Below are 115,343 nucleotides of genomic sequence, written 5' to 3' on the forward strand. Positions count from 1 at the left end.
TGGTACTGGTTGCGTCTGAAACAATTTGCGGATCAGGCCGATCAAAACGGTTTGGTATTGCTCCACAATAACTTCTTTCAGCACAACATTATCGAAGCCGGTGCTCACTGGGTGGATTGCCCCTGGCGTACAGCCAACAATATCAACAGCACAGGTTTTCCCGAGCCCGTGAACTTTGCCGGCGACAAACGTCTGTTCTTTGCCGAAATGTTTTACGACACCACGAACGTGGTTCGCAAAGAGTTGTACAAAAAATATATCCGTCAGTGTTTGAATAACTTTACCGAAAACAGTGCTGTCATTCAACTGACGAGCGACGAATATACAGGTCCGCTTCATTTCATGCAGTTCTGGCTCGACGTGATTGCAGCCTGGGAGAAAGAGACCGGCAAACATCCGCTGATCGGGTTGAGTGCTACCAAGGATGTGCAGGACGCTATTCTGAAAGATCCGAAACGGGCGGCTGTGGTCGACGTGATTGATATCCGCTACTGGCACTATCGTGACAACGGCACTGTGTATGCACCGCAGGGTGGTCTTAACCTTGCACCGCGCCAACACGCCCGTCTGGTGAAACCCGGCAAATCCTCTTTTGAGCAGGTATACCGTGCTGTGAGCGAATACCGCACACAATGCCCTGAAAAGGCCGTAATGTACTATTCGGACAGTTATCCGGCATACGGTTGGGCTGTTTTAATGGCCGGTGGATCGTTGCCTAACCTGCCTGCCGGATTGGAAAAAGGCTTTTTGAAAGATGCTGCTCAGATGAGTGTCATTAAATCGCAAACTGAAAATCAATACATTCTCGGAAACCCGGAGAAGGGATATATTGTCTATTCCAAAAATGGAGAAGCAACAATTGACTTGGCTGCCAGCCCGAAAACATATGTTGCCAAATGGATCGATCCGGCAACCGGATTCGGCACGCCAGCAGGAAAGGTAAAAGGAGGTAAAACCATTACGTTGAAAGCTCCGAAAGCAGGAACAACCGTACTTTGGTTATCAGCAAAATAGTTTTTGAGAGTTAATCGCTGATAACAAAAAACCGACAGGGAACCATGAGGTTGCTTGCCGGTTTTCAAAGTGAATAACGGATTTATAAAATACATAAACGCACTAAGTTTCAATTTACATGAAGCAATTGATTTTTTCATTTTTATTCGTTTTTACCCTTCTGCCATTGGCAAAGGCACAGGATGCTTATCTCTTTGCTACATTCCGTGAACCGCAGCAGGATGGTTTGCTTTTGGCCGGTAGTACCGATGGTTACCACTGGCAATCGTTGGGCGGGCCGTTCAATACACCGGGTGTAGGCACCGACAAAATCATGCGTGATCCTTCTGTTTGTCAGGGTCCCGATGGTACTTTTTACATGGTGTGGACCAGCAGCTGGACGAAGGATAAAGGATTCGGTTATGCCAGTTCCAAAGATCTGATTCACTGGACTCCATCGAAATACATTGAGGTGATGAAGTACGAACCAACAACGGTAAATACCTGGGCGCCGGAGGTTTTCTACGACGATGTACACAAGCAGTTTATCATTATGTGGGCATCTACCATTCCTTATCGTTTTGAGAAAGGGCAGGAGGCTGAAGATAACAATCACCGGATGTACTACTGCACCACCAAAGATTTCAAAACATTCTCCAAAACAAAACTTTTCCTCGATCCGAAATTCAGTGTGATTGACTGCGTGTTGCTGAAACGTGCTCCGAAAGATTATGTGCTGATTCTCAAGGATAATACCCGCCCCGAACGTGATGTGAAAGTAGCCTTTGCTAAATCACCTCTGGGTCCGTTTACAACTCCCTCAGCTGCAATTACTCCTCATTTTACTGAAGGGCCAACTGTGACGAAAGTGGGCAATGACTATTTGGTCTATTTTGAATTTTACAAAGATAAAAAATACGGAGCCGTAAAAACCCGCGACTTCAAATCGTTTACCGATGCCACAAATGAAGTATCTTTGCCTCAGGGTCATAAACATGGGACGATCTTCAAAGTGTCAGCGAAGTTTTACGATCAATTGCTTAAGAATCTGAATTAAAAGCCCCTCCCAACCTCCCCTCAAGGGGAGGCTTTAATCGGCATTAGAGAAAGGGGATTCGTAATACTATTTTTAATTTTCATATATCTATAAATGAAACAGTTGCTTTTTATTTTATATATCATTCTTGCAATAAATGCCACAGCTCAGGAGGGTGTTTACTATACCGGCAAAACCTTGTCGAATTCCGATTATCACCACGGGCAACTGGCTCCGGCTGTCGGTGTGCATAATATTCAGGTGTTGCGTGTCAATCGCGAACATCCGGCTAACCTGGCCGAAGGCTGGACCTACAATCACCAGCCGATGTTGTGTTACTGGAACAACCGGTTTTACATGGAATATTTGTCCGATCCCGTGGGCGAACACGAAGCTCCGGGGCGAACTTTGTTGATGAATTCTCAGGATGGTTACAACTGGAGCGAACCGACGGTGGTTTTTCCCGAATACAAAGTGCCCGATGGTACCACCAAACCCGATTTTCCGGGTGTAGCTAAAGATTTGATGGCGGTGATGCATCAACGCATGGGTTTTTATGTATCTGCGAAAAACCGTCTGCTCGTTTTGGGTTTCTACGGCATTGCTTTTGCCGCTAAAGACGATCCCAACGATGGGAACGGCATTGGCCGTGTGGTGCGCGAAGTGCTGCCCAACGGCAAGTTCGGTCCGATCTATTTTATCCGTTATAACCATGCTTTCAACGAGAGTAATACCTCTTATCCGTTTTATACAAAAAGCAAGGATAAAGGGTTTGTGGCTGCCTGCAACGAACTATTAGCCAATCCGCTGATGATGCTTCAATGGAACGAGGAATCCGACCGTAACGATCCGCTGATTCCCATTCATAAAGATTACAAAGCGTTTAATTTCTATCATTTGCCCGATGGCCGTGTGGTGGGTTTGTGGAAATTTGCACTGACAACCATCAGTCCCGACGGTGGTAAAACCTGGCCGGTGATGCCGCAGCGAGGCAAAGGTTTTGTGAACAGCAATGCCAAAATCTGGGGGCAACGTACCTCCGACGGTCGTTACGCTACGGTTTACAATCCTTCCGAATACCGCTGGCCGCTGGCCATTTCCACCAGCGACGATGGCTTGGAATACAAAGACTTGCTGCTTGTTCATGGCGATATTACTCCGATGCGTTACGGCGGTGCCTACAAAAATCTGGGGCCGCAATATGTGCGTGGAATTCTGGAGGGCAATGGTACGCCGCCCGATAAAAACCTCTGGGTCACTTACAGCATGAACAAGGAGGATTTGTGGATCTCGCGTATACCTGTGCCGGTAACGGGTAAAGCTACAGCACAGGCCGACGACGTTTTCGATCGTTTTAACTCCATTCAGGAGATGACAAAATGGAATATTTACAGTCCGTTGAAGGCCCCGGTAAGCCTCGAAAAACGGGCAGATGGTAAACGCTGGCTGACACTCAAAGACAGCGATCCGTTCGATTATGCCAAAGTGGAACGCGTCGTTCCAGAATCCAAGAAACTGACGGCTGAATTTACGGTTGTTCCCGGTCAGAACGGGAATGGACAGCTCGATATCGAATTTCAAAATCCGAAAGGAGAAGCTTGCATTCGTTTGACCTTCGACAAAGACAGCGTCTTCAAGTCGAAGAGCGGAGCCCGTTATTCCGGTATTTTGAAATATAAAGCCGGCGAAACGTATCACGTCAAAGTGATGCTGGATGTAACCACTCGTAGCTATAAGATGGTGGTGAATGGCAAAGAGATTGCTACCCGCATCTTCTTCAATCCGGTGGAGGCTGTTTCTCGCATTGTCTTCCGCACCGGCGAATTGCCTATCGAGCCAACGCCCAATACTCCTGCCGATCGTTTTACCGATCTTGCCAATCCGGGTGCTTCCGACAAAGAAGCGGTTTATTATCTGGAAAACTTCAAAACCTCCAGTCAGGATGACGATAATTCTGCTGCCGTGTTGAAAGCGGACGATTTTAAGCACTACGTGGACAATTTCAACACGATGGAGAACGAAAATATTGCTCAGGCAATTCCGAATTCCGAGTCGTGGAGCTGGATGAAAAAGAATGTTCCTTTGTTTGAATGTCCGCAGCAAAATATCGAAGAGATGTTTTACTACCGCTGGTGGACATTGCGTAAACATATCAAACAAACACCGGATGGCTACGCATTTACCGAATTTTTGGTGCCCAGAACGTATGCCGATAAATACAATTTGATTAGCAGCGCATTGGGACATCACATCTACGAAGCCCGCTGGTTGCGCGACAGCAAATACCTGAATGACGACATTCACGTGTGGTACCGCGGTAACGAAGGAAAACCGATGCGCAAGTTGCGCAGTTTCAGCAGTTGGACCGGGAATGCGTTGTACAATAAATTCATGGTTGACGGCGACAAAAACTTTTTGTTGGATATGTATCCCGACTTGCAGGCCGACTATGCCGCATGGGAAGGCGATCATCGCTTGCCGAGCGGATTGTACTGGCAGGGCGATGTGCAGGACGGCATGGAAGAGACCATCAGTGGCGGCCGTAAAAAGAAATATGCCCGTCCGACCATCAATAGCTACATGTTTGGCAATGCTCAGGCACTGGCGGCAATTGCCAATTTGAAAGGCGATAAAGCAACAGAAAAGAGCTACCTTCTGAAAGCCGATACATTAAAACAGTTGGTTCAAACACAGCTTTGGAACAAGGATTCGCTCTTCTTTGAAACCTTGCGCGAGCCGGGTAAACTGGCTCAGGCTCGTGAAGCGGTCGGATTTCTTCCCTGGTATTTCAATTTGCCGGATAAGGGCAAAGGATTTGAGGTTGCATGGAAACAGTTGACCGATACCAAGGGCTTTTCTGCTCCTTTCGGTTTGACAACCGCCGAACGTCGTCATCCGCAGTTCCGTACGCATGGTGTGGGCAAATGTGAGTGGGATGGTGCCGTATGGCCGTTCGCCACTTCGCAAACGTTGACCGCACTTGCCAACGCAAAAAATAATTACGATGCCAACGTGGTAAGCGATAGCGTTTACTTTGCTCTGATCAATCAGTATGTGGAAAGCATGCATTACCGTGGCCGTCCCTACGTGGGCGAATACCTCGACGAGGTAACCGGTTACTGGTTAAAAGGAGATCAGGAACGAAGCCGCTATTATAACCACTCCACTTTCAACGATTTGATTATTACCGGACTGGTAGGTCTCCGTCCCCGTGCCGACGAAACCATCGAGGTCAATCCGTTGGTTCCTGCAAAACAGTGGGATTGGTTCTGTTTGGATAACGTGTCGTATCACGGTAAAACGCTGACCATTGTTTGGGACAAAACCGGAAGCAAATACAACCTTGGTAAAGGATTGATGCTGTTTGTCAACGGTGAGAAAGTGGCATCGTCCACTCAATTAAAATCGATAGTTTATAAACCGTAATCTTGTGCTAATAAAGTATTATTTTTGACTGTTGTATAGAAATAACTTCAGATTAAAATTATGCGTTCAAGATTTTCTATCAAAGCTAAGGTTGAATTATTTGTAATTGTTGCCATAACAATACTTATCCCTTTTTCTATTTCATCAATCTCTGATCCAACGATGAATGTGGATTCAAAGATAGGGATGGTTCTGAGTTTGATATTTTTTACATTGGTAATAATTTATTACGCTGTTGTTGTTTTCAGATTTAAGTGGCTTAGATTCTTTATTGATGAGAATAAAATAACATTAAGTCGATATGCAGGACTAAAGAAAGCAACAGAATTTAAATTCTCTTATTTTGATTGCTTTAAGACAGCTCACAATACCAGTCGAATAGGTACGTTTGAAAATTTATTATTGATAAAAGATAATAAGGTGATTCTTACAATTTCAGAATTTTATCATGCGAACTATAAAGAGATGAAGCGAACAATAAGCAACAACCTTACAGACGAAGGAGATGTTGTTTATGATTTTATGGATGAAATATTAGATATATTGAAAATAAAGAAGGATTGAGATTATTCTTTAAAAGGGAGTGGCATTTATATGATAAAGGATGAGAAAACGAGTATTTATTTGGTTTTTTTGCATTTGTAATTTACTGATAACAAATATTGCTTCGGCTATCACCGTTTCCAAACTCACTTGTGAGATGGCTGTTAATCCGGTGTCGGTAAATACGACGACACCTCGTTTGGGATGGCAGTTGCAGTCGGTTGTCAACGGCGATCGACAGACGGCCTACGAATTGGTTGTTACTGCCGAAGCAAGTAAAACCGTTGTTTGGCAAAGCGGGAAGGTAAAATCGGATGGCAGTCAGTTGATCGATTATGCCGGTAAGTCTTCGCTTGAAAAAGGGAAAGCATACAGTTGGAAAGTTCGTGTGTGGGACGCCAAAGGCAAAGCTTCGGCGTGGAGTGCTCCGGCTCGTTTCTCAATAGCGCCTGCCGATGATTTTCTCGATTCCCAATGGATTGGTGGGCTGACCAAGGCCGACTCTCATCTACCGATAGGAAAGAGCTATCACATGCCTTCCAAAAAATCGCCCGAGAATATTGCTATGCTCAAAAACCTCGACAGCATGGCGTTGCGCAGCATCATGCTTCGGAAAGATTTCAAAGCAGAAACATCCGTAAAAAAGGCAACGGTCTATGTCTGCGGACTGGGTCATTATCAGCTATCTATCAATGGAAAGAAAGTTGGGAACAGTGAGTTTGCGCCACTCTGGAGCGACTATTCAAAGACGGTTTATTACAATACGTACGATGTTTCCGACAGGATTCAAAAGGGTGAAAATGCGATCGGTGTAATTCTTGGCAATGGTTTTTACAACACCATTGGCACCCGTTACAGCAAATTGTGGCGCACCTACGGTCCTCCGACCTTGTTTTTCAAAATGGTGGTGGAGTATGTTGATGGCAAAAAAGAGATCCTTCGTTCTGATAAAAGCTGGAAGTATGCGCCGAGCCCCATCACGTTCAATAGTATTTATGGCGGCGAGGATTATGATGCCACTCTGGAGCAACCGGGCTGGAATATTGCCGGTTTTAACGATTCCAAATGGCGAAATGTTGTGTTGCAGGAGGCTCCGGAAGGGAAACTGACAGCTCAGACAGCCCCGCAGGTTCAGATCAACAAACAATACGGAATCAAAGAACTGAAGCATCTTTCTGACTCGGTTTATGTGCTCGATATGCGACAAAACCTGTCGGGTTTCCCGTCCATTAAAATTCATGGTAAAAAAGGACAAACCGTTCGCATGTGGGTGGGCGAATCGCTCGATAAGGACGGAAAGGTAAGCCAGAAACGAACCGGTGCACCGTACTATTTTCAGTACACGCTCAAAGGTGGAGGGGAGGAAGAATGGCAACCGATGTTCAGCTATTACGGCTACCAGTATATCCAGGTGGAAGGTGCCGATGTACAGAAATCCCCGACAGGAAGCACATTGCCGCTGATAACCGACATCAAATCGAATTTTGTCTACTCCTCGGCAACCGAAGTGGCCACTTTCGATTGCTCGAACGAGATTTTCAATAAGACGCACTGGTTGATTAACAATGCCATCAAGAGCAATTTTCAGGGCGTGATGACCGATTGTCCGCAGCGCGAAAAGCTGGGATGGGTAGAAGAGTTGCATCTCAACGGTCCGGGCTTGTTGATGAACTACGACATGACTGCCATGTTCCCGAAAATTTTGCGGGATATGAGCGATGCCCAGCATGCCGACGGTCTGGTGCCGAGTATTTGTCCCGAGTATGTCTCTTTCGGTGGCGATTTTACCGATTCTCCCGAATGGGGTTGCGCCTCCATCGTGGTGCCGTGGATGTATTATTGGCATTACGGCGACAGTTCGTTGATACGGACATATTACTCTGTGATGACGCGCTATGTCGACTATCTCGGGACGAAAGCAACCGGGCATATTTTGTCGCATGGCTTGGGCGACTGGTACGATTACGGGTTGAAACCGGCAGGATATTCACAGAACAGTTCCATCGCAATTTCGGCTACGTCACATTATTACCTCTCGGCAATGCTGGTAGCCAAAGCTGCTGCGATGCTGGGTATTGCGCAGGATACACTCAAATACGAACAGTTGGTTCGTGACATTAAGAAATCTTACAACGAACGTTTTTTCAATAAATCGACCCGGCAATACGACATCGGTAGCCAGTTCGCCAACGCTGTCTCTTTGTACCTCGGTTTGGTGGAACCGCAATACCGTCAGGCTGTTTTGAAAAACCTTACCGATGACATCGCTTATCACGACGATCGTCTTACGACCGGCGATGTGGGCAATCGTTACCTTTTCCAAACATTGGCCGATAACGGACAGAACGAACTGATGTACAAAATGGTGAATCACTACGATGCTCCGGGTTATGGTTTTCAGTTGAAATATGGACTGACTACGCTGACCGAACAGTGGGATCCACGCAAGGGTAATTCGTGGAACCACTTTATGATGGGGCAAATCGAGGAGTGGTTCTTCAATACGCTGGCTGGAATTCGTTACGATGAAAAACAACCCGGGTTCAAGCATATTATTTTGCGACCGACACCGGTAGGCGATCTAAAAAATGTATCGGCTTTAACCGAAACGCTTTATGGAAAACTATTCGTTGCATGGACAAAGACAGAAAAGGAATTCAATCTGAATGTGACAATTCCGGTCAATACAACAACGACGGTGATGTTGCCTTTTACTGCGACTTCGGTACGAATTAACGGTAAAACAGTGGCTGTGAAAGATAATTCAGTCGAACTGGGTTCGGGGAAATGGGAGATTACAATTGAATTCTAATTACAATAATAAATCAGGCTATTTTTTAGAAATAAACGCGTCAAAATATGCTAAGCAAAGAATTGCAATCTATTTTAGCTGAAACTAAAGGCGAAGGAGAGATCTCATCCTTTTTAGCTCACAATCCCAATTTGATAAGATGGGCTGTTTGTAGAACAGGAGGTCATAGTACCTATGTTTTAAAAGAATTTCCGTTTGGATCAAAATATAAGGCTGATTTTGTTGTCCCGATGTCATATTCAGGTGCATGGGAAGTTAATATCATTGAACTTGAACCGCCTGATGATATAGTAATTACAAAAGAAGGACTTCCTTCGAATCGTTTGAACAAGGCAATTTCCCAAATAAATGATTGGAAAGAATATATTGCGAGAAACCCTTTGGAGTTTCGCATGGATTTATCTAATTGGTGTATAAAAAAAGATTTACTGGGATTTTTTAATGACAAGAAAACGCCTACTAATAATACTGGTGATTTACTTAATTCTCCAGAGACGGCAATTTTTTATAACTACTACATTTTTATAGGGAATAGAGAAAATGTTGATAATGAAAAGCGTAGGAGGGTTAATCAATTGCGTAATGAGATAGAAATTTTCACTTATGGTAGATTTTTGGATATTGCAAAAAATTTTGATAAGGCAGAAATGAATCCAAATGAAACTATTTTTTTTACGCGACTCAGATGAATAGAAACTTTTAAAAACCTCATATACACGATAGGAATTCTATTCCTATAAAATAATTAGCAATGCAAAAAAGATTTTCAGGTGTAGTGGTGCCGATGATTACACCGCTCAAAAAAGACTTTACGGTAGATGTGGACGCGGTTGCCGTTATTATGAAACGTTTTGCCCAATATGGCATTCATCCTCTGGTTTTGGGAACAACCGGCGAATCAAGTTCAGTAGATGAAAAAGAGAGCCTTCGTTTTGTAGAGGCCGCTGTCAAGGCAAAGAGTCCCGGACAGTGTGTGTATGCCGGTTTGGTAGGCAATCAGGTAGCCGAACTGATCAAACGAGGCAATCAGTTTATCGAACTGGGTGCCGATGTGGTCGTGGCTACATTGCCTTCGTATTACATCCTTACGCCGGATCAGATGGTGACATTTTATACGCAGTTGGCCGACAATGTGAAAGGGCCGGTGATGATGTACAACATCAAAGCTACCACGCAGATGTCTATTCCTTTGGACGTGGTTGCCAAACTGAGCAATCACCCCAATATCTGGGGCTTGAAGGATTCGGAACGTGATGCCGATCGCATGAAAGCATGCATCGAGGCCTATATGGAGAGAGCAGATTTCGCTTATTTCTGTGGCTGGGGAGCACAAAGCTTCGGCAGTTTGCAATTGGGTGCCGACGGCGTGGTACCGAGTACCGGAAACATCGTGCCTGAACTGTACGGTAAACTGATGGATGCTGCGAAAGTTGGCGATTGGAAAACGACTCAACATTATCAGGAGCTGACCGATAAGGTAGGTGCAGTTTACCAGAAAGATCGTACGTTGGGCGAATCGCTGGCTTCGTTGAAGGTGTTGATGAACCATGAGGGCATTTGCGGTACTACGATGATGCCTCCGTTGACAGAGCTGACTGCCGAACGTAATCAGCAGATTATCGACAGTTTCGAAGCATTGAAAAAAGAATTGAAATAACACGGATAAATGAACCAGGAACCTATTCATTGGATTGATGGACTGATTGTTGCTGCCTCGGTGGTATTTACAATCGGTACCGGATTTTATTTTGCGCGACGTCAGAAGAGTTCGGATCGTTATTTTTCGGGAAGTAAAAATATTCCTTCCTGGGCGATTGGTATCTCCATCTTTGCCACGTTGTTGAGCAGTGTTACATTTTTGGCCTATCCGGCAGCGGCCTATAAGTCGAACTGGATATTACTGGTGCAGGGTCTGATGGTGCCGGTGGTACTGGTCGGCCTGATCGGATTTATCGTGCCGCTGTTCAGAAAAGCAATTAAATTAAGTACGTACGAATATTTTGAACGTCGTTTCGGCGTGTTTGCCCGTATGTACAGTTCCGTAGCGTTTTTGCTGACCCACTTTTCGAAGATGGGAACGGTACTTTACCTGGTCAGTATTGCGCTGAGCAGTTTCACCCATTTCCCGGTGCTGACCGTGATGCTGGTGCTTTCCATCGCAATTATCACCCTGACGGTTTTGGGCGGAATGGAAGCCGTAATCTGGATGGACGTGATTCAGGGAGGTCTGTTGATTGGTGGCGGATTGCTCTGTCTGGGAATCCTCTTGTTCCGTCCCGAAGGCGGACCAACAGTGGCTTTGAGTCAGGCTTTCCAAGTGGGAAAGATTGATGTCGGACCGTTCAATTTCAGCTTTTCCGAGCTCACTTTTTGGGTAATGGTAGTTAACGGAGCCTTTTATGCGCTGCAAAAATATGGTACCGATCAAACCATCGTGCAACGTTATCTGGCTGCAAAATCCGACAAAGACGCGAAACATGCGGCGTTGATCGGGGTGATTATGAGTGTGGCTGTCTGGACATTGTTTATGTTGATCGGTTCGTTGCTGTATGTCTATTATCACAACGGAACGGCAACATTGCCCGAAGGCATTTCGGCCGATAAGGTTTTCCCTCTTTTTATCAGTACACAGTTGCCGGTAGGCGCTGTTGGCTTGGTACTGGCTGCATTGGTTGCTGCTGCACTTGCCAGTTTGCAATCCGATCTGAACTGTATCTCGGCTATTGGAATCGCCGACTATTATCTCCGTTTTAAGCCTAATAGCACGGATAAACAGCAGTTGCGGATGGGGCGGATTTTGGTGTTGGTTGCCGGTATCCTGATGATGACGGTTGCTTACCTTTACGTTACCTGGGAAGGCGAAGGCGTCCTCGGGGTTGTCTTTGGATTGTATGCCATCTTCTCGGCCGGTATCGTGGGAATCTTTCTGTTGGGATTGCTCTCCCGTCGTGCTAACTGGCAGGGTTTGTACATCGGAATTGCGGTATGTATTCTGTTTACCGCTTATGCTGTGCTGACAACAACTAAAATCGACGATACGCCGATTCTCGATCTGGGAAAATTCAATTTCCCGCATCACAAATATATGTTGGGTGTTTATAGCCACATCATCGTGTTGGTGGTGGGTTACATTGCCAGCCTGTTCTTCAAATCGGAACCGGCAGACGAACACCTGACCATTTATGGGTATATTAAAAGCAAAAAATAACAGTTACAGGTTTAATGTTCAATGTTTCAAGTTGAAAGTTGTTGAAAACATTGAACATTAAACATTAAACATTGAACATTGAAATGAATTCTGTAGTTTTACAACAACCGGGAACCATTGTTTTCGGCGAAGATAGCATACAACAACTGGCCGAATGCCGGTTTATCACATCATCCGAGCAAATATTAATGTTGGTTGCCACTCCTCTTTTAGAGGCGCTGGCACCTTCTGTTGAGGCTATTAAAGCTTCCGGCAAAAAGGTGGAATTGGTGGAATATAACTTTCCCGGAGAACCTACCTTTGCACAATTCGATACATTACTGGCAATTTCGGAAAAGTTCAACCCCGATTGCATTATCGGCGTAGGAGGCGGTAGCGTTCTCGATTGCTCAAAATTGTTGGCGGCACTTACCGGCAATACTCAAAAACTGGCGGAAGTAGTAGGTATTGGTATTCTTAATGGCCGTAACCGTAAACTGATCTGCGTGCCGACTACATCGGGAACCGGCAGCGAAATGTCGCCCAATGCCATTTTGCTCAACGAAGCAACTTTGGCAAAAAGCGGTATCATTAGTCCGTATCTGGTTCCGGATGCCTGCTTTATCGATCCGGCGTTGACGGTGTCTCTTCCGGCAAAACTGACTGCCGAAACGGGTATGGATGCTCTTTCGCATTGCATCGAGGCATTTACCAATAAATTTGCCCATCCGGCAGTCGATACGTATGCATTGAAAGGAATTGAGCTGATAGCGGCAAACCTTCAACGTGCCTGCGAAAACGGCAAGGACATGGAAGCCCGTGCCGCTTTGGCGCTGGGATCGATGTACGGAGGCTTGTGTCTGGGGCCGGTCAATACTTCGGCTATCCATGCTTTGTCGTATGGTTTGGGAGGTAAATTCCATGTACCGCATGGCCTGGCCAATGCCATACTGATGCCCGAAGTCTTGCGATTCAACAGGATTGCGTCTCCGGCTCGTCATGCGCAGCTTGCACTGGCGTTGGGCGTAGAAAAACAATCGACTGATGAGGCTACAGCGTTGGCAGGTATCGAAAAGATTGCCGCTATATCAAAAGCATGCGGCATTCCGCAACATCTGACAGAGATTGGTATCGGTAAAGAAGACTTGTCGGAACTGGCTGATATTGCCATGAACGTCACCCGATTGCTGAAGAACAATCCGCGTGAAGTGACCAAAGCGGATGCAATAGAAATTTATACGAAACTATTATAACGTGTAATCGTTGAATCGAATAATCGTTAAATCGCGAAACAGCAGATTGACGATTAAACGATCAACAATTGAACAATTAAACAAAGGTTTTATGACCCCGATTATAGGAATTAGCATGGGCGATCCCGCCGGGATTGGTCCTGAAATATGTATCAAAGCGCTATCGGATGCGACTGTTTACGAACGTTGCCGTCCGGTGGTGATTGGTGATGCGGCTGTGATGGCGCAGGCTGCCACGCTGTTGAATGCTCCGCTCAAGGTAAATGCAATCGAAAAGATTGCCGATGCAACCTTTGCTTTCGGCACGGTGGACGTGTACGATCTGAAGAACGTTACTCTTTCGGAACTCAAGCCGGGTGAAGTGTCGGCTATGGCGGGGAATGCCGCTTTTGAGGCCGTGCATAAGGTGATTGAGCTGGCTTTGGCCAACGAAGTGGATGCTACGGTTACGGCTCCTATCAACAAAGAGTCGATTCACAAGGCAGGGCACCATTTTTCGGGACATACCGAAATTTATGCTCATTATACCAATACAGCAAAATATGCCATGTTGCTGGCCGATGATAACCTGCGCGTGATTCATGCCACTACGCACGTTTCGCTTCGTCAGGCGTGTGATTTGTGCAAGAAAGAACGTGTGCTGGAGGTTATCTCATTGTTGAACGATGCGTGTGTGCAGTTTGGTTATGAAAAGCCGCGTATCGCTGTGGCGGGCCTCAATCCGCATGCCGGCGAAAACGGGCTGTTTGGAGACGAAGAAATCAACGAAATAATACCCGCCATCAAAGAGGCGAATGCCAAAGGCTACAATGTGGAAGGCCCGATTCCTCCCGACACTATTTTTGTGAAAGCCGTTCAGGGAAAATATGACGGTTGCGTGGTGATGTACCACGACCAGGGGCATATTCCTTTCAAACTGGAAGGTTTTCAGTGGGACAACGAAAAGCAAACCATGAAAAGCGTGAAGGGTGTGAATATTACCCTTGGTTTGCCGATCATCCGTACCTCGGTCGATCATGGTACGGCGTTTGAAATTGCAGGCAAGGGCATTGCTTCGCCTGACGCCATGCTGGTAGCTTTGGATTATGCAATCTTGATGGCTAAAAACAGAACAAAATGATAACGGTAATTGCAGACGACTTGACGGGTGCCGCCGAAATAGCCGGTGTATGCCTTCGCTACGGACTCAAAGTGGCTTTCGGGCTCGACTCTGTTCCCGAAGAGCCGGCCGATGTGGTAGTAATTGCTACCGATAGCCGGTCGGGCACAATCGATGGAGCCTATCGTATTCACCGCCTGATGGCAACAAAAGCGTCGACATCAGACGATACGCTTATTTTCAAGAAGGTGGATTCCGTGCTGCGAGGGTATATCGTGCAGGAAATCAAAGCTGTGATGTCGGTAACGGGTAAATCGAAAGTTTTACTTCAGCCGGCAAACCCTGCGGCAGGTCGTTGCATCCGTGATGGAAAATATTTTGTGGGAGATACATTGCTGGAAGAGACCGGTTTTTCTGCCGATCCTGATTTTCCGGCAGGAACCTCAGAGGTGGCTGAGCTCTTGAATGAAAGAGCCCTGGTGGGAGATAAGGCCAACCAGTTTCCAATCATTACCGGCGATGTTCGGGAGTTTCAGGAAAAGGCAATCTATCTTCCTGATTGCAGTTCTGAAAACGAACTCGGATTGCCTCTTGCAAATTGGGAGCCGGATACATTGCTGGCCGGAAGTGCCGCATTTTTTGAGCAGGTGTTGCTCAGGATTACTGGAGCAAAGAAGGCAGTGGCAAACAAATCGATAGATATTTCGTCCTCTTTTCTTATCGTTTGCGGAACAGCGCACCCTCAGGGACAGCGATTTCTCGAACGTCTTAAGACCGAAGCCGGTTGTCCGATTCGTTATTTTCCGTCACAATTCTTGCAGGAAAAAATCTCGGAAGGCGAATTTTCACGTTGGGCAAAATCTTTGATTCCCGACTGGAAATGGAGCAATAAAATGGCGATTTCCGTTTCTCAGTCTAAGGTCTCGTTTCCGGGAAGCTCTTCTTTGTTGCGTTTGCGCATGGATGAGGTGGTTGCCGAACTGGTGAAGAATTGTCCGGTGCAGGAGTTGTTGATCGAAGGAGGAGCAACTGCTTACAGTGTACTGAATTACCTGAAGTGGAAAACGCTGATTCCCGAACAGGAACTCGAACCCGGCGTTGTGCGTATGCGGGTAGGACGGAAGCCTTCACTGTATCTCACCATCAAACCGGGAAGCTATTCCTGGCCGTCGGGAATTGCGGGAATCAAAAACTAAGTATGGCAAAACGGAATCTTGAACTTTGAAATTTTGAATTTGAATTAATGAAAAAACTATTGACAATTTGCCTGTTGGCCTTGTCTGTGCAATGGGCTGTTGCCGAGGTTGTAGACATGCAGAAAGCCGGTGCCGTAGCAGATGGTAAAACCTTGAATACGGCTGTGATTAAGAAAACCATCGATCGGTTGTCGGCTCATGGCGGCGGAACGCTCTTCTTTCCGGCAGGAACCTATCTGACCGGTCCCATTGTGTTGAAAAGCAATATTACCATAGATATAGAATCGGGAGCAACAATCCAATTTTCAACAAACTACGACGATTATCTTCCTTTTGTCGAAATGCGTTACGAAGGGGTGGTGATGAAGAGTTTTTCTCCGCTGTTTTATGCTTACGGTCAGGAGAATATCACTATCAAAGGACGTGGTAAAATCGACGGAAACGGACAGGCGTGGTGGAATGCCGTTTGGGCGCTTGAAGGTGCCAAAAAAGATGAGGCGCTGGCAGCCCGCGTGCAAAAATACCGTGCGCTTTGGGATAAAGAAAATCCTGATTTCCAGATTGAAGCTAATTCCGATTGGAAAGGAACGCTGGCAAAGAAATTCTTCCGTCCGTCGTTTATCCAGTTTTACAAAAGCAAAGATATTCGCATCGAGGGGATTACGTTGGTCAACTCTCCTTTTTGGACCGTCAATCCCGAGTTTTGCGAAAATGTGACGGTCGATGGTATTACCATCAATAACCCATATTCTCCCAATACCGACGGAATCAACCCGTCGTCGTGCAAAAATGTACACATTGCCAACTGTCATATCAGCGTGGGCGACGACTGCATCACCATCAAATCGGGTCGCGATGCGCAGGGTCGCAAATACGGAGTCCCCTGCGAAAACGTTACTGTGACTAATTGCACCATGCTGGCCGGTCATGGCGGAGTGGTTATCGGCAGCGAGATGTCGGGCAGCGTGCGCAAAGTGACCATCTCTAACTGCGTGTTCGACGGTACCGACCGGGGCATCCGCATCAAATCGGTTCGTGGTCGTGGTGGCTATGTGGAAGAAGTGCGGGTGAACAATATTGTGATGAAAGACATTAAAAAAGAGGCAATTGTGCTGAGTTTGTTCTACGGAAAAGCTCCGCTCGAACCGCTTTCCGAACGTACTCCTATCTTCCGGAATATCCATATTTCGGGAATGACCGGTAGTAATGTAAATGCTGCATGTTTGGTAGAGGGAATCGAGGAGATGCCGGTGTCGGATGTCTCATTCGAAGATATCAACATGGATGCACAGAGTGGTTTTGATATTAGTCGTGCAAAAGATATCCGACTGAGCAATGTGAAGGTAAATGCTCAGATGGGAGCTGCATTTAAGCTTTCGGATGTGTCGAATGCTTACCTTAGCAATGTTTCTACGTTGAAACCTATTGCCGATAAATCGGTGATCGAAGCCACCAATGTCTCCGACCTGTTTATCACCGGCTGTTTTCCACAGGCAGGTAGCCGTTCGTTCCTGTCGCTGAACGGAGAAAAGAGTAACAATATCATCTTGTCGGGCAATTATCTGATTCGGGTTACGAATCCGGTTGAAAGACAGGAAGATTTGAACAAGAATGTCGTTATCGTTGAAAAATAAAAGATAGAAATGAAAAAATTACTGACAGCATTTTTGGTGCTTCTGTTTGCAGCACCGCTTTTTGCCCAAACAGCCGACGAAGGCTACAGTCGTCCGTTGGCAGATGTACTGCAATCGATCGAAAAGCAGTTTCATATTCAGTTCAAGTACGACAAAAAAATGATCGATGGCAAGCAATTGCAGGGTGCCGACTGGCGTATTCGTCCCTGGAGCCTCGAAAAAACATTACAGGCAGTGCTCTCCCCGTTCGATTACACTTATGTGATGGATCATGGCAAGTACAAAGTTAAAGCGTACGAGTATGCCCGCACCACCGATGAAGAGGGGAAGGAGTTTCTCGATTATCTGAAAACACTTTACAACGATAAAGATAGTTGGGAAAAACGGAAAGCCGAGCTGAAATCGTGTATGCGTGAGGCGTTGCGTTTCCCGGCGCTGGTTCCGGCCAAGCCCGATTCGAAGGTTATTCTCACGCCGAAGCGGAAATACGACGGTTACACGGTCGAAAATTTTGCCATCGAAACACTTCCGAGCGTTTATGTGTGCGGATCAATCTATAAACCGCTAAAGATGAAGGGTAAATGCCCCGTTATGCTCAATCCGAACGGTCACTTTGGTGACGGACGTTACCGTGCCGATCAGCAAAAACGTTGTGCCATGGAGGCTCGTATGGGAATTATTGCTGCCGACTGGGATCTCTTTGCCTGGGGTGAAAGCCTTTTGCAATTCGATGGTACAATGCACCGCATAAGCGCTGCTCAAAGTATCCAAACCCTCAATACCACCCGTGTACTCGATTATTTGCTGACAATGAAAGAGGCAGATCCGAAGCGTGTCGGTATCACCGGCGGATCGGGTGGTGGTAGTATGACGATGCTCGTTTCGGCCATCGACGACCGTATCACTCTGAGCATTCCGGTGGTAATGCTATCGTCGCACTTCAACGGTGGGTGTCCCTGCGAAAGCGGAATGCCGACCCACCTTTGCGGCAACCGCACGAACAATGCTGAGGTGGCAGCCATGTTTGCCCCGAAACCGTTGCTGGCCATTACCGATGGCGGTGACTGGTCAAGCACTGTTCCGACGCTGGAATATCCTTTCCTGCAACGCACTTATGGATTTTATGGAGCCGAAAGTCAGGTGGAAGATACCCATTTTCCGGCTGAAGGACACGATTATGGTTTCTCCAAACGCAAAGCAATGTATGAATTTGTGGCAAAACATTTTGGGTTGAATATCAATGTATTGAAAGATGCTTCCGGTGCGTTTGATGAAAGCAAAGTGACCATCGAAAAGGAACCGCAAATGTATGCTTTCGGTCCAAAAGGAGAGAACCTTCCGGCCAATGCCATTAAGGGTAAAGAAGCGTTGATGGCAATGCTGAAGAAAGTCGGATTTTGAAGTTAGCAGGGACAAGCGACATCCTTGTCGCTTGAAAAATTTGAAGGATTAAGCTAATAAACATATATTTGTCTGTATTAGCCATTTTTTTGCTGCTTGAAAATGTAAAGAATAATTCGTGAGTTTCTGAAGGAAATTGATAACAAGCGAATCGTAAGTCGTCTGTAAAGAATGCACAACAAGCGACAAGGATGTCGCTTGTCCCAAACAATAACAATACATGGAGAAGAAGGAATACCACAGGGCAAATCTACCCCATTATCAGCAACCAGGGCAAGCTTATTTTGTCACATGGTCGTTGAAAGATGCTATTCCGGCAAAAGCCATGAAAGATTATTCTGATCAACTTACTTCGTTACGACTTCAGATTGAAACCAGTACAAGAGATGGTAATCAGAAACTTTGTGCAGAGTTGAATCAGCAATATTATCTTGTGCGCAAAAAAATGATGAAAGCGTATGAAGGGCTTTTACATCTGGCAAGCAAACCAATCGTTGATCTTTCAGCAGCGGAATATGTTCAGATTGTCATTGACGCATTAACCTTTTGGCAGGACAAAAAGCTTTGTAATTATGCGATTTGTGTTATGCCGAATCATGTGCACTGGGTATTCAGACTGTTGGAAAAAGATGCTAGCGATAATCCTGTTTATTTGGAAGATGTTTTGAAGTCGGTGAAGCAATTTTCTGCCACAGAGATAAATAAACGTGCAGGAATAACAGGACGTTTATGGCATAAAGAGAGTTGGGATACAACCATCAGAGACGACAGACATTTATATGCTGCTATTGAATATACACAGAACAACCCTGTAGAAGCCGGTTTGGTTACAGATTGTAACGACTGGAAGGGAACCGTTGTTTTTGAAAAATGAATACGTCCTTTTCGGGACAAGCGATTTCCTAATCGCTTGATTCATTTCAGTTCATCTTCAATCGACAGTTTTGTCGATTAAAAATTGAAATAGCAAGCGACAAGGATGTCGCTTGTCCCGTAAACACAATAAATATTTTAATCAACTATGAATAAGCGCTTTTTATTGACTCTTTTATTTTCGGCTGTGTCATTGTCGGCACTTTTTGCTGCCGGTAATAACCCGATGGTTCTTTGGTATGATAAGCCGGCAGCCGACTGGAATGCAGCTTTGCCTGTGGGGAACGGACGGCTGGGTGCCATGATTTTCGGAACTCCCGCAGTGGAACGCATTCAGTTAAATGAGGCTACCGTTTGGGCCGGATCGCCAAATAATAATGCCAATCCTGCCGCAAAAGAGGCTCTTCCGAAGGTTCGCCAACTGATTTTTGAAGGAAAATACGGAGAAGCCCAACGGATGGTCGACGAAAAAATGATGCCGGCAACCAACTCCGGAATGCCGTATCAATCTATGGGTGATTTTTATATCTCTTTTCCGGGACATAGCAATTACACTGATTATTATCGGGATCTCAATATTGGCAAGGCCGTCGCTTCCGTCTCCTATAAGGTGGACGGAGTAACTTTTCGCCGCGAAGTATTTTCGTCTTTTACCGATCAGGTAGTAATTGTGCGATTGACGGCAGATAAGCCCGGCAGCATTTCCTGCAACACCTTATTGACAACGCCGCATCAAAAATATGCGATCTTTAATGATAAAGATGTACTTACGCTTTCGGGAACAACCGAAACGCATGAGCGGCAGAGCGGTAAAGTGAGGTTTTGTACGCAGATAAAAGCAAAAATTTTGGGTGGTAGCTGTTCGGTGAAAGATGCTGTTATTTCAGTGCAAAAAGCCGACGAGGTTATTTTTTATATTTCGATGGCGACCAATTTTACCGATTACAAAACCTTGTCGACTGATGAGTTGAGCAAGTGTGCAGGTTTCCTCAATAAAGCAATGGCTACCCCATACAGTGTTGCCAAACAGCAGCATACCGCTTTCTATAAGAAATTTTTCGATCGGGTTGATCTGAACCTTGGCTCGAACGAAGCAGTTAACGATCCGACGGATGTCCGGGTGAAACAATTCCATTCACGTTTCGATCCGCAACTGGCAGTTCTTTATTTTCAGTTTGGACGCTATTTGCTGATTTCCTGTTCGCAACCAGGTGGGCAACCGGCAACATTACAAGGACTTTGGAACGAGCAGATTTTGCCGTCGTGGGACAGTAAATATACCACCAACATTAATACTGAGATGAACTACTGGCCTTCCGATGTGGCGAATCTTGCAGAAATGGAAGAACCATTGTTCGGGATGATCCGCGAACTTTCGGTGACCGGTCGGGATGCAGCGCGTATCATGTATGGCGCGAGGGGCTGGGTGCTGCATCACAACACCGATATATGGCGCATAACCGGCACTGTCGATCATGCACCTTCCGGCATGTGGGTTTCAGGTGGAGCCTGGACTTCACAACACTTATGGGAACGTTATCTGTATCAGGGAGATCGTAAATTTCTCGAATCGACTTATCCCATCATGAAAGAAGCCGCACGCTTTTTTATCGACTATATGGTTCCTGATCCGAAAGAAGGCTATTTGGTGGTAACTCCTTCGCTTTCTCCCGAAAATGCTTTTGGAAAGAATAAGAAGTTCAATATTGCCTCGGGGTGTACCATGGACAATCAGCTCGTTTTCGATCTTTATTCCAATGTGATACGGGCTTCCGAAATTTTGGGTCAGGACAAATCGTTTGCTGACTCGATCAGAGTTTTGCGGAGTAAAATTTCGCCAATGCGTATAGGACGCTTTGGGCAGTTGCAGGAATGGCAACAGGATTGGGATGATCCGGCTGATACTCATCGCCATGTCTCTCATCTTTATGGCGTTTTCCCAAGCAATGAAATTTCGCCATACCGTACTCCCGAACTTTTCGATGCGGCACGTACTTCGTTGATCCACAGGGGTGATATTTCCACCGGTTGGGCGATGGCCTGGCGCATCTGTATGTGGGCTCGCTTCCTCGACGGCGACCATGCGTACAAGTTGCTGACCAATCAGCTGGATCTGGTATCGAACGAAAAGAAAAAGGGAGGAACCTTTCCCAACCTCTTTGATGCTCACCCGCCATTTCAGATAGATGGGAATTTCGGCTGCACTGCCGGCATTGCCGAGATGCTGGTGCAGAGTCATGACGGATTTATCTACTTGTTACCCGCTTTGCCATCGGTATGGAAGGATGGTTCTGTAAAGGGTCTGAAAGTCAGAGGTGGTTTTGAAATTGATATGAGCTGGAAGAACGGACAGGTGGAGACGCTAACTATTCATTCTTCATTAGGAGGAAATTGCCGGTTGCGGGTGAAAGGATCATTGAAAGGAACAGGTTTGAAACTTGCAAAAGGGTCAAATTCAAATCCTTTGTTTACAGTGCCCGAGATACCCAAGCCTATTATCTCTCCGGATACAAAAACAAATCCGGTCAATTTGGCTCCGACTTACCTGTATGATTTAAAAACAGAAGAGGGTAAAAGCTATACCCTGAAAACAAAATAAAGGAAAGATAGTTATTTGTTATAGTTTTAGGTAGATTGATGAATCCCCGGCTGCACAAAATGTGGTCGGGGTATTTTTTTATAGATGTAAATTGTTGTAATATAACTATATGACATTTGTTTTGAAGTGTAAAAAAGTGAAAAACATTAATATTTTGATTTTTGTATTTGCATTTTGATTTTGCGCTCGTATTTGTGTTTTGTATCTATTATTTTTGCTAAACGAAAATAAACGAAAGTACAATTGACCTTTATTTTCATTTGTCGAAAATAAATGAAAAGCATTATGGGGCTTTAAGAGAACATTTGTATTTAAAAACCTTTGTTTTTAATGCAATGTGTAATCAAAATGCTTGTTTTTGTCATGATACATTTATTTTCTATTTGTATTCTATGGTAAATATAACACTTGCGTTATAGAAATATTTACAAGGAAGGCCCATAGAATTAGAATAAGTGAATGTGCTGAAATGAAATATAACCAAAATCAAATTATTCCTGCCTATGAGTACATGAGAAATTACTTTATCAACTAACCAGGGTAAAACAATCAACTCAAACCGGGGCGCCGGTTAACTGAGCATGATTATCGGAGACGGATTTTCTTTTTAGAATTGTCTCCGTTACGCAAATTCCAGTGACTTTATAAAAAAATGAACACATGAAATTACACAAAACAACACGATCAGCAGCTACGTCTGTTGTCAGATTGAGTCTCATATTCTGTATGACGACTCTTTTCTCAATAAGCTTATTGGCGCAAACGCGAACAGTAAGCGGAACTGTAAAAGATCAAAACGGAGAACCGTTGATAGGTGTTTCCGTTCAACTTAAAGGTGATGCAAAAGTAGGTACCATTACCGATGTGCAAGGTAAATTTTCTCTCTCAGCTCCTGCTAATTCCTCTCTTAATTTTTCTTATATAGGATATTTATCCCAGACTGTTACAGTCGGACAATCTCCGATGCTAGTGACTCTGGTTGAAGGTACCAAAAAGCTTGACGAAATTGTTGTAGTAGGTTACGGAACGGTCAAGAAAAGAGACCTTACAGGAGCTGTATCTTCCGTAAAAAGCCAGGATATAACATTACGTCCAGGTTCTAACCCGGCAGAATCTCTTCAGGGAAAAGTTGCCGGATTGGATATTACCCGCACATCAGGGGAACCCGGTGCTGGTGTAACTATTCAGTTGCGTGGTACACGATCTATCACTGCAAGTGGAGATCCTTTATTCTTAATTGATGGCTTACCCGGTGACTACTCAACTCTGAATCCGAATGATATTGAGTCCATTGAAGTGCTCAAAGATGCATCTTCTACAGCAGTTTATGGATCGGCAGGATCAAACGGTGTTATCATCATTACCACCAAAAAGGCTAAAACCGGAAAGATAAATGTAGAGTTGAATGCTTATTATGGCTATAACGGATGGTCGGTTATCCCGCAGATGCGCACCGGAGCTGATTATCTACAGACAAAACGCGATGCTTACAGCTATGTATGGGATGCTACCAATAGCAAATGGACTACAACCGGCGCCATTTGGCATTCGGAAGCTGATGATGAAACCATTTTTGGCTCGGCCCGTTATGCTACCTATAAGGAAGGTAATTATGTCGATTGGGCAAAAGAATTTTTGCGTAAAAGCGCAGGTACTCAGAATTATAGTTTAAGTATCTCCGGTGGAAATGAAAAGACAAAGGGGTATATCTCTTTCAACTATAATGACGAAAAGGGGCAATATAAGGGAGATGATCTTAAGATATATTCAACCAACATGAAGGTGGATCACTCTGTAAAAAAATGGTTTTCAATAGGGAGTAATGCGCAAATATCTTACGCAACAAGAAATAGAGCTCAGGATAAGTTAGAAAATGCATTGACAACCGACCCTCTTGTTAAAACACGCAACGCTGACGGAACGTTGAACACAAACCTTGGTAATAACGTGTATAATCTTCTGCTCAACTATCAGCCAGATGTTTATGCAAATACGGATAATAATCTGAAACTGTATGTAAATCCTTATGCAGAAATCAAACCCATTAAAGGCTTAAGCATTTTATCTCGCTTGGGAACCTATCTGCTCTATTCGAACAACTATTCATTTGATGGCATCGGCTCGGTAAACTACACTTATAACAACGGGCAGATCGCTAAAGCACAAATTACACAAAATCGTGCGTATGGATACAATTGGGAAAATATTTTAACCTACAACTTCAAAGTTGCCAAAGTTCACGATATTACATTGACAGGTGTTACATCCTGGGGATATAACCAGGATTTGAATACAGCTATGTATCAGAGTAATATCTTATCAAATAATTTCAAATGGTACAATTTTACCAATGATGTAAATACCACTTCTTCTTCTTCATATGATATGAAGAAAACGATGGCTTTTGTTGGTCGTGTTAACTATTCTTATTTGGGTAAATACCTCTTTTCTGCATCGATTCGTCACGATGGTGCTTCGGTTCTATATGAAACAAAACAATGGGATAATTTCCCTGGATTGTCGGCCGCATGGAGAATCTCTGACGAGAAATTCATGGCTTTTTCAAAGAATTGGTTAGATAACCTTAAACTACGACTAGGATGGGGTATTACAGGTACTGCTAAATTAGATCCGTATACATCAGTACAAAATTTGCAGAGTACCAATATGTCGCTCGGAGGTACCACACAATCCATCTACCGTTCGTCACAATACATTACCAATCCTGACCTGGGATGGGAAAAATCCAACAATACCAACGTCGGTTTGGATGCAATGCTGCTTAATGGCCGTGTCGATGTATCTATGGATTATTACGTAACAAAAACTGACGGAGTGATTTATGCGGTTAATTTGCCGGCAATTTATGGGACTTATACTCCCGGAGCTTTGTATAAAACCAACCTCAATGTTTGTCAAACACAAAACAAAGGATTTGAGCTAACATTAAATACCCGCAATATTGCAACGAAAGCTTTTGAATGGAACTCCTCGGTTACTTTCTCAACCAACAAAGAGAAAATTCAGAAACTGACCGGTGCTGCCAATAACTATATTGCGAATGGATCCTATACACTTGCGCTGGGACAACCAGTTAATTCGTACTACAACTACAAGTTGGACGGAGTATGGCAAATAGGTCAGGAACAAGATGCAGCAGTATTTGGTGTAAGACCCGGTGATTTGAAAGTGAATGTTCCGGGCATGAACAAACTTGAAGATGGTGTCTTTGTAAAAACTGCGGCAGATGGAACTCAAACATACTACTATTCAAACCTTACTGCAGCACAGAAGTACAATTCAGCTCTTACGGCTGCAACTGCAAAATATACTTATAGCAGCAAAGATTATCAGATTCTGGGCCACAATTCTCCCGACTGGTCGCTTGGATTCCAAAACAGCATTAAATACAAGAATTTCGATTTGAGTGTTTACATGTATATGAGATGGGGACAAAAAATCAGCTATAACATGATGGGATGGTATCAACCAAACGGCTTTGCAACCAATGCAAGTCCTTCAAGAACCATTCCGAAGAGCTTCAATTATTGGACACCCGAAAATCCATCCAATGACTTTCCAGTGATGAATTATCTGGCAACCAGCTCAAATATGCTGGGCTTCTCGGGGTTGAATTATGTAGACGGATCTTTCTTTAAGCTCAAAAATATCACTCTGGGATATACTTTACCCTCAAGCTTGGTCAAAAAGCTTTCGATAGAAAAATTCAGATTATATGGAACAGTGACAAACTTGCTGGTACTTTCAAAAAGTCATTTGTTGAAGCAATATGATCCTGAAATGAACGGGTCTCTCAGCTATCCTCTTACAAAACAAATTGTTGTGGGTCTTAACGTGACATTTTGATTGCTAAAACATTACAACGCATCGTGGAACGAATATTTTGCATCATAAAACGCGAGACTATTGTGAGTTTTATGGCAACACGGAGTTCCATGCTGCATAAATAAAAAATTATTATAGTATGAAAACTATCAATATAAAAAGCCTACTGCTAAAATGCACATTCGGTTTGTCTCTGGCATTAAGTCTAAGTGCATGCAGTTTAAATGAATATAACCCGTCTGCTTTGTCAGATGAAAATGTACTGAGTAATTTCAGTGGCTGGAAATCTTATCAATCAAACTGTTATACAGGCCTTTGGGGATCGTTGATTGGTTTGAACTATGGCATTGTGTCAGAAGCAGGAACTGATCTATGGACCTTTTCATACGGCACTCACAGTATGTACAAAGATTTATTAGCGTATGAACAATTCACTACAACGAACGGCTCCGTAAATGGAGTGTGGGTGTATGCATACGGCTCAATAAACGATTGCAATAAAACGATCCGCTTATCTGCTCAGCTCAAAGATGGCGCGTCTTCTGATATTAAAAGTTTAGTAGGCGAAGCCAAACTTTTGAGAGGATACTACTATTCGGTGCTGGTAACTCAGTTTGGATCAATTCCTTTAATTTTGGATGACAAGGCAGAAAAAAGTCTGACTCCCAAACGCAATAGTGTGGGCGAAGTGTATTCACAGATTGTATCTGACTTAAGATTTGCATTCAATAATCTTCCTGTGACACCGTATGATAATAATGCAGCCCGCGTTACCAAGAAAAGTGCCCTTGGCCTTTTAGCGCGTGTGTATGCACAAGGTGCCGGCGAAGGACTTTCCGAAGGTAGTAAATCCTACTGGGTACGTGCAAAAGAGGTTGCCGATAGCCTTATTAACAATCAAAGTGCTTATGGTGCAACAATGTATGACGATTTCCAGAAAGTATTTGCATCGGGTAACAACCGTAATAATGCAGAAGCTCTTTTTACAGCTTATGGAGTGAATCCGTATGATCCTTCTTATGACGTATTTACCGGTAATTCAAAGCCCAATATTTATCTTCACTATTACCCTAAATTTGATGATGCATTCGGAACAACCGATCTTTTGAAAAAAGGTGTAAATGCCAATACTTCAAATGCTTATTATGGTCGTTGTAATCAGCAATTCTTGGCTCCGACAAAGTATCTGATCAATTGTTTCAATGCGAAATACGATAAACGTTGGGAAAATACCTTTGTAACTGCCTTTGCCAATTACTCTGGTGTACAGGCTATTACCAGCCTTGGCACGGGTGCTCCAACACCTGCAAATGTAAGCTATAGCAACGCAACAATAACACTGACGGCGGCTATGTGTAGCAAGTATGGTATCGACCCGTCTCACGTAGGAGAGAAAATTTATCCTTATGCAGACGTAAATGCGGTCAATGCATCTAAAAATGCTTCTTGGCAATACATTCCAAAAATTTGGAAGAAAGGTTCGCACACAGGTTTGGCTGTCGACTTGAAAGATACTACGAATGCAAACTTGCATCCCTATCCTTTGGCAGCCGATGAAGACCGTTTCTTTGCCTATTTAAGTAAAGAGCCGTTGACTGTAGCTGAGAAAAAAGCCCGTAGATATGTTGCCCTGAACATCGACGATTTCTTTGATATGGCTGCAGACCCTACCGGTAGTACTTACAAGAGTGTTACAGGTTCAAATGGATTTACTCCGATGAGTTTGGCAAACCTTTTCCCCGCTATGATGAAATTCAATCACAATTTTGATGGTGCGTGGTTAGGTTCCAATTTCCAGCAAAAGTTGGGCAACATTATGATAATGCGTATGGCGGAAGTTTATTTGATTGCTGCTGAAGCTACGCTGCATATCAACAGTGGTGACGGAACAACAGCTGCAAATTACCTGAATGTGCTTCGCAAACGTGCATGTAGAAATGTTTCGGATTTTAATACAACTACCGGCATGCAGCTTACGACGGCAACAATGGATGATGTGTTTGATGAATACGCCAGAGAACTTTGTGGTGAGTATTATCGTTGGGGATTGTTGAAGAGAAACAAAGCGTTTGAATCCCGATTGAAAAAATACAACGGAACTGCGTTTACAAACTTTGATCCTACGAAACATTACAATCGTCCTATTCCTTATAACTTCCTGACTCAGATTAATAATGCTGACGAATTTGGGACGAACGGTTATTAATAGACGAAGTTGAATCTCAAAGGATTTTAATCAGAGTCTACCGGAGCAATTGAAACCCATTGGCGTTGTTATTTAATGGGTTTCAATTGACAAGGTTTAATGATCAGTTTATTTTTGCATACAGGCCTGTTGCATATCTACGGGTTATGACTCATATGTAGCATGCATGTATGATATCAGGCAAGAGTAGTCATTTAGTGCTAAGGATAGTTTGTTTTGCAAGAGAGATTTGTTTCTGGCAGGTTGCAAGTCTCGTAAGAATTAAGGTTGTTTAGTAGGTAATCTTGATGGCTACGACAGGTATATTTGCGGGTATTTATTTGCTTTGTAAGTATACCTGTTTTTTTTTATTTCCAGTGATAATAATTTTGTTGATGAAAGGCATATGGAATTGATAAATCAGTGAAGCTAACTTCATGTTATAATCCCCGATAGTTATCGGGACATTTTCTTCTCTGTACTAAAAAGCATCTTCTTTTTATTGTTTTATAATTTCAAAAGAAAAGACTTTCGGAACTCGCGTCTGATTTATTTATTTTTCTGTAATTTTCTGAATTCATAGTCTTTATATCTCAATTTTACTTCGTATTTTTGTGTTTCAATCCGTATATATGCAAAAATGCTTTTTTAAATACCTGTTTTTTGTTTCGATTTTATTGGTGTTTGTTTCCGAATTGTTTTCTTTTGGGGAGCTAAGTGCTCAGCCACGCAAATCCGGAAATAAAGACCTGTTCTTCATTTTCCATAACCCACCCGAATCTGCAAAGCCCTGGGTATTTTGGTATTGGATGAAGGGCGCAGTTACTCCCGAAGGGATTAAGACCGATTTGAAAGCAATGAAAGAGATGGGGCTGGAAGGTGCCTATCTGGTACCAATTCAGGAATCGACCAATCCGCCGATCGTTGCTCCGGCAGCCGATACGTTTACTCCCCGTTGGTGGGAAATGTTGCGGTGTGCATTCACCGAAGCCGAACGATTGGGCCTGAAATTCACCATGCATCCGGGCGACGGTTTTGCTACCGCCGGAGGAACATGGAACACGCCCGAAATGTCGATGCAGAAAGTGACCTGGAGCCAGACTCAGGTGCAGGGCGGACGTTTGTTCTCCGATACGCTTCCACAACCGGAAATGCTTCACAATTATTACAAAGAGATTGCAATTCTGGCATTTCCATCACCAACAGGAACCGGCATTTCTACTGAAACCGTTGTTCCGAAAATTACTACCAGCACTGGCGAGGATGCTTCTTTTCTGGTGCAGAAAAACGGAAAGGGATCCTTAAAAAGCGATGCTGCGTGTTGGATTCAATATGAATTTGCACAGCCGTTTACCTGCCGGTCGATCCTGACTGCCGGCGCAACGTACAACTATCGGGCGCATAACCTGCGGATTGAGACCAGTGACGATGGTGTTCATTTCAAACCGTACTATAAGCTGAGTACCGGTCGGAACGGCTGGTTTGATGCTGATGCCGATTATACGCATTCCGTGCCTGAAGTGACGGCGCGCTATTTCCGTTTTTATTCTGATAAAGAGGGTATTGAACCCGGTAGCGACGATAACGAAATGGGGAAATGGAAACCGACCCTGAAGTTGCAAAAACTGGAACTTTCTTCGGCGGCTGTCATTAACCAGTACGAAGGAAAAAACGGTGAAATATGGCGCATTGCACCCAAAACACCGGATAATTTGTTGGCAAGTTCGGCTTGCGTACCTTTCGATAAGATCATTGACATTACCGATAAATACAAGAACGGAAAACTTACATGGCAGGTTCCTGCCGGCAACTGGACGATTTTTCGTGTGGGCTATACCACTACCGGACATCAGAATATGACAGCCGGAGCGGGAAAAGGGTTGGAGTGCGACAAGTTCAACCCGGTGGCTGTGAAGCAACAGTTCAACAACTGGTACGGTGAAATCCGTCGCCGGATGGGTGACGAGTTGACATCCAAAGTCTTGAAACGCATCCATGTCGATAGTTGGGAGAGTGGCAGCCAGAACTGGTCGCCGGTATTTCGTGCCGAATTTATCAAACGCCGCGGCTATGATCCAAAACTATACCTTCCGGCAATGGCGGGAATTCCGGTGCAGGATGCTGCAACTTCCGAAAAGTTCCTGTACGATGTCCGCCAAACCATTTCTGACCTGACGAACGAAAATTTCTTCGGGGTGCTCGATTCGCTGGGCAAAAAGGATGGCTACGAATTTTCTGCCGAATCGGCTGCTCCTGTGATGAGCGGCGACGGCCTGTTGCACTACAAAATTGTGGATGTGCCCATGGGCGAATTTTGGGTGAATAGTCCTACACACGAGAAACCGACCGACATGACCGAGGCGGTTTCCGGTGCTCACATCTATGGCAAAAATATTGTTCAGGCCGAGGCGTTTACCACGCTGCGGATGGACTGGAACGAATATCCCGCAATGCTCAAACCGATCGGCGACCGCAACTTTGCACTGGGCGTCAACCGTTTTGTATTTCATGTGTTTACCGAGAATCCTTTTCCCGATAAAAAACCGGGCATGACGCTCGGGCCTACCGGCGTTTTCTTTCAGCCTACGCAAACCTGGTGGAAACCGGCCAAAGCGTGGGTCGACTATACCCGTCGCTGTCAGGCGTTGTTGCAGTTCGGAAAACCGGTGATAGACATTGCCGTGTTTACGGGTGAAGAGTTGCCGCGCCGCGCCATTGTCCCTGAAAAACTAATCAATACGTTACCCGGACTGATTGGGGAAGAGGCTGTGGCGAGAGAGAAGAAACGTCTTGAAAACAGTGGCGCTCCGATGTGGAGTAAACCTGACGGGATTATCAATTCGGTGAACACAACCCATCCTGCCGATTGGGTCGATCCGTTAAGAGGCTACAAATACGACTCGGTGAATCCTGATGCTTTACTCAATCAGGCTACAGTATCAGATGGTAAATTGAATCTTTCGGCTACAGCATCCTATCAATTGCTGGTGTTGCCGCAAAAGAATACAATGATGCCGGATACCACGCTGTCGGATAAAATGCGGATCCAAATAGGCAAGTTGAAACAGCAGGGAGTGAAGGTGATTCGCTATTGGGACAAGCCTACGTTGGATGCTTTAGGCATCGAACGGGACGTGATTGCGAAAGATAATCAGGGGAAAACGTTGGGCAATTTTGCATGGAATCACCGGACGGCTCCGGGAATCGATGTCTATTTTATTGCCAATCAGAAAGCCGGGCAACAGGAAATTTCTTTGTCGTTGTGCGTGAGCGGTCGCGTTCCCGAAATCTGGAACCCAGTGACGGGAGAGATTCGTCAGGCCGGTACGTGGACTATCCGCAACGGACGCACTGAATTGCCTTTGCGCTTGGATGCTTACGAGTCGTTGTTTATTGTGTTGCAAACGCCAACCAAACAGACCGAAAGCGCGAAAGGTGCCAATTGGATTGAAACTAAAACCGTTCAAACTTTACCCGAAAAATGGTCGGTACAATTTGACTCGGCATTTGGGGGTCCGAAGCAAGCAGTACAATTTTCGACTTTGACGGACTGGACGACAAACATCGATCCGGCAGTGAAATATTATTCCGGAACGGCAGTTTATTCTTCTGATGTCGAAATAAATAAGATCGGAAAAGGAGAGCGACTCTGGCTTGATTTGGGTCGTGTGGAGAAAATTGCCGAGGTGAAAGTAAACGGTGTTTCGTGTGGTGTTGCCTGGACATCGCCTTACCGGGTTGATATTTCAAACGTCTTGAAACCGGGCAAAAACAAAATCGAGATTGCCGTTTCCAACACCTGGATCAACCGTTTGATCGGCGATAGCTTGGTGCCAGAGAATCAACGGATCACCTCCACCTTCAACCCGATTTACAGGTTGGATGATAAGAAAATTACACCGTCGGGTCTGATTGGACCAGTAAGGATTTTGAAAGAAGGAAAATAATTTAACAGACAAATATTCTCATGAATCGAATTCTAACATTGCTTTTTGCAACATTTTTATTGACAACGCTTTCCGCTCAGGAAAAGAAAGACCGGTTTGATATTCCCTGGAAAAACGGCAAACTAAAAGTGAGCGACAATCACCGTTTTCTTCAGTTTGAAAATGGTAAGCCATTCTTTTGGCTGGGCGAAACCGCCTGGTTGTTGCCTTCACGCAGTAACCGTGAGGAAGCATCCTACTTTTTGGGCGAAACGGCAAAAAACGGATTCAATGTGGTGCAAATTTCTATCCTGCACGATATCAATGCGATGAATGCCTATGGACAGTGGGCTTTGCCGAACGGTTTCGATTTTAAGAACATAGACAAAAAAGGCGAATACAACTACTGGCAGCATGTGGACTATATTGTGAAAGAGGCCGAAAAACGCGGGCTTTATATCGGTCTGGTTTGCGTGTGGGGCGGCAATGTGAAGGCCGGACTCGTGTCTGTTGACGATGCAAAAAAATACGGCAAATTCTTAGCCGAACGCTACAAAGATGCGCCGAACGTTATCTGGATCATCGGCGGCGATCAGCCGGGCAGCATCAAACCGGAGGTGTGGGAAGCTATGGCGACCACCATCAAAGGCATCGACAAAAATCACCTGATGACCTATCATCCTTTTGGACGTACCACTTCCGCCACCTGGTTCAACAATGCTTCGTGGCTCGATTTCAATATGTTTCAGTCGGGACACCGCCGTTACGGACAGGTAAAAGGTGACGGAGATCTAACCGTTGAGCCGAATACCGAAGAGGATAACTGGCGTTTTGTGGAACGCAGTCAGGCCATTCAACCCGTGAAACCGGTGCTGGATGGCGAACCTTCGTACGAGGATATTCCGCAAGGGTTGCACGATTTTACCCAACCCCGCTGGAAAGCCGAAGATGTACGTCGCTATGCTTACTGGTCGGTGTTTGCCGGTTCGTTCGGGCATACTTACGGCAACAACTCCACTATGCAGATGTTCCGTCAGGGTTATTCACCTGCTTATGGCGCTACACGTCCATGGTACGAATCCATTCACGATGCCGGTTGCCAGCAGATGAAATACCTGAAAGCGCTGGTGCTCGCATTTCCATATTTCGATCGGATAGGAGATCAGAGCGTAATTAGCGGAACGAACGGAACACAGTATGAACGTGTCATAGCAACCCGTGGGAACGATTACATGCTGATTTACAATTATACCAACCATCCCATAGAAAGCGACCTGACCAAAATCTCGGGCGAAAAGAAATGCGGCTGGTGGATGAACCCATCCGATGGCTCGTTGGAGTATATTGGTGAATTGAAGAACTCAAAACAAACCTTTTTCCACTCCAGCGGTTACCGTTCAGGCAATGACAAAGTGCTGATTATTACCGATGCTACAACTTCTTATCTGAGTAAAGATCAGAAAAGCATATTGTAATATTAACGTTAAAGAATAAACCCGATTAAACCCAGCTGTGCTGAAACGGGTCAAAATATAAATATCCGTTTCAAATAGAAATATAATATGAAGAAAATTGCTTTATTGATAGTGAGTTATATCTGTTTTCTGACAGCCGGTGCTGTTGGAGTAACCAATTTACGAACCGAAATGCTGGTCGATCCGATCGGGATAGACAATCAGCATCCGGCATTAGGTTGGATATTGACTACACAGGAACGGAATGTTGTGCAAACGGCTTATCAGATTGTAGTGGCTTCGTCGCCCGAAAAGCTGGCAGCCGGAGAGGGTGATTTGTGGAATTCAGGCAAGGTCGAATCCGATCAGTCGACAAAGGTTATCTACAACGGCACGGCGCTGAAAAGCGGCCAACGTGGCTACTGGAAGGTGAAGGTTTGGACCAACAAAGGCGAAACCGTTTGGAGCACTCCTGCAAAATGGGGCATGGGTCTGCTTGCCAAAAGCGATTGGAAAGGTAAATGGATCGGTCTTGACAAAGCATCTTCGTGGGATAGTATATCGTTCCATTCCCGTCTCTCGGCACGCTACCTGCGAAAAGAATTTGCAACTACAGCTAAAAAGCAGATCAAACAGGCAACAGCAAGCATTGTCGGTCTGGGTATGTACGAACTCTATATCAATGGCAAGAAAATAGGAAATCAGGTGTTGGCTCCATGTCCGACCGATTTCGCACAAGATTCAAAATACAACAGTTTTGATGTAACCTCGGAACTGAATCAAGGCAAGAATGCGTTGGGAGTTATTTTGGGTAACGGGCGTTATTTCAATATGCGCCAAAAGACGAAGCCGCAAAAAATTAAAGTTTTTGGTTTCCCGAGAATGCTGTTCCAGCTCAATGTGGAATATACCGACGGAACTCATTCGGTGGTTGTAAGCGACGAAAGCTGGAAACTTACTGCTGACGGTCCTATCCGCAGTAACAACGAATGGGACGGCGAAGAGTACGATGCAAACAAAGAGCTGACCGGATGGAATCTGGTTGGTTTCAACGATAAAAAATGGAACAAAGCCGAAGTCGTGCCTGCACCGAGCAATCTGATTACAGCTCAGATGAACGAAAATATGATCGTTCATGAGGCGTTGAAGCCGCAATCGATTACCCGTCAGGCGGATGGAAGCTATATCCTCGACATGGGACAAAACATGGTGGGTTGGTTGAGCTTGCAGGCGCGGGGCAAAAAGGGAGATAAGATAACGCTTCGTTTTGCGGAAACCCTTCAGAAAGATGGTTCGCTCTATCTCGAAAATATCCGTACGGCTCAACAAACCGATGTGTATACAATGAAAGGCGAAGGCCTCGAAAGCTGGGAGCCCCGTTTTGTTTATCACGGATTCCGTTATGTTCAGGTAAAAGGCTACCCCGGAACGCCTACCGTAGATGATTTTGCGGGTAAAGTGGTGTATGACGGGTTTGCGACGGTTGGTTCGTTTGCAAGTTCAAATTCGATGCTCAACAAAATATATCACAATGCTTACTGGGGAATTCGTGGCAACTATAAAGGCATGCCTGTTGATTGTCCTCAGCGCGACGAGCGTCAGCCATGGTTGGGCGATCGTTCTACCGGTTGCGTGGGCGAAAGCTACATCTTCGATAACGAAAAATTGTATGCGAAATGGATGGATGACATTCACGAATCGCAGAAAGAGAGCGGTCAGCTCCCCGATATGTCGCCGGCATTTTACATGACCTACTATGCCGACAACATGACCTGGCCGGGAACGTATCTGATGGTGGCCGATATGCTTTACAACCAGTTTGGAAACACGCAGGTAGTGGCAAAACATTATCCTTACATGAAAAAATGGTTGTTCTATATGCGCGATAACTATTTGAAAGACGGAATTTTAATCAAAGACCGTTCGGGCGATTGGTGCATGCCTCCCGAATCCCCCACGCTGATTCACTCGGTAGATCCAGCTCGTCAAACGAACGGAGCGTTGATGTCGACAGCCTACTACTACCATTTTCTTCAGTTGATGACCAAATTTGCGAAAGCAACAGGTAATGAGGCTGATATTGACGAATATGCCAAAGAAGCAGTGGTCGTAAAAGAGGCGTTCAATAAGAAATTCCTTAACACCACGACTCATCAGTACGGCAACAATACGGTAACCGCCAATGTGTTGCCGCTGGCTTTCGGCATGGTTCCCGAGAAAGAAGAGGATGCTGTGTTTAAGCAGATGCTCGACAAAATCGTTATCAAAGACAAAATACATTTGAGTTCGGGATTGATTGGTATTCAGTGGCTAATGCGCGAACTGACCAAACGCGGTCGTGCCGATGTGGCTTTTACCATCGCAACTCAGAAAGATTACCCGGGCTGGGGTTATATGGTTGAGAAAGGAGCGACCACCATTTGGGAACTGTGGAACGGCGATACCGCCAATCCGAGAATGAATTCGCACAATCACGTGATGTTGCTGGGCGACCTTATTCCCTGGATGTACGGTGATTTGGCCGGATTGAAAAATCATCCTACTTATTCCGGTTTCAAACGGATGTGGATGGAACCGCGTCCTACCGAGAGCCTTACCTATGCCAAAGCTTCGACCGAAACTCCCTATGGCACGGCCAAGAGCGAATGGATGTTAAATGGAGGAACATTTACCTGGCATGTGGTGGTTCCTGCAAATACACGTGCCAACGTGCTGGTACCTGCCGAATCGGTAGATGCTATCACCGAAAGCGGGAAGCCGGTTATGCAGGTGGAAGGCCTGAAGTTTGTACGTGTGGAAGATTACCGTGTTAACCTTGAGGTTGGCTCTGGCGATTATACCTTCGTTTGCAAATACGGCCAGGCACAAAACCGCTGGAGAGAAGGGATCGTTGTGGACGAGTTTATCAATAAAGGAGCACCGTATCCCGAAAGTCATGCCTCTACCATTGCCGAAACTACCGACGGCCATCTGGTTGCTTCATGGTTTGGAGGAACCAAGGAGAAGAATCCTGATGTCTGTATTTGGGTGAGTCGCTTTGAAGACGGCAAATGGACGCAAGGCCAAAATGTTGCCAATGGCATTATCAACGACACCTTGCGCGTTGCCTGCTGGAATCCGGTATTGTACCAGGTGCCCGGTGGCGATTTGCAACTATATTACAAAGTGGGCAAAGATGTGGCCGACTGGAAAGGTAAAATGCTTACGTCTAAAGATGGCGGCAAAACCTGGTCGAAGCCGGTTGATTTGCCGAACGGATTTTTAGGTCCTATCAAAAACAAACCGGTATTGTTGAAGAACGGCACATTGATTGCACCTTCGAGTACCGAGAATCAAGGCTGGAAGGTTCATTTTGAAACGACGAAAGATTTTGGTAAAACATGGAAATACGTGGGGCCGATCAACGATGGTAAAACTATTAACGCCATTCAGCCCAGCGTGTTGATTCATAAAAACGGCGATTTGCAGATCCTTTGCCGTACTCAGGAAAGGGCAATTGGCGAATCGTGGTCGAAGGACGGCGGCAAAACATGGTCGCCGATGCAGAAGTCTTCTTTGCCAAACAACAACTCGGGAACAGATGCCGTTACCCTGAAGGACGGACGTTTTGCCCTGATATACAATCATGTTTTGCCCAACGATACCCTGAAGCGTGGCAAAGGAGAACGGAATCCGCTCAACCTGGCTATCTCGGAAGACGGTAAGACATGGTATGCAGCATTGGTGGTGGAAGATTCTCCGATCAACCAATATTCGTATCCATCTATTATTCAATCATCTGACGGACTCATTCACATTGTCTACACTTGGCGTCGTAAAGCCATCAAACATGTAGCCGTTGATCCGGCAAAGCTTATATTCTCCAAAATTGAAGATGGGGTATGGCCGGCAGCCAACGAAAAAGAAGAGATTCAGGTGATTAATCCCGACCGCTACAAAGTGTCGGTATGCGACTGGATGATTCTCAAACGCCAAAAAGTGGGAGCCATTACATTGGCCAAAGAAATTGGCACTGATGGTGTTGAAGTGGACATGGGCGGCTTGGGCAAAAAAGTTGACTTTGAAAACAAACTGAACGATCAGAAGACGCGTGAACAATTTATTGCCGAATGTAATCGTTTGGGCTTGCAAATCAGTTCTATTGCCATGTCGGCTTTCTACGGACAAAATTTTGCCAAACGCGACAACTATTTGCCGTTGACAGAAGAAACCATTGAAGTGATGAAGGCTCTGAAGGTAAAAAATTGCTTCCTTCCGTTGACCAATATTACCGATATGCAGAAAGATGAGCAACTGTATGCTTTGGTGGTCGATCGTTTGAAGACGATAGCCAAAAAGGCAGAAGCGGCGGGCGTGGTCATCGGAATCGAGACTTCGATGCCGGCCAAAGAAGAGGCCAAACTGATCGACAAAGTTGCGTCTCCGTCTATTCGCAGCTATGTGAATGTTTCTACGATTTTGAAAAGAAATGGCGATATTTGCAAGGAATTAAAAACGCTGGGAAAAGAACGGATTGTTCAGATTCATATCACCAATACCGATGGCAACTGGTTGCAAAACGATCTGGCCGTTAATATGGTGGAACTCAAGAAAACGCTTGATAAAATGGGCTGGGGCGGCTGGCTGGTCATCGAACGTTCGCGCGACACGAAGGATGTGCACAACGTGAAATGGAATTATGGTGCCAATGCGGCTTATCTGAAGAAGATGTTCCAATAATTTGACAATATGCTAATGTGCCAATATGCCAATTGAATCGGCTATTGCACATTAAGATAGAAATTGAGATTCCAAAAATACAGAAGAAACGAATATGAAAACAAAGGTCGTAAAGCAGATTTCATTCTCCTCCCTGAGAGGAGTTGGGGGAGCACTTCTCTTGTTTGTTGTGTTGTTGTTGGCCGGTTGCACCCAAAAATCGACACAATATCCTTCGGTTATTGAGATTGTCAATAAAGGTGATTCGCGACTGCATTTAGCCGATTTTGTAAATTTTTGCAAGGAAAATAAGCTGGATACTACCTCTGTATACGAATGGAACAAACATTGGGTGATCTATTCGTATTTCACTGATATCAATGCGGTAAAGGCTAATCTGGAGAAATCTTTTCCTTCAACTCAGGTGAAATTGTATGAACGTCCGTTCTATGTTTTCGATCGTAAAAAATGTGACAAAGACGACGTTGCCAAAGAGTGCACCAATATTATTATGTCGGCCAATCTGGTGAAAGATACGACCATGCAAAAGCAATACATGGAATATCACCGTACACAATTCGAGAAGTGGCCGGAAGTGTCGAAAGGCTTTTGCAATGCAAATTTCCAACAACTTTTGGTGTTTCGTAGCGGTCGTCAGTTGATGCTGGTCATCAGCATCCCGAAGGGCGATAAATTCGAAGATCTTAATCCCAAAACATCCGAAAACAACCCGCGCGTCGATCAATGGAATGCCCTGATGAGCAAATATCAGGAAGGAATTGAAGATGCACCCGTAGGAACGAGCTGGGTGATGTTCGAAAACAGAAAATAGCATATAGCATACAGAAAACAGAGAAATAACGGAGACAGCAAGCTCGTTGATTTTGTGAGATTCCGTTATTTCTGTGTAGTCCGTGTGCGAATTATAATACCAAATCCATGCAGCAGACCAACTATCAACTGTTCGATTTTCTTGACTTCAGTACTGCGCTCGACAGCGGTGATCGCTTGTGGAGAGCGTGTACGCCCACGGAAATTGAAGTGAAGAATGGCGACGTATTTATTACGATCCCGTTTCAAAAGCAACAGAACTCCAACGAGATCAATCCCGATACTTCAGCGCCACGCAAAAACTATATGTTGCGGTTGCGGGCTTACGGACAGCAGATCGTACGGGCAGCCATCGGTTTCGGTACCGAATGGAAGGAAGACTCTCCGATGCTGGAACTCGATGCACGTCTTACGTCCAATCCTTTGCATGTTGAAAAAACAGCGCAGGAATGGATCGTCAGGGACTCCCATAACCAAACCAAAGCCAATGTCAGTTTCCGCCAGCCCGAAATAAGCTGGTGGAGCGATCTGGTTCCGGCACCGGCCGAAACCATCGACCTGACCCTTTTTCCTGATGGCGTGCACGAGGTTAAATTTTCAGCTTACGATATGTTTTCGCCTGCCCGCCACGATGCTTTTGCGTTGGCATTGGTAGAACGAAACGATGTTCCGAATCGTGTGACCTGTTCGTTGAAAGCCAAAGCCGATGAGTGCTTTGCAGGTACCGGCGAACGGTTTGCCAAGATGGATCTTTCGGGACGAACATTCCAACTGCGCAATCAGGACGGACAGGGCGTCAACAACCGTCGTGCCTACAAAAATATTCCGTTTTACCTTTCGAGCGAACATTACGGACTGTTTCTGCATACCTCTTCGTTTGCCAAATTCTCGCTGGCCGATCACTCTACCCGTTCGGCGCAGGTGTTGGTGGAAGAGCCGGTGCTCGACCTGTTCTTCATTGGGGGCGACACTGCCGAACAAATCCTTTTCGGCTATCGTCAACTGACTGGCTTCCCGACCATGCCTCCGCTCTGGAGTTTCGGAACGTGGATGAGCCGCATGACCTATTTCTCTGCCGACGAGGTGAACGATATTTGTCAGCGGATGCGCAACGAGGGCTATCCCTGCGATGTGATTCACCTGGATACCGGCTGGTTCAAAACCGACTGGCTCTGCGAGTGGAAGTTCAATGACGAACGTTTTTCCGATCCGAAGAAATTTATCGCCGACCTGAAGAAGGATGGCTATCGTGTAAGTTTGTGGCAATTGCCCTACATCTCTTACAATGCAGAGCAATACGAAGAGGCCAACGCCAACGACTATATCAGCAAGAGCGAACGGAAGATTTCCGGTTCTTCCAATTTTAGTATGGAAGATTACGCCGGCACCATCGACTTTACTTACGACAAAGCGACTGAATGGTACAAAGGCTTGCTGAAAAAGCTGCTTGATATGGGTGTTGTCTGCATCAAAACCGACTTTGGTGAAGATATCCACCTGGATGCTGAATACCATTCGATGACGCCGGAAAAGTTGCACAACCTTTACCCATTGTTGTACCAAAAAGCGGCTTACGAAATCACCAAAGAGGTGGCCGGCGAAGGCATCGTGTGGGCGCGTGCCGGATGGGCAGGCTGCCAGCGCTATCCCCTGCACTGGGGCGGTGATTCGGCTTGTTCGTGGGACGGCTTGGCCGGTTCGTTGAAAGGCGGCTTGCATATAGGATTGTCGGGCTTCGGTTTCTGGAGCCATGACGTGCCGGGTTTTCACGGCGTGCCCAACTTTATGAACTCCGTTTTGCCCGATGATATTTACGTGCGCTGGACACAATTCGGGGTCTTTTCGTCGCACCTGCGCTATCATGGTTCACACGAGCGTGAGCCCTGGCACTATCCCGCCATTGCGCCAATCGTGAAGAAATGGTTGCAACTCCGTTACCGCTTGATTCCGTATATTTTGGAACAGAGCGAAAAAGTAACGCATACCGGTTATCCGGTGTTGCGGGCGCTGTTGTTCCATCATCCCGAAGATAAAACCTGCTGGCACATTGAAGATCAGTACTATTTTGGTGACAATATGCTGGTGGCTCCGGTGATGAATTCGGACAACCGTCGGGATATTTATTTGCCCGAAGGCAAGTGGGTGAACTTTTTTACTGGCGAAATACTGGAAGGAGAACGCTGGTTGCGCAACGTGGAAGTGCCACTGGATCAGATGCCGGTTTACGTGAAATACAGTGCCGAAATTCCGGTTTATCCCGAAAATGTGAACTGCACCGATGAAATGGATATGGCGAAAGTAGTGAAAATACGCTTTGATGAAAAAACGAAATGTACGCTATGACACAAAGACGCAAAAGAATTATTGCGTCATAGCGTCTTTGCGTACAAATTTATACTTATGCAAACCTGGAAAACTAACTTTGAAGAAACCAAGCAGCACTACCTCAACTGGTGGAACCATAAGGGAATTGTGCTGACCATGTGGGAACACCTGCAAAAGGATGGAGCGCCGTATGCCGATGTGGCTGCACCCGCTCCGCACAAAGATATGAATCAGTTTTGGTTCGATCCGCAGTGGCGGGCCGACTACCTGCACTATACCATGTCGCGCAATTCGTATATGGCCGATATTCTGCCGGTTGCCAATACACAACTCGGTCCCGGCTCGTTGGCGGCAACTATCGGTGCCGATCTTGAAGGTCGAGAAGATACTATCTGGATCAGAGAAAATGCAGGTCTTGACGGCAATATCGTGTTCGACCTCAACAATAAAGGGTACCAGCTGCACCTTGATTTGCTGAAGGCTTGCAAGGAAAAAGCGCAGGGAAATTATCTGGTCGGTTGTCCTGATTTGGTGGAAGGACTCGATACGTTAGCCAGTCTGAAAGGGCCGGATAACGTACTGATGGACATGATCCTCGATCCTGATAAAACACTGGAGCAGTTGCAGTCCATCAACGATGTATATTTCAAGGTATTCGACGATATTTACGACATTATCAACGTGGACGGCGAGATGGCGTTTTGCTATTTTTCCATCTGGGGACCGGCTAAAACGTCCAAGTTGCAGTGCGATATCTCAATCATGATTTCACCGGAAGATTTCCGGACATTTGCTCTGCCATTTTTGAAACAACAATGCGACAAGATCGACTATACGCTCTATCACCTTGATGGGGTGGATGCCATCCGCCATTTGGATGCTTTGTTGGAGATTGAAAACCTGAACGCCATTCAATGGACGCCGGGATATGGTCAGCCGCAGGGAGGAAGTCCGCAGTGGTACGACCTGTACAAAAAAATTCTGGCCGGTGGCAAATCGGTAATGGCCAACTGGGTGACATTGGATGAATTGCAACCGCTACTAGACAATGTTGGAAATCAGGGCTTGCATATCAACGTCGATTTCAAATCGGAAAAGGAGATTGAACAGGCATTGAAAATTGTTGAGCAATACAGATAAATTCAATGTGCATTATATCGAAAGAAAAGTAATAAATTGAATAATTGAGTCATGACCTCTCCTCCTCACCTCCTCTCCCAAGGAGAGGAGGAATACGACGGTGATAATATGAGATAAGACTCATTAATGCAGATCTAAAGCCCCTCTCTTTGGGAGAGGGGTTGGGGAGAGGTCAAGTGTTGAAATCTAAAAACGATATAATGTTCTGACAACGGGAATAATTGATTTTTTCTTGATAAATTACGTGTACGATAACGGACATTTTTTTAACCTTATACTATAAACTGAATATTCATGAATAACATTTTAGGCACTCTCCAGTCGCTCGATTTTGTGATTATTGCCGTCTACATGGCGACTTTAATCTTTATCGGTTACTGGGTGAGTTTTGTAAAGAAGAAAAAAGAGAACGAGAATATGTTTCTCGCCGAACACTCGTTGACATGGCCTTCCATTGGGCTCAACATGTGGGGTACCAACGTAGGGCCGTCCATGTTGCTGGCCTCGGCAAGCGCCGGATACACTACGGGTATTGTGTCGGGAAATTTTGCATGGTACGCGTTCATTTTCATATTGATGCTGGCGGTGGTTTTCGCACCGCGTTACATCGGAGCGAAGGTCTCGACCCTGCCCGAATACATGGGCAAGCGGTTCGGACAGTCGACCCGCCACCTGTTGGCTTGGTACACGCTGATCACAATTCTGATTTCGTGGTTGTCGCTGGGATTGTTTGCCGGCGGAATCATGGTGAAGCAATTACTCGGTATTCCGATGTGGTCATCCATCATTATCATGGTGGTATTGGCTACACTACTGACCGCAGCGGGCGGCCTGAAAGCGATTGCATATACCAGTGTTTTTCAGATGATTTTGCTGATCATTGTCTCGCTTACGTTGACATTGATCGGACTCGATAAGGTAGGCGGACCGTCGGAATTGTTTCGCCAAACGCCGGGACACTACTGGCAGATGTTTTTGCCCAACTCGGATAAGGACTTTCCGTGGCTGGCGATTATTCTGGGTTACCCAATAATGGGAGTCTGGTTTTGGTGTACCGAACAGTCGATGGTGCAGTCGGTACTCGGAGCGAAAAACCTGAAACAGGGACAATTGGGTGCCAGTTTTATAGGTTGGTTGAAGATTCTGGATGTACCTTTGTTTATCCTGCCGGGGGTGATTTGCTTTGTGCTCTATCCGCAATTGGCAAATCCGGATGCAGCGTATCTCACACTGGTAACCAACATTTTCCCGATGGGAATGAAGGGATTGATTATCGTGGTGCTGATGGCGGCCTTGATTGGGAACGTGGGTTCGTCGCTCAATTCGGTGAGTACGGTTTACACGATGGACATCTACCTGAAAAAACATAAGCCGAACGCTTCGAATGCCGATATTATCCGCATCGGTCGTTGGGTAACGGTGGTAAGCGCCGTGGTATCGGTGGTTATCGCGTTGGCAATCGACGGCATTAAAGGGTTGAACCTGTTCAATGTCTTCCAGTCGGTACTAGGCTTCCTTGCTCCGCCGATGTCGGTGGCATTTTTGTTTGCCGTATTGTGGAAAAAGACATCGCGCCGTGCCATCAATTGGGTACTATCGGCCGGAACACTGGTGTGTCTGACGATCGGAATTTTATTTTACATGAAACTGATATTCGTCAATTTGCACTTTTTGTACCTGTCGTTCTTTCTATTTGTGGGACTGTCGCTTTTCACGGTTGTTTATTCACTGATGGACAAACGAGCCGAGGATCACGAAAATACACTGGACTATAAACCGATCAAAGTATCGAATACGGTAAAAATTGCCTGGGGATTGCTGATCGTTGTGATGGTTACATTGTACATTATATTTAATTGAAAGACCAGAACATAAACGCTAAACACTAAACAAAAATATTTACACTAAACAAAACATAGAGCATTATGAATCAGGAATTATTACTGAAGCTTTCCGAATGTGTGGAGTTCGGAAAAATTAATCTGGCATCACCTTATCCTCCCAACATGAAAGGGCAACCGGGAGCAGACGAATATACCAAAGAAGCGCTGGAAGCCGGTGCACAGCCGTCTGAAATTTTGGACGAATTGGTTGCTGCCATGGGTAAAGTGGGACAGAAGTTCACCGAGAATAAAATTTTCGTTCCTCAGATGTTGTTGTCGGCCAAGGCAATGAGTGCTGCAATGGCGCATCTGAAACCGTTCTTTGCAAGCGGAGCCGTTCAACGCAAAGGCACTTTCATTATCGGAACCGTATTCGGCGATTTGCACGACATTGGCAAAAACTTAGTTGCCATGATGGTGGAAGGTGCCGGTTGGGAAGTGATCGACCTGGGTATCGACGTGAAGATCGAAAAATTTGTGGAAGCAGTACAGCAACATCCGGGTGCAGCGCTTGGTATTTCGGCGCTGTTGACAACCACAATGGTGAATATCCAACCGGTGATCGAAGCGGTAAAAGCAGCATCGCCCGACACCAAAATTATTGTGGGAGGAGCGCCTCTTTCAGCCGAGTTTGCCGCCTCCATCGGTGCCGACGCCTATGGCAAAACACCACAGGACGACATCGTTTGGCTGGATACTTTAATCGCATAAAATATGCCAATGCAGATTTAATTGGCACATTTTCAAATTTTCAAATTCTCAAATTGAAATGAAATCCTGGATCGATTCCATTCTTACAAGTAAACAACGCATTGCCCTGCCCATTATGACCCATCCGGGTATCGAGGCGATCGGCAAAACAGTGAAAGAAGCCGTTAGCGACGGACAAGTACATTACGAGGCCATCCAATCGGTGGCAGAGCAGTTTGCCATGCCGGCCTGCACCTCCATTATGGATTTGACGGTAGAGGCGGAGGCTTTTGGTGCAACCATCAATCTTCCGGACAATGAGGTGCCGACGGTGACCGGTCGTCTGGTATCGGATGCCGCATCCATTGCCGCACTCGAAGTGCCATCGCTCGATAAAGGTCGTGTGTCGGCTTACTTGCTGGCCAACAAACTGGCCGCCGAAAATATTACCGGCAAACCGGTATTTTCGGGCTGCATCGGACCGTTCTCGCTGGCAGGCCGGTTGTACGACATGTCCGAAATTATGGTGGGTATCTACATCGAGCCCGATGCCATCAACGAACTGTTATCGAAATGTACACAGTTTCTGATTGACTATTGCCGGGCTTTGAAGGCAAGCGGAACGCAGGGTGTGGTGATGGCCGAACCTGCTGCCGGCTTATTGTCGAACGAAGATTGTCAGATGTATTCATCGGAGTATGTAAAACAGATTGTTGAGGCTGTGCAGGACGACAATTTTACTGTAATTTTGCACAACTGCGGCAACACGGGCCATTGCACGGAAGCGATGCTGGCAACCGGCGCACGGGCACTCCATTTTGGTAATAAAATCGACATGGTGCAGGCCTTGAACGATTGTCCTTCGGATGTGATCGTTATGGGAAATCTCGATCCGGTCGGCGTATTCAAAATGGGGACTCCCGATGAGGTGTATGTCCAAACCAAAGCTTTGCTCGAAAAGACGGCTAACTATGCCAATTTCGTCATTTCTTCGGGTTGCGACATTCCTCCGCATGCGTCTAATGCCAATATCGAAGCATTTTTCAGCGCGGTAAAAGATTATAATAACAACATGTAGTAGAGGCGCAAGGCCTTGCGCCTCTACTCGCGTTATGGTATCAATGCAACATACAGAATTTCAAACATACAGTTATACTTTTGAGGAAGTTGCCCCCACGGTAGTGGAAATTTGCGATTTCCTGAGGTTGGATCCTTCGGAAAAGGAGCATCCGGGAATTGTGTTTCTGGAAGAGATTTTACCGGAGTTGCAATCGAACAAATATATTCGGGGTGGGTATAAAATTCTGCCGGTTGATGAACTGAGTATTCCTGACGGGCAAATTGTTATTGCGGATACAAGCCTGAGGGTGGAGCGTCAGGTGGCCGGTTACCTCAAAGGATCGGAGTATGCGGCGCTGTTTCTCTGTACGGCAGGCGATCTCTTTTCGGAGTTGTCGACATACCTGAATGATCAGAACGATTTTCTGGAAGCGTATATCGTGGATACCATCGGATCACTCACGGTGGAAAAAACGATGGACAAGATTCAGGCTGCTTTGGAACTGAAAGCGGCAGCCCGTGGCCTTGAGATCAGCAATCGATACAGTCCGGGTTATTGCAACTGGCACCTCTCGTCGCAGAAAGCATTGTTCAGCCTTATTGGCGAGAACCCGAGCGGTATTTCGCTTACCGACTCCTGCCTGATGCAACCGATCAAGTCTGTAAGTGGCATTATCGGGATTGGCAAAACCGTGACCCGCAAAGAATACGGCTGTGTTGTTTGCCAAAATGAAAACTGTATTTACCGGAAGATAAAACAACAGATTTGAAAATTTGAAGATGTGGGAATTTGAAAATGAAATCTGAAGAACCACAAAGCAAGCCTAGTGTTTTTCTTTGCGAAAATCTTTGCGCTCTCTGCGGTAAAAACAGATTCAGATTTCAATTGTAAATGAATAAATTGTAAATTTAATATATGAAGTCCTTCTTTCTTGCCGGTTTTATGCTGGCATCGGTTTCGCTTTTTGCAACTAATATCTATGTCTCTCCTTCGGGCAATGATGCTGCCGATGCTTCCGTGTCTGCGCCCAAAGCCACGCTCTCAGCGGCTCTGCGCGATGCCCGCAACCTGCGTCGTTTGCAGAAAGTAGCCAAAGATGAGGCGATTCATATTATTCTCAAAGGAGGAACTTATTTTCAGTACGAACCTGTTTTCGTTCGTCCCGAAGACAACGGAACGGAGAGCAGTCCTACCATCATTGAAGCCGCTGCCGGCGAATTGCCGGTTTTAAGTGGCGGCATGAAAGTGACCGGCTGGCAGAAGCAGGGAAAATTCTGGGTGGCCGATGTTCCTGATTTTAATGGTATTCGTCTTAATTTCCGTCAGTTGTGGGTGAATGGTGCTAAAGCAGTTCGTGCCCGTGATGTGGCCGATTTCACCAAAATGAATACCATTTTGAAGAACGACAAAAAACATCAAACCCTGTGGGTACCGGCATCGGCAGTCAGAACAATTGCCAAAGCACCTCATGCCGAACTGGTCATCCATCAGATGTGGGGAGTGGCCAACCTGCGCATCAAATCGATCATTTTTCACGGAGATTCGGCCGGCGTGAAATTCCATAATCCTGAGTCGCGTATTCAGTTTGAGCATCCGTGGCCTTCGCCTACCGTTGGTAAACCGTTCAACAATTCGGCGTTTTACCTGACCAATGCCATTCAACTGCTCGATCAACCGGGTGAATGGTTTTACGATCAGGACAACGGAAAACTTTACTACATGCCCCGCCCGGGCGAAGATATGCGCAAGGCCGAAGCCATCGTGCCAGCTATCGAGACGTTGGTAAACGTGGAGGGAACCCTGGAGAAACCGGTGCAATATATCACTTTCAAGGGAATTGCTTTCAATCATACCACCTGGACGCGTCCTTCGGAGAAAGGGCATGTACCTTTGCAGGCCGGAATGTATCTGCTCGAAGGGTATAAGCTTCGTCCCGCGGGAGTGCCGGGAAACGAAAACAAAGGAATTGAAAATCAGGCCTGGGTAGGACGGCCTGTTGCCGCTGTTGCCCTGCTAAACACGAGCAAAATTAATTTTGAAGGTTGCCGTTTTGAACATTTGGGTTCGTGCGCTTTGGACGTAGTGAGAGGTTCACAGTCCACCACGGTTGAAGGGTGTCTCTTCCGCGATATTGCAGGAAACGGATTGCAAATAGGCTCTTTCTCCGAAGAGGCTCTGGAAAGTCATCTTCCGTACGACCCGGCCGATATCCGGGTGCTTTGTTCCGGTCAAAATATTAAAAACAACTACATAACCGATGTAACGAACGAAGATTGGGGGTGTGTGGGCATTGCTGCCGGTTTTGTGCGAAACATCAATATTGAACATAACGAAATCAATGAGGTGTCTTATTCCGGTATCAGCGTAGGATGGGGATGGACAAAGAGCGTGAATGCCATGCGCAACAACCGCATTTTTGCCAACTATATTCATCATTATGCCAAACATATGTACGATGTGGCGGGCATTTATACGCTGTCGGTACAGACAAAATCCACTATTTCGGAAAACGTGGTGGACAGCATCTATTCTCCGTCGTATGCGCATGATCCCAAGCACTGGTTCTACCTCTATACCGATGAAGGGTCGTCGTTCATCACTATGAAAGACAACTGGACACCTTCGGAAAAATATCTGAAGAATGCCAATGGTCCCGGTAATACCTGGGAGAACAACGGTCCGCAGGTTTCCGATTCGATCAAAACCCGTGCAGGACTGGAACCGAAATATTTGTATTTGAAGAAATTGTAATCCGACAAGGGTATTGTAGAGACGTTGGCGTTGGTAGTAGAGACGTTGCATGCAACGTCTCTACAGAAACCAGTAACAATCTAACAATAATTCGTAAAACAATAATCAATGTCTGACAGGTTTCAATATAAATACCGGATTCCATCAGCCCGATTGAATGATTGGGATTATCGCAGGGATGGATTCTATTTTATCACAATTTGTACTAAAGGTCGCCAATGCGATTTCGGAAAGATTGTTGATGGAAAAATGGAACTTTCGGGTGCCGGTGTTTTGGCAGATGTGTTGTGGCATGAGATTAAAAACCATATATCAACTGTAGAATTAGGTGAATTTGTGGTGATGCCTAACCATATCCATGGCATATTGAAATTGACGAATGCCGTGTTGGATTCTGATTCTGGTTCCGGTTCCGTAGAGACGTTGCATGCAACGTCTCTACAATCAATGTCAACGTCCTTACAAACACCACCATCATTAGTTCAACCCGTTGTGAAAAACGTACAGATGGCAGTTATTTCTCCGAAGAAGGGTTCTGTTTCGGTTATTGTGCGTTCCTATAAATCGGCAGTATCGCGCCATGCACGCAGGTTGGGTTTTGAACTGGAATGGCAGGAGCGCTTCCATGATCACATTATTCGTGGAAAAGAAGAATATCAACATATTGCAGAATACATTGTACAAAATCCTGCTAAATGGGAAGAGGATAAATTCTATAGTGAATAATCAAATTGTTGATTATTTGACAAATACAATAGAAGAATAATATTGACCATTTGTAAAGACGTTGCATGCAACGTCTCTACGACCATTAAAATAGCATAAAAGCAACGTCTAAATAATAATCTTACCATGAAAACAATACGTTTACTTTTAATGATGTGCGTGATTGCAATACCGTTTGATTTGTATTGTATAGATACTTTTACAGAGCATAGAAACGAGAAGGTGGAGATAGAGTTTCAAGCTAAAAATAACACAGGAACATCAATTCTTGATTCACTAAAAGCGATGAAGCTCTCTGATTTTAGTTTTTATAAAAAAGATTCATCAACTTACGTAATTTCATTTGAATCGAAATTCGATTCTATTTGTTTGAATAATGTTTTGAAATACAATGAAATGCATTTTCAAGAAACGTATAGTAACGATTTACTAGATATGTCATTGTATGGGAGTTTATTTCAACATGGATTGAAACAGATAAAATCTGGAAGTGCTTTTATTGGGAATTTTGCAATTGCCGATACAGCTTCAATAAATAAGGCATATAGAAAGACAAGTGTTAAGAGAAAGTTACCTGTTGATATGTTTTTTCATTGGTACAACATAGATCAAAATGATTCGGTTGCTTTGTATCTTCTAAAAGGGAATGGCATGATAGAGAACCTTTCTACTCAAAATATCACTCATCTATCGGCACAACAAGTAATACGTCATTTACCAACGGAGTATAGCAAAGACTGGATGCCAACAAAATGGGGCGAGACTTTAGGTTATAGCATTACGATGCACTTTGATTCGCTCGGAACAAAAGCTCTATACGATTTAACCAAGAGAAATGTAAGTCAATATATTGCTTTTAGCATAAATGGTAAGATTGTTTTCATAGGTATTGTAAATCAGGTGATTGATGGCGGGCAGCTTGAAATATCTTTAAAGAAGCCAATTTTAAGGGAGTTTTATCAAAAGCTCTTATTCAAGAAAAACCCAAACGTCATTATTAAAGATTTAAGATACAAATAAGTTAGAAATTGGATTTTCATAGGACATTATATTTATGAGAAAATTATTCGTATTCCTCTTTGTCGCCATTGCCGCTCAAACCCTGTTTGCCGAAAAAGTGGCAACCTGGATCTACTATCCGGGCGATTTTGAGATCTGGCTGAGCAACAACGTGCAGAACCGTCGTACTGCCCGCGGTGCTTTCTTCCCTCCGTTCTGGAAGGTAGACAGCCACTACGTGTTGGTGGAGTTCTCCAAAAAACTCGACCTAGCAGCTCCCGAAACTGTTTCGCTGAAGGTGGAAGGGCGTTACAACGTGAAGCTCGATGGCAATATGCTGTTCGGTTTTCCCGACAAGGTGACTATTCCGGCAGGCAAGCACTCGCTCAATATCAAGGTGTTCAATCAGGCCACCGTGCCTTCCATTTACGTCAATGGGCCGACCATCAAGTCGGACGGTTCGTGGAAGGTGACTTACGAGGATAAGGAGTGGATTGACGAATCGGGCAAGGCTTCCGACACTTCGTCGGGCACGCTCTACCTGGATGCGGCTTCGTGGAATTTCAATTCGCCCGACGCGACTCCTTCGACCTACAAACTGGCAACCAAACCCCAACCGGCCGTTTCTCACAAGCAGGTAGGCAAAGGGGTGCTGTACGATTTCGGCAAGGAGACCTTCGGTTATCCCAAATTCAATGGTCTGAAAGGCAAAGGAACGCTCAGCGTCTACTACGGTGAATCGCCCGAAGAGGCACTTTCAGTCGATAGTTGCGAAACGCTGGATCATTTCACCATTGATCAACCGTCGGCAAAAGATTACACGGTCGATCTCTCGAAGGCGTTCCGTTATGTTTACGTGGAAAAAGATAATGCGCTTTCGTACGATTCGTTGTCGATGCAATATGAATACCTGCCGTTGGAGTACAAAGGCACCTTCCGTTGCAACGATCCGCTGATCAATAAAATGTGGGACGTTGGCACCTACACGCTGCACCTCACCACCCGCGAATTCTTTATCGACGGCATCAAACGCGACCGCTGGTTGTGGAGTGGCGACGCTTACCAGAGTTACCTGATGAACTACTACTCGTTCTTCGATCCCGATGCGGTGAGCCGTACCATCTTCGCCCTGCGCGGCAAAGACCCGGTGACCAGTCATGTCAACACCATCATGGATTACACCTTTTACTGGTTCATGAGCATTTACGATTACTATCAATACACCGGAAATAAGAAGATCATCGAACAGCTTTACCCGCGCATGAAGAGCCTGATGGATTTCTGCCTCTCGCGTCGCGATGCCGACGGAATGATGGAGGGCAAGGCCGGCGACTGGGTATTTATCGACTGGGCCGACTTCAAAATGAGCAAAGCCGGACAGGTGAGCTTCGAACAGTTGCTCTTCTGCCGTAGCCTCGAAACCATGGCGCTGTGCTCCAATTTATTGAACAATAGGCAGGATGCCGACAGTTACACCAAATTGGCAACCGACCTGAAGGCAAAACTCTTGCCGGCGTTTTGGTCGGACAAAGCCGGAGCTTTTGTGCATAACCGCGAAAACGGTCAGCAAAGCGCGCAGGTAACTCCGTTTACCAATATGTTTGCCGTGTTGTTCGGCTATCTCGATAAGTCAAAGACGGAAGCGGTAAAACAAAACGTATTGCTCAATCCTCACGCGTTGAAAATTACTACTCCGTATATGCGTTTCTACGAACTGGAGGCCTTGTGTGCCTTAGGCGAACAAAAGCATGTTTTGAAAGAGATGCGCGACTACTGGGGAGGTATGATTAAACTTGGTGCCACCACCTTCTGGGAAAAATACAATCCGGAACGCACCAACCAGACGGCAATGTACGGTCGTCCCTTCGGCAACAGTTTCTGCCATGCCTGGGGAGCGAGTCCTATTTACCTGTTGGGCAAATATTATCTGGGTGTGAAACCGACATCGCCGGGTTACAAAACCTACGATATCGAACCCAGTCTTGGAGATTTGCAATGGATGGAAGGCGATGTGCCGACACCGAACGGAAAGGTTCATCTCTATTTCAACACAAAGGAAATCAGGGTGAAGGCCGATGAAGGCGTGGGTACGCTCCGTTTCTCCAGCAAATCGAAACCCTCCTGCAAAGAAGGTCCGATTGTTGCCAAAGGAGGCAATAAATACGAACTGGAGATTCAGGCCGGGAAAGAATATAGTGTAAAATATAAATAGAACGCAAAAAACGCGAATAGTCACAAATTGACGCAAAATACAGTAGCTATTTTGTAAACGGAATTTGCGAACATTTGCGTGTTTTGTGTCATTAGCGTTCAAACAGATTTTTATGGCAATAAAGAAAATTGGAGTTTTATTTTTAGTATTAGTGTTCGGAGCAGTAGCTGTTTCGACGGCACAAAACAAGAGTTTGGTCAACACTTCGCAGAGTCCTTACGCGAAGCTGATTGGAGTAAACATGGGCGATGTGCACTGGACGAAAGGTTTTTGGGCCGATCGTTTCGAGGTGTGCCGCAGTTCCATGTCGCCTAAGTTATTGAAAACCTACATGGATCCGAAACTGGGTCATGCCATTCAGAATTTTCAGATCGCGGCCGGACAAGATACCGGGCGTTTTGTCGGACCATCGTTTCAGGACGGAGATTTTTATAAGGAGTTCGAGAGTTTGGTAAGCCTTTACGCCCAGACCGGCGATAAAAAACTTGACCAGCTGATGGACGAGATTATTCCGGTGATTGTGAAGGCGCAGCGTACCGACGGTTATATTCACACACCGACCATAATTGCCCAACGAAACAATCCGAAAGAGGCAGGGGCTTTTGCCGACCGGCTCAATTTCGAGACCTACAACATGGGGCACCTGATGACCACCGCTTGCCTGCATTACCGCGCTACGGGGAAACGTACCTTGCTCGATGCGGCAATTAAGGCGGCCGATTTTCTCTATGATTTTTACAAAAAAGCTTCGCCCGAACTGGCGCGTAATGCCATCTGTCCGTCGCACTACATGGGAGTGGTAGAGATGTACCGTACTACCCGTGATCCGAAATATTTGGAACTGTCGAAGAGTTTGATTGATATACGCGGCATGATGAAAGAGGGCACCGACGACAATCAGGATCGTGTGCCGTTCCGTCAGCAAACCAAGGCGATGGGCCATGCCGTGCGTGCCAACTACCTATATGCCGGGGTAGCCGATGTTTTTGCCGAAACGGGTGACACCACGCTGCTTCGTCCGTTGAACCTGATTTGGAACAATATGGTGGATACCAAAATGTATATCACCGGTGGTTGCGGAGCGCTGTACGACGGAGTTTCGCCTTACGGAACCTCTTACAATCCGGTTGAGATTCAGAAAACGCATCAGTCTTTTGGTCGCGATTACCAACTGCCTAACATGACGGCCTACAACGAAACCTGTGCCAATATCGGGAATCTGTTGTTCAATTGGAGGATGTTGCAGATTACCGGCGATGCCAAATATGCCGATGTGGTGGAACTGGTTTTGTACAACAGCCTTTTGTCGGGCGTGAGCCTCGATGGGGTCGATTTTTGCTACACCAATCCGTTGAGCCAGTCTACCAATTTCCCGTACAAAATGCGCTGGATGGGTGGCCGTATTCCTTATATTGCCTTGTCCAACTGCTGTCCTCCGAATACCACCCGTACTGTTTCCGAAGTGCAGGATTATGCGTACAATCTCTCCAAAGAAGGTTTGTGGGTGAATCTTTACGGTGGCAACGAGATCAATACCACGCTCGAAAACGGCGAGAAAATTCAGGTTGATCAAACGACCGATTATCCCTGGGATGGCGCTGTTTCGCTTGAAGTGAAGAAAGCCCCGAAAAAAGCATTCGCGCTGTTTGTCCGCATTCCGGGCTGGTGCAAGGGGGCGTCCCTCACGGTGAATGGTAAGGAAGAGCAGACGAATCTGGCCTCTTGTTCGTATGTCAAATTGGAACGGAAATGGAAAACCGGCGACAAGGTGGAACTCAATTTGCCGATGGAAGCCAAACTGATGGAGGCCAATCCGCTGGTGGAAGAGTCGCGCAACCAGGTGGCCCTAAAACGCGGTCCGGTGGTTTATTGCATGGAAGGCGTCGATTTGCCGGGCAACAACATCTTTGGCGTGACATTGCCTTCCGATATTAAGTTTACGCCCAAACCGGTTGAAATTGACGGTGCAAAACTCGTTGCCCTCGAAGGAAAAGCCTCTGTGGAAAATGCCGGCGACTGGAGCAATACCCTTTACCGGGAAGTGTCACCGTTGAAGAAAGAGGTTTCGATTCGGATGATTCCTTATTTTGCATGGGGTAATCGTGGTCAGGGCGACATGACTGTTTGGCTGAATTTGCTGAGAAAATAGACTTCTTAATTTGAAAATTTGAGAATGTGGAAATTTGAAAATGAAATCTGACCAAACGAAAGGGTCTCTAAGACATCGAGAAGAACTCCAAATGTTTTCTTTGCGAACATCTTTGCGATCTCTGCGGTAAAAACAGATTCAGGTTTCAATGGTACATTGTAAATGAATAAATTGTAAATCAATAATATGTCTTTTAAATCAAATCCTTTGTTGGGGAACAAAATACTGCCGGTCGATATTGTGTTGGCACCGGAGTGGTGGAATAAAAACGAAGGAATTACCTTCGATCGCGATTTCTTTTTCAATCCGTTGAAACGGGTGGAAGAAGAGCAACACAAGGAGAAGGTGTTGTACGATCGTTGGGGAAAATACGGTTTGGGCGAATACCGCAATGAAGCGCGTCCCGAGATTGGGGCGGTGCACCTGGCTTCCGGCTTTTTGCTGTCGGAGATGCTCGGTTGCACGGTCAACTACACCGACTCGCATCCGCCACAGGTAGTTGCGCTTCATGCCGATGCACTTGAAATTGATGTCGAAAAAGCATTCGCTTCGGAACCGTTTCAGCGCCTCGAAAAATTGGTTGCCGCTTTGAAAGAGAAATACGGTTACCTTACCGGCGATATCAACTGGGGAGGAATTCTCAATCTGGCGCTTGATGTGCGGGGCGAAAACATCTTTATCGACATGATGATGACGCCCGACGAGGTGAAGGAATACTTTGACAAAATCGCTCAGGTGATCGAACGCTTTACAACCTATGTTCAGAATCTTACCGGTACTTCTTCCATTTCGGTTACCCGTAACGTTCGCTTGCTGAAAGAACCGGTACTGCTTCATTCTGAATGTTCGCACACCATGATTTCGGAGGCCGATTACGAAGAGTTTCTGTTGCCCTATGATGTAAAATGGAGCGCCCGTCGTCCGTACGGAGTGCACTATTGCGGACCCGATCCACACCGCATGGCAGCCAGTTTTGCCAAAATTCCGCATCTGGACTTTCTTGATCTGGGTTGGGGCGGCGATGTGAAACTGTTGCGCGAGCACCTGCCCGAAACGATGTTCAGCATTCGCCTTAGTCCGGTGGAGTTGGCCAAGCAGTCGCATGATGAGATCCGTGGTCACATCACCCGTTTGGTGCACGATTCCGGCAATCCGTACCTGACAGCCGTTTGCTGCATCAACATGGACGACAGCGTGACCGACGATAAAATCGATGTGATTTTTGAAACCGTGGAAGAACTAAGAAAAGAGTATTCGGCAGGAAAATAACAGGCTATGGCAAAACAATTCGATAATACCCTTTCCGATGCGCAGGCGACGACAGTCGTTCCCGTGAAGCCTGCCGATTTCGATTTCGACCGCTACGAGGCTTATTGCAACGAGCTGAATACCGGTTGCGAAGCTTTCTGGAAAAACGATTCCGGGGTGATGGTCTATCGCCGGATGCGGGTGGCCGAGTGCTTTTCGTACGGTTGTCGCAACAGGGAGTTGTCACTGGCTCTTCAATTAGGAGCGCTGGAAAAGAGCATGTTGTTCAAAGCAGATGTGCCCAATTTTTTGGAGCCGTGGTATGGCATTGGAACCATTGCGAGTGCTTTTGGCGGCGATTATCATTGGGCAGAAGGAAATGCTCCGGCCATGAAGCCGCGCTTTTCGTCCATCGACGAAATTCTGGACTGCGACTACAAGGAAGTTGCCGAAACTCCCATTGGAGAGCATACGCTGGAGATGATCGAATATTTTATGGATCAGACCAAAGGGCGGGTACCGGTGTCATTCACCGATATGCAATCGCCCCTCAATATTGTGGCGAGCTTGCTACCATTGGACAGTTTCTTTATGGATCTGATGATGGCCCCCGAAAAGGTACAGGCCTTGTTCGATTTGTTGTCTGATCTTACAATCCGCTTTGATGAAAAGCAAAAGGCGTTGATTGGTGACGCACTGGCGTTGCCGGGGCACGGATTTGCCTCTTCCGTTAAATGGAGTGGGCTTGGTATGAGCGACGACAATGCCATTATGATTGCTCCCGAACAATATACCGAAATGGCGGCACCTTACGTGGAAAAAATATGTGCCCCGTTGGGTGGCCCGGTGTTCCATTCGTGTGGTGATTGGTCCGGCTGGATCGATGCTGTGTTGGCAACCAAAGGAATCCGGATGGCCGATGGCGCCTTTTCGCCGCAGACCGATCCGGGAGCAACAGACAACCTGGAAGCTTTCCGGCGCTTTGCAAATACCGGTGTGGCGCTCAATGCCCGCATCGTGGGCGATGTCGCTACTATCCGCGAACAGCTTTCCCGTCTTTGGACGAATGGGATGAAAATGGTGGTAGTAACTTATTGTGCTACAACAGCTGAACAGGAGGAAGCCTACAGATTGGTGCATGAGATGTGTGTGTAAATCTGGACTGAAGGGACAAGCGACATCCTTGTCGCTTGAAAAAACAGTACCAAGCGGTTAGGAAACCGCTTGTCCCATAAAAAATGACATTGTTTTTTGCCAAGGAGCATAGCCCTGATGTCTGTTGAAAATACAAATTCGAATAGTAAATTGTAATCCCGATAGCTATCGGGGAAATTATAAATCTAAAATATGGAATTTAATGTTGCTATAGTCGGTTATACAGCCGGTGTCTGCTCTGCAATTTGCCAGTTTCCGCAGGCCTACAAAGTGTTTAAGACAAAAGACACGCATAGTATCTCATTGGGAATGTATCTCACAATGACGATAGGCGTCATTTTATGGTTTACCTATGGAGTGCTCATAGAAGATATGCCGATGATGCTGGCAAATGGCGTTGGTTTGGTGCCGTGTCTTTATACATTGTATTTAACAATCCAGAATCGCAGAGCACACAAAACGTATGGTAAATAATTAAGCGTATGATAATCAAAAATATATTATTGTTTCTGAGCTGTTTCTCCATCACGGCGTTTGCCGCCGAAAAAGTGGTCATGGTCAATTCTGCTCCCGGCAATGCAAGGGTGGAATACGGCATCGACCGTGTAAAAACGGCTCTTGAAAAGCAGGGTTACCTTGTTGATGTCTCACCTAAGGCGAAAGCCTCAAAGAAAGATTGGAAGATTTCCGTGGGCATTGATACTGTACAAACCATTGCAAAAGAGGGTTATTCGGTGAAAACCGTCGGGCAGAGTATTGCCATTAAAGGGAAAGATGCTTCGGGCGCATTGTACGGTTGCATCGACCTGATTGCCAAACTGAACGAAAAGAAGTCTTTACCTGCCGATCTGAACTATTCCGATCATCCGGAGATGGTGCTGCGCGGTGCTTGTATCGGGGTGCAAAAACCCTATTATCTGCCCGGACGTACGGTTTACGAATATCCGTACACACCCGAAGTTTTTCCATGGTTGTACGACAAAGCAATGTGGATCAAATATCTGGATATGTTGGTGGACAACAAAATGAATTCGGTTTATCTTTGGAACGGCCACCCGTTTGCTTCGCTGGTCAAACTGAAGGACTATCCGTTTGCGGTGGAAGTGTCGGACGAAGATTTCAAAAAGAACGAGGAACTCTTTGCTTTCCTGACCAAGGAGGCTAACAAACGGGGTATCTGGGTGATCCAGATGTTTTACAATATTTTGGTGTCCAAGCCGTTTGCCGAACATTACGGCATCAAAACACAGGATCGCAGCCGTCCCATCACACCTTTAATTGCGGATTATACCCGTAAATCGATTGCCGCGTTTATTGAAAAATATCCCAATGTAGGGCTGCTCGTTTGCCTTGGCGAAGCGATGGATACCTACGATGATGACCGTGAATGGTTTACCAAAACGATTATTCCGGGTGTGAAAGACGGACTGAAAGCGTTGGGTCGTACCGACGAGCCGCCGATCATTCTCCGCAACCACGATACCGATGCCAAAATGGTGATTACGGCTTCTTTGCCATTGTATAAAAACCTCTATACGATGAACAAATACAATGGCGAATCGCTGACCACCTATCAGCCGCGCGGTCCCTGGACTGCCGTCAATAAGGGGCTTAGCGAACTGGGTTCCATCTTTATTGAGAACGTTCATATTCTGGCCAACCTCGAACCGTTCCGTTACGGTTCACCCGACTTTATCCAGAAGGCCGTGAAAGCAATGCACAGCGCACAGGGGGCCAATGCTCTTCATCTATATCCGCAGGCATCGTACTGGGATTGGCCCTATTCTGCTGATAAGGCGGATAAACGCCTGCTGGAAATGGATCGCGACTGGATCTGGTATAGTGCCTGGTCGCGCTATGCGTGGAAAGCCGATCGTGACCGTTCGGATGAAGTAAATTACTGGAGTGCCCGCCTGGATTCGATGTACCAATGCGGTACCGATGCGGCGAAAAATATTCTGACGGCCTACGAAGAGGATGGAGAAATCTCTCCGCAACTGTTGCGTAAGTTCGGTATCACCGAAGGCAATCGTCAGACTTTCTTGTTGGGTATGTTTATGAGTCAGTTGGTTAATCCTAAGAAATGGACAACATATCCCGAATTTTTTGCATCCTGTGGCCCGGAAGGGGAGTTGCTCAGCGAGTACATGACCAAAGAGTGGAATCACCAACCGCATGTGGGTGAAATTCCGCCGCAGATGATTGCGACTGCCGTGGCGCACGGTGCAGCAGGGGCGAAAGCCATTGAGCTGGCCGCTCCGCATGTAACCAAAAATCGTGCCGAGTTCGAACGCTTGCGCAACGATGTACACTGTTATGATGCCTTCGCTAATTTCTTTGCGCTGAAGGTAAAAACGGCTATGTTGGCCATGGAGTATGGTCATTCCGGTCGCATTGCCGACCTCGATAGTGCAGCTGCGCTTCTGGATAAGAGTCTGGTTTATTACCGTCGTCTGGTCGATTTGACAAAAGATACCTACCTGTACGCCAATAGTATGCAGACCGGTCAACGCAAAATTCCAATCAGTAGTGCCGGAGGAAAGAACAAAACCTGGGCCGAACTGTTGCTTCATTTTGAAGAGGAGTTGGCCACATTCCGTAAGAATATCGCTTTTGTGAAACAGAACGGAGGTAATGCCGTTCGTACCGTTCAACCATTGAAGGCGGCAGAAGTTACCTTGCTCGATAAATCACAGCAATTCTACCCGTTGATGAAAGGCGAAAAAGTTTTCGGTGACAAAGAATATCAGATCAATGCCGTAGCCGACGAACTGAAACAGTTGAAAGGAATTCGTTTTAACTTTGAAAATCAGGCATCGGCAGGAACAACCGTTGCCTTTGAAAACAAAAAGCCGGTGAATGTACTGGTGGGCTATTTTAATACACCGAAGGGTGAATACGCAAAAGCGCCGAAACTGGAAATCGATGCCAGTGCCAATGATTTCGGACAGGCTGACGTGAAGATTTTCAATGCAGTGGAAATTCCGGATCGTGCTGCGGTCAATGTACACAGCTATACCTTCCCGGCCGGGAAGAACAAGCTGACGCTGGGCAAAGGCGCCCTGATGATTCTCGGGTTTACCGATGCCTCGGAAAAAATCACGCCCCGCAATGCCGGACTGGGAGGCGAAGGCGATGCCGGTAACGTGGACTGGTTGTTTAATTAAATGATATGTCGTTCTTTATAAAAGGAAAATGAAGAAGTTTCTGATACAAAGTATAAATATCTTGTTTTTAGTTGCACTTAATTTGGGAGTAGGCTTTCTAAGTATATTCTATTTAGGATCCTACGACCAATTTATAGCATTAAAACGCAATCTTCTTTTTTCCTTTTTGGAACGATTTTTTAGTGTGTTCTTGATTGGAAGTATTGGCGTATTATTCTTAATTTTAGTGAATTGGGGCCTAAATAGTTTTTTTATACCTCAAAGTCCTTTGAAAATTAAGATGATAATATTATGGGGCTTTCTATCTGTGTTAGTAGTCTCATTAATAGGTTGTGCAATGTTTTTCTTTTTATAATTATAGTTTGTGAGAAAATTTCTTTTTATATCGTTTTATCTGCTTGGTTTTTGTTCTGCTTTGTTTGCCGCCCCGACCATCGTGCCGCAGGAGGTGATGAAACGTGTTTACGAGGAGGTAAAAACGCCTTACAAATACGGTTTGGTGGTGGCTCCTGCCGACAATTACCACAAAATAGACTGTCCTACCGTTTTCCGCGAAAAGGGGAAGTGGTACATGAGCTATATCGTTTACAACGGCAAGGAAGGGTTGGACGGTCGTGGTTACGAAACCTGGCTGGCTACCAGCGATGATCTGTTGCACTGGCAATCCCTCGGGCGCATCCTCTCGTATCCGCAGGGCGATGTGTGGGACAAAAATCAGCGGGCAGGTTACATCTCGCTCATCGACATGCAGTGGGGCGGTAGCTACCAGGCTCAACCGTTCAACGGCAAACATTGGCTCTCCTATTTCGGAGGTAACGTCACCGGCTACGAGATGGGAATGCTCAAAGAGTGCATCGCCTACACCGACGGCGATATTACCAAAGCTCATGAATGGACACCTCTGGAAAAACCTGTTCTGACGCCTACCGATCCCGATGCGGGCTGGTGGGAAAGCCTTACGCAGTACAAATCGTCCGTTATCTGGGACAAATCGAAGAAACTCGGCCATCCGTTTGTGATGTATTACAATGCCGGGGGCGTTAATCCTACCAATAAGGTAAAAGCCGAACGCATCAGTATTGCTCTTTCTGATGATATGGTTCACTGGAAACGTTACCAGGGTAATCCCATCGTCAACCACGAGGAGGGAATTACCGGTGACGCGGTGATTCAGCAGATGGGCGATGTCTATGTGATGTTCTACTTCAGCGCATTCCGCAAGAACCGGCCATACAAGGCTTTCAATACCTTTGCCTGTTCTTACGATCTGGTGCACTGGATCGACTGGACGGGTGCCGATCTGGTGATTCCGGGTGAGAAATACGACAATCTCTTTGCTCATAAGTCGTATGTGGTAAAGTGGAACGGCGTGGTGTATCATTTCTACTGTGCTGTGAATGACGATAACCAGCGTGGAATTGCTGTGGCTGTTTCCAAAGATTTGGGCAAGAGCTTGGTGCGTTTTCCAAAACCCGAAAAAGTAACTTTCCGCAAGGAGATTTCGTTGAATAAAGGGTGGCTGACTGCCGAAAATGATTCGAACCGTACGGCCTATGCCGGTTTTGAAAAGAGCGGTTACAATACTACTGATTGGAAACAGGTGAATGTGCCGCACAACTGGGATACCTACGATGGTGCCCGTCGCCTGAAGCATGGCAACAAACACGGATATGCCTGGTATAAAAAGAGCTTTACCGTGCAGAACTTCGGTGCTGGCAAACGTTATTTTCTCTATTTCGAAGGGGTTGGATCGTATGCCACCGTTTGGCTCAATGGCAAACAGGTGGGCTACCATGCCGGTGGTCGCACCACGTTTACCCTCGATGTGACCGACGCTATTCGTTTTGATTCTCCCAACGAACTGGCTGTCAAAGCTGATCATCCTGCGATGATTACCGATTTGCCGTGGGTATGCGGTGGTTGTTCGTCCGAGATCGGATTTTCCGAAGGCTCGCAGCCGCTCGGTATTTTTCGTCCGGTGACGTTGGTGGTAAGCAATTCGTTGCGTGTAGAACCGTTTGGCGTGCACGTCTGGAACGATGCGCCGAAAGATGAAAAGAATCCGTCGCTGGTGCTCCATTTTGAAACGGAGGTGAAGAACTACAGTAATCGCACGCGTCGTTTCGTTTTGGTAAACAAACTGTTGAATAAAGAAAATATTCAGCAGGTGCGTGTGGGCGATACCATCGAACTGAAACCCGGCGAAGCGAGAATTGTGAAACAGACCTCTCCTACGGTGAAAAATCCGGTTCTCTGGAGTCCCGAAAATCCGTTCCTTTACAAGGTGGTGACCATGGTGCGTGAAGATGGCAAAACGGTGGACGAAGAGTACACCAACTACGGCTTGCGCTGGATTAGCTGGCCGCAAAGTCGCAACGACAATGACAAACGTTTTTATTTGAATGGAAAGCCGTTGCTCATCAATGGTGTTGGTGAATACGAGCATCAGCTGGGAAATAGCAGTGCGCTCGACAGCACCGAAATAGAGGCCCGAATCAACCTGATCAAAGCGGCCGGTTTCAACGCGTTTCGCGATGCGCATCAACCGCATAACCTTTACTACAAGGATTTGATCGACAAAAATGGCCTGCTCTTCTGGTCGCAACTTTCGGCTCATGTGTGGTACGATACTCCCGAATTTCGCAAAAATTTCAAAAACAACCTGATCGAGTGGGTGAAAGAGCGTCGCAATTCGCCGTCAGTGATTCTTTGGGGCTTGCAAAACGAAAGTGCGCTGCCTGAAGATTTTGCCAAAGAATGTACCGAATTGATCCGTCAACTCGATCCTACTTCGCCGTCGCAACGGTTGGTGACTACCTGCAATTTCGGCAGCGGCACCGATTGGAATGTGATGCAGAACTGGTCGGGCACCTACATCAACAGCGGCGATCCGAAGAACTATCCTGCTGTTTTGAAAAAAGAGCTGCTCAATGGCGAATATGGAGCCTGGCGCAGCCTCGACCTGCATACCGAAGGGGCATTCGAGCAAAATGGAAAACTGAGTGAAGACCGCATGAGTCAGTTGCTGGAGATGAAGATCCGCCAGCTCGATCAGGTGAAGGACAGTACCTGCGGCCAGTTTCTCTGGACATATAATTCGCACGACAATCCCGGTCGCGTACAGAACGAAGAGGGTTTGCGCGAAATCGACCGCATCGGACCGTTCAATTACAAAGGACTGCTCACCTCGTGGGGCGAACCGGTGGATGCTTTTTATCTTTACCGTTCCAACTATGCGCCGAAGGAGAAGGAGCCGATGGTCTATATTGTGTCGCACACCTGGCCCGATCGTTGGGAAAAACCGGGCGTGAAGAGCGGTCTGACGATTTACTCCAATTGCGATGAGGTGGAACTGTTCAACGACGTAAAAGCGCTTTCGTTGGGCAAACGCACTAAAAACGGGGTGGGTACTCATTTTCAATGGGATAATTTCGATCTGAAATACAACGTCCTCTATGCCGTAGGTTATGTAAATGGAAAAGCCGTAGCGGAAGATGTGATCGTTTTGAACAATCTTCCCCGTGCTCCTCATTTCGATCAATTGGTTGACAAGGATAATATTACAAAGCCGGAAGCCGGTTACAACTATATCTATCGCGTCAATTGCGGCGGTGCCGATTATACCGATATCAACAAGAATAAGTGGTCGGCTGATCGCCATCTGAGCGGCAAAGATCGTTGGGGTTCGCTTTCGTGGACAGACGATTACGGTAATCTGCCTCCATTCCTGGCTTCGCAACGTTACACCAAAGACCCGATTGCCGGAAGTGCCGACTGGTCGTTGTTCCAGACCTTTCGTTATGGTCGCGACCGTCTGCGTTACCGCTTTCCTTTGCCCGACGGCGACTATCGCGTGGAGCTCTACTTTGTGGAACCGTGGTATGGAACGGGTGGCGGACTGGATTGCGAAGGTTTCCGCGTGTTTGACGTGGCGGCCAACGGCAAGACTTTGCTTCACGATCTTGACATCTGGAAAGAGGCCGGTCACGACCGGGTGTTGAAAAAGGTGGTGATGGCCAGAGCCGAAAATGGCATGTTGGAGATCAGCTTCCCCGGAGTGAAAGCCGGACAGGCGATTATCTCGGCCATTGCCGTTGTTTCGACCGACAAATCGATACAACCTGCTCCGCAGTCCGAATCGGTTTTTACCAACGTGAAAGGGGCGGTGACCGGTACATGGCTCGAACCCAACGCCAACTTCCCCAATCTGAAACCGGAGATGTATGGTGCCGAATGGCTCGCTTCCGATCAGAAGGCAAAAGTGTCGCAGATCAGTTTCTCGCTGACTGCCGATGCCGACGTTTACCTGCGTCAGGATACTGGGTATCTAAAAACGACTTACCGCAAAGGCGAAACGATAACCTTCAAAAAAGGGAGCCGTGCTGCCGTGGTGCCGGTAGTGAAGTGGGCGGTAGAACCGAACCTGCGCCCGGAACTCACTTTTGAAGCTGAAACGGCGCAATTGCAGGGTAGCGGTTGGCAGAAAATGGCATTGAAAAACAAAGCCGGACAAAAGGTGACTGCCGACGGCGCACATAGCATTATCTGGTCGGTAGCGCCCGGCGTGGCCAATGTCTATGCCTTGCGTTTCAACTATCTGAACATTACGCCGAATTCGATAGATGCCCGCATTAAAATAACCGATCAGGCCGGTAACGTGGTCCGCGACGATGCCATCCGTTTTCCGACCACACCCGAGAAGTGGCGCGTATTGGGAACCTCCACCGGTTCGTATATCAATGCAGGTCATTATAAGGTAATTATCAGCGGAGATAAACTGAACGGACTGGCTTTTGAATCGTTGGTGATGCAGTAGAATATGTGTTTTAAACACGAAGTCACGAAGACTCTAAAAAAGTTGTGTCTTTGAGTCTTTGTGTTGAAATAAATTATATATGAGACGTTTATCCTTTTTTATCATATCTCTTTTCCTTGTCGTTTCGGCCTTTGCGCAGAAGCACGACTGGGAAAACATTTCGGCACTGGAAAGCAACCGCGAACCGGCGCGTGCTGATTTTATTCCGTACCAGAACGAAGCGCAGGCTTTGCAGCGTGTACGTGAACAGTCGCCGTGGTTTCTGTCTCTCAATGGCGTATGGAAGTTCCATTGGGTTCCCCGTCCGGAGGAGCGTTCGCAGTATTTCTACCGCACCGACTTCGACGATGTGGATTGGAAAACCATTCCCGTGCCTTCCAACTGGGAGATGCAGGGCTATGGCACTCCGCTCTATGTAAGTTCGGGATATTCGTTTAAAATTGATCCGCCGCGGGTGACGACCGAACCGCCGAAGAACTACACGGCCTACAAGGAGCGCAATCCGGTGGGGTCGTACCGCCACTATTTCCGGTTGCCTGAGACGTGGAAAGGGCGCAAGGTCTTTATCCATTTTGCCGGGGTGCAGAGTTTCTTCTATCTCTGGGTCAACGGACAGAAGATCGGTTTCAGCAAGGGAAGCATGGAGCCGGCTGAATTCGATATCACCGGTTATGTGAAACCGGGCGATAATCAGTTGGCGGTGGAGGTGTACAAATACAACGACGGCAGCTACATCGAAGATCAGGATATGTGGCGCATGGGGGGAATCCAGCGTGAAGTCTATCTCTTTTCCACCGGTCAGGAGCGGATTTCCGATTTCGCCGTGCGCACCGAATTAGACAAAGATTACAAGGATGCCACCTTGCAGATTGCTCCGAAGCTGGCTTCTTATCAGGGCGATACCCTGCGCGGATGGTCGGTGCAGGCGCAATTGTACGACAAAGATGGCCGACCGGTATTTGAAAAACCGTTGCGTCAGGATGCCGAACCGATTCTCAATATTGCCTACAAAGCTGCCGTGATGAACGACCGTGTGCCCCAGCGCGGACATACCAAGTTTGCATGGCTGGAGGCGAAGGTGCAGAATCCAGCCAAGTGGACGGCCGAAACGCCCAATCTTTACACGCTGGTGTTGAGTTTAGTCAACAAAGAGAATCAAACCGTTGAAACGGAGAGTTGTCAGGTGGGTTTCCGTTCCGTCGAAGTGAAAAATGGGCAGGTGTTGGTCAATGGCAAACCGGTGCGTTTGCGCGGAGTCAACCGTCACGAGCACGATCCGGCGACGGGCAAAACCATCTCTGTCGGAAGGATGGAGCAGGACATTCGCCTGATGAAACAATGTAATATTAACGCCGTTCGTACCTGTCACTATCCCAACAATACGCAATGGTACGAGCTGTGCGATAAATACGGTCTTTATGTGATGGATGAGGCCGATCTCGAAGAACACGGCCTGCGTGGAACATTGGCTAGTACTCCGGAGTGGGGCGCTGCGTTTCTTGATCGGGCTGTCCGTCTGGCTCAACGCGACAAAAACCATCCGAGCGTGATTTGCTGGTCACTGGGCAACGAAGCGGGCTATGGACCCAACTTCGCGGCGATGTCGGCTTGGTTGAAGGAGTTCGACCCGACACGCTTTATCCATTACGAAGGGGCGCAGGGAACGCCCACCGATCCTTCGACGGTGGATGTGATCAGCCGTTTTTACCCACGGGTGCAGGATGAATACCTCAATCCGGGCATTGCCGAGGGTAGCGACAAGGAACGACCCGAGAATGCCCGCTGGGAACGCTTGCTTGATATTGCCCGCAATCCGGTAGACAACCGTCCGGTGCTGACCAGTGAATATGCACATGCCATGGGGAATGCCATCGGCAACCTGAAGGAGTATTGGGACGAAATTTATTCCAACCCGCGGATGCTGGGCGGTTTTATTTGGGAGTGGGCCGACGAGGGGCTTTACAAAACCACGGCCGACGGCAAACGTTTTATTGCCTATGGTGGCGATTTCGGCGATATTCCCAACCTGAAAACATTTTGTCTGAAGGGGTTGGTCTCTTCCGAGCGTCAGCCCTGGCCGAAATATTACGAGGTGAAAAAAGTGTACCAACCGGTTTTGATCGAACCGGGTAATATGAAAGCTGGTAGCACTACTGTGCAGATTACCAACAGGAATCATTTCCTGAACCTGAAAGAATTTGATGCTTCGTGGACACTCTTTTGCAACGGGAAAACGGTTCAGTCCGGTGTGTTGGCTCCTACCGATATTCCGGCAGGCGAAAAACGCGAGGTGTCAATTCCGGTAAAGGCTATTAAAAATCCGATGGCAGGTGGCGACTATCGGTTACGCGTCGATTATTGCTTGAAAAACGATGAACTCTGGGCAAAGAAAGGTTTCGAGATTGCGTTTGAACAACTGAAAATGGACGTTCCGGTTCCGGCATTACCAGCTAAGAAACATGCCGGGAAACTGACAATTAACGATGATGCTAGAACGATTACGTTGGCAGGAAAAGGCTTTGCGGCTCAGTTTGACCGGAGCAACGCGACGCTCGTTTCGTTGAAATACAACGGCAGTGAAATGTTGGTGGCAGCTCCTGTTTTTCAGGGCTTTCGTGCTCCTACCGACAATGATCGCGGCTTTGGTAACTGGCTGGTAAAGGATTGGGCAAACATCGGTCTCGATAAACTGGATCGCAAAGCTGACAGTTGCGCAATCATCGCAAAAGCGGATAACTTTGTAAAGATTATGACGGTAGCGCATAGTTTGGCAAAAGAGGGTTCGTTCGTGCATCGCACACTGTGGACGATTTATGCCGATGGTGTGATCGAGGCGGACAATTCGTTTGTCCCGCAGGGAAGACTGCCTGAGTTGCCCCGTTTGGGCGTGGTGATGTCGCTGAACAAATCATTGGAGCAATACAGTTGGCAGGGTCACGGACCGTACGAAAATTACATAGACCGCAAGGAGAGCACGCCAGTCGGACTGTACAAAAGCACGGTGACGGAGCAGTACGTGGCTTACGATCATCCGCAGGAGACGGGCAATCACGAGGGCGTTCGTTGGCTGACGCTGACCGATAAAGCGGGCAAGGGAATCGAGATAAAGGCATTGCAAGAAAATATGTCGGCAACGGCGATTCACTTTACGGCTGACGACCTCTACAAAGCCGATCATGCTTACAAATTGACGGCTCGTCCCGAAACGGTGTTGTCGCTCGATGCGGCGATGATGGGACTTGGTAACAGCAGTTGCGGTCCGGGCGTGTTGAAAAAATATGCCATCGAAAAGAAGGAATACAAACTGAAATTTGAGATAAAACCGATAAAATGATGTGTGGATTTGAAGATGTGAGGATGTGGAAATGACCAGATTCGCATTCCCAAATCTCCAAATTCTCAAATCCCCAAATTGAAAAATGAAACAATTGAAATTGAAGATGGGTTTGCTGCTTGTTGCAGCGTTTGTGAGTGTCCTGAGCATACAGGCGCAAAAGAAAAGTCCGGCGGTTGCCGCGTCGACCGAAACGGCGATTCAGTACCTCTCGGGACATGGTTCCGACGATGCTGTCGATTGGGACTTTTTCTGTACCGATGGCCGTAACAGTGGCAAATGGTCGAAGATTAAAGTGCCCTCCTGCTGGGAATTGCAGGGTTTTGGCACCTACCAGTACGGAATGCCGTTTTATGGCAAGGCCGATCCTCCGGGCATTGCCAAGGAGCAGGGCAAGTATAAGTACAAGTTCAAATTGCCGAAAGAGTGGGCGGGTCGTGAGGTGCGCATTGTCTTCGATGGTGTGATGACCGACTGTGAAGCGCAAATCAACGGTCGTAAATGCGTGGGACTCCATCAGGGCTCTTTCTACCGTTTCAAGGCAGATGTGAGTGACCGTATCTTTTTTGGCGACAAGGAAAATCTGTTGGAGGTGACAGTCAGTAAAGAATCCTCTAATCCGAGTGTGAATCTTGCCGAACGTCGCGCCGACTTCTGGAATTTCGGAGGTATTATCCGTCCGGTATTTGTGGAGGCACTTCCGGCTCAAAACATCGACCGCACCGCTATCGATGCCAAAGCCGACGGTTCGTTTGCCGCCGATGTCTATCTTGGTTCGGGACAAGGCTCCGATTTCAAAGTGGTGGCTCAGTTGACCGACAAAGAGGGTAAAAATGTGGGTAAAGCTATTGAAGTGCCGGTGCGCGGTGGTTCCGATCGCGTGAAAGTGGAAGGCGCGTTTTCAGGCATCAAAACATGGTCGCCCGAAACGCCGAACCTCTATAATGTGACGTTTTCGTTGATACAGGGCAACATTGTCCGTCATACCGTGAAGGAACGTTTTGGCTTCCGCACCATCGAAGTACGACCGAGCGATGGTTTGTATATCAACGGACAAAAGGTTCTCGTAAAAGGGGTGAACCGTCACAGTTTCCGTCCCGAAACCGGCCGTACGCTTAGCAAAAAAGACAATTACGATGACGTGAAGCTCATCAAGGAGATGAACATGAACGCCGTACGTTTGTCGCACTATCCTTCCGATCCCGAATTTCTGGATGCCTGCGACGAACTGGGTCTCTACGTGATGGTGGAATTGCTTGGCTGGCATGGAAAATACGATACCACCGTGGGTAAAAAATTGGTAAACGAAATGGTAACCCGCGACCTGAACCACCCGAGCGTTACTTGGTGGTCGAATGGCAACGAGGGTGGCTTCAACTTTGATCTTGACGGAGAATTTGCCCCTCTTGATCCGCAAAAACGTCCGGTATTACATCCACAGGCAAATTTTGGAGGCTTCGAAACTATGCACTATCGTTCGTATGGTGAAAGTCAGGAGTATATGCGCAAACCGGAGATTTTTATGCCTACCGAGTTCTTGCATGGGTTGTACGATGGCGGCCATGGTGCCGGTTTGTACGATTATTGGGAAATGATGCGCAAACATCCGCGTAGCGCGGGTGGTTTCCTCTGGTCGTTTGCTGACGAGGGCGTGGTGCGCACCGACCAGAACGGTAAAATTGACAATGCCGGCAGCTATGCTCCCGACGGTATTGTGGGACCGCATCACGAAAAAGAAGGTAGCTTTTTTACAGTCAAACAGGTCTGGGCGCCGGTACAGGTCAACGTTGCTTCGTTGTCCGAAAACTTCAACGGCGTGTTGTCGGTCGAAAACCGTTACGACTTTATCAACCTGAAAAACTGTAAGTTTGTTTGGAAACTGGCGAAGTTGCCTTACCTGAAAGAAAAACAGATCGTTGCTTCCGGCGAAATTGGCTCGCCCGATGTGGCGGCTCATGCTTCTGGTGAACTGAAACTTAACCTGCCTTCCGATTGGCGCAAGGCCGATGTGCTCTATCTTACCGCTACCGATCCTTTCGGTAAGGAGATCTGGACATGGGACTGGACATGGAAAAAACCGACCGATTTCTTCTCTTTTGCCGGACAAAAGGGCTCTGTATCTGCCCGTGAAGAGGGTGACAACCTGATTGTAAAAACCGCTTCCGACGAACTGACCTTTAGTAAAAAGTCGGGCGAACTGGTCAACGTGTTGCACGATGGCAAAGCTGTCTCGTTCGGTAAGGGACCACGCTTTACGGCTGCCCGCCGCGGCGACCGCTCCATGGACGTGTTTTACAACCACGACGACAAGGACGCCAAGAGCAAGGAGCGTATTTACAACGATATTTCGGGTAACGACAGACTCACCGCTTTCACTTTCAAAACTACTGCCGACAGCGTGACCGTAGATGCCACCTATTTCGGCAACCTGCAGAAAACGCACTGGGCGATTTCGGCTGACGGCAACATTCGTGTCGATTATCAGTACGATTACGAAGGTGAGGTAGAGTTGATGGGCGTAAAATTCGACTATCCGGAAGACAAGGTGGTGTCGAAACAGTGGCTGGGCAACGGCCCTTACCGTGTTTGGCAAAACCGTCTTCATGGCACGCTGCTCGACAACTGGCAACGCGATTACAACGATCCGATTCCGGGAGAATCGTTCGAATATCCCGAATTCAAAGGCTATTTTGCCAACTGGAAATGGGTGAATTTTACCACCAAAGAAGGTAACTTTGCGCTCGGTAACGACGATCCGGACAGCTATCTCGGCGTGTTCACTCCGCGTGACGGTCGCGACGCGCAGCTCTTCACCCTGCCGCAAACCGGTATCTCGGTGCTGAAGGTGATTCCGGCTATGCGCAACAAGGTGAACTCCACCGACCTCATCGGCCCTTCGTCGCAAGCCAAATGGGTGAGCGGTGTGCAGAAGGGGAGTATTTATCTGAAATTTGGGAAGTAAGATCGATACCAAAATTTATTAATTTCAAAATTCCAAGTCTCGTTTAGGCAGATTTTTCCTCTCCTTGGGAGAGGGTGCCCGAAGGGCGGGAGAGGTCAAAATAAAAAATAATGAACAAATTTGTTTCTTTTTTTGTAGTTCTGTTTTTGGTAATCGGCGTTCATGCCGAGGTGCGTTTGTCGCACATCTTTTCAGACAATATGGTGTTGCAGCAGCAGTCGAAAGTGGCTGTTTGGGGATGGGCAAAAGCTGGTGCCGCGGTTAGAATCACCCCGTCGTGGGATGGGAAAATAGTTGAAACGAAAGCCGGTGCCGATGGCAAATGGAAGGCCTTTGTAGCTACCCCGAAAGCGAGCAAAACGGCTTATCGCATCACTTTTAGCGACGGCAAACCGGTAACGCTGAAAAACGTGCTGATCGGCGAGGTGTGGCTTTGCAGCGGTCAGTCCAACATGGAGATGCCGATGAAGGGCTTCAAGGGCAACCCCATCCTGAATGGGAATATGGATATTCTCAAATCGAAGAATCCGATGCTGCGCCTGATCACCGTCAAACGCAACGGACAGCTGGCTCCGGTCGATACCATCTCCGGCACCTGGGAAGAAGCAACTCCCGAAACGGTGAAGGAGTTCAGCGCCACCGGCTACTACTTCGGCAAACTGCTTAACGAAATGCTAGACGAGCCGGTCGGCCTGATCCTCTGCTCGTGGGGCGGCTCCTCCATCGAAGCGTGGATGAACCGTGAGATGCTGAAGGATTTTCCCGAAACGAAATTTGCCAAACAGGGCGACACCATCAAAGCGCCTAACCGCACACCGCTGATGCTTTTCAACGGGATGCTCAACCCCATTATCGGCTACGGCATCAAGGGCTGCATCTGGTATCAGGGCGAAAGCAACTACGAAAATCCCGATCAATATCCGGCGCTGATGAAAACGATGGTAAGCAACTGGCGGCAACTCTGGGGTCAGGGAGATTTCCCTTTCTACTATTGTCAGATTGCTCCTTACAATTATGCTTCCATTTCCCCGAAAGAGAAGTGGGGCGGCAAGTTCAATTCGGCGTATCAACGCGAGGCGCAGTTCAAAGCACAGAAACTGATTCCTAACTCAGGCATGGTGTCGTTGATGGACATTGGCGAGGAGTTCTGCATCCATCCTATGCGCAAAAATGTGGGTGGAGAACGTCTCGCACTCATGGCATTGGCAAAAACTTACGGACAAAAAGGATTTGCTTATGAAAGCCCGGTACTCAAGGAGATGACCATTGACAAGGATGGTAAGGCAATCCTGAATTTCGACAATGCGCCACTCTGGCTTACTTCGTTTGGTAAAGAGCTGAAAACATTCGAGATTGCAGGTGAGGACAAAGTGTTCCACCCTGCCAAAGCGGTAATTAACCGTGCAAAAGTGGAGGTATCATCTCCCGACGTTCCCAAACCGGTGGCTGTCCGTTATGCTTTCAAGGACTTTGTAGTCGGCGACCTCTTCAGCAACGAAGGTCTGCCGGTATCGTCGTTCCGGACGGATAATTGGTAAACCTCCGATTTGAAAATTTGGGAAACAACGTTCAGCGAAGCTAATTTGAAGATTTGAAAATTGAATCTGAGATAACCGGTGGTCAAGATTTAATAACTTATATGCAATAAAATATGAAAGTTTCTAAAGTAAAAATGTCAACTCGAAATTTGGATGACCTTGTTAACTATTTTGTGGATCAAATACAATTTGATTATGAAAATCATAGCGAGGAGATCTCGATATTGGTGAAGGAAGCCTTTTATTTACGGACAAGTTCCACACAGAATAATATGCTAATTTTCAAAAGATCGGGGAACCATATATTAGTTGACATTATTGGCAGTGCTGGCGGAACTGGATTGTTGAATTTTAGTTGGGGTTCTGAAGCCAGTTTTATTAATAAAGTAATGCATTTATTGAAAGATTACTGCTCTCTAAATCGCATTGAGCTTGAAACGCTCAATGATTGAGGAAGTTTTCGTGTGTAAAAGAATCTCTGGTCACTTCGTGGTAAAATAACTGGATTCAGATTGTCTTTGTTCTTTAATCTTTGCTTTTTGTTCTAAAATATGAAATATAAACAGTTACTTTTAATTCTTTTCCTGCCATTGGCTCTTAGCCTCGGTGCGAAAGAGTATCAGCCGGCCTTTTCGGCGGCGGGATTTTACGACCTGCAAAACAGCGGTCGGCAAGTGTATAACTTCAATGTCGGGTGGCGTTTCCACAAAGGCGATGTGGCCGGAGCTGAAAAAGCCGATTTCAAGGATGCCGCCTGGGATGTGGTGAGTACGCCGCATACCGTGGAACTGGAACCTGCCGAGGCGAGTGGTTGCCGGAATTATCAGGGCATCGCGTGGTACCGCAAGCACTTCACCCTCGACAAAGCCTACGCCGGCAAAAAGGCGATTCTCTATTTCGAGGCGGTGATGGGCAAGTGCAAGGTTTATCTCAACGGCAAGTTAGTGAAGCAACATCTGGGTGGCTATCTGCCTTTCAGCATCGATCTGTTGGAAGCCGGTGCGGTGCCGGGTCAGAAATGCGTGGTGGCCGTTTATGCCGACAACAGCGATGACAAGAATTATCCTCCCGGTAAAAGCCAGAAGACACTCGACTTTGCATATCACGGAGGAATCTACCGTGACATTTGGTTGGTGGTGAAGAATACGGTCAATATCTCCGACCCGAACGAAGCAGGCAAAGTGGCCGGTGGCGGCGTCTTTGTGCATTACGGCGAAATCAACGATAAACTGGCCGATGTCTTTGTTGATACCGACGTACAGAACCAATCGGACGTCGCCAAAAGCGTGAAGGTGGAAACCGCATTGATTGATCCGAAAGGAAATGTCGTGGTTAAAACAGTATCGTCGGTTTCGTTGAAAAAAGGTGAGTCAAAACAGGTAAAACAGTCTGTCAAGGTGAAGAATCCGGTGCTCTGGACACCTGACGAACCGCTGCTCTATCATGTGGAATCGCGTGTCATCTCTGGCAAAATTTCGTTGGACGGCGGTATGACGCGTATCGGTATTCGCAAGGCAGAATTCCGTGGCGTAGATGGATTTTATCTCAACGGGAAGCCCTACGAAAAACTGATTGGAGGTAACCGTCACCAGGATTTTGCTTACGTGGGCAATGCCGTTCCCAACTCGCAACAGTGGCGCGATGCCAAGAAACTACGTGATGCCGGTTGCCGCATCATTCGTTCTGCTCACTATCCGCAGGATCCCTCTTTTATGGATGCATGCGACGAACTGGGCTTGTTTGTGATTGTACCGACTCCCGGCTGGCAGTTCTGGAACAAAGATCCTGAATTTGCCAAGTTGATCTATTCCGATATCCGCAACATGATTCGCCGCGACCGTAACCACACTTCGGTGTTGATGTGGGAACCGATCCTGAACGAAACACGTTTCCCGCTTGATTTTTCACTGAATGCTCTCAAAATAACCAAAGAGGAGTATCCATATCAGGGTCGTTTTGCTGCTGCCGATATGAATTCGGAAGGGGTGAAAGATAATTACGATGTGGTGTACGGCTGGCCGCGCGATACTGGAACCGTTAAACAGAGTATCTTTACACGTGAATTTGGTGAGTATGTCGACGACTGGTATGCGCATAACACGCCAAACCGTGCGGCACGTGCCTGGGGTGAAGGCCCGCAGTTGATTCAGGCGCTACACCTTGCCAAAACATACAATGAGATGTGTGATGCTCCGGCTCAGTTTGTGGGTGGTTGCCAGTGGCATCCTTTCGATCACCAGCGGGGTTACCATCCCGATCCTTATTGGGGCGGTATCATGGATAATTTCCGTCAGTACAAATATTCATATTACATGTTCCGGAGTCAGATCGATCCGAAGAGACCGCATCCTCTGGCTGACATTGAACCGATGTTGTTTGTTGCCAGCGAAATTGGACCATTCTCCAGTCCCGATGTGGTGGTGTTTACCAATTGCGATGAGGTGCGACTGATTCGTTACGAACGTGACACGCTGGTGCAGAAGGCCCCGAAAGCGTTGCGCGGAATGCCGCATCCTCCTGTTGTATTCAAGAACGCCTACGATTTTTACGAAATGCGTCAGTTCCCTTACGTGCAGAAAAACTGGCAGCGTGTCAGCTTCAAGGCCGAGGGCTTGATCGATGGTAAAGTAGTGGTGACGGAGAAGAAGATGCCTTCGCGCCGTTCTACTCAGGTTCGCCTTCGCCTTGATAACGAAGGACAGCAGCTCACCGCCGACGGTTCCGATTTTGTCTGCGTTATTGCCGAGATTACCGACGATCAGGGCAATGTGCGCCGCCTGGCCAAAGAGCAGATTCTCTTCTCGGTGGAAGGTGAGGGTGAGATTATCGGCGATGCATCCATTCAGGCCAATCCGCGTGTAGTGGAATTCGGTTCGGCTCCCGTGTTGATTCGTTCTACTACGAAAGCGGGCAAGATTAAGGTAAATGCCCGGGTGTTGTTCGAGGGAGAATATGCTCCCAAGTCTGCATCTATCGAGTTTGCGAGTGTTGCTCCGGCGCGGACGCTTTTGTTTGAAGAGAATCCGAAAGTTTTTATCTCCGGCAAAAACGGATCACAGTCGAATCGAAAAACGATGACTGACGAAGAGAAGCAAAAGTTGTTGAATGAAGTAGAGAAACAACAGACCGATTTTGGCGAGGTAAAAGCCAATTGATTTACGATTAACCCATTTACGATTTACTATTTTAATCGGCTTCTTACCGCAGAGAACGCAGAGCTTTAAGCAAAGATCGCAGAGATTACGAAAAATCTTTGCGATCTTTGCGTTTTCTTTGAGCCCTTTGCGGTTTCAACAGAATTAATTTTCAAATTGAAAATATGGCTAAAATGGAATGGTCGAGTTTGTTGACCAATAAACGACTGGGAATGGAGCATTATCACTCTGAACGTGCCGATGATCGTACCGAATTTCAACGTGATTACGACCGGCTGATTTTTTCGGCTCCTTTTCGTCGGTTACAAAATAAAACCCAGGTGTTCCCGCTTCCGGGCAGTATTTTCGTGCACAATCGTTTGACTCACAGTTTGGAAGTGGCCTGTGTGGGGCGCTCGTTGGGTGACAACGTGAGCCGTAAGCTGAAGACGAAATACAAAGATTCCGTGCCTTTTATCGACGAAATCGGTTCGATCGTTTCGGCGGCTTGTCTGGCGCACGACCTGGGCAATCCTCCCTTCGGCCACTCGGGCGAGAATGCCATCTCCACCTATTTTTCGGAGGGAAAAGGGCTGGCACTGAAAGAAAAGGTCGGCGACGAATTGTGGATCGATTTTACCAAGTTCGAGGGGAATGCCAACGCGTTTCGCCTGTTGACGCACCAGTTCAACGGCCGACGCGAAGGTGGTTTTGCCCTTACTTATTCCACGCTGGCTTCCATTGTAAAATACCCCTATCTCTCCAACTTTGCCGATCCGAAGAAATCCAAATTCGGTTTCTTCCATTCAGAAGAGGAGACGTACAGTAAAATTGCAGCCGATTTGGGGGTGATTCCCAATCCCGAAAATCCGGCCCGTTTTGCCCGTTATCCGTTGGTTTATCTCCTCGAAGCCGCCGACGATATTTGCTACCAGTTGATGGATATCGAAGATGCACACAAGCTGAAAATTCTCACTTCGGAAGAGACAAAAGAGCTTTTACTGGGCTATTTTTCGGATGAAAAACGACAGAAAACGCAGGAGATATTCTCTGTGGTTACCGATATCAACGAGCAAATTGCCTATCTGCGGTCGTCGGTGGTAGGAATTTTGGTTAGAGAGTGCGCACAGATTTTTGTCGACAAAGAGGAAGAAATCCTGGCGGGACAGTTCACAGGCTCGTTGATCAAGCACCTGCCCGAACGTTCGGCAAAAGCCTATCAACATTGTTCCGACGTGGCCTTCAAAAAGATTTATTGTGCAACTGAAGTGCTCGATATCGAGCTGGCTGGTTACAAGATTATTCTCACGTTGCTCGACGAATTGATTCAGGCCGTGTTGGCTCCACAAAAATCGTATTCCAAGCAACTTTTGCGCCGCATCCCGTTGCAGTACGAGACCAAAAGCGATACAACCTACGGCAAAGTGCAGTCGGTGCTCGATTACATCTCCGGAATGACTGATGTGTATGCTCTCGATCTTTATCGAAAAATAACAGGAATGAGCCTGCCATCGCTTTAGAAACGACAATAAAACGGAACTCAAAGATTTTCACAGAAATAATTCACCGACGTAGTATTTTCTGATAAATAATGCCTATCTTTGCACCGCTTTTCGTGTAAAAGCAATTAGGTTTTTATTTACAAATCATTTTACAACCAATCATGGCAACAAAAATCAGATTACAAAGACACGGCCGTAAAGGGTATGCCTATTACCACATTGTTATTGCCGATAGTCGCGCACCACGCAACGGTAAGTTTACAGAACGTATCGGTTCTTACAACCCTAACACAAATCCAGCAACAGTAGAAGTTAACTTCGAACGTGCATTGTACTGGGTAACTACCGGAGCTCAACCTACAGATACTGTCCGCAATATCCTTTCTGACGAAGGTGTATTGATGATGAAACACTTACAGGGCGGTGTTAAAAAAGGTGCTTTTGACGAAACTGAAGCTCAAAAACGTTTCGAAGCTTGGAAAACTTCAAAAGTAGCTGCAACCGAATCTGTAAAAGATAAATTGGCTGCTGCCGCTGCTGCAAAAGCAAAAGAAGCTCTCGAAGCTGAAATTGCTAAAAATCAGGCTAAAGCCGCTGAAATTGCAAAAAAACGCGCTGAAGAATCAGCTGCTCTTGCTGCCGCTGCTGCTGAAGCAGCACAAGAGGCCGCAGCACCTGAAGCTCCTGCCGCAGAAGAAACTCCTGCCGAATAATAGTAAGCAGCGAATAAAAATCATTTTCTTGTAAAGCTGTTCCACGGGTTGGAACAGCTTTTTTTATTGAATGAGGTCTGTTTTTGTGGCTCATTCTCATTAAATATGTATCTTTGTCGACGTTTATTTGTAAATAGACGTTGCTGGCATTACCCCTCGAAGCCTGCTGCAAAACAGAACTGTTGGGGCGTTTTCAATCTATCAATAATCAATGAAGAAACTAGTCTCTATAGTGTTGCCTGCCCACAACGAATCAGGAAATGTGGGTGTCATTAAAAATAAAATTCGGGAGTGTTTCCCCTTTGAAACATATGATCTGGAACTGATTTTTGTTAATGATGGCAGCACTGACGATACTATGGAACAGCTTTATAGGCTGTCGCAGGAAGACAAAAGTGTTTTCTACATTGAACTTTCACGTAATTTTGGGCATCAATGCGCGTTAAAGGCAGGTTTGGATTATGCCCATGGTGACTGTGTTATCTCCATGGATTGCGATATGCAGCATCCCCCCGAATTAATCAAGCCTCTTATAGAAAAATGGGAGCAGGGGTATGATATAGTTTATACCTGTCGTGCGGAATCGGAATCGGCATCTTATATGAAACGTAAAACATCTAATGCGTTTTATCATATTTTCAATTGGTTTTCAGATGTTCAAATTGAGAAAGGCACGGCTGATTTTCGTTTGATGTCCAGAGGTGTCGCTGATGTGTTTAAGCGATTTCGGGAAAACGATCTGTTTATTCGTGGAATGATAAAATGGATGGGTTTCCGTCAGACTCATATTGATTATGAACCGAATGAACGTTTCTCGGGTACAACTAAATATACGGTACGGAAGATGCTTCGTCTGGCAGTGCATGCTGTGACCTCGTTTAGCGTTCGCCCCTTGTATCTGGCTATTTATATCGGATTCGGACTTTCTCTGCTTGCGTTGATGTATCTCCCCTATGTGCTTTATTCATTCTTCTATTCAGGACATTATGCATATGGATGGGGATCTGTGATTCTTACCATTGTCTTTTTTTCCGGATTGCAACTTTGCGTGCTGGGAGTCATCGGATTGTATCTTGGAAAACTGTTTATTCAGGTTAAAGACAGGCCTTTATACATAGTTCGTTCAAGTAACTTTGACAATGCTCCTGCTTAATAGTTTCTCATTCAGATGATATTTCTAAGCTTTGATATAGAGGAATTTGACAATCCCTTTCCTTGTTCACAACTCCTTACGTTCGAGCGGCAAATGGAGATTTCCGTTGCCGGGACGGAGCGGATTCTTGATTTACTGGCCGGACAGAATGTTGTTGCCACATTTTTTTGCACTGCGAATTTTGCTGAACATGCTCCGCATCTAATTTCTCGAATGGTCGCTGACGGTCACGAAGTGGCTTCTCACGGTTATTATCACAATCGTTTTGAACCCGAGCATCTAAAGCAATCCCGTGACTTTCTTGAACGACTGACAGGATGTTCTGTAACAGGATTTCGTATGCCAAATATGGGACAGGTAAGTGTTGATGAACTCGTAAATGCGGGTTACTCCTACAATTCCTCCCTTCATCCGACTTACCTGCCCGGGAAGTATAATAACTTTACCAAGCCCAGACGAATCTTTCAGGAAGGTGCTCTGTATCAGATACCAGCTTCTGTATCACCGCTTGTACGTTTACCTTTGTTTTGGTTGGCGTTACACAATTATCCTTTGCCAATCTATAAGATGCTGGCTCAGGCTTCTTTGAAAAAAGATGGCTACCTGAATCTCTATTTTCATCCATGGGAGTTTATTGATCTTAACAACGCAGGACTTGATTTGCCGCTATATGTCAAGCGCAATTCGGGCGATGCTATGGTTGACAGGTTGGCTTCGTTTATAGCATGTTTTAAGGCTAAAAACGAGCAATTCGGACGGCTGAATGAGTGTGCAGAGAAATTCCTGAATACTTAATCTTAGTGATTTTGAATATACTTCTCCGCAACCGTTATACCCGTGCAATCGTACAAAATGAGACGACAATGCAGGCTGCCAAATATTTTATTGTGGGTGGTTCCTGTACCGTCTTCGACTTTACGATGTTGTTTGGTTTTACCCACTTTCTCCAAATCAATTACCTTATTTCATCCGTTCTTTCGTTTACTATCAGTGCAATTGTCAACTATTATCTCTGTGTAAACTGGGTGTTCAATATTCGGGTGGTTGAGAAGCGCCATCGCGAGTTCATCTACTATTTCTTTCTTTCGGTAATCGGGTTGGGGCTGAGCACTTTGCTTATCTGGATGTTCACCGAATTAGTTGGACTGTATTATATGTTTTCTAAGTTAATTGCAACATTTATAACGTATTGGGTGAATTTTGGGACGCGGAAATATTTTCTGCATACCCGGAAATAATCAGTTCTTAGAATTGTAAAACTCAGGAATGTTACATTTGTCATTTTTTACAACTGTATCATGATTCCTGCTTATTTTAGGATGATTAAAACCCTTCCGATCCTTTATTTATTTGGTTTGATATTTTTTTTACAAGTATAAAATTATACAGTTGTATTTTCAGGTGCTGAATTTTTCTCTCTTTTGTAACATTATTTCAGGACATTGGCTTCGTAATGTGAAGTCTTCTTATTTTTTATCTGCTTTTATACGATAGAAACAATTTATTGCGTTATTCAATATCATAAGCTTAAATTATTTGACATGAAGAAATCTATCTTATTTATTTTGTTGTTGGGTATTACAGGTACAATGTCCGCACAGACATTTGCTCTTGGACTCAAAGGAGGATATGAAGCGGCAATGAGTTATAATGATTTGCTCAATACCAATCTGGTTACATCCTCCGGAGATCAGATTAAATCCGGTTTTGCAAGCGGTTATCAGGTTGGAGCCTGGATGCGCTTGGGAGGTAAACGGGTTTATCTGCAGCCGGAAGTTCTTTTGAATGTCAAAAAAGCATCTCAGACTTTCAATGTGGGTGGATCAACCTATATGGCAACATACAAGACTCAGGCTATTGAAATTCCCCTTATGGTCGGTTATAAGGTGTTGTGCGTTGGTCCGCTTGCGGTGCGCCTCAATGCAGGCCCGAAAGCTATTATTGATGCCGGATCGAGCTCAAATCTGAATCAGTATGCCACAGTGCTTTCTCAGGACTTTAAAAAAGCGACCTGGGCAGCAGAAGGTGGTATTGGTGTAGACATTCTTTCTTTTTCACTTGATTTGCGTTACTCACGATACCTTTCCAATTCCTATTCGGTGACATTCAATAATGCGCCGGTTGTAAACATGAAGAGTAATAAAGAAAGCATTTACCTCACTTTGGGGTGGAGGCTGTTTTGATGCTATTGCTACATAAAAAACGAGGGGAGAATGTTTTGAAACATCCTCCCCTCGTTTTATGGTGACCTTTGGGTCTTATTTGTTTGCTTTCGCCCAGCTGTCTTTCAGAGATACAGTACGGTTGAAAACTAAATTTTCAGGTGTCGAATCGGGGTCTACATTGAAATATCCGATACGTTGGAACTGAAAGTTGTCCAATGCTTTCGCATTTTTCAACCATGGCTCTACCTTCACATTATTCAGCACCTTCAACGAATCAGGATTTAGTAATTCACGAAAATCCTTGTCTTTCTCTTCCGCTGGGTTTTCAACGGCAAAAAGGCGGTCGTAAAGGCGAACTTCTGCCGAAACGGAATCTGCGACAGTTACCCAGTGAATGGTACCTTTCACCTTGCGACTACTGCCTTCCAGTCCGCTACGGGTTTCGGGATCGTATTCAGCGTACACTTCGGTAACTTTTCCATCCGCATCTTTCTTGCATCCGGTACATTTCACGATGTAGGCGCCTTTCAAACGAACTTCCTGACCCGGAGTCATGCGGAAATACTTCTTCGGAGCATCTTCCATAAAGTCGTCGCGTTCTACGTATAACTCTTTAGAGAATGGAGCTTCATGCGTTCCTTCGTTTTCATCTTCAGGGTTATTGACCATCGTTACCGTTTCGGTTTGTCCTTCGGGATAGTTGGTCAAAATCAGTTTAACCGGATCAAGAACTGCGCTGACACGTGTAGCTGTGCTATTCAGTATTTCACGTGCAGAGTGTTCCAGCAGAGAAACATCAATGATGCCTTCGTATTTGGTGTATCCGATTTTTTCGATGAAGTTGTGGATTGCTTCGGGTGTATATCCGCGGCGACGCAAACCGCAAAGAGTCGGCATACGGGGATCGTCCCATCCGCGAACCAAACCTTCCTGTACCAGTTGCAGCATTTTGCGCTTGCTCATCACGGTATAAGTGATATTCAAACGGTTGAATTCGATCTGGCGGGGACGGTAATCGTCATTTTTCAGCTGATCGATAAACCAGTCGTATAATGGACGGTGTACTTCAAATTCCAGCGTACAGATAGAATGGGTAACGCCTTCGAAATAGTCCGATTGACCGTGCGCAAAGTCATACATTGGATATGCTTTCCATGTGTAGCCTGTGCGATGGTGCGGATGATCGGTGATTATGCGGTACATGATCGGGTCGCGAAAGTGCATGTTGGGTGAAGCCATATCCACTTTGGCACGCAATACCATTGCTCCTTCGGCAATTTCGCCGCTATTCATTTTGTTGAACAACTCCAGACTTTCTTCAACAGGACGATTGCGATAGGGACTCTCGGTTCCCGGAACGGTAGGAGAGCCTTTTTGTTTGGCAATCTCTTCAGCAGATTGTTCGTCGACATATGCAAGTCCGCGTTTGATGAGGTCGGTGGCAAAATCCCACAATTGCTGGAAATAGTCAGAAGCATAGTAAACGTTACCCCATTGGTATCCTAACCACTGGATGTCTTCCATGATGGAATCCACATACTCTACGTCTTCTTTCACAGGGTTGGTGTCGTCGAAACGGAGGTTGCAAACGCCGTTGTAGTCGCGTGCAATACCGAAGTCCATGCAGATGGCTTTGGCATGTCCGATATGAAGGTATCCGTTAGGTTCCGGCGGGAAACGGGTCTGAATCCTTCCTCCGTTCTTACCATCACGAATGTCTTCTTCGACAAGGGTCTCAATGAAATTGAGGCTCTTTTTGGGTTGTTCTGTCATTTCACTCATATCTGATTGTTTTTGCTCTTGGTTTAGTGTGGATTACCGCAATTTAGCGCCCAGTTTTTCTTCAAACTGTTTGATAAGTTTTTGCATAATGCCGTCAATTTGCTTATCGTTCAGGGTTTTTGCATCATCCTGCAAGGTAAAGCTGACAGCATACGATTTTTTGCCGGCTTCCAGATTTTTGCCTTCATACACGTCGAACAACTGTACTTTTCTCAACAGGTTCTTTTCTGTTGCATAAGCCAGCTTTTCGATTTCGGCAAAGGAAATGTTTTTATCAATTAATAGTGCAAGGTCGCGTTTTACTTCCGGGAATTTTGATATTTCGCTGAAAGATACCTTGTTGCGTGTACTTTCAATCAGCAGGTTGTTCCAGTTCAAATCGGCGAAGAAGACAGGCACGTCGATATCGAGTGTTTTCAACTGTTTCTTGGCAACGCTGCCCAGAATAACCAGCTGTTTTCCTTGTTTTGTTTTGATAACCAAAGCTTCGGCAAACAGATCATTGGTTGTTTCTGATTCGGCAACCAGCTTCTGAAGGTTGACTCCCAGACGGCGCAGAATGTTCAGCACATATCCTTTCAGTTCGAAAACAGATGTCTTCTCGTCAGCGCGAACCCAGCTTTGAGCTGTTTTGTTGCCTGTAAGCCACAATCCGAGGTGCATATCTTCGGAGTAAGCCGCTAGCGGTTTGCCCTCTTCTTTCTTTTCTCCGTTGAAATAGTAGCAGTTGCCAAATTCGTAAAATTTCAGATCCTGATTTTTACGGTTCACGTTGTAGGCAACGCTTTCCAAACCACCGAACAGCAATGTTTGACGCATGGCATTAAGATCGGCACTGAGCGGGTTCATCATCATCACCAGATTGGCTGCGGGGAACGAACTCAATGTTTCGTAGTAACCGGCTTTGGTGAGCGAGTTGTTCAGTATTTCGTTGAAACCGCATCCGGTGAGCTGTTCCGAAATAAGGTTTTGCAGTTTGTGACTGTCGGGTTTCGACGAGTAGCTGATCGACGATTTTACCGATTCGCCCGGCAAAACGTTGTTGTAGCCATAAATGCGCAGAATATCTTCGATTACATCCACGTCACGTTGAACATCCACGCGATAGGTCGGAACGAGCAGTTTCATGCCTTCCGCTGTTTCGCTGGCAATTTCTATTTCGAGGTGATGCAGGATAGTTTTGATTGCCTCTTTTTCGATCTCTTTGCCAATCAGACTGTTGATTTTGTCGAAGGTAATGTCTACTTCGAACGGTTTGATTGGGGTGGGGTAGATATCGACGATGTCGCTGGAGATAGTGCCTCCGGCCAGTTCTTTAATCAACAAAGCCGCACGTTTCAGCACGTACACATTGTTGTTGGGATCGCAACCGCGTTCGAAACGGAACGATGAGTCGGTGTTCAACCCATGGCGGCGGGCCGTTTTGCGTACCCAAACCGGATTGAAGTAAGCGCTTTCGAGAAACACGTTGGTAGTATTGTCCGAAACGCCAGAGTCGAGACCGCCGAATACGCCGGCAATACACATGCCGCCGTTTGCGTCGCAAATCATCAGGTCTTTGTCGCTGAGGCTGCGTTCGGCTTCGTCGAGTGTGGTGAATTTAGTGCCTTCGGGCAATGTTTTTACAATCACCTGTTTGCCTGCAATTTTATCGGCATCGAATGAGTGAAGTGGTTGTCCTGTCTCGTGGAGAATGAAATTGGTAATATCGACCACGTTGTTGATGGGACGCAAACCGATCGCTTTCAGATAATTTTGCAACCATTCGGGCGATTCTTTGATGGTAACACCGGAAATACTTACACCGGCGTAACGGGGGCAAGCTTCGCTGTTTTCAACTGTTACGCTTACAGGTAGATTATGATATTCAACGGCAAATGCGTCTACCGAGGGTTTTACTAAAGTGCCTTTCAACCCGTTTGCGGCCAGATAAGCAGCCAGGTCGCGGGCTACACCGAAGTGAGAAGCGGCATCCACACGGTTGGGCGTGATATCGACTTCCAGCACGTAGTCGTCTTTGACGTTGTAATATTCTTTGGCGGGCGTTCCTACAACTGCGTCGGCAGGCAAAACGATGATGCCGTCGTGGCTTGTACCGATGCCGATTTCATCTTCGGCACAGATCATGCCGAACGACTCTTCGCCGCGGATCTTGGAGCGTTTGATGGTGAACGATTCGTCGCCCGAATAAAGTACGGTGCCGATAGTGGCAACCACAACTTTCTGTCCAGCAGCCACATTAGGCGCTCCGCAAACGATTTTCAGAGGTTCAGCGGCACCCACGTTGACCGTGGTGACGTGCAGGTGGTCGGAATTCGGGTGTTCGATGCAGGTGAGCACTTCGCCGATAACCAGCCCTTCGAGGCCGCCTTTGATGGTTTGCACTTTTTCAATGCCACCGGTTTCGAGACCTATGGATGTTAACGCTTTGGATAACTCTTCGGGAGTTAAATCAGTATCAATGTATTGTTTTAGCCAGTTGTAAGAAATGTTCATTGCAAAAACTATGCTTATAAATGTGGTTTATTTCTCATTATATCAAACGAATAGTGTTTTTCTTAGAGAAATAAAAGGTGATTTGTGATTTTTTTAAATGGAACTGCAAATGTACATTTTTTGCACTAAAAACCGGAAGATTTTGTGTGAAAAACGCTGACAAATACGATTTTGGTGAGTTTAGCCTCTGTTTTTTCATTGCTTTTTTACTGTTTACTGGTTTGGCTGCGATGCTATAAGTCAATGAATTGTCGTTCATATGCAAAAAAACTTGTATCTTCGTAGCATAATATCGCATCATACTAACTCTATGCAAATTAAGATCGTAAACCAATCAAAACATCCTCTTCCTCAGTATGCTACCTCTCTTTCGGCGGGAGTCGACCTCCGGGCCAATTTAGCAGAGCCGGTTACAATGTTGCCTCTGGAACGCAAAATGATTCCTACCGGGTTGTTCATTGAATTGCCCGAAGGTTATGAGGCGCAGATTCGTCCGCGCAGTGGACTGGCGATCAAGAAAGGGATTACCGTATTGAACTCCCCGGGTACGATCGATGCCGATTATCGTGGCGAGATTTGTGTGATTCTGATTAATCTCTCGAACGAACCGTTTGTAATCGAAGACGGCGAGCGTATCTGCCAGATGGTCATTGCAGCTCACGGACAAGCCGAATGGATCGAAGCCGAAGAGCTTTCGGAAACCGATCGTGGCGCCGGAGGTTTCGGACATACCGGGAAACACTAAAAAATTCCAGAATTTAAAAGTCCCACAATTCCAGAAAAGCTTAGTTCGTTTGGAATGTTGGAATACTGAACTTTGAAATTATGAATTTATCTTTCATCGGAATCATTCCGGCGCGATACGCTTCCACGCGTTTCCCGGGCAAGCCGCTTGCCGACATCGCCGGTAAAAGCATGATTCAACGGGTGTACGAGCAAGCATCCAAAGCACTTGATACGGTGGTGGTGGCTACCGACGACCAACGGATCTACGATGCTGTACAGGCATTTGGCGGAAAGGTCGCAATGACTTCCGACCAGCACAAAAGCGGTACCGACCGTTGCTACGAAGCGCTGACCAAAGCGGAAGGCAACTTTGACGTGGTAATCAATATTCAGGGCGACGAACCGTTTGTAAAACCCGAACAAATCGCGGAACTGAAAGCTTGCTTCGATGATGCCTCGACGCAGATTGCCACGTTGGTGAAACCTTTCTCGGCTGATGACGATTTTGAGGTGCTGTTCAACGCCAATTCGCCGAAGGTGGTTTTCAATGCTAACCGCGAAGCTCTCTATTTCAGTCGCTCCATTATTCCTTATTATCGCAATGCAGCCCACACCGAATGGCTGAAGAAGCAAACTTATTATAAACATATCGGTATGTATGCCTATCGCGCGCAGGTGTTGGGCGAAATTACCAAGTTGCCGCAATCGCCGCTCGAACTGGCCGAATCGCTCGAACAACTCCGCTGGCTTGAAAACGGCTACCGGATCAAGATCGGCATCACCGACACCGAAACCATTGCCATCGATACTCCCGAGGATCTGAAACGGGCAAATGAATGGTTTTTGGATAGAGCAAAGAGTAAAGAGTAAAGAGCAAAGACCCATCGTTTGTCTGCATTTAACTTCAATCTTAAATGACTAAATTGTAAATATAAAATGACATTATCTCCTCTTTTTGCCATCTCTCCTGTTGATGGCCGTTATCGTTCGAAAGCAGGATCGTATGCTGCTTATTTCTCTGAGTATGCCCTGATTCGTTACCGTGTTCGGGTAGAAGTAGAATATTTTATCGCGCTTTGCAAATTGCCGCTGGAACAGTTGAAGGATGTTGATGCTTCCGTTTTTCCTGCGTTGCAAAAAATATACACCGACTTTACCGAAGAGGATGCGCAACGCATCAAAACCATCGAGCAGACTACCAACCACGACGTGAAAGCGGTAGAATATTTTCTGAAAGAAAAATTCGATCTGTTGGGTTTGCAGGATCACAAAGAGTTTATCCACTTCGGACTGACTTCGCAGGACATCAACAATACATCGGTGCCACTTTCGGTAAAAGAAGCACTCGAAAACGTTTTTTATCCCGAAGCCGAAAAGGTGGTGGCTACGCTGCAAAAGATGGCTGACGACTGGAAAGATATTTCGATGCTGGCCAAGACTCACGGTCAACCGGCATCGCCTACACGTCTGGGCAAAGAGATCATGGTATTTGTGTACCGCCTCGAAGAACAGTTGAAGCAGTTGAAGGCTGTGCCTTTGTCTGCTAAGTTCGGTGGTGCAACCGGTAATCTCAACGCTCACCACGTGGCCTATCCGCATCACGACTGGAAAGCTTTCGGTAATCAGTTCGTGAGCGAATCGCTCGGTTTGCAGCGCGAACAGTGGACAACTCAAATCTCCAACTACGATAATCTGGCAGCCGTGTTCGACGGTGTGAAACGCTTCAATACCATTTTGCTTGACCTGTGTCGCGACATCTGGACTTACGTTTCGATGGAGTATTTCAAACAACGCATCAAAGCAGGAGAAGTAGGTTCGTCGGCTATGCCGCACAAGGTGAACCCGATCGACTTTGAAAATGCAGAAGGTAACCTCGGTATAGCCAATGCCATTCTGGAACATTTGTCGGCAAAATTGCCGGTTTCTCGTTTGCAGCGTGACCTGACCGACTCTACGGTCTTGCGTAATGTGGGTGTGCCTTTTGCTCATTCGATGATTGCAACTCAAAGCATCCTGAAAGGGTTGGGCAAACTATTGCTGAACGAAGATGCACTTCACCGCGATTTGGAACACAACTGGGCGGTAGTAGCCGAAGGTATCCAGACTATTCTGCGCCGCGAGGCTTATCCATCACCTTACGAAGCGTTGAAAGCACTTACCCGTACCAACGAAGCCATTACCGAAAGTTCTATCAAGGCGTTTATTGAAACGCTTGACGTGAGCGAAGCCGTGAAGAATGAGTTGCGGGCCATTACCCCGTTCAATTACACCGGAATATAATTCTGACTGTCAAATACAAACAATACATCTGTGAATAAATTTCTTCAAATACTTATCCGGTTTATACCCCCGTATAAGAAATATGTGGTGGGTAGTATCGGAAGTAACTTTCTTTCGGCACTGTTTACTCTGTTTTCTTTCGGTGCAATTATTCCTATCCTGCAAATTCTCTTCGGGATCGAAAGCGCTACTTATTCTTACAAGGAATGGAGTTTTAGTAATTCCATGAGCGAAATAGGATCAGCGCTGAAGAATAACGTTTTTTGGTATATCTCGGATACAATTCAGAGACAGGGAGCTATTACTACACTTGCTTTTCTGGGCTTGTTCTTAATCATCGCAACGATGCTGAAGACTGGTTTTTCGTTTTTGGCAAGTTACTATACGGTGCCTATTCGGACAGGGGTTTTGCGTGATTTACGCCGCGATATTTATGCCAAGATTCTGAGTTTGCCCATCGGTTTCTTTTCCGAAGAACGCAAAGGAGATATTATGTCGCGTATGACAGGTGACGTGGGCGAAATCGAGAATTCGGTTATCAGCTCGCTCGACATGATATTTAAGAATCCTATTCTGATTCTCGTCTATGTTGTTACTCTGTTTTCTCTCAGCTGGGAGTTAACCCTTTTTGTAATGGTGCTGTTGCCTATTAGTGGTTATTTTATTGGGATGGTTGGAAAGAAATTGAAGACCAGATCGCTGGTAGGACAACAACAATTGGGGCAGCTGCTGTCGCAAATAGAAGAAACTCTTGGTGGTCTGCGTATTATCAAAGCGTTCAATGCTGAAAATAAGGTGAAAGCACGGTTTGCTCAGATCAACGAAGCGTTGCGGCATACCAACCTTCGTATCAACAGTCGCTATTTATTGGCACACCCCATGAGCGAATTTTTGGGAACTGTAGTGATTGCCATCCTCCTTTGGTTCGGTGGTATGTTGATCTTAACGCATCACAGCAATATTACGGCACCTACTTTTATTTACTATTTGGTTGTTTTTTATAGCATTATCAATCCGGCAAAAGATCTTTCGAAAGCGGTTTATAGTATTCAAAAGGGACTTGCATCGCTGGAGCGTGTGGATAAAATCCTCAAAGCTGAAAACACGATGAAGGAAGCAACCGAACCTAAGAAGCTGGATGCATTTCGAGATAAGATCGAGTATAAAAATGTATGGTTTAAGTATAAAAACGACTGGGTTCTTCAGGAGATTAATGTTACTGTAGAAAAAGGAAAAACTGTAGCATTGGTTGGGCAGTCGGGTTCCGGTAAATCTACTTTCGTCGACCTTTTGCCCCGTTTTTATGATGTGGATAAGGGCGATATCCTTATTGACGGAATAAACATTAAAGATACCAGTTTGCATAACCTGCGGGCTCTGATGGGTAATGTTAATCAGGAAGCTATTCTGTTTAACGATACTTTCTTCAACAACATTACGTTCGGTGTGGAGAATGCCACCATGGAGCAGGTGATAGAAGCGGCCAGAATTGCCAATGCGCATGAATTTATTATGGCTACAGAAAAAGGCTATGATACCAACATTGGCGATCGGGGAGGCCGGCTTTCCGGAGGACAGCGTCAGCGGGTGAGTATCGCCCGCGCGATTTTGAAAAACCCACCCATTCTCATTTTGGATGAAGCGACTTCAGCGTTAGATACCGAATCGGAACGCCTGGTGCAGGATGCCATCGAGAACCTGATGAAGAACCGTACCTCCATCGTGATTGCTCACCGCTTGTCAACTATCAAACGAGCCGACGAAATTTGCGTGATGCACGAGGGGCGCATCGTAGAGCGTGGAAAGCACGATGATCTGATTGCCCTCGACGGTTATTACAAGAAACTTTGCGACATGCAGTCGTTCTAATGATACAAAACAGAAAAGAGATGGTTTTAACCATCTCTTTTCTGTTTTTGCCGGTTTGTACGCCTGCGGCATTCTTTGGGTATTGCATTTGTAAAGCCGCATTGTAATGCGGCTATCAGGTTGCGTGTCAATTTCCTCCGCCACTACTGCTGCCGCCACTTTTCACGTCATCGTTTTGGATGCCCCGGCGGGCTTTCTTAACGTCCATTCCCATTTTTCCAAAATTGTAGGTTACGCTGCATCGCAGGCTTCTGCTCGGATAGGTCGATTCACTGTGTTGCGTGTAGTTGGGATCGTTGTAGTTAGAGGAATATATCTGCGTTTTTTTGAAGGGATTCGATACCGACAGGTTTACCGACATTTTCTTGTCGAAGAACATTTGCGACATGCTGATGCCACTGTAAGAATAGGTAGACGATTTTCCCTGCAACATAATGCTCGGAGAGTAAATTCCTCCGTTGAAACTGATAGAGTTGCCTTTCCACAGTACAAAGCGCGCTCCCAGATAGTTGCTGTAGGTGTAACCTTTGCTGGTGATGGAGTAACCATTGTTGGCTTGCATTTTGGTATAGCGTCCGCCGCCATTGTAATAAATATTGAACTTCTCACTGGGGCGAAACGACACGTAAACGTTCAGGCCGACATTCATATCGGTACCGATATTTTTGTAGGTAGTCGATTTTATTCCGTCCGAATTAATAGTGGATAGACTTTCGATGGAGTTGTTGGTGAAGGCTCCTCTACCGGTGAGGCTGAAATTGAATTTCGGGGTGAATGCGCTGTATCCCAATTCGAATGAGTGTGCAATCTCCGACTTAAGGTGAGGATTACCGAAAGAGATATTTTGAGGGTCGGTAGTGTTTACATATGGATTCAGGTACCAGATGCCGGGGCGATAGAGCCGCTGGGTATAGGACGCTTTAATGTTTTTCCCTGGTTTTAACTGGTAGTTGAGCGTAACGTAAGGAACTACATTTTGAAGGTGATTGTTGAATTTGGTTTCTGTGGCAGACGTAGAGGTCGCGTTGTTCCACGTGAACTCGGTTCTGACTCCTCCTTTGGCGGTCAACGTTTTTAGTTTTAATACATAACCACCATATGCTCCGAGTATATACTGGTTGTAATCCAGTTCATTACTTTTGGCCTGATTGTAATCCCAATTGCTGGTCTGCAAGTTGAACAGGTAGGTATCCGAATTGCTGTCGTTCTGGCGGTAAATGGCCTTGACTCCGCATTCCACCTGATGTTTTGGCGATAACGGATCGTAATAGTCCACCTGAAGAGTTTGCTCCCGAGTCAAAGCGTCGGTTACGGAGCGCTGCGAATAGGGCGAATAGTTGAAGGTGTTTACAATGTCCGATTCGTAGTTTGATTTGTTCGGATTATTGTCGAGCTTGTAGGATACGGTGAATGTTTTTTCCGGTTTTTTGAAACTGCGCTGATAATCTATATTGCCCGATAGTGTGTTATAGTTGGTTTTGCCGTTATTCACATTGTCGAAATATTGCGAACGGGCGTTATTGATATCAAGCACATTGGTTGATGAAAGCGACTTGGAACGGTAGTCGTATCCGTATCCCCAAAACGATGTGCTGATCAGATTCAGTGAATCGATGTCATAACTTGCTTCTCCCGAGAAATTGCTCGATGATCCGTTGTAAGTCGAATTCCCTGCTGAGTTGGTGGTGCGATAGGTGTCGCTTATAAAATTCGTTCTGTCGGAGGTATATTTGTTTTCTGGGTCTTTAAAATGATTGTACGAATACCTTCCCGAGAAGCTGAATTTGTTGACTTTTGTTGCCAGATAGAGGCCTCCATTGTATCCGCCTCTGGAGTCGAATCCGGCATTGATACTTCCGTTGTACCCGGCCATTTTTTTCTGGGTGGTGATGATATTGATAATACCCCCTACGCCTTCGGCATCGTATTTCGATGAGGGATTGGTGATGACTTCAATATCTTTGATACTATTTGCCGGAAGACTTTTGAGAATATCCTTCAGGTTGTTCGACATCATGGAAGAGCTTTTGCCATTCACCAGCACTTTGAAGTTGGATTGACCGTTGAGTGAAATGTTATCTTCGGAGTCGACCGTAATCAGCGGTATTTTGCGAAGCATCTCCAGTACGTTGGAGGTCTTTGATTCCGGGTCGGCCTCCACGCTATAGGTCAGTTTATCCGGGTCTACCTTTACCAACGGTTTTTGGGCTACGATTGAAACTTCTTTCATTACAACCCCTTCTTCCATTGCAACTTTGCCGACATCAGTTTTGGCTTCGGTAACGTTGGCTACCACTTTTGCCTCCTTGAATCCCATGAATGACAAAACTACCGTGTATTTGCGTTTCTCTTTTACGGCAAACGAAAACTTTCCATTGACGTCGCTGCTGATCTTTTTTAAAACTTTTGCGCTGTCATTTTGTAACGTAACGGTAGCATACGGAATAGTTTTCCCGTTGGAGGCTTCTACTGCCTGTCCGGCAATTTGGTACGGTAGATTCTTGTTTTCGGCATGTAGCATCAGGGCTCCGAAAAACAAGCAAAGAAGGGTGATTTTTTTATACATGGATTGATTTAATAAATGAACAAAAATCATTTAACAGACTCTGTGCAAACCTACGACAATTTCGTATTTGCACAACGACGGCGATTTTAATTTAAATATTTTTATTTGTTATGTTTTATATTAAAATGGAAGGTCTCCTCATCAATGCGGGCTTGTGTATGAAAGGAGAAATGAATGGAATAAGGAATTTTAAAAAGAAGGAATGCTGTAAATGTTATTTTAATTCACGAATCGGATAAAATTTCGGGGCTGTTACGCCCCGAAATGATGATTTGTATTGCCTTTCAGCAATTGTTCTACTACTCAGAAAGAGATTTTGGGGAAGTGTGTGAGTTTATTTCTTTTGAGCTATCCCCTCTAAGGCGTTGCCAAAAAGCTCGATTCGGGAATCCGGCGTGACGGTTTGAAAGATTTCACGGATATTGATTCCGGAAGAAAAAGTTCCTCCCTGAAGTGCAAGATTAAGCTTGTTGATCCGATTGTCTTTCTCAATGCTTATTTGTCCATGATTACTCGCGGATGCGTTCAAAAAGTTGATTGTAGAATTGCGAATAACTATTTTACCGGGTTCTTTGATAACATTCAATTTTAATGAATCCAGGTTGAAGCCTGATAGCTTGCAAGATACTCTGCTGATAATAATTTGTTTGACTTTTGGAATAACTAATACGCCTTTGGCATTATCCTGTAGGCGAACTACTAACCCGGAGTCGGTTGTCTGCCAGTGTATATTGGGTTCTCCTTGAAGCATCAGTATGTTGTTTTTTCCTTGTATGACAGAGAAAATTGTGTCACCTGTCCAGATATTGACGCTGTCAGGGGCCAAAATATACACTCGGTCTACCGTTTTATTGAGGTTGTGCTTGGTGAAATTGCGATAGGGATTATTCCAGTCTGTCTGGTCATACATTTTCTTTATTCCGGCAGCATTGATCGCAAAGCCAATTATAAACACCACTATGGTGCTTATTATGATGATATTACTTGTTTTCATTAATATGTAATTTTATAAGACTAATTGAGCACTTACATGTCAGATTCTCATTCTGTTTGGGAAGGCTAAGAGTTCTTTTTTGTTTCATTCTGGAATTCGACTCTGAATTTTTCGAAACGAGCCGTTACTTCTTTGAAATCGATTTCAAGCAAGAGAATCGTCTTGAAAATCTCGGGTAGGGTATTCTCCAAAAAAGGATCTTGCAAGGTCTCCATCACTTTTTGCCTGGCATTGGCCGCAATGAAATAACCTATTCCCCGCCGGTTGTAGATGATCTCTTTTTGTTCCAAATACTCGTAGGTGCGGATTACCGTGTTGGGATTTACTTCCAGTTCGATCGCCATTTCCCGGGTCGACGGAATTTTATCTTCTTCTTTGAAGATTCCCTGCAGAATTTTCTCGCACACTCTGTCGGCTATCTGGATGTATATCGAATGTTTATCCTTGAATTCCATAGGTCAGAGTTGTTTTTCTTTTATCTTGAAATAGAGTGCAAACCAATAGACATAGATCAGATAACTCGGCAGATAGGGAATCCCTTTGTAGACCATTTGACCGTATTCGTGGTTTCTCACGTAAGAAATAGTATCGAAGCTACCGTTTCTGAATCCTTCGATGGGAAGAATCCAGTTGAAAGTCAGCCCGGGAAGAGCATAAAAGAATAGAAAGAACAGGATGATGATTGCAATAGAGGTTTTAACAATGGCATATCGTTGGAAGGTGTGCATGCCAAGCAATATGAGCGCTTGCAAAGTGAGAAACACAAGAATGGCATCTTTCATGGCAGATACTTCTTCCTTTGTAAATAGGGTGGTGGTTGTATGGAAGAATGAGTCGTACGTGGACTGCATTACCGGAACTGATATGGACAATGCAGCACCAAATGCAATTAACATTACCGGAACCATGAACAGAAAAGTGGCAGCCAGTTTCTCAAGAGTGCTTGTCGGTTGGGTATAGTAAGCAATTTGCTTGGTATGTGTACTGATGGTTCGGAAATAGGCCAGTAAAATAAAGGCCGCGCAGATACCTAACGAAAAAATAAAGGTCACTTCGATATTGAAATGAAAGCGAGGTGATTTATAGTTTATATCCCAATTGTTATTTTGGTATAAGACAAAAAAATCAAATGCAACAAGGACAACGAATGACCCTACAAACAGCAGGTAATTTTCTAGCCACTGCTTACGAACAAGCAATGCAAATCTTTTGGCAGAAAAAATATTATTCATCTTCTGATTAGTTTAAATTAAATAAGTGGTTTATTTTTTCGGGACAGTGTTGTACTCCGTTGAATAACAATTCCATGTCGAGCTGGGAATCTTCTTGCTCTGCATTTTTAAGCAGAATGTTGTGTCCTTTCAACGAACTTTCGGAGTAGATAATTCCCTGATCGTTGGCGACTGTTTGTACGGTTTTGAAACAGAGTTTTTGAGTAATTACCCCAACATTTTCATTCAGAAGAATACGATTGTTGTGCAGGATAACCAAATGATCGATCAGGGTTTCCAGATCGCGAACCTGATGGGTGGAGATGATGATGCACTTGTCTTCGTTAGCAATAGAGGCCATGATTCGGCGGAACTGCCTTTTGGAAGGTATATCCAATCCGTTGGTAGGTTCGTCGAAAAGAAGAAGTTTGGTATTTGTGGCAATTCCGAACCCTATCATCACCTTCTTTTTTTCTCCGTACGACAGAGAACGCAGTCGGTTGTCAGGATTGATTTCAAACTCGTCGAGGTAACGGTGAAATTGGTTGAGGTCGAATGCCGGATAAAAAGGAGCATTCAGGCTAACGAATTTGTTGATACGCATGTCGGGCATATAAAACTCTTCCGGCAGAAAGAACAGTTCGCGCATCAGTGACGGACTTTTACGAGCGGCTTTTTCTCCCAGAGTAGTACATGATCCTGAGTATGGGGCTACCAACCCGCACATCATTTTGAGCAGTGTGGTTTTACCTGCTCCGTTTTTGCCAAGAAGGCCATAGATGGAACCCGGTTCGAGTGTCAGATTTAAATTGCTGAACACCTCCTTTTTCTTCGAATAGGCAAAGCTTACATCATTTAAGGTTATCATTTTCTATTTATTTAGTGTTCTACATAACTAATACACTGCAAATGTAATGGCTTTGTTGATGATTTCCAAATATTTTCAGCAAAAAATTAGGATTGTGTTGTAATTTAATTGATAATCAGATATATAAAAATAAAAATCCCGAAACCATCGGGCTTCGGGATTATCAAATATATCTTTTTTGAATTTATTCTTCAGTCTTTTCAGGAGTCTCGGTAGTTGCTTCATCGCCTGCATCTTCTCCCATTTCGGCATTCAAATCGGCAATAACCTTCGGGAGTTCTTCTGCCGGAACGTTTATTTCCTCAATTTCTGATGAGGCTGATGGTTCATCGCTATCGTGTTTGTCTTCTTTCAGATGTTCCGTCACACAATGGAAAACACGTCCGGGAAACTCTTCCACCCAGCGCAGATTATGTGTCGCAATAATTACAGCGGTACCGGCTTTGTGGATTTCATAGAGCAGTGAAATTAATTCATGTCCGTTTTCACTGTCGAGATTTCCGGTTGGCTCGTCTGCCAGAATCAGTTCGGGAGAGTTGAGCAGTGCTCTGGCAATTGCAATACGCTGTTGTTCGCCGCCCGATAACTGGTGCATCCATCTTTTGGCTTTCCGCTCCATACCTACTTGCTCCAGAACCTCAATGACCTGATTCTCGATTGCTTCCTTGTTTTTCCATCCGGTAGCTTTCAGTACAAAAGAGAGATTATCAAACACGTTTCTGTCTGGCAGGAGTTGAAAATCCTGAAAAATGATACCTATTTTTCTTCTTAGGAAAGGAATCTGAGTCCGTTTTATTTTACGCAGGTCATAGTCGAATATGCGGGCTTCTCCGGATTCTACAGGTATTTCTGCGTAAAGTGACTTTAGGAATGAACTTTTTCCGCTACCGACTTTGCCGAGAAGATAAATAAAATCACCCGGAGCAACCTTCAAATCTACGCTGCTCAGTACAGTTACATCATCATGACAAATATCAACGTCTTTGTACGAAATAAGTTCTTTGGATTCCATTTCTGATATTGATTTATAAGCAATTATTCTTTGATTTCTTCCATTGCTTTCTGGAAAATTCTGCGGCTCTTCGAACCGTCAATTTTGCCCGAAGGGCCGGTGATACATCCATCTTCGCAGGCCATTACTTCTATGAAGTTTCCAGGAGCTTTTCCTTTGGCAAAAGCACGTAACAAAGCTACATTTTTTTTGTCAATATTGGCGACTAAAACGGGTTTTATCGATACGTCGGGATACATTCCCTGTACGGCAGCGGCTACTCCGCCTGAGCGTGCAAAGCCTTTACCCGGTTTGGGAGCATCACAGCACATGGCGCCGTCGCCTGATGGGGTAATTTCAATTTCCAATCCTTCAAATACAGAATCAAGCTCCTCAAATGTCCAAACATAGTCAACGCTTTTGTTGTTGAACATCTCTTTGCGTTTGGCTACGCACGGCCCGATGAATACGATCTTTGCATCCGGATATTTCTGGCGCACGATTTCTGCCGTGTAGTACATGGGCGATTTTGTCGTGGAGACAAAAGGCTTCATCTCGGGCACGTGCTTGTTGACCAATTCGGTGTATGCAGGACAACAGGAAGTGGTCATGAATTGCTGGCCTTCTTCCAGTTTCTCGCGTAATTCTTCGCCTTCGTTGCGGGTAGTAACCATAGCTCCGTGTGCCACTTCTTCCACCGCATGAAATCCGATAGATTTGATGGCTTCGAAAATGTCGGCTATCGGGTTGGCATATTGCGACATGACAGATGGGGCTGGTATAGCCACAACCTGAGTGCCGTTTTTGATGGCTGTCAGCACATCGAAAATTTCGGAGACTTCAAAGACGGACCCGAAAGGACAGGCATTTATGCACTTGCCGCAATAGATGCACTTGGTTTCGTCAATTTTCTCAATCCCGTTTTCATCCTTTGAGATGGCCTTAACCGGACACACTTCTTCGCAAGGAATGGGTATATAGACAATAGAGTGGTAGGGGCATGCTTCTTTGCAGATGCCACAACTGATACATTTTGAATTTTCAATACTTGCCTGGCCGTTTTCCCGGAAAGCGATTGCTCCTTTCGGGCAATTCATTGCACATGGACGGGCAACACATCCGCGACAAAGGTTGGAAACCACATAGTTAACTTTAACACACGATGTACATGCTTCGTCGACAACAGTGAGTATTCGTGGGTTTTGAGTACGGGGAGCCAATGCTTCACGGGCGTAATCCGACAGAGGTTTCAGTTCATCTTCTTCCTGATCGATGCCAAAACCGAGGATAGGCAGCATCTTGTATTTGATGACAGCGCGTTCTTTGTGAATACAGCAACGACCTTTAGCGATGCCGTGTTTGGGAGACATTTCAAGGGGAATACGGTCGATGCTCTCGATCATTTTGTTTTCTTTCCAGAGTTTTACAAGTCTGGATATGAGCACCCTACGTACAATCATCGTGTTATTTGCAAATGCCATTTATCAAAAATATTTGTGTGATTTTTTCTTTGTGATGTCTAATTTGGGTGTGCTAAAAGGATAGTTTAAGGTTGCACGGAGAGAGTTCTGATTTCGAATTGCAAAGGTAATACTTTTCGTTTAATTACGGGAAATGAAAAATTATCTTGCGTTCGAAAGCTTTTAATTGTCGTTTTTCAGTTGTTATTTTGATGAGAAAGAGATACTTTTGTTAAAAAAACGGTTTCATGTCAAATGTAAATAATTACACGGATCAACAGATCGGGAAGAAGCTTTTTGTACTTATCGGTAGCTCTGTCGGCCTCACATTGTTGGCGAGTTTGGTTATGTCGGTCATTTTGTTGTTTAAGACGATGGCAAACGGAGGCGACCTGACTGAAATTACACCCGATATTACATTCCTGAAAATTTCTCAGCTGATAGTAACTGTTGTTACTTTTTTTGTGCCTGTTTTGCTTCTGTCGAAGATAAGCAGGGTTAAAAGTAAGATTTTTGTGCGGGCCGACAAGCGGTTATCACCTGTTATGGTCATGCTTGCCGTTTTGTTGATGATTGCCATACAACCTTTAATGAATGCGACTGCCGATTGGTTTTCCAACTGGTCGTTGCCTTCTTCGTTATCCTGGCTTGAGCATTGGCTGAAGAATATGGAAAAACAAAACCTTGAGTTGGTTCAACGGTTTTTGGATGTGAATTCGGCTGGAGGTTTGCTCTTTAATATTCTGGTAGTGGCTATTGCACCGGCCATTTGCGAAGAATTCTTTTTTCGGGGAGGTTTGCAGCAGGTTTTCAATATGCGGATGAATAAACATGTTGCTATATGGTTAGCTGCTGCGGTGTTTAGTGCCGTACATATGGAAGTCAGCGGATTTCTTCCCCGGATGGTACTTGGTGCGAGTTTTGGATATTTGTTTATCTGGACCGGCTCAATCTGGGCGCCGGTGATTGCTCACTTTGTCAACAACCTTTGCGGGGTGTTTACGGAATATTTGATATTCAATCACATGATTGATAAACATATTGAGAAGGTCGGAACCGGAGATACTCTTTGGGCAACAGTGCTGGGTTCGGTGGTTTTCCTCGCTTCTTTGTGGTTTATCTATCGACTAAATAAGAGGGATATTTCTGAATCGAATCCTGATCAGGAAATGCTTTCCGGCAATTGATGAAGCGGAAATGTTACCGTTCTATGCGGTTGTCTCGAATATGATTTAACGCTAAATAATCAATATAATATCTGCGGCAAAAACCACTTATCGATACATGAAGCTTCTGCAACATTTGGTGAATCTTATTTTTCCTAATCTCTGTCTGGCATGTAACGAAAGCCTTTTTGGCGGGGAAGAATCAGTGTGTTTGTCCTGCCTGACGGATTTACCATACACTAACTTTCATCTTCGGCAAGCTAACGATATTGAAAAGAGGTTTTGGGGAAAATTTCCGGTTGAAAACGCAACATCGCTGTACTTTTATAAGAAAGCAACTACCGGACAACATTTACTTCATGCATTAAAATACCGAGGAGAAAAACAACTTGGTATAATACTCGGTCGACAATTGGGGAGCAATCTCAGGCAATCGTCATTTTACGAAGATGTTGACATGATTGTACCGGTTCCGCTTCATCCCCAAAAGTACCGTAAGAGAGGCTACAATCAAAGCGAATGTATATGCGAGGGTATTTCGGAAGCCATGCAGATTCCCGTTGATTCTTCAAACCTCGTCAGACTAATTGAAAATCCAACACAAACCCGTAAAGGTGTTTACGAGCGTTGGGAAAATACAAAGGGAATCTTTGGGCTGGTAGACGTTTCCGTATTTGCCGGGAAGCATATTTTGCTTGTGGACGATGTGCTGACCACAGGATCAACTCTTGAAGCGTGTGCCTCAGCACTTTTACAAGCCGAAAATATCAAAATAAGCGTGGCGACGATTGCTGTAGCCTGACGATTTTATTCGTTAAGGCGGGCAATGATTGTTTCGTTACCAACCGTTTTTTCTCCGTGAGTTACGTAAACTTCGGCGTCCAGCGGCAAAAAGATGTCGACACGTGAACCGAATTTGATAAATCCGAGATGTTCATTGAGGTGACATGCTTTGCTGGGTACGGCATAAGTTACAATACGACGGGCAAGTAATCCGGCAATCTGGCGCACCAAAACCTGAGTCTTCATTGGCGACTCTATCACTACGGTTGTACGTTCGTTTTCGGTGCTCGACTTAGGAAGATAAGCCGCAAGGTAACGGCCATTATGATGTTTGGTATATTTCACCGTGCCGGCAATAGGATACCAGTTGGCATGTACGTTGAATACCGACATGAAAATGGATATCTGTATGCGTTTATCTTTGAAATATTCGTGTTCAACCGTAGGTTCCACTACCACGACAGTACCATCGGCCGGTGCAATAATAAGGCTGGGGTCGTCAATATCCCCGGGACGGGACGGGTTGCGGAAAAAATAGGTAAAGAACATGAACGTTACCAGAGAAAGCAGAATATTCACAAACCATATGAGTTGGGAAAATTCGAAATACACCATCAGGTTTATAACGACCAGTATTACAAATACTCCCAATAATATCCACCGTCCTTCTTTATGAATTTTCATTCTCCCTTTCTTCATTGTTTTTTAGCGCTTTTCGTTTATAATTAAACGGGTAATTTTTAGTCTGAATGATTAAATGAAGCAGCTCTCACCTATGAGAATTGCAAGATAAATTAAGATAACCGGGGTGGCAAACAGTAAGCTGTCGAAACGGTCGAGCATTCCGCCATGACCCGGTAGTATATTTCCCGAATCTTTTATGTTGAATGTGCGTTTAAGCAATGATTCGGCCAAATCTCCGAATGTCCCGAACACAACCACCAGGGCCGCAAATCCAATCCATCCAAAGACCGGCAAAGATGAGAAAAAATGTGCAAATATCAAAGCTGCCACACAAGCCGCTAAAAAACCTCCGATTGCACCTTCCCACGATTTCTTGGGAGAAATACGTTCAAACAGCCGATGTTTTCCTAGCGTGACGCCAAAAAGATATGCTCCCGAATCGTACGTCCAGATTAGCACAAACAGCGCTAAAAGGAATTCCGGTTCAAAGGAGTGGTTCAGTATATTCAGCATCGAAAACGGAACAACCACATAAATTTGACCGAGAAAGAAATAAGCCCAATTGTGTAAGGAATTTCCATCTTTTCTGAATAATTCATAGATAACAATGCCAAAGCAAAAGAGCACATAAACCGCCAGGCAAATTATCCCAATTTGAGCAGAAAACTGATTCCAAAGCAATGTGGAAAGATACAGAAATGCACTTGCTAACGTGGCAAATTGTCTGTTTATCTGAGCGTTGCCTTTTGTATTGATTAACGTGTAAAGTTCCCACTGAGTGAGAACGGTGACCCAGAAAAACAAGCTTGCAAAAGCAATTTTACCCAATAAAATAGATCCGACGATAGCACCAACAAAAAGGACTCCTGTGATTGCTCGCTGTATTAGATTCTTCATTTCAAGTACATTTCGTATATGCTACCGTTAAGCAAGTTCTTCTTCTTGTTCGGAAGTAGTTGTTGGTTCACTTTCATTTTGGGGCTCATCTACAACAGGCTGTTCGGTAGGTTCTTCTGTCATATTTTCAGACCCTGTTTCGGACATCAGTTCTTCTGCGCGCGAAGTCCATGGGCGTTTCCCGAAAATTCGTTCTACATCTTCTGTGAAAATCACTTCCTGATCGATCAGTAATTCTGCCAGTTGGTGATGCCCTTCTACGTGTTCCTTTAGAATGGCTTTAGCTCTTTCAAACTGTTCGTTGACGATGTTTTTAGCTTCGGCATCAATCAAATCGGCAGTTCTGTCGCTGTATGGTTTTGTAAAGCCATATTCGTAAGAACCTGTTGAGTCATAGAAACTGATGTTTGAGAGTTTGTCGCTCATGCCGTAATAAGCAACCATGGCGTAAGCCTGTTTGGTAACACGTTCCAAATCATTCAATGCACCGGTCGAAGGCGTTTCAAAGAAAAGTTCTTCTGCTGCGCGTCCGCCCAACGTAGCACACATTTCGTCCAGAATATGTTCTTTGGTGGTCAGTTTGCGTTCTTCCGGTAGATACCATGCAGCACCTAATGCTTCGCCGCGGGGAACGATTGTCACTTTTACCAGCGGGTTCGCATAACGTAACATCCAGCTAACGGTAGCGTGACCGGCTTCGTGGAAAGCAATCGATTTTTTCTCAGCCAGCGTGGTAAGCGTGGTTTTTCTTTCCAATCCACCCACGATGCGGTCGACGGCATCTACGAAATCTTGCTTTTCAACAATTGTTTTATTCTTACGTGCAGCAATCAAAGCTGCTTCGTTACAAACATTGGCAATATCTGCTCCCGAAAAACCGGGAGTTTGGCGTGCCAGAAAATCGATATCCAGAGCCGGGTCGATTTTAATGGGACGCAGGTGTACCTTGAAAATAGCAATACGTTCGTGCAGGTCGGGCAGTTCTACATGAATCTGTCTGTCAAAACGTCCAGCACGAAGCAAAGCTTTGTCCAGAATATCGGCACGGTTAGTGGCAGCCAGAATAATGACACCGCTGTTTGATCCGAAACCGTCCATTTCCGTCAATAACTGGTTCAACGTATTTTCGCGTTCGTCATTAGCACCCATATTTGGGTTTTTCCCGCGGGCACGTCCTACGGCATCAATTTCATCAATGAAAATAATGCACGGTGCTTTTTCTTTTGCCTGACGGAAAAGGTCTCGCACACGTGATGCTCCTACACCAACGAACATTTCCACGAAATCGGAACCTGACATGGAGAAGAACGGTACGTCAGCTTCACCAGCCACCGCTTTTGCCAAAAGCGTTTTACCGGTACCCGGAGGGCCTACAAGTAAAGCTCCTTTGGGAATCTTACCTCCCAGTTCGGTATATTTTGATGGGTTTTTCAGGAATGCTACAATTTCTTCCACTTCCTGTTTGGCGCCGTCAAGTCCGGCAACGTCTTTGAAGGTTACTTTCAGATCGCCGTTGGTTTTGTCAAACAGCTGAGCCTTGGATTTTCCCACAGAGAAAATATTGCCGGGGCCGCCACCTGATCCGCCGCTCATCCGTCGCGACAGAAATACAAAGAAAGCAATCATCAGAACAATGGGCAGAATAGAATAAAGGAAAGTATTGAAGTAATCATTTTCCTTCTGATAGAACACCTTTCCTGTAAATTGTTTGTTTTCTCTTACCTGAGAAAGAAAACGCTGTGTCTCTTCTACAGATCCGAACTTAACCGTGATGACGGGGTTTTGCTGAAATTTTGCAGAGTCGTTTCCAAATACAGGGGTCATGCTCCCTTTCTTGATATTCACCAGAGCATAGTTCTGATTGGATACGACCGTTATCTTGTCAACATAGTTGCTCTTAACATAGCCTTCAAAATCGGAAAACGAGACTTCTTTGGTGTTCCCGGTTTGGGCAAAGAAGGTCATACCTACCAAAACTATACCAATGAGGGCATAGATCCAGTAGAGGTAATTCTGGCGGTTATTTTGACGTTTCCGCTGAGGATTCCCTGAATCCTGATTTTGAGAACGCTTGAAGTTATTGCTTGAATCTGGTTCCATATATAATTAATGTATAGACAAAATTAAATTTAGAAACACGACTTAAAAACAAGGCTGAGTTTTTATTGCCTGACTTTAGTCGAGATCAGGGATTTCTGTAATATCGGCATCGGCCCACAAGTGTTCGATGTCGTAAAAATTGCGTGGTTCGCGTTGAAATACATGAACGATTACCTGTAGATAGTCCATGGCAACCCAAAGTGAGTTTTCCAGACCATCCGTGGCAACCGGTTTTGTTTTGGCATGAGTACGAACATAATCTCTCACCGAGCCTGCAATAGCGTTGACGTGGGTGCTTGAATCACCTTCGCAGATGACAAAGTAACTACATCCTGCGCTATCAAATTTTTTCAGATCAACAACAACAATGCGTTTGCCTTTCTTTTCCTGTATACCTTCTACAATAGTACGAACTAAAATATTATCTGTCATGTAATAAATGAATGATTCCTGGTGAAACTATTTTGAAAATTAAATATTGGTGGGAAACAGCTTATTATCTGTTTGAAGTATAAGCGGAGACTTCCTAATAATTTGCAAAGATAGTGTTAAATTACAATATTACCCAACATGTTGAAGCAAACGGGAGTTTCCCCCACAGCAGGGTATTCCCTGAATTCAATCAAAAAGCGTGCCATAAAACGTTAGTGTCTGACACAAAAAAAGTTGTTGAAAAGTTTTGTACTTGGAAAATTTAGCGTACTTTTGCAGTCCGAATTATTATCCCGTGAAGGAAAAAGTGTGCAGAGTTGTTAATGGGGTGAAATCAAACGGATTAGCCTACGGTTGAGAAGTAGCTTTTAATGGCTGTGCACGAAGTTATTATTCAAAAATTAATCATCACGCCCTTTTTTCGTATGGTGAACGAAAAACCGGCGTACAAATTATTCGTATGAATACTTTAAGTTATAAAACCATCTCTGCCAACAAGGCAACTGTTCAGAAAGAATGGGTGGTAGTTGACGCTACCGATTTGGTATTGGGACGTATGGGTTCGAAGGTTGCAAAACTTCTTCGTGGCAAATATAAACCCAGTTATACTCCGCACGTGGATTGCGGCGACAATGTGATTGTGATTAATGCCGAAAAAGTGCAATTGACGGGAAATAAATGGAATGACCGCGTTTACTTGCGCTATACTGGTTATCCCGGCGGCCAACGCGAAATCACTCCTGCTAAATTGATGGCAAAAAGTCCGGACAAACTGATCCGTAAAGTGGTAAAAGGTATGCTTCCTAAGAACCGTCTTGGTGCTCAGTTGTTGCGTAACCTGCACGTTTATGCTGGTGCCGAACACCCACACGAAGCACAACAACCCAAAGTTATTGATTTAAACTCACTTAAATAAGAGATATGGAAATAGTAAATGCCATAGGAAGAAGAAAAGCTGCTGTTGCACGCGTTTTCGTTACCCCGGGAAAAGGTGAAATCACCGTAAACAAGCGTGAGCTTGGCGTATATTTCCCATCGAGCATTCTTCAATATGTTGTGAAACAGCCTTTGACAAAACTTGGCGTTGCCGAACAATACGATATCAAGGTAAATCTTGACGGTGGCGGTTTCAAAGGTCAGGCTGAAGCGCTGCGTATGGCTATTGCTCGTGCATTAGTAAAGATCGATGCAGCAAACAAACCTGCTTTGAAAGCAGAAGGCTTCATGACCCGTGACCCACGCGAAGTGGAACGTAAAAAACCGGGTCGTCCTAAAGCACGTAAGAGATTCCAGTTCAGCAAACGTTAATATTGCCAATGGTTGGGTGGTTTCACCCGACCGGCTATTATTCGTTACTGGCGGATCTATACGAAGTTTAGTATCTAAACCGGAAAGACTTTCCTTCCAGTCTTATGGGAAACTACTTGCCGGTTGAGTACCTCAGAATGTAAACTTATTAAAAAACAAAAAAATGCCTACAACAAAATTCGAAGACTTATTGGAAGCAGGTTGCCACTTTGGTCACCTCAAACGTAAATGGAATCCTGCAATGGCTCCCTACATTTTCATGGAGAGCAACGGAATCCACATCATTGATTTGCACAAAACAGCCGTTAAAATTGACGAAGCTGCTGCTGCTCTGAAACAAATTGCAAAATCAGGCCGTAAAATCTTGTTCGTTGCAACAAAAAAACAGGCTAAAGAAGTAGTCGCTGAAGCTGCTCAGGCAATCAGTATGCCTTACGTTACAGAACGCTGGCCGGGTGGTATGTTGACAAACTTCCCAACAATCCGTAAAGCGATCAAAAAAATGGGTACCATTGACAAAATGGCAACTGACGGAACTTTCGATAATCTTTCGAAACGCGAAAAATTGCAAATCACACGCCAACGCGCTAAACTTGAAAAGAACCTTGGTAGTATTGCCGACCTCGTTCGCATGCCATCGGCTCTGTTCGTAGTTGACGTATTGAAAGAACAAATCGCTGTTCGTGAAGCAAAACGTTTGGGTATTCCTGTTTTCGGTATTGTTGATACCAACTCAAATCCTGGTGAAATCGACTTCGTGATCCCGGCTAATGATGATGCTACAAAATCTATTGATATCATCCTCAAAGCTATGGTTGCTGCAGTTCAGGAAGGTTTGCAGGAATTGAAAATCGAAAAGGTAGAAGCTGAAAACGCTGAAGAACCTCAAACTCACGACAAACGAGTTCGCGGCGCTAAAAAAGTTCGTATTCACAAAGAAGATGAAGTTGCTTTGAATGCCAAGGTAGCTGACAAATTTTTGAAAAATACTGAAGAATAATATTCGGACTTAGTATAAAAGATGCGTTACTGACTTGGGATTTTCTTAGGTTCGTGGCGCATTTTTTTAGTTTAAGGTTCAATCTTGAACTTTGAGCAAGAAACAAAATCAAATATAAATCACTTAAAATAAAAATATTATGGCAGTAACAATGGCAGAAATCTCGAAATTGCGTACCATGACCGGTGCCGGTATGATGGACTGTAAGAATGCTTTGACAGAAGCAAACGGCGATTTCGATGCAGCAGTTGAAATTATTCGTAAAAAAGGTCAGGCTGTCGCTGCAAAACGTAGCGATCGCGAAGCTTCTGAAGGTTGTGTTTTGGCAGGAACAAACGGTGGCTTTGCCGCTACTTTGGCTCTGAAATGCGAAACTGACTTCGTTGCTAAAAATGCTGACTTCGTTGCTTTGACACAAGCGATTCTCAACAAAGCGCTGGAAGCAAAACCTAAAACTCAAGACGAATTGTTGGCGTTGACTATTGATGGTCGTTCTATCGCTGAGCACATTACCGAACGTACCGGTATCACTGGCGAAAAAACAGAATTGGATTATTATGAATTTGTAGAAGGTGGAACAGTAACAACTTACATCCATCCGGGTAACAAATTGGCTACTATCGTTGCTTTTGCAGAAAAAGATGCTGAATACGAAACCATGCATGGTATCGCAATGCATATCGCAGCAATGTCACCAGTGGCTATCGATGAATCTGCTGTGCCTCAAAAGGTAAAAGATAACGAATTAGCTGTAGCTATCGAAAAAACCAAAAACGAACTTGTTGCAAAAGAAGTTGAAGTTGCTTTGAAAAAAGCAGGCATCAACCCTGCTCATGTTGATAGCGAAGACCACATTGAATCGAATATGGCAAAAGGCTGGATCTCTGCAGAAGACGCAGCAAAAGCCCGCGAAATTAAGACAACGGTAGCAGCAGAAAAATCAGCAACTCTGCCAGAACAGAAAGTAAACAATATTGCTGCTGGACGTATGGCTAAATTCTTCAAAGAATATACCCTTGTAGAACAAAAATACGAAGGTGGTGGCGAAGAAGCCGGAAAAATCACTGTAAAAGAACTGCTTGCTAAAAAACAGTTAACCTGCGTTGCATTCAAACGTGTAACTTTGAACCAGGAATAATTGTTTCAACTAATTAAATACGAACAGCCGGTCTTATTAAGGCCGGCTGTTTTTTTGTACCTTTGTGGAAGTGATTTTTAAGACCGAAAGATTGATGTTCTGTCTGTTAATCGGTAAATTGTAACCCCGATAGCTATCGGGATAAATCGTAAATAGAAATGGCTATTATAAAGTCTGTCAGAGGATTTACTCCAAAAATAGGGAAAGATTGTTTTATTGCAGATAATGCAGTGATTGTAGGTGATGTGGAAATTGGCGACGGTTGCAGCATTTGGTTTGGTGCCGTTATCCGTGGCGATGTCAACTCTATCCGTATCGGCAACCATGTCAATATTCAGGATGGCGCTGTATTGCATACCTTGTACGAAAAGTCGACTATCGAGCTGGGAGACTACGTTTCAGTAGGACACAATGTCACTATTCACGGGGCAAAAGTAAACGACTATGCACTGGTGGGAATGGGATCAACGGTGCTCGACCATGCGGTTGTAGGCGAAGGTGCCATCGTGGCAGCCGGTGCATTGGTTCTCAGTAAAACCCAGATTGAACCGAACACGATATGGGCCGGTGTTCCGGCTAAGTTCGTAAAGCAAATGGACGAAAAGCAATCGAAAGAGATCAACCAGCGCATTGCACATAATTACGAGATGTACGCCGGTTGGTATAAGGAAAACGATTAAGCCAGCATGATGTTTGTTATCAGGATGTTGAAAAGCAGAATGATAACGCTGCTGTGAACAACGGCATTGGTACTGGCCACACCCACGTCAAGTGCCCCTCCGTAGGCATAATATCCGTAATAAGAAGATACAGAGGTGATAATGTAGGCAAAAAAGAGTGACTTCGTCAGCGAGTAAGTGACGTAGAACGGATTAAAAGCATACTGTATTCCGTAAACAAAATCGGAGACGGTAATTATATTCGAAAACATGCCTACGCCGTATCCACCCAAAATGCCTAGCGCCATGCTGAAAATAACCAAAAAAGGCATCATCAGAACAAAAGCAACTATTTTGGGTAATATCAGGTAGTTGGCCGAATTGACACCCATTATCTCGAGCGCATCGATTTGTTCGGTAATACGCATGGTTCCGATCTCGGAAGCAATATTCGATCCCACTTTACCGGCAAGAATCAGGCAGAGAATAGTGGATGAAAATTCCAGTAAGAGCGTATCGCGGGTTACCAATCCGGTAGAGTATCGTGGAAGAAGTGGATTAGAAGTGTTCAGTTTTGTTTGAATTGTCATAATCGCCCCGATGAATATGGAGATAATCACAACAATGCCCAGTGAACGCAAGCCCAGTTTTTCCATTTCCAATGGTAGTTGACGGAAAAACATGCGCCAGTTGTCCGGACGGGTAAAAACTTTCGTCATCAAAAGACAATACTTGCCAATTTGTTGAAATAACTTCATTCAGATATAAATTTATACAGTGCAAAGATAAAGAAAAAATCCGGTTTGAGGGGATTCTGATTGGAGTTGCCGGAACTTCTGGTTTCCCACAATAACGATATAACGCTATAAAATCGCTATCTTTGTAAGCTTCTCCGTTTCGTTCAGACAAACAATGATAGACCAAATTACTGTAGACAAAATTATAAATGCTGCCCAGATTGTTGAGGTGGTATCTGATTTCGTGACCTTGCGTAAACGTGGGGTTAACTACCTCGGTTTGTGTCCGTTTCATGACGAAAGAACGCCTTCGTTTAGTGTTTCTCCGGCCAAAGGTATTTGCAAATGTTTCAGTTGTGGTAAGGGTGGCAATGCGGTCAACTTTATCATGGAGCATGAGCAGTTATCGTACTATGAGGCGCTGAAATATCTGGCAAAGAAATACCATATCGAGGTGATCGAGAAGGAGCTTTCAGCCGAAGAGATTGCTCAGAAGAACGACCGTGAGAGTATGCTGGCGCTCAATAAGTATGCTCAGGGATATTTCTCTAACATTTTGCATCATTCACCTGAAGGCAAAAACGTGGGGATGACATATTTTCATGAACGTGGCTTTAGGGAAGATATCATCAAAAAGTTCCAGCTCGGGTATAGCCTCGACCAGCGGGATGCTTTTTCGGCAGAGGCTTTGGGCAAAGGCTACAAGAAAGAGTTTCTGGTTAAGACAGGATTGTCAATAGAGCGGGACGGTGGCAAAATATACGACCGCTTTTGGGGCAGGGTGATGTTTCCGGTTCATACACTTTCGGGGAATGTCATCGCTTTTGGAGGACGTATTCTCAAGAAAGACGAGAAGGCAGCCAAGTATGTCAATTCGCCGGAATCGGAGATTTATCATAAGAGCAACGAGCTGTACGGTATATTTTTTGCCAAGCAGTCGATTGTAAAGCACGACCGCTGTTTCCTGGTGGAAGGCTATACCGACGTGATTTCGATGCACCAGTCGGGCGTGGAGAATGTGGTGGCATCCTCGGGTACTTCATTGACAAAGGGGCAAATCCGCATGATTCATCGTTTCACAGAAAACGTGACGGTGATTTACGACGGCGACGCAGCTGGTATCAAAGCCTCAATTCGTGGTATTGACATGCTGCTTGAAGAGGGATTGAATATCAAAGTAGTGCTTTTGCCTCCCGGCGAAGACCCCGATTCGTTTGCCAAAAGCCAGAATGCTTCCGATTTTATCGCTTACATAGATGCTCATCAGTCCGACTTTATTCGTTTTAAGACCGGACTTCTGCTTGAAGAGGCAGGAAAAGATCCAATTAAACGTGCTGCACTGATCGGTGATTTGGTGCGCAGTATTGCCATCATTCCCAGCAGCATTATCCGTTCGGTATATGTAAAGGAATGTAGCAGCCTGCTTGATGTGGACGAGAAACTGCTTATCGCCGAGATCGACAAGGTTCATCTTGCGAAGCATGAGCGTGAAGCGGCCGCACCTGTGCGTGCTAATTCAACATTATCTTCTTCTCCGGAAGCAGAGTCAATGCCAAATACGGGCAAAGAGGCTCAGGAATCGATAAGTTATAAGAATCAGGATGAAGAACGAAACATCATCCGTTATCTGGTGCGCTATGGAGATCAGGTGCTCTATTATCTGAAGCCGGACGAAGAAAGCGACGAAGTGCCGGTAACAGTAGGGCAGTATGTGCTTGATGAACTTGCGCGGGATAACCTGAAATTTGAACATCCGCTCTATGTGAAACTGCTAGAGTTGTTCGAAAACAACGCCTTAAAGCCCGGATTTGTAGCCGAACATTTTTTTGGGCAACATCCGGATCCGCAGGTAAGCCTCTTGGCAACGGACATGTTGGCTGATAAATACGTGCTCAGTAAGTATCACAGCAAGATGTCGAAGGTCGAAGAAGAATCGGATCGCCTGATAGAACTGGTACCTCGTGTGATGTTCGAGTATAAGAATAAATTGCTGTTGGAGACAATGAAAAATAAAATGTCGGAACTGAAAAAGGCCAATGAACAGAATGATATTCCGTTGCAAGAGAAGCTGATGCAGGAAATAGGCACCTTGAATATTATTAAGTCGCAGCTGGCCAAAACACTCGGCGAAAGAATTATTCTGAAGCTGTAGGAATTTGAGATTTATGTTCTCTATAAAATCGAAAATTGTAAATGATTAAATTGTAAATCGTTTGATGGAAGGATTGGTAATTAAAAGTACGGGCAGTTCGTATTGGGTACTTCCCGATGACGGATCGGATGTGTTGGAATGTAAGATTAAAGGTACGTTTCGCACAAAAGGTATCCGCACTACCAATCCGGTAGTGGTGGGCGACAGGGTAGTGGTGGAGGAGAAAGATGGTATTCTTGCGCTGATAACCGGCATTTGCGACCGCAAGAACGTAATTATTCGCCGTGCTTCCAATCTATCCAAACAGGGCCATATTCTGGCTGCTAATGTCGATCTGGCCGCACTGATCATTACCATTAAGCTTCCCGAAACGTCAACGATTTTTATCGACCGGTTTTTAGCTGCCGCTGAATCTTACAGAGTTCCTTCCGTGTTGGTTTTCAACAAAACCGATCTATACGGAGAGGACGATCTTCTGTACCTTGATGCTCTGATTGCTTTGTATGAAAATATCGGCTACAAATGTTTCCGCATTTCGGCTCTGAACCGGGAAGGAATTGAAGAATTGAAATCGGAATTGCAGGGAAAGATTACCCTGCTTTCGGGGAATTCGGGTGTGGGTAAATCTACGCTTTTGAATGTGTTACAGCCTGATGTGGAGGTGAAAACCGGTGATATTTCGGGGTATCATAACAAGGGGATGCATACCACCACATTTTCCGAAATGCTGCCTCTACCCGAAGGTGGCTTTATTATCGACACTCCGGGCATTAAAGGTTTCGGTTTGCTGGAGGTTACTCCTGAAGAAGCAGGGCACTATTTCCGTGAAATCTTTGAGACTTCCCAAAACTGCAAATTCTACAACTGTACCCATACTCACGAGCCGGGCTGCGCTGTTATTGCGGCGGTCGAAGCCCTGGCTATTAATCCTTCACGTTATCATAGCTACCTGAGCATTATCGAAGAAATTACACAGGGGAAGTACCGGTAAACGGAAACTCCCCAATGCGGTTCTGTATCAATGCGCTTCCAGCCAGTTTTGTCCGACGCCAACGTCTACTTTCAGAGGAACAGAAAGAGATATGGCGCTTTCCATTTCGCGGGTTACGATGCTTTTTACAATGTACAATTCATCGTGTACTACGTTGAAGTTCAATTCGTCATGCACTTGCAGGATCATCTTCGAACGGAGCTGTTCTTCACGGAAGCGACGGCTGATGTTGACCATTGCAATCTTGATAATGTCGGCAGCCGTGCCCTGAATGGGTGCGTTGACAGCATTTCGTTCAGCAAAACCACGCACGTTGGCGTTGTGAGAGTTGATGTCCGGCAGGTAGCGTTTGCGGTGCAGCAAGGTTTCTACCCAACCGTCTACACGAGCCTTAGCGATGCAATTATCCATGTACTCTTTTACTTGCGGGTAAGTGGCAAAATAACCGTCGATCAGCTCTTTGGCTTCACCACGGGGAATGCCCAATCGGTCGGAAAGGCCGAAAACGGAAATGCCATAAATGATTCCGAAATTCGCGGTCTTGGCTTTACGACGCATGTCGGAAGTTACCTCTTCGAGCGGAAGATGATATATTTTGGCAGCGGTTGCTGCGTGGATATCCTGCCCCGATTTGAAAGCTTCAATCATATTGGCATCCTGACTCAGGTGAGCCATAATACGAAGTTCGATCTGCGAATAGTCGGCAGAGAGAAAATAACAATTGGGCTCGGCTATGAAAGCCTTGCGGATTTCCTTGCCCTGTTCGTCGCGAATCGGAATGTTTTGCAGGTTCGGATTGCTGGAACTGAGGCGCCCGGTAGCAGCTACCGCCTGATTGAAGGAGGTATGAACCTTGCCTGTCTTTGGATTAATCAACGCGGGAAGGGCATCGATGTAGGTACTCAGCAATTTTTTCAGTCCCCGGTAGTCCAGAATTTTCTCCACAACAGGGTGTTTTCCCCGCAAGGATTCAAGGATTTCTTCGTTGGTGGAATATTGTCCGGTCTTTGTCTTCTTGGCTTTTTCAATAATCTTCAGGCGATCGAACAAAACTTCACCCACCTGCTTGGCTGAGCTGATATTGAAATCCATTCCGGCCATGGTATGTACCTCCTTTTCGATGTTCAACATCTCATTCGTCAGGATTTCAGACGACTGTTTGAGGGCAACATCATCGAGCAATACACCGTTTTGCTCCATTTCGGCAAGAACGCGCATCAGAGGCATTTCAATGTCGAAGAGCAAGGATTCCAGTCCGTTTTCTTTTATTTTTGGTTCCAGTCGCTGTTTCAGACGGAAGGTGATGTCGGCGTCTTCGGCAGCATAATCGGTGATTTTTTCGAGGGGAACCTGACGCATGGTAAGTTGGTTCTTCCCTTTTGAACCTATCAGTTCATCGATATGGATGGTTTTGTAGGTGAGCATAATCTCTGCCAGATAGTCCATGTTGTGCCGCAATTCGGGCTGCAACAGGTAATGGGCAATCATCGTGTCGAAAAGCGTCCCTTTGATCTCTACGCCGTAGTTGGCCAGTACCAGCAGGTCGAATTTCATGTTTTGGCCTATCTTTTCAATTTCTTCGTTGGCAAAGAAAGGCTTGAATTCGTCCACAATTTGTTGTGCCTGTTGTTGATCTGCCGGTACGGGTACGTAGTATGCTTCGCCTTCCTTCCAGGCAAACGACATGCCCACCAGTTTGGCAGAGAACACATCCAGCGAATCGGTTTCCGTATCGAAGCAAACGGAGCTTTGTTGCAAAAGATTTTTTATCAAAGCATAACGTTCTTCTGCGGTGGAAGCAGATCGGTACGTATGTGGTGTGGTTGCAATGGTTGCCAGGTGGCTATAAGCCGAAGCTGTTACTTCAATTTCATGTGTTTCCGGATTTATGTCGCCAAAAAGAGATGTTTGTTGTGTGTCGGCTTTGGGCGTATTTTTACTTGTCGGTGTTTGAGTCGCCGATAAATTTTTACGGGTGAGGAGTGTCCGAAATTCAAGATCAGCATATAGTGCCGCGAGTTTTTCTTCGTCCGGATTTTCCAGCACCAGCGATTCTTCGTGCAGTTCGATGGGCACATCTATTTTAATGGTTGCCAGAAAACGCGAAAACTCGATCTGCTCCTTGTTGTTTTCAACCTTGTCTTTGATTGCTCCTTTCAGTTTATCGGTATTCTGAAGCAGATTTTCAATGCTGCCGAATTCTTTGAGAAGTTTTACGGCAGTCTTTTCTCCCACACCG

74 protein-coding genes and 3 pseudogenes (2 of these 77 only partly in view) are annotated in these 115,343 nt (G+C 45.6%); 62 read left to right on the top strand and 15 right to left on the bottom strand.

Annotated elements, in window-relative coordinates; genetic code table 11:
* From PJIAN_RS03960 to PJIAN_RS04200, 49 genes and pseudogenes are all read left to right on the top strand, one after another.
* Nucleotides 1-1,014 carry the 3' end of a DUF6298 domain-containing protein gene (locus tag PJIAN_RS03960; RefSeq protein WP_068702213.1) on the top strand. Its footprint begins 2,112 nt before the window's first position, so the window shows 1,014 of its 3,126 coding nt (coding positions 2,113-3,126); its start codon lies beyond the left edge, outside the window; the stop codon is at nucleotides 1,012-1,014.
* 118 nt (nucleotides 1,015-1,132) lie between these two features.
* Nucleotides 1,133-2,050, top strand: coding sequence for a glycoside hydrolase family 43 protein (locus PJIAN_RS03965; protein WP_068702215.1), 918 nt, complete (start codon nucleotides 1,133-1,135; stop codon nucleotides 2,048-2,050).
* Between the two features lie 93 nt (nucleotides 2,051-2,143).
* A complete protein-coding gene (locus tag PJIAN_RS03970) occupies nucleotides 2,144-5,455 on the top strand; it encodes an MGH1-like glycoside hydrolase domain-containing protein (RefSeq protein ID WP_068702217.1) in 3,312 nt (1,103 codons plus the stop codon).
* Nucleotides 5,456-5,515: 60 nt separating this feature from the next.
* On the top strand, nucleotides 5,516-6,019 hold the full coding sequence (locus PJIAN_RS03975; RefSeq protein WP_068702219.1) for a hypothetical protein: 504 nt from the start codon (nucleotides 5,516-5,518) through the stop codon (nucleotides 6,017-6,019).
* Between the two features lie 40 nt (nucleotides 6,020-6,059).
* Nucleotides 6,060-8,810 (top strand): alpha-L-rhamnosidase, encoded by a 2,751-nt coding sequence (locus tag PJIAN_RS03980; protein WP_068702220.1) that lies wholly within the window; start codon nucleotides 6,060-6,062, stop codon nucleotides 8,808-8,810.
* 47 nt (nucleotides 8,811-8,857) lie between these two features.
* On the top strand, nucleotides 8,858-9,499 hold the full coding sequence (locus PJIAN_RS03985; protein WP_068702223.1) for a Shedu anti-phage system protein SduA domain-containing protein: 642 nt from the start codon (nucleotides 8,858-8,860) through the stop codon (nucleotides 9,497-9,499).
* 62 nt (nucleotides 9,500-9,561) lie between these two features.
* Nucleotides 9,562-10,467 carry a dihydrodipicolinate synthase family protein gene (locus tag PJIAN_RS03990; protein ID WP_068702225.1) on the top strand — a complete coding sequence of 302 codons (906 nt, stop codon included), beginning with the start codon at nucleotides 9,562-9,564 and terminating at the stop codon, nucleotides 10,465-10,467.
* A 9-nt stretch (nucleotides 10,468-10,476) separates the two neighbouring features.
* Entirely contained in the window at nucleotides 10,477-12,018 is a 1,542-nt protein-coding gene (locus PJIAN_RS03995) for a sodium:solute symporter family protein (RefSeq protein WP_068702227.1), read from the top strand.
* 83 nt (nucleotides 12,019-12,101) lie between these two features.
* Nucleotides 12,102-13,250 (top strand): iron-containing alcohol dehydrogenase, encoded by a 1,149-nt coding sequence (locus tag PJIAN_RS04000; RefSeq protein WP_068702229.1) that lies wholly within the window; start codon nucleotides 12,102-12,104, stop codon nucleotides 13,248-13,250.
* Between the two features lie 91 nt (nucleotides 13,251-13,341).
* A complete protein-coding gene (gene pdxA, locus PJIAN_RS04005; protein ID WP_068702231.1) occupies nucleotides 13,342-14,370 on the top strand; it encodes a 4-hydroxythreonine-4-phosphate dehydrogenase PdxA in 1,029 nt (342 codons plus the stop codon).
* Nucleotides 14,367-15,545 carry a four-carbon acid sugar kinase family protein gene (locus PJIAN_RS04010; RefSeq protein ID WP_068702233.1) on the top strand — a complete coding sequence of 393 codons (1,179 nt, stop codon included), beginning with the start codon at nucleotides 14,367-14,369 and terminating at the stop codon, nucleotides 15,543-15,545. The genes pdxA and PJIAN_RS04010 overlap by 4 nt, the downstream gene beginning before the upstream one ends.
* 47 nt (nucleotides 15,546-15,592) lie before the next feature.
* Nucleotides 15,593-17,179 (top strand): glycoside hydrolase family 28 protein, encoded by a 1,587-nt coding sequence (locus PJIAN_RS04015; RefSeq protein WP_068702234.1) that lies wholly within the window; start codon nucleotides 15,593-15,595, stop codon nucleotides 17,177-17,179.
* Nucleotides 17,180-17,188: 9 nt separating this feature from the next.
* Nucleotides 17,189-18,580, top strand: coding sequence for a glucuronyl esterase domain-containing protein (locus PJIAN_RS04020; protein ID WP_068702236.1), 1,392 nt, complete (start codon nucleotides 17,189-17,191; stop codon nucleotides 18,578-18,580).
* 220 nt (nucleotides 18,581-18,800) lie between these two features.
* Nucleotides 18,801-19,454: a transposase gene (locus PJIAN_RS04025; protein ID WP_153802481.1), complete on the top strand. Its 654-nt coding sequence runs from the start codon at nucleotides 18,801-18,803 to the stop codon at nucleotides 19,452-19,454.
* Nucleotides 19,455-19,601: 147 nt separating this feature from the next.
* Nucleotides 19,602-22,052 carry a glycoside hydrolase family 95 protein gene (locus PJIAN_RS04030; RefSeq protein WP_068702240.1) on the top strand — a complete coding sequence of 817 codons (2,451 nt, stop codon included), beginning with the start codon at nucleotides 19,602-19,604 and terminating at the stop codon, nucleotides 22,050-22,052.
* A 660-nt stretch (nucleotides 22,053-22,712) separates the two neighbouring features.
* On the top strand, nucleotides 22,713-25,919 hold the full coding sequence (locus tag PJIAN_RS04035; RefSeq protein WP_084252247.1) for a SusC/RagA family TonB-linked outer membrane protein: 3,207 nt from the start codon (nucleotides 22,713-22,715) through the stop codon (nucleotides 25,917-25,919).
* A gap of 118 nt (nucleotides 25,920-26,037) precedes the next feature.
* Entirely contained in the window at nucleotides 26,038-28,104 is a 2,067-nt protein-coding gene (locus tag PJIAN_RS04040; protein WP_068702244.1) for a RagB/SusD family nutrient uptake outer membrane protein, read from the top strand.
* Nucleotides 28,105-28,715: 611 nt separating this feature from the next.
* Nucleotides 28,716-32,030, top strand: a complete 3,315-nt coding sequence (locus tag PJIAN_RS04045) for a glycosyl hydrolase (RefSeq protein WP_068702246.1) — start codon at nucleotides 28,716-28,718, stop codon at nucleotides 32,028-32,030.
* Nucleotides 32,031-32,050: 20 nt separating this feature from the next.
* Nucleotides 32,051-33,484, top strand: a complete 1,434-nt coding sequence (locus tag PJIAN_RS04050; protein WP_068702248.1) for a glycoside hydrolase family 140 protein — start codon at nucleotides 32,051-32,053, stop codon at nucleotides 33,482-33,484.
* Nucleotides 33,485-33,571: 87 nt separating this feature from the next.
* Nucleotides 33,572-37,318: pseudogene (locus PJIAN_RS04055) on the top strand (family 78 glycoside hydrolase catalytic domain); the annotation flags it as partial.
* 147 nt (nucleotides 37,319-37,465) lie between these two features.
* Nucleotides 37,466-38,182 (top strand): annotated as a pseudogene (locus PJIAN_RS15100) (sugar phosphate isomerase/epimerase family protein); the annotation flags it as partial.
* Nucleotides 38,183-38,276: 94 nt separating this feature from the next.
* On the top strand, nucleotides 38,277-38,993 hold the full coding sequence (locus PJIAN_RS04060) for an L-rhamnose mutarotase (RefSeq protein WP_068702250.1): 717 nt from the start codon (nucleotides 38,277-38,279) through the stop codon (nucleotides 38,991-38,993).
* Nucleotides 38,994-39,100: 107 nt separating this feature from the next.
* Entirely contained in the window at nucleotides 39,101-41,335 is a 2,235-nt protein-coding gene (locus PJIAN_RS04065; protein ID WP_068702252.1) for a glycoside hydrolase family 31 protein, read from the top strand.
* 57 nt (nucleotides 41,336-41,392) lie between these two features.
* Nucleotides 41,393-42,451: pseudogene (locus PJIAN_RS04070) on the top strand (uroporphyrinogen decarboxylase/cobalamine-independent methonine synthase family protein); the annotation flags it as partial.
* A 300-nt stretch (nucleotides 42,452-42,751) separates the two neighbouring features.
* On the top strand, nucleotides 42,752-44,317 hold the full coding sequence (locus tag PJIAN_RS04075; RefSeq protein ID WP_068702256.1) for a sodium:solute symporter family transporter: 1,566 nt from the start codon (nucleotides 42,752-42,754) through the stop codon (nucleotides 44,315-44,317).
* A gap of 65 nt (nucleotides 44,318-44,382) precedes the next feature.
* The gene (locus tag PJIAN_RS04080) at nucleotides 44,383-45,051 is read left to right on the top strand and encodes a cobalamin-dependent protein (protein ID WP_068702258.1); all 669 of its coding nucleotides are present in this window, start codon (nucleotides 44,383-44,385) and stop codon (nucleotides 45,049-45,051) included.
* A gap of 58 nt (nucleotides 45,052-45,109) precedes the next feature.
* Nucleotides 45,110-46,108, top strand: a complete 999-nt coding sequence (locus tag PJIAN_RS04085; protein WP_068702260.1) for a uroporphyrinogen decarboxylase family protein — start codon at nucleotides 45,110-45,112, stop codon at nucleotides 46,106-46,108.
* Between the two features lie 43 nt (nucleotides 46,109-46,151).
* Entirely contained in the window at nucleotides 46,152-46,859 is a 708-nt protein-coding gene (locus PJIAN_RS04090; RefSeq protein ID WP_068702262.1) for a vitamin B12 dependent-methionine synthase activation domain-containing protein, read from the top strand.
* Nucleotides 46,860-47,005: 146 nt separating this feature from the next.
* Nucleotides 47,006-48,841: a right-handed parallel beta-helix repeat-containing protein gene (locus PJIAN_RS04095; RefSeq protein ID WP_068702264.1), complete on the top strand. Its 1,836-nt coding sequence runs from the start codon at nucleotides 47,006-47,008 to the stop codon at nucleotides 48,839-48,841.
* 108 nt (nucleotides 48,842-48,949) lie between these two features.
* Entirely contained in the window at nucleotides 48,950-49,567 is a 618-nt protein-coding gene (locus tag PJIAN_RS04100) for a transposase (RefSeq protein ID WP_068702265.1), read from the top strand.
* A 126-nt stretch (nucleotides 49,568-49,693) separates the two neighbouring features.
* Entirely contained in the window at nucleotides 49,694-50,587 is an 894-nt protein-coding gene (locus PJIAN_RS04105; protein ID WP_153802482.1) for a hypothetical protein, read from the top strand.
* Between the two features lie 34 nt (nucleotides 50,588-50,621).
* Nucleotides 50,622-52,778 carry an alpha-L-rhamnosidase-related protein gene (locus tag PJIAN_RS04110; RefSeq protein WP_068702269.1) on the top strand — a complete coding sequence of 719 codons (2,157 nt, stop codon included), beginning with the start codon at nucleotides 50,622-50,624 and terminating at the stop codon, nucleotides 52,776-52,778.
* Between the two features lie 118 nt (nucleotides 52,779-52,896).
* Entirely contained in the window at nucleotides 52,897-54,927 is a 2,031-nt protein-coding gene (locus PJIAN_RS04115; RefSeq protein WP_201787341.1) for an aceric acid hydrolase, read from the top strand.
* A gap of 186 nt (nucleotides 54,928-55,113) precedes the next feature.
* Entirely contained in the window at nucleotides 55,114-56,196 is a 1,083-nt protein-coding gene (locus tag PJIAN_RS04120; RefSeq protein ID WP_068702273.1) for a uroporphyrinogen decarboxylase family protein, read from the top strand.
* Between the two features lie 6 nt (nucleotides 56,197-56,202).
* Nucleotides 56,203-57,330, top strand: coding sequence for a uroporphyrinogen decarboxylase family protein (locus tag PJIAN_RS04125; protein ID WP_068702274.1), 1,128 nt, complete (start codon nucleotides 56,203-56,205; stop codon nucleotides 57,328-57,330).
* A 192-nt stretch (nucleotides 57,331-57,522) separates the two neighbouring features.
* Entirely contained in the window at nucleotides 57,523-57,804 is a 282-nt protein-coding gene (locus PJIAN_RS04130) for a SemiSWEET family sugar transporter (protein ID WP_068702278.1), read from the top strand.
* A 14-nt stretch (nucleotides 57,805-57,818) separates the two neighbouring features.
* A complete protein-coding gene (locus PJIAN_RS04135) occupies nucleotides 57,819-60,497 on the top strand; it encodes an alpha-d-galacturonidase (RefSeq protein ID WP_068702739.1) in 2,679 nt (892 codons plus the stop codon).
* 364 nt (nucleotides 60,498-60,861) lie between these two features.
* The gene (locus PJIAN_RS04145; RefSeq protein WP_068702281.1) at nucleotides 60,862-65,313 is read left to right on the top strand and encodes a beta-d-glucuronidase/beta-L-arabinofuranosidase; all 4,452 of its coding nucleotides are present in this window, start codon (nucleotides 60,862-60,864) and stop codon (nucleotides 65,311-65,313) included.
* 79 nt (nucleotides 65,314-65,392) lie between these two features.
* Nucleotides 65,393-68,647: a glycoside hydrolase family 2 TIM barrel-domain containing protein gene (locus PJIAN_RS04150; protein ID WP_068702283.1), complete on the top strand. Its 3,255-nt coding sequence runs from the start codon at nucleotides 65,393-65,395 to the stop codon at nucleotides 68,645-68,647.
* Nucleotides 68,648-68,732: 85 nt separating this feature from the next.
* Nucleotides 68,733-71,609 (top strand): glycoside hydrolase family 2 TIM barrel-domain containing protein, encoded by a 2,877-nt coding sequence (locus tag PJIAN_RS04155; RefSeq protein WP_084252250.1) that lies wholly within the window; start codon nucleotides 68,733-68,735, stop codon nucleotides 71,607-71,609.
* A gap of 110 nt (nucleotides 71,610-71,719) precedes the next feature.
* Nucleotides 71,720-73,147 (top strand): sialate O-acetylesterase, encoded by a 1,428-nt coding sequence (locus PJIAN_RS04160; protein WP_068702285.1) that lies wholly within the window; start codon nucleotides 71,720-71,722, stop codon nucleotides 73,145-73,147.
* 113 nt (nucleotides 73,148-73,260) lie between these two features.
* Entirely contained in the window at nucleotides 73,261-73,599 is a 339-nt protein-coding gene (locus PJIAN_RS04165; protein ID WP_068702287.1) for a DUF6054 family protein, read from the top strand.
* Nucleotides 73,600-73,698: 99 nt separating this feature from the next.
* Nucleotides 73,699-76,302 (top strand): glycoside hydrolase family 2 protein, encoded by a 2,604-nt coding sequence (locus PJIAN_RS04170; protein ID WP_068702289.1) that lies wholly within the window; start codon nucleotides 73,699-73,701, stop codon nucleotides 76,300-76,302.
* A 173-nt stretch (nucleotides 76,303-76,475) separates the two neighbouring features.
* Nucleotides 76,476-77,801 carry a deoxyguanosinetriphosphate triphosphohydrolase gene (locus PJIAN_RS04175; protein ID WP_068702743.1) on the top strand — a complete coding sequence of 442 codons (1,326 nt, stop codon included), beginning with the start codon at nucleotides 76,476-76,478 and terminating at the stop codon, nucleotides 77,799-77,801.
* Between the two features lie 143 nt (nucleotides 77,802-77,944).
* The gene (locus PJIAN_RS04180) at nucleotides 77,945-78,496 is read left to right on the top strand and encodes a 30S ribosomal protein S16 (RefSeq protein WP_068702291.1); all 552 of its coding nucleotides are present in this window, start codon (nucleotides 77,945-77,947) and stop codon (nucleotides 78,494-78,496) included.
* A 211-nt stretch (nucleotides 78,497-78,707) separates the two neighbouring features.
* On the top strand, nucleotides 78,708-79,649 hold the full coding sequence (locus PJIAN_RS04185) for a glycosyltransferase family 2 protein (protein ID WP_068702293.1): 942 nt from the start codon (nucleotides 78,708-78,710) through the stop codon (nucleotides 79,647-79,649).
* 15 nt (nucleotides 79,650-79,664) lie between these two features.
* The gene (locus PJIAN_RS04190; protein WP_068702295.1) at nucleotides 79,665-80,444 is read left to right on the top strand and encodes a polysaccharide deacetylase family protein; all 780 of its coding nucleotides are present in this window, start codon (nucleotides 79,665-79,667) and stop codon (nucleotides 80,442-80,444) included.
* Nucleotides 80,445-80,455: 11 nt separating this feature from the next.
* On the top strand, nucleotides 80,456-80,887 hold the full coding sequence (locus PJIAN_RS04195; RefSeq protein WP_153802483.1) for a GtrA family protein: 432 nt from the start codon (nucleotides 80,456-80,458) through the stop codon (nucleotides 80,885-80,887).
* Nucleotides 80,888-81,190: 303 nt separating this feature from the next.
* A complete protein-coding gene (locus PJIAN_RS04200; RefSeq protein WP_068702300.1) occupies nucleotides 81,191-81,832 on the top strand; it encodes a porin family protein in 642 nt (213 codons plus the stop codon).
* A gap of 75 nt (nucleotides 81,833-81,907) precedes the next feature.
* Here PJIAN_RS04200 and PJIAN_RS04205 read toward each other — a convergent pair whose 3' ends face one another.
* Both PJIAN_RS04205 and pheT read right to left on the bottom strand, forming a co-directional pair.
* The gene (locus PJIAN_RS04205; protein WP_068702302.1) at nucleotides 81,908-83,596 is read right to left on the bottom strand and encodes a glutamine--tRNA ligase/YqeY domain fusion protein; all 1,689 of its coding nucleotides are present in this window, start codon (nucleotides 83,594-83,596) and stop codon (nucleotides 81,908-81,910) included.
* Nucleotides 83,597-83,629: 33 nt separating this feature from the next.
* Nucleotides 83,630-86,092, bottom strand: a complete 2,463-nt coding sequence (gene pheT / locus PJIAN_RS04210) for a phenylalanine--tRNA ligase subunit beta (protein WP_068702304.1) — start codon at nucleotides 86,090-86,092, stop codon at nucleotides 83,630-83,632.
* 310 nt (nucleotides 86,093-86,402) lie between these two features.
* Between pheT and dut the strand changes: the two genes are divergently transcribed.
* The 4 genes from dut to PJIAN_RS04235 all read left to right on the top strand — a co-directional run bounded on the left by dut (nucleotide 86,403) and on the right by PJIAN_RS04235 (nucleotide 90,967).
* A complete protein-coding gene (dut, locus tag PJIAN_RS04220; RefSeq protein ID WP_068702745.1) occupies nucleotides 86,403-86,837 on the top strand; it encodes a dUTP diphosphatase in 435 nt (144 codons plus the stop codon).
* A gap of 80 nt (nucleotides 86,838-86,917) precedes the next feature.
* Nucleotides 86,918-87,688 carry a 3-deoxy-manno-octulosonate cytidylyltransferase gene (gene kdsB / locus PJIAN_RS04225; RefSeq protein WP_068702307.1) on the top strand — a complete coding sequence of 257 codons (771 nt, stop codon included), beginning with the start codon at nucleotides 86,918-86,920 and terminating at the stop codon, nucleotides 87,686-87,688.
* A gap of 66 nt (nucleotides 87,689-87,754) precedes the next feature.
* Nucleotides 87,755-89,098, top strand: a complete 1,344-nt coding sequence (purB, locus tag PJIAN_RS04230; protein WP_068702309.1) for an adenylosuccinate lyase — start codon at nucleotides 87,755-87,757, stop codon at nucleotides 89,096-89,098.
* 30 nt (nucleotides 89,099-89,128) lie between these two features.
* On the top strand, nucleotides 89,129-90,967 hold the full coding sequence (locus PJIAN_RS04235; protein WP_068702311.1) for an ABC transporter ATP-binding protein: 1,839 nt from the start codon (nucleotides 89,129-89,131) through the stop codon (nucleotides 90,965-90,967).
* Nucleotides 90,968-91,094: 127 nt separating this feature from the next.
* Here the strand turns inward: PJIAN_RS04235 and PJIAN_RS04240 are convergent, their stop codons facing one another.
* From PJIAN_RS04240 to PJIAN_RS04270, 7 genes are all read right to left on the bottom strand, one after another.
* The gene (locus tag PJIAN_RS04240) at nucleotides 91,095-93,533 is read right to left on the bottom strand and encodes a TonB-dependent receptor (protein WP_068702313.1); all 2,439 of its coding nucleotides are present in this window, start codon (nucleotides 93,531-93,533) and stop codon (nucleotides 91,095-91,097) included.
* Nucleotides 93,534-93,867: 334 nt separating this feature from the next.
* A complete protein-coding gene (locus tag PJIAN_RS04245; RefSeq protein WP_068702315.1) occupies nucleotides 93,868-94,527 on the bottom strand; it encodes a hypothetical protein in 660 nt (219 codons plus the stop codon).
* A 65-nt stretch (nucleotides 94,528-94,592) separates the two neighbouring features.
* Nucleotides 94,593-94,982 carry a GntR family transcriptional regulator gene (locus PJIAN_RS04250; protein ID WP_068702317.1) on the bottom strand — a complete coding sequence of 130 codons (390 nt, stop codon included), beginning with the start codon at nucleotides 94,980-94,982 and terminating at the stop codon, nucleotides 94,593-94,595.
* Nucleotides 94,983-94,985: 3 nt separating this feature from the next.
* On the bottom strand, nucleotides 94,986-95,759 hold the full coding sequence (locus PJIAN_RS04255) for a hypothetical protein (protein ID WP_068702319.1): 774 nt from the start codon (nucleotides 95,757-95,759) through the stop codon (nucleotides 94,986-94,988).
* A 7-nt stretch (nucleotides 95,760-95,766) separates the two neighbouring features.
* Nucleotides 95,767-96,606 carry an ABC transporter ATP-binding protein gene (locus tag PJIAN_RS04260; protein WP_068702321.1) on the bottom strand — a complete coding sequence of 280 codons (840 nt, stop codon included), beginning with the start codon at nucleotides 96,604-96,606 and terminating at the stop codon, nucleotides 95,767-95,769.
* A 184-nt stretch (nucleotides 96,607-96,790) separates the two neighbouring features.
* Entirely contained in the window at nucleotides 96,791-97,618 is an 828-nt protein-coding gene (locus PJIAN_RS04265) for a cell division ATP-binding protein FtsE (RefSeq protein WP_084252252.1), read from the bottom strand.
* A 23-nt stretch (nucleotides 97,619-97,641) separates the two neighbouring features.
* Nucleotides 97,642-99,078 (bottom strand): monomeric [FeFe] hydrogenase, encoded by a 1,437-nt coding sequence (locus PJIAN_RS04270; RefSeq protein ID WP_068702324.1) that lies wholly within the window; start codon nucleotides 99,076-99,078, stop codon nucleotides 97,642-97,644.
* 227 nt (nucleotides 99,079-99,305) lie between these two features.
* Here PJIAN_RS04270 and PJIAN_RS04275 point away from each other — a divergent pair, with 227 nt between their 5' ends.
* Together PJIAN_RS04275 and PJIAN_RS04280 are read left to right on the top strand one after the other, a co-directional pair.
* On the top strand, nucleotides 99,306-100,244 hold the full coding sequence (locus PJIAN_RS04275) for a CPBP family intramembrane glutamic endopeptidase (RefSeq protein ID WP_068702326.1): 939 nt from the start codon (nucleotides 99,306-99,308) through the stop codon (nucleotides 100,242-100,244).
* Between the two features lie 97 nt (nucleotides 100,245-100,341).
* Nucleotides 100,342-101,025, top strand: a complete 684-nt coding sequence (locus PJIAN_RS04280; RefSeq protein ID WP_068702328.1) for a ComF family protein — start codon at nucleotides 100,342-100,344, stop codon at nucleotides 101,023-101,025.
* Between the two features lie 5 nt (nucleotides 101,026-101,030).
* Here PJIAN_RS04280 and PJIAN_RS04285 read toward each other — a convergent pair whose 3' ends face one another.
* The 4 genes from PJIAN_RS04285 to rsfS all read right to left on the bottom strand — a co-directional run bounded on the left by PJIAN_RS04285 (nucleotide 101,031) and on the right by rsfS (nucleotide 105,119).
* Complete coding sequence (locus PJIAN_RS04285) at nucleotides 101,031-101,705, bottom strand: phosphatidylserine decarboxylase family protein (protein ID WP_236714363.1); 675 nt, start codon at nucleotides 101,703-101,705, stop codon at nucleotides 101,031-101,033.
* Nucleotides 101,706-101,759: 54 nt separating this feature from the next.
* Nucleotides 101,760-102,587 carry a phosphatidate cytidylyltransferase gene (locus tag PJIAN_RS04290; RefSeq protein ID WP_084252253.1) on the bottom strand — a complete coding sequence of 276 codons (828 nt, stop codon included), beginning with the start codon at nucleotides 102,585-102,587 and terminating at the stop codon, nucleotides 101,760-101,762.
* A gap of 27 nt (nucleotides 102,588-102,614) precedes the next feature.
* Nucleotides 102,615-104,687 carry an ATP-dependent zinc metalloprotease FtsH gene (gene ftsH, locus PJIAN_RS04295; protein ID WP_084252254.1) on the bottom strand — a complete coding sequence of 691 codons (2,073 nt, stop codon included), beginning with the start codon at nucleotides 104,685-104,687 and terminating at the stop codon, nucleotides 102,615-102,617.
* 75 nt (nucleotides 104,688-104,762) lie between these two features.
* Nucleotides 104,763-105,119, bottom strand: coding sequence for a ribosome silencing factor (rsfS, locus tag PJIAN_RS04300; RefSeq protein WP_068702332.1), 357 nt, complete (start codon nucleotides 105,117-105,119; stop codon nucleotides 104,763-104,765).
* A gap of 460 nt (nucleotides 105,120-105,579) precedes the next feature.
* On the opposite strand from rsfS, the gene rplM reads away from it, so the two are divergent.
* From rplM to PJIAN_RS04325, 5 genes are all read left to right on the top strand, one after another.
* A complete protein-coding gene (gene rplM, locus PJIAN_RS04305) occupies nucleotides 105,580-106,035 on the top strand; it encodes a 50S ribosomal protein L13 (protein WP_068702334.1) in 456 nt (151 codons plus the stop codon).
* A gap of 5 nt (nucleotides 106,036-106,040) precedes the next feature.
* Nucleotides 106,041-106,427: a 30S ribosomal protein S9 gene (gene rpsI / locus PJIAN_RS04310; RefSeq protein ID WP_068702336.1), complete on the top strand. Its 387-nt coding sequence runs from the start codon at nucleotides 106,041-106,043 to the stop codon at nucleotides 106,425-106,427.
* Nucleotides 106,428-106,590: 163 nt separating this feature from the next.
* Nucleotides 106,591-107,427 (top strand): 30S ribosomal protein S2, encoded by an 837-nt coding sequence (gene rpsB / locus PJIAN_RS04315; RefSeq protein ID WP_068702338.1) that lies wholly within the window; start codon nucleotides 106,591-106,593, stop codon nucleotides 107,425-107,427.
* A gap of 139 nt (nucleotides 107,428-107,566) precedes the next feature.
* A complete protein-coding gene (gene tsf / locus PJIAN_RS04320) occupies nucleotides 107,567-108,565 on the top strand; it encodes a translation elongation factor Ts (protein WP_068702340.1) in 999 nt (332 codons plus the stop codon).
* Between the two features lie 158 nt (nucleotides 108,566-108,723).
* Complete coding sequence (locus tag PJIAN_RS04325; protein ID WP_068702341.1) at nucleotides 108,724-109,245, top strand: gamma carbonic anhydrase family protein; 522 nt, start codon at nucleotides 108,724-108,726, stop codon at nucleotides 109,243-109,245.
* On the opposite strand, the gene PJIAN_RS04330 is transcribed toward PJIAN_RS04325, so the two are convergent.
* Entirely contained in the window at nucleotides 109,242-109,982 is a 741-nt protein-coding gene (locus PJIAN_RS04330; protein WP_068702343.1) for an MlaE family ABC transporter permease, read from the bottom strand. The genes PJIAN_RS04325 and PJIAN_RS04330 overlap by 4 nt on opposite strands.
* A gap of 154 nt (nucleotides 109,983-110,136) precedes the next feature.
* On the opposite strand from PJIAN_RS04330, the gene dnaG reads away from it, so the two are divergent.
* The gene (gene dnaG, locus PJIAN_RS04335; RefSeq protein WP_068702344.1) at nucleotides 110,137-112,113 is read left to right on the top strand and encodes a DNA primase; all 1,977 of its coding nucleotides are present in this window, start codon (nucleotides 110,137-110,139) and stop codon (nucleotides 112,111-112,113) included.
* A gap of 64 nt (nucleotides 112,114-112,177) precedes the next feature.
* Entirely contained in the window at nucleotides 112,178-113,104 is a 927-nt protein-coding gene (rsgA, locus tag PJIAN_RS04340; RefSeq protein WP_068702346.1) for a ribosome small subunit-dependent GTPase A, read from the top strand.
* A gap of 27 nt (nucleotides 113,105-113,131) precedes the next feature.
* Here the strand turns inward: rsgA and polA are convergent, their stop codons facing one another.
* On the bottom strand, nucleotides 113,132-115,343 hold the 3' portion of the coding sequence (gene polA / locus PJIAN_RS04345; RefSeq protein WP_068702348.1) for a DNA polymerase I. It continues 614 nt past the right edge of the window; 2,212 of the gene's 2,826 nt are visible here — the last part of the coding sequence; the start codon falls outside the window, past its right edge; the stop codon is at nucleotides 113,132-113,134.

The sequence above is a fragment of the Paludibacter jiangxiensis genome (assembly GCF_001618385.1).
In the GTDB taxonomy this organism is placed as follows: Bacteria; Bacteroidota; Bacteroidia; order Bacteroidales; family Paludibacteraceae; genus Microbacter; species Microbacter jiangxiensis.

Bases quoted from the DNA above. Each gene is read 5' to 3' on its own strand.
- PJIAN_RS04090 (WP_068702262.1), top strand. From the start codon at position 46,152: ATGCAACATACAGAATTTCAAACATACAGTTATACTTTTGAGGAAGTT.
- PJIAN_RS04105 (WP_153802482.1), top strand. From the start codon at position 49,694: ATGAAAACAATACGTTTACTTTTAATGATGTGCGTGATTGCAATACCG.
- tsf (WP_068702340.1), top strand. From the start codon at position 107,567: ATGGCAGTAACAATGGCAGAAATCTCGAAATTGCGTACCATGACCGGT.
- PJIAN_RS04120 (WP_068702273.1), top strand. From the start codon at position 55,114: ATGTCTTTTAAATCAAATCCTTTGTTGGGGAACAAAATACTGCCGGTC.
- PJIAN_RS04330 (WP_068702343.1), bottom strand. From the start codon at position 109,982: ATGAAGTTATTTCAACAAATTGGCAAGTATTGTCTTTTGATGACGAAA.
- pdxA (WP_068702231.1), top strand. From the start codon at position 13,342: ATGACCCCGATTATAGGAATTAGCATGGGCGATCCCGCCGGGATTGGT.
- PJIAN_RS04240 (WP_068702313.1), bottom strand. From the start codon at position 93,533: ATGTATAAAAAAATCACCCTTCTTTGCTTGTTTTTCGGAGCCCTGATG.
- PJIAN_RS04125 (WP_068702274.1), top strand. From the start codon at position 56,203: ATGGCAAAACAATTCGATAATACCCTTTCCGATGCGCAGGCGACGACA.
- PJIAN_RS04250 (WP_068702317.1), bottom strand. From the start codon at position 94,982: ATGGAATTCAAGGATAAACATTCGATATACATCCAGATAGCCGACAGA.
- kdsB (WP_068702307.1), top strand. From the start codon at position 86,918: ATGAATTTATCTTTCATCGGAATCATTCCGGCGCGATACGCTTCCACG.
- PJIAN_RS04270 (WP_068702324.1), bottom strand. From the start codon at position 99,078: ATGGCATTTGCAAATAACACGATGATTGTACGTAGGGTGCTCATATCC.
- PJIAN_RS03990 (WP_068702225.1), top strand. From the start codon at position 9,562: ATGCAAAAAAGATTTTCAGGTGTAGTGGTGCCGATGATTACACCGCTC.
- PJIAN_RS04185 (WP_068702293.1), top strand. From the start codon at position 78,708: ATGAAGAAACTAGTCTCTATAGTGTTGCCTGCCCACAACGAATCAGGA.
- PJIAN_RS04060 (WP_068702250.1), top strand. From the start codon at position 38,277: ATGAAAACAAAGGTCGTAAAGCAGATTTCATTCTCCTCCCTGAGAGGA.
- PJIAN_RS04265 (WP_084252252.1), bottom strand. From the start codon at position 97,618: ATGGAATCCAAAGAACTTATTTCGTACAAAGACGTTGATATTTGTCAT.
- rpsB (WP_068702338.1), top strand. From the start codon at position 106,591: ATGCCTACAACAAAATTCGAAGACTTATTGGAAGCAGGTTGCCACTTT.
- purB (WP_068702309.1), top strand. From the start codon at position 87,755: ATGACATTATCTCCTCTTTTTGCCATCTCTCCTGTTGATGGCCGTTAT.
- dut (WP_068702745.1), top strand. From the start codon at position 86,403: ATGCAAATTAAGATCGTAAACCAATCAAAACATCCTCTTCCTCAGTAT.
- rsfS (WP_068702332.1), bottom strand. From the start codon at position 105,119: ATGACAGATAATATTTTAGTTCGTACTATTGTAGAAGGTATACAGGAA.
- PJIAN_RS04275 (WP_068702326.1), top strand. From the start codon at position 99,306: ATGTCAAATGTAAATAATTACACGGATCAACAGATCGGGAAGAAGCTT.
- PJIAN_RS03995 (WP_068702227.1), top strand. From the start codon at position 10,477: ATGAACCAGGAACCTATTCATTGGATTGATGGACTGATTGTTGCTGCC.
- PJIAN_RS04175 (WP_068702743.1), top strand. From the start codon at position 76,476: ATGGAATGGTCGAGTTTGTTGACCAATAAACGACTGGGAATGGAGCAT.
- PJIAN_RS04030 (WP_068702240.1), top strand. From the start codon at position 19,602: ATGAATAAGCGCTTTTTATTGACTCTTTTATTTTCGGCTGTGTCATTG.
- PJIAN_RS03970 (WP_068702217.1), top strand. From the start codon at position 2,144: ATGAAACAGTTGCTTTTTATTTTATATATCATTCTTGCAATAAATGCC.
- PJIAN_RS04130 (WP_068702278.1), top strand. From the start codon at position 57,523: ATGGAATTTAATGTTGCTATAGTCGGTTATACAGCCGGTGTCTGCTCT.
- PJIAN_RS04075 (WP_068702256.1), top strand. From the start codon at position 42,752: ATGAATAACATTTTAGGCACTCTCCAGTCGCTCGATTTTGTGATTATT.
- PJIAN_RS04200 (WP_068702300.1), top strand. From the start codon at position 81,191: ATGAAGAAATCTATCTTATTTATTTTGTTGTTGGGTATTACAGGTACA.
- PJIAN_RS04255 (WP_068702319.1), bottom strand. From the start codon at position 95,759: ATGAATAATATTTTTTCTGCCAAAAGATTTGCATTGCTTGTTCGTAAG.
- pheT (WP_068702304.1), bottom strand. From the start codon at position 86,092: ATGAACATTTCTTACAACTGGCTAAAACAATACATTGATACTGATTTA.
- PJIAN_RS04150 (WP_068702283.1), top strand. From the start codon at position 65,393: ATGAGACGTTTATCCTTTTTTATCATATCTCTTTTCCTTGTCGTTTCG.
- PJIAN_RS04205 (WP_068702302.1), bottom strand. From the start codon at position 83,596: ATGAGTGAAATGACAGAACAACCCAAAAAGAGCCTCAATTTCATTGAG.
- rpsI (WP_068702336.1), top strand. From the start codon at position 106,041: ATGGAAATAGTAAATGCCATAGGAAGAAGAAAAGCTGCTGTTGCACGC.
- PJIAN_RS04065 (WP_068702252.1), top strand. From the start codon at position 39,101: ATGCAGCAGACCAACTATCAACTGTTCGATTTTCTTGACTTCAGTACT.
- PJIAN_RS04285 (WP_236714363.1), bottom strand. From the start codon at position 101,705: ATGAAGAAAGGGAGAATGAAAATTCATAAAGAAGGACGGTGGATATTA.
- rplM (WP_068702334.1), top strand. From the start codon at position 105,580: ATGAATACTTTAAGTTATAAAACCATCTCTGCCAACAAGGCAACTGTT.
- PJIAN_RS04050 (WP_068702248.1), top strand. From the start codon at position 32,051: ATGAATCGAATTCTAACATTGCTTTTTGCAACATTTTTATTGACAACG.
- PJIAN_RS04110 (WP_068702269.1), top strand. From the start codon at position 50,622: ATGAGAAAATTATTCGTATTCCTCTTTGTCGCCATTGCCGCTCAAACC.
- dnaG (WP_068702344.1), top strand. From the start codon at position 110,137: ATGATAGACCAAATTACTGTAGACAAAATTATAAATGCTGCCCAGATT.
- PJIAN_RS04190 (WP_068702295.1), top strand. From the start codon at position 79,665: ATGATATTTCTAAGCTTTGATATAGAGGAATTTGACAATCCCTTTCCT.
- PJIAN_RS04025 (WP_153802481.1), top strand. From the start codon at position 18,801: ATGGAGAAGAAGGAATACCACAGGGCAAATCTACCCCATTATCAGCAA.
- PJIAN_RS04155 (WP_084252250.1), top strand. From the start codon at position 68,733: ATGAAACAATTGAAATTGAAGATGGGTTTGCTGCTTGTTGCAGCGTTT.
- PJIAN_RS04000 (WP_068702229.1), top strand. From the start codon at position 12,102: ATGAATTCTGTAGTTTTACAACAACCGGGAACCATTGTTTTCGGCGAA.
- PJIAN_RS04245 (WP_068702315.1), bottom strand. From the start codon at position 94,527: ATGAAAACAAGTAATATCATCATAATAAGCACCATAGTGGTGTTTATA.
- PJIAN_RS04100 (WP_068702265.1), top strand. From the start codon at position 48,950: ATGTCTGACAGGTTTCAATATAAATACCGGATTCCATCAGCCCGATTG.
- PJIAN_RS04325 (WP_068702341.1), top strand. From the start codon at position 108,724: ATGGCTATTATAAAGTCTGTCAGAGGATTTACTCCAAAAATAGGGAAA.
- PJIAN_RS04095 (WP_068702264.1), top strand. From the start codon at position 47,006: ATGAAGTCCTTCTTTCTTGCCGGTTTTATGCTGGCATCGGTTTCGCTT.
- PJIAN_RS04290 (WP_084252253.1), bottom strand. From the start codon at position 102,587: ATGAAGAATCTAATACAGCGAGCAATCACAGGAGTCCTTTTTGTTGGT.
- ftsH (WP_084252254.1), bottom strand. From the start codon at position 104,687: ATGGAACCAGATTCAAGCAATAACTTCAAGCGTTCTCAAAATCAGGAT.
- PJIAN_RS04015 (WP_068702234.1), top strand. From the start codon at position 15,593: ATGAAAAAACTATTGACAATTTGCCTGTTGGCCTTGTCTGTGCAATGG.
- PJIAN_RS03965 (WP_068702215.1), top strand. From the start codon at position 1,133: ATGAAGCAATTGATTTTTTCATTTTTATTCGTTTTTACCCTTCTGCCA.
- PJIAN_RS04010 (WP_068702233.1), top strand. From the start codon at position 14,367: ATGATAACGGTAATTGCAGACGACTTGACGGGTGCCGCCGAAATAGCC.
- PJIAN_RS04160 (WP_068702285.1), top strand. From the start codon at position 71,720: ATGAACAAATTTGTTTCTTTTTTTGTAGTTCTGTTTTTGGTAATCGGC.
- PJIAN_RS04180 (WP_068702291.1), top strand. From the start codon at position 77,945: ATGGCAACAAAAATCAGATTACAAAGACACGGCCGTAAAGGGTATGCC.
- PJIAN_RS04080 (WP_068702258.1), top strand. From the start codon at position 44,383: ATGAATCAGGAATTATTACTGAAGCTTTCCGAATGTGTGGAGTTCGGA.
- PJIAN_RS04170 (WP_068702289.1), top strand. From the start codon at position 73,699: ATGAAATATAAACAGTTACTTTTAATTCTTTTCCTGCCATTGGCTCTT.
- rsgA (WP_068702346.1), top strand. From the start codon at position 112,178: ATGGAAGGATTGGTAATTAAAAGTACGGGCAGTTCGTATTGGGTACTT.
- PJIAN_RS03975 (WP_068702219.1), top strand. From the start codon at position 5,516: ATGCGTTCAAGATTTTCTATCAAAGCTAAGGTTGAATTATTTGTAATT.
- PJIAN_RS04045 (WP_068702246.1), top strand. From the start codon at position 28,716: ATGCAAAAATGCTTTTTTAAATACCTGTTTTTTGTTTCGATTTTATTG.
- PJIAN_RS03985 (WP_068702223.1), top strand. From the start codon at position 8,858: ATGCTAAGCAAAGAATTGCAATCTATTTTAGCTGAAACTAAAGGCGAA.
- PJIAN_RS04280 (WP_068702328.1), top strand. From the start codon at position 100,342: ATGAAGCTTCTGCAACATTTGGTGAATCTTATTTTTCCTAATCTCTGT.
- PJIAN_RS04085 (WP_068702260.1), top strand. From the start codon at position 45,110: ATGAAATCCTGGATCGATTCCATTCTTACAAGTAAACAACGCATTGCC.
- PJIAN_RS04020 (WP_068702236.1), top strand. From the start codon at position 17,189: ATGAAAAAATTACTGACAGCATTTTTGGTGCTTCTGTTTGCAGCACCG.
- PJIAN_RS04165 (WP_068702287.1), top strand. From the start codon at position 73,261: ATGAAAGTTTCTAAAGTAAAAATGTCAACTCGAAATTTGGATGACCTT.
- PJIAN_RS03980 (WP_068702220.1), top strand. From the start codon at position 6,060: ATGAGAAAACGAGTATTTATTTGGTTTTTTTGCATTTGTAATTTACTG.
- PJIAN_RS04260 (WP_068702321.1), bottom strand. From the start codon at position 96,606: ATGATAACCTTAAATGATGTAAGCTTTGCCTATTCGAAGAAAAAGGAG.
- PJIAN_RS04035 (WP_084252247.1), top strand. From the start codon at position 22,713: ATGAAATTACACAAAACAACACGATCAGCAGCTACGTCTGTTGTCAGA.
- PJIAN_RS04040 (WP_068702244.1), top strand. From the start codon at position 26,038: ATGAAAACTATCAATATAAAAAGCCTACTGCTAAAATGCACATTCGGT.